The organism is Halobacterium litoreum, from assembly GCF_021233415.1.
In the GTDB taxonomy this organism is placed as follows: domain Archaea; phylum Halobacteriota; class Halobacteria; order Halobacteriales; family Halobacteriaceae; genus Halobacterium; species Halobacterium litoreum.
This window is the reverse complement of sequence record NZ_CP089466.1, coordinates 2,186,798-2,296,402: the sequence shown is the minus strand read 5'-3', so window position 1 is coordinate 2,296,402 and position 109,605 is coordinate 2,186,798. Positions and strand designations below refer to the sequence as shown.

Genomic DNA, 109,605 nt, shown 5'->3' with positions numbered 1-109,605 from the left:
AACCGTTCCATCCCCCCGCTTCCGGTCGAGCGCCGCGTCCACGTCCACGCCGTCCGCGTCGACCACGGCGCTCGCGGAGTCGGCGAGCGCCGTCACCGTGTGCCCGTACTCGCTCGCGAGGTCGGCGACCGACCGGCCGACGGCGCCGGCGCCCAGGACGGCCAGTCTCATGCTTCCCCCACGAGCGGCTCGACGACCGAGAGGTCTTTCTCGGCGGCCACGTCCCGAACCGTCGCGAGCGCGCGCTCGACGCTCCCGGACTCGATGGCGAGCCGCAGGCGCGCACTCGACACGCCGTCGGTGCCCGCGTCCGCGGTCAGCGAGAAGTCCGCGACCGACGCGCTCGAACACGTCTCCAGCTCTCTGAGGGTGTCCGAGAGGTCCGTCTCCACGAGGTCGCCGACGAGCAGGACGGTCACTGCTTCGCCGTACCGCTCGGCGTCCGCCGCGATGACCGTCACGCCCGCGTCCCGGAGCGCGTCGATTATCTGGTCGAAGCGCTCGGGCGCACACTCCAAGTCCACCTCCACGGGGATGTGTCCGCGGGGCGTCAGCGACCCGCGCTCGTGGAAGATAGAGAGGAGGTTCCCGCCGTTCTCCGCGATGGGTGCGAGCGCGCGCAACAACTCCCCGGGCTCGTCGACGAGTTCCAACCGGAGGGTGTGCGCGCGGTCCGCGGTGTCACTCATCGCGGCCCTCCACGGCCGACGCACCGACTGTTGTCGGCCGGAAGCGAGACTGCCGTCGCTCCGTGCCGATGCCACGCGTGGTGCGTCGCCGTGCGTGCATGCCCCGAGATGGGGCGCGTCCACGGTATAAGCCTTCGGCTCGGTCAAATCCTACCGCTGTTCGAACGCTGAAGACACCCCGTCGAGGGGTGGAGACAGAGAGGAGAGAACCGCGTCGAGCGAGCGTTTAGAAGTAGTTGATGCTCTCGGGCAGTTCCGTCTTCATGCCCTTGCGCTGGCGAATCTCGTCGATAATCTCCGGCTGAAGGTTGTCGGCCATGACGCGGAAGCCGGCGTTCTCCGTGTTCCACGACGCGCGACCCTCGGTCGCGGAGCGGATGTCACTGGAGAAGCCGATCATCTCGTCGACCGGTGCGATGCCTTCGACGACCATGAGGTCGCCCTCCTGGTACATGTCGTCGACGCGGCCGCGGCGGCCCTGAATCTCGCCGGACGCGGCGCCCATGTGCTCCGAGGGCACGTCGATGCGGACGTCCTGAATCGGTTCGAGGAGGCGAATCTCGGCGTCGATGAGCGCGCGGTGGACGGCGTCACGCGTCGCCGGGATGACCTGTGCGGGACCGCGGTGGATGGCGTCCTCGTGGAGGCGCGCGTCGTGGAGACGGATGAGGGCGCCCTCGACGGGTTCCGCGGCGAGCGGGCCGTCTTCGAGGGAGTCCTGGAGGCCGTCCACGACGAGTTCCATCGTCTCGTTCAGGTGCTGGATACCCTTCGTGTCGTCGATGAAGATGTTCTTCCCGATGATGTTCTCGACGTTCTGGGAGGTCTCCTTGTCCATGCCGGCGTCCTGCAGGACTTCGCGGCGTTCCTGCTCGGGCATGTCCATGGAGACGTCGCCGAGGCGGAGTTTGTCGAGAACCTCGTCGCTGAGCGGGTCGACGGTGATGTAGAACTTGTTGTGGCGGTTCGGGGAGACGCCCTCGACCTCCTGGGAGGACGTGGTGGGCGTCTCGCGGTAGACGACGATGGGTTCGCCTGTGTTCACCGGGATGCCCTGGTTGCGCTCGATGCGCTGGGTCTGGACTTCCAGGTGGAGTTCGCCCTGCCCGGAGATGAGGTGTTCGCCGGTGTCCTCGTTGATCTCGATGGAGATGGTCGGGTCCTCCTTGGAGACTTGTCGAAGCGTCTCGATGAGCTTCGGCAGGTCGTCCATGTTCTGTGCCTCGATGGACTTCGTGATGACCGGCTCCGAGATGTGTTCGATGGACTCGAACGGCGTCATCTCGACGCTGGAGACGGTGGAGCCCGCGATGGCGTCCTTGAGGCCGGTGACGGCCGCGATGTTCCCGGCGGGGACGTGCTCGACTTCCTCGCGCTCGCCGCCCATGTAGATGCCGACGCTCTGCACGCGGTTCTTGCCCGCGGTGCCGGAGACGTACAGTTCCTGGCCCTTCTCGATGGTGCCGGAGAAGACGCGACCCGCGGCGATTTCGCCGGCGTGCGGGTCGATACCGATGTCGGTGACCATCAGGACGACTTCGCCGTTCTCGTCGACGAGCTGCATGCCCTCCGCGATTTCGCTCTCGTTGTCGCCGCGCCAGATGCGCGGGATGCGGCGAGGCTGGGCGTCGATGGGGTCCGGGAAGTGCTCACAGACCATGTCGAGCACGACGTCCGAGAGCGGCGTGCGCTCGTGGAGTTCCTGGCGCTTGTCGTTGCGCTCGAGGTCCATGATGTCGCCGAAGTCCATGCCGGTGCGCTGCATCGACGGCATCGAGACGCCCCACTTGTAGAGCGCGGAACCGAAGCCGACGGTGCCGTCCTCGACGGAGACCGTCCAGTCCTCGATGTCGTCCATCTCCTCGGTCATGCCGCGGATGAGCTCGTTGACCTCGTGGATGACAGAGAGCAGGCGCTCTTGCATCTCCTCGGGACCCTCCTGCAGTTCGGAGATGAGGCGGTCGACCTTGTTGATGAACAGCGCGGGCTTGACGCCCTCGCGGAGCGCCTGCCGCACGACCGTCTCCGTCTGGGGCATCGCGCCCTCGACGGCGTCCACGACGACGAGCGCGCCGTCGACGGCGCGCATCGCGCGGGTCACGTCGCCGCCGAAGTCGACGTGGCCCGGCGTGTCGATGAGGTTGATGAGGTGGTCCTCGTCCTCGTACTCGTGGGTCATCGAGACGTTCGCCGCGTCGATGGTGATACCGCGCTCCTGCTCGTCCTCCTCGGTGTCCATCGCGAGCTGTTCGCCCGCGGTGTCCTGCGAAATCATGCCGGCGCCGGCGAGGAGGTTGTCAGTGAGCGTCGTCTTCCCGTGGTCGACGTGCGCGGCGATGGCGATGTTCCGAATTTGCTTCGGTTCGTCCATCAGCCGTTCGCACTGTTCGACAATCTTCTTTCGTCGGCCCATTGGGGATTCATACTGCCAGCGGGTTCAAAAGGATAGTGTTTTGCGTGGACCACGGTACGCCGGAACACGCCTGTACGGCCCCAGATTACAGAGTTCGGTTCGGGGGGCTGCCGGTGGCGTAAGAGTCTTTGTCGGAACTCCCTTGGTAAATTGTATCATGGAGTTGCGCGTCACCGGACCCGGTCCCTCGGCCCCCTTCCTCGGCGCCCGCGACGTGTTCGAGACGGCCCACGACCTCGACCACCCCGTCCACGTCCGCGTGCGAGAGAACCCCGACGAGCGCACGTGGGCCGGCCACTACGACGACCACCACGTCCTCAACATCTCCCGGCAGGCCGCCACCAGCGTGATGGCTCGCGAACTCGCGCTCCACGAGTTCGCGCACATGCGTCGCCACGAGGACGCCCACCCGAGTCACGTCCTCTCGATGGACGAAGTCCTCTTCCTCGCGCTCACCGGCCGCGAGGTCGAGCGCCGCGTGCTCGCGCACTGCTATCAGATTGCCAACCACGTCAAGGACATCTACGCCGACGACATCACGCTCTCGGTCGGCCCGACGGACAAACTCGTGACGTTCCTCGAATCCGAACTCGCGGCCGCCGTCGCCGACCGCCCGACGCCGGGCCAGCCCAGCGGCCAGCGCCTCACTGCGGGCGCCGACCCGTCGATGACGGCGGTGAACGCGGCGTTCGCGCTCGCGCTCCTCGAACGCCACGACGCCGTCCCCGGCGACCACCGCATCTACGACCTCGCGCACGCCGCCGGCGAGGACGCCCCCGAAATCGACGTGGACGGCTTCCGCGAGCGATTCGGCGCGCTCGCCCGCGACCCCGACGAGAGCGACTGCCGGCGCGGCCTCGTCGACGCCATCCGCACCTACGTCGACGCACAGGAAACCACGACGGGGCCGGCCGCCGACTGACTGACGGGGCCGGCCGCCGACTGCCTACTCGGCCGGGCAAATCCGCACCAGTCGGTCGTCCCCTTCTTTCGGGAACCCCTCGCGTGCGCGGCCGTCGCGGTTCGACGTAGTGGCGTACAGTTCGCCGTCCGGCCCCTCGGCGACACATCGGACGCGCCCCAGCGACCGGAGCGTGTGCCACGCCGTCGCGTCGTAGTCGTCGGCCAGCCAGTCCGCGTCGAATCGCTCGCCGCCCGCCGCTGGGGGCCGCTCCTGGTCGTCGGGCGTCAACGACGCGACACCGACGCGCTGGGCGATGAGTTGGCCGAACACGAGGCGGTTCTGCCACTCGGGCACGGCGTCGCCCGTGTAGAACGTCCCGCCGGTGGGCGCCCACGAGTCCTCGAACGCCGTGCTCAGGACCGGTCGGTCGAATTCGGGACGGCCGCGGTACGCCGCCGGTTTCCGGACTTCGGGCCAACCGTAGTTCCCTCCGGCTTCGAGGACGTTCACCTCGTCGAGGCCGCTCGTCCCGTGCTCGGTCAGCACGGGCGTCGCGTCCGGGAGCCACGTGATGCACTGGGGATTCCGGTGGCCGAGCGTGTAGACGCGGTCGTCCCAGCCGTCCTTCCGTGGGTTGTCTTCGGCGGGCGCGCCCGTCGCCTGCACGCGGAGCACCTTCCCCGCCAGCGACTGCGGGTCCTGGGCGTCCGGTCCGTTCCCGGCGTCGCCGGTGGTAATCCAGAGGTAGTTGTCCGGGCCGAACGCGAGCCGACCGCCGTTGTGGACTTTGTCCGCGGGGATGCCGTCGACGAGAATCTCGTGCGTGCTCGCGGGGTCGTCGGCGGTGGCGTCGTAGCGCGCGACGCGGTTCTCCCAGTCGCCGCCGTCGGTCGCCGTGTAGTAGACGTACAGCCAGCCGGGGTCCGGGTACTCGGGGTGGACGGCGACGCCGAGGGTCCCGCCCTCGCCGCCTGCCACCCACCAGCGCTCGTAGTACGGTGTGTCGTGGGGTTCGTCGTCGACAGCCGATACGTCGATGGCGTCCGCCGGCTCGGTGACCGTCGACAGTTCGTCGCCGTCGAAGCGCCGAATCCGGCCGACGCGCTCGGTGACGAACAGCGTGCCGTCGGGCGCGAACGTCACGTCCCACGGCACTTTCAGGCCGGTGAGCACGTCCTCGGCGACGACGTCCATCGCGGGCGCGGTGCTCGGCGCTGTCCAGTCTGGGTCGTAGCCACTCCACGCAGTCGGGTCGTGTCGCAGGTCGTCGTCCGGGCGACTCCCGGAAGCGAGACAGCCAGCGAGGCCGAACGCCGTCGCTGTGGAGGCGGCGGCGAGGAATCGGCGGCGCGAATCGTCCATGCCACAGAAGTTTTAGGCTAGCCTAAAACAGTACCGAATTAGGCTGGCCTAAAGAATCTGCGCGGCGGCCTCACGCCTACCGGCTCGGAGAGCGGGAGGGGGAGAAGAACCGACTTACCGCGCCGCGGCGGCGACGCGTTCCTTCTCTTCTTTCTGCCCGACCGCGTACGTCTGCACGTCGTAGTCGGCCGCGCCGATGAGCTGGTTCGCCAGCGCCTCGGCCGCGTCCGTCGGCGACTTGAACGACGCCGAGTACGCGCCGTCGGCGATGAACTTCAGACCCTGGTCGACGCGACGCTGGGGCGCCACGTCGACGGCCTGCGGGACCGAGATACCGCCGTACTTCAGGCGGACGGTCTCCTCACGGGGCGCCGCGTTCTCGACCGCGGTCACCAGCACCTGCACCGGATTCTCGTCCGTGCGGTCGGCGACCTGGTCGAACGCGTCGTCCACGATTTTGAGGGCCTTCTGCTTCTTGCCCGTGTTGTCGCCCGTCTTCATCAGACGGTTCGCGAGACGCTCGACGACGCTAATCTCGCTCTTCTGGAACTGCTTGGACGCGTGTCGGCCCATCGTGTGGGCGACCGGCGTCACGGAGAGGTAGCGACGGGTGCTCGGGTCCGCGTACTGGATGCCCGTCACGTCCCACTTGCCGAAGAGCTGCGCGTCGACGTCCTCGTCGTCGGTACCAGCGGGCGCGTCGGGTTCTGGGGCTTCTTCCTCGCTCATGTTATCTGACCGGCTTCTCCGCGTTACCGCGAACCAGTTCTTCGAGCGAGACGCCGTTGACCTTCTCGACCTTGTAGTTCACACCACCGAGGTCACCCATCGCGCGACCCTTCGCGCCGCCGATGCCGGCGATGGTGACTTCGTCGTGCTCGTCGATGAAGGACACCGCGCCGTCACCCGGCAGGAACGCAGTGACCTGCTTCCCGTTCTTGATGAGCTGCACCCGAACGCACTTCCGAATCGCGGAGTTCGGCTGCTTGGCTTCGATGCCAATCTTTTCCAGGACGATACCTCGTCCCTGCGGTGCGCCGTCGAGGGGGTCGGACTTCTCGCCGAGCCCCCGCTCTCGCCGCGCGTACTCAGAGTCCGACCACCGGTGCTTCTGGCGGTCGTTCTTGAGTTTCCGAGCGGCGTACTTGCCGTTCGCCATACCGCCGATTACCCGATGGAGCCACTTAAACCACTCCTTTTCCGGTTCCGTCACGACTCGACCGAATTCACCGTGACGCGCCCCGAAAGCTCCCGACCGGGCGTCGGACTCGCGTCCACCCCCGCGTCCGCCAGCGCATCCCGGACCGCTCGCGTCAACCGCGACTCCACGCGGGCCACCTCGGCGTGCGTCGGCTCCCGAATCCAGACGCGGACGGTCAACACCACGACGCCGTCCCCGAACGAGGCGAGGGTCTCCGGCGGCGGCGACGACGCCACGTCCGGCACGCCCGCCGCCGCCTCGCCCGCCGCGTCGGTCGCCGCCGCGAGGTCGGCGTCGTGTGCCACCGCCACCGAGACGGCCGTCCGGTACCGACCGCGAGCGTACGGCGCCCGCACCGCCCGCGTCGCCAACTCCGCGTTCGGCACGGTCACGATTTCGTTCGCCGCCGTCCGCACGCGCGTCGACCTGAATCCGACGACCTCCACGACGCCGCCCGTCCCCTCGCCCCACGCCACCCAGTCGCCGACGTTGAAGTTCCGGTCTGCGACGAGGAACCCCCCGCTCACGACGTTCTCGAACACGTCCTGTCCCGCGACGCCGACCGCCAGCGTCGCCGCTGCCACGACGACGGCCGACTCCGAGAGCACCCACCCGTAGCCCGACGCGACCAGCGCCGCCACCGCCGCCGCCACCACCCCGACGACCCGCCCGTACGCCCGAACCGCGTTCACGAGCGTCTCGTTGCGCGGATTCCGCGCCCTGACCGCCCGAACCACGCCCGGCGTCACTAGCCACACCACCGCGAGATACGCGCCGGCGGCTACCACGACGGTCGTCCCGACGGTCACCGCTATCTGCTCCCAACTCGCGAACACGCCACCACGGTGGCGGGCGAACGCCGTTGCTATGCGGCGACTACCCGAGTAAGGAACGGCTACGGGGCGACCGTGCCCCGCCCCCTCACGTCAACTGGATGTCGTCGACGTCGAAGTGACGCTTGGCCAGTTCCTTCGCGGTCTCGATGTTCTGGCCGTCCGCGCCGATGGCGACGCCCTTGTCGTCGTGGGCGACCTCCGCGTACGCCACCGTCGTGTCGTTCTCGCTGATGGTGACGTTGTACACCGCCGCCGGCGAGAGCGCGTTCGCCACGAACCCCTCCGCCGTCGGCGCGTCCTCCACCAGCATTACGTCCCGGCCGAGTTTCTCCTCCAGCTCCTCGACGCGGCTACCGCCCGGACCGATGGCCGACCCCATCTCGCCGGCGGTCACGACGAACACGACGCGCCCGCGGTCGTCGTCGACGACGCAGTCCACGGCCGTCGCGTCGGTTTCGTCCTCGAACGCGGCGATGAGACGGCGCGCCTCGTCGGAGAGCCGGACCGTCATCAGTCGCCCTTGCCGGCGCCCATCCGGAGGTTCACGTCCCCGGTGCCGAGCCGCACCGGCTTCCCGACGATGACGTTCTCGATGACGCCGTCGAGGTCGTCGGCCTCCCCGTAGATGGCGGCGTCGAGGAGGTGGTTCACCGTCACCTCGAACGCCGCACGCGCCAGCACGGAGTCCTTGTTGCCGGAGATGCCGTGCCGGCCGATGGACTCGATGGTGCCGTCGTTGGTCATGATGTCCGCGACCAACATCAGGTGGCGGATGTTCACGTCGCCGAGACCCTGCTCCTCGAGGGTGGTCATCGTCTCGTCGATGATGGCCTCGCGGGCCGCCTCGATGCCGAGGGTCTTGTGGACCTCGTGGATGTTGTTACACGTCGTCCGCGACGCGTCCACGCCCTCGATGTTCAGCGCCTTCTTGAACGCCGACCCCTCGGTGTAGAGGACGAACTCCTCGTGCCCGTCGTCCATCTCCTCGCGGCGGATGACGACGCGGGAGACGTCCTCGATGCCTTTGAACACGATGTCCCGGAGCTGCTCGACGAGCTGGAGCAGTTCGCGGTAGGACGGCTCGCTCGGGCCGAACTCCAGAACGGTGCCCTCCTGGGTCACCTTCACGCCGAGGCTCCCCTCGATGGTCTCGGCGATTTCGCCCGCGATTTCGGTGGTGTTGTCGACCCGCGGCCAGCGCTCCTGGAGCGTGTCCTCGTTCAGGTCGATGCGGACGACCATGTCCGCGACGTTCGTGGAGATGTCCCCGAGCGCCAGAATCTTCGTCGCCTCCAGCTTCCAGACGACCTCGTGGGCGCGCTCGCGCTCCTCTGCGTACTCGTCCTCGAGGAACACGTTCATCACCGGCGTGTCCGGCGTCTTCCGCGCGTCCACGAGTTCGATGAGCCGCGGCAGGCCCTGTGTCACGTCCATCTCCGCGACGCCCGCGTAGTGGAACGTGTTCATCGTCATCTGCGTCCCCGGCTCCCCGATGGACTGCGCGGAGACGGTGCCGACCGGGTCGAGGGGGTCGACGCGCGTGTCGAGGTACTGCGCCTCGACGGCCGCCGCGATTTCCTCGGCCTGCGACTCGGTGACGCCGTCCCGGCCCTCGATGGTCTCGAGGACGCGGTCTTTCAGGCGTCGCGGCAACTCCGTGTCTTCGACGATGGCTTCGAAGGCGTCAGTCATCGGACTCCACCTCCCAGCTCGCACCGTGCTCGGAGAGATTCGTCGGCGGCTCCTGCACGCCGAGGAACTCCTCTTTCTCGTCCTCGCTGTCGAACTCGGACTCCACGATGCGGTCCGCGATGGACTCCACGTCGATTTCGGTCTCGGCGTCCGACGCCACCTCTACCGGCGAGGTGCCGTCCTCGCCGAACTCGAACTGCACGATGGTGTCCGAGGTGTCCCGGACGGTGCCGTCGTACTGCGTCTCCAGTTCGGAGAGCGCGTTGATGAGACGGCGCTGCAGGTAGCCGGACTTCGAGGTGCGGACTGCCGTGTCCACCAGCCCCTCGCGGCCCCCCATCGCGTGGAAGAAGAACTCCTTGGGCGTCAGCCCGCTCGTGTAGGAGTTCTCCACGAAGCCGTGAGCCTCGCTGGAGAGGTCGTTGGGCTTGAAGTGCGAGAGCGTTCGGTCCTCGTACCCGCGGTTGATGCGCTCGCCCCGGACTGCCTGCTGGCCGACGCAGCCGGCCATCTGCGTGAGGTTCAGCATCGACCCACGCGCGCCGGAGTTCGCCATCACGACCGCCGGGTTGTCCTCGTCGAAGTTCTCCTCGGCGACGTCGCCGGCGGAGTCACGAGCCTTCCCGAGGGTCTGCATAATCTTCATCTCCAGGGTCTCGTCGACGGTGCGGCCCGGCAGCGACTCGAGGTCGCCGTTCTCGTACGTCTCGATGAGTTCCTGCACGCGGTCGTACGCGGACTCGATTGCTTCGTCGATGCGCTCTCGGGCCTCCGTCGACACCGTCTCGTCGTCGATGCCGATGGAGAATCCGAAGTGCATGATAGAACGCATCGCGAGCGCCGCGACTTCGTTGATGAAGATGCGGGCGCGCGTCCGACCGTGGACCTTCGCGATGGTGTCGACGATTTCGCCGCCGAACCCGCCGACCTCGTCCTCGGCGATGGTGCCCTCGACGAGTTGGCCGTCCTCGATGACGACGCTCTCGCCGACGGTCCCCGTGAAGTCGAGGTTCAGGTCGTCGGGCAGCAGTTCGCTGAACAGCTGGCGACCCGTCCAGTACGGCTCGCCGTCCTCGGTGCCGACCGGCTCGGGCAGTTCGTCGATGCGCGTCTGCCGGAGCAGGTCCGAGGCCTGCGTCTCGTTGAAGTGCGGGTTCGAGTTCGTGAGCAGGTACGTCCCGCTGATGTGGTCCTGAATCGCGCCGATGATGTTCTCACCGAAGCGCGGCGAGAGAATCTGCTCCTGGACGCGCATCAGCACGCGCGCCTCGGCACGCGCCTCCTCGTTCTGGAGGGCGTGCATGTTCATCTCGTCGCCGTCGAAGTCGGCGTTGTACGGCGGACAGACGACCGTGTTCAGGCGGAACGTCTTGTACGGCATCACGACCACTTCGTGGGCCATGATGGACATCCGGTGCAGCGACGGCTGGCGGTTGAAGATGACGATGTCGCCGTCGATGAGGTGTCGCTGGACCTCCCAGCCCGGTTCGACGCGCTCCGCGAGTTCCTCGCAGACCTTCTCGGTGACGCGGACGCGGCGGCCGTCGGGTCGCGTGACGTAGTTCGCGCCCGGATGGCCCTCCGGCCCGTTGCGCACGTAGCGTCGCGCGCGCTCGACGTTCTGCTCGTTGACGACCATCGTCTGGGTCATCTCAGTCGCCACGCGGTCGGGAACCCCGACCTCGTTCAAAGAGAGCGTCGGGTCCGGACTGATGACGGTCCGCGCGGAGAAGTTCACGCGCTTCCCGGACAGCGAGCCGCGGAACCGCCCCTCCTTGCCCTTCAGGCGCTGGCTGAGCGTCTTCAGCGGGCGCCCGGAGCGGTGACGGGCGGGCGGCGTCCCCGAAATCTCGTTGTCCATGAACGTCGTGACGTGGTACTGGAGCAGCTCCCAGAGGTCCTCGATGATGAGCTGGGGCGCACCCGCCTCGCGGTTCTCCATGAACCGCTGGTTGATGCGGATGATGTCCACCAGTTTGTGAGTGAGGTCGTCCTCGCTGCGCTGGCCGTTGTCCAGCGTGATGGAGGGACGCGCCGTCACCGGCGGCACCGGCAGGACCGTGAGAATCATCCACTCCGGCCGGCTGCGTTCGGCGTCCACGCCGAGCGCGCCGAGGTCCTCGTCCGGGATGTCCTCGAACCAGTCCCGGATGTCCGACGGCATCAGCTTGTTCATGTCCTCGGTGGTGAGGTCCGCGCCGATGGCGGCCTCGATGGCCTCCCGGTCGTCGCGTCGCGGCCGGAACTCGCCGGACAGAATCTCGTTGATGCGGTCGATTTCGATGTCCGTCTGCTCGGCGAGTTCCTGCGGGCTGATGCCCGCGTCGTCCTCGTCGTCGGGGTCCGGCTGCATCGACGCCGCGATGCGCTCGGAGTAGTCCGACGCCAGCACCTGCTGGACCTCGTAGTACGTCGTCGGCTTCTCGTGTTTGATGTCGTACTGGACCTCGCCGCAGTGCGGGCAGTGGTCTTTCTTCCGGGCCTCCCGAATCGCCGCCGTCATCACGTCGGAGACGTCCTGACGGAGGCTGCGGGTGCGCTCGAGGTCGTCGCGGTACTCGTCTTTCTCCTCCTCGGTGAGCAGGAGGTGCGCGCACTCCCGGCACGTCCCGCGCAGCAGGCGGCGGATGAGCTTCGCGAACCCGACGTGGATGACGGGCGCCGCGAGTTCGATGTGGCCGAAGTGGCCGTTACAGCTCCCGGAGCGCTGGCCGCACGTCTTGCACTCCAGCCCCGGGTCGATGACGCCCAGGCGCGGGTCCATCAGCCCCATGTCGATGGGGAAGCCGTCGTCGTCGTACGTGTCCGCGGTGATGACCTTCGTCGCGGACATGTCCCGGTACTCCTCCGGGTCCATCAGCCCGAAGCTGATTTCCCCGATTTCCTTGGGTGATTGGCCTGCACTCATACTGCGTCCTCCAGTTCGAGGCGCGGCGCGATGCCGAGCGCCTTCATCTCGTCAAGCAGCAGCTTGAACGCGTAACTCATCTCGATGCTGTGCACGTCCGTCTCCTCCTCGCAGTTCGGACAGTAGACTCGACGCTGCTCGTAGTTCTCCACGGCGGTCATGCCGCAGTTCCCACAGACGTGGACGTCCTCGCGGTCCGAGGAGTCGAGCAGGCGCTCCTTGAGCACCATCGCGGCGCCGTGCCCGATGACGGTGTCACGTTCCATCTCCCCGACGCGGAGACCGCCCTCGCGGGCGCGCCCCTCCGTGGGCTGGCGCGTGAGCACCTGCACGGGGCCCTTGGAGCGAGCGTGAATCTTGTTCGACACCATGTGGTAGAGCTTGTGGTAGAAGATGGTGCCGACGAAGATTTCGGCCTCGATCTTCTCCCCCGAAACTCCGGAGTACAGCACTTCCTTCCCGGAGGACATGAAGCCGCGGTCCTCCAGCGTGCCGCGAATCTCGTCCTCGTCCTCGCCGGTGAACGCGGTGCCGTCGACGGACCGCCCGTCCATGGCGCCCGCCTTCCCGCCGAGCATCTCAAGCACGTGGCCGACCGTCATCCGGGACGGCAGCGCGTGCGGGTTCAGGACCAGGTCCGGGACGACGCCGTCCTGCGTGAACGGCATGTCCTCGTGGGGCGCGAGGTGGCCGACGACGCCCTTCTGGCCGTGTCGGCTCGCGAACTTGTCCCCCAACTCGGGGATGCGCTCGTCGCGCACGCTGACCTTCGCGAGCTTCGAGCCGTCCTCGCCCTCCATCAGCGTCACCGTGTCCACGACGCCGTCCTCGCCCGAGCGCATCGTGACGGAGGTCTCGCGTCGCTTCTGCGGGCTGAGCCCGCCCATGTCCTCGGGCTCTTCGAGGAACCGCGGCGGACTCGTCTTCCCGAGCAACACGCTGTTCTCGTCGACGCGCGTCTCGGGGTTGACGAGGCCGTCCTCGTCTAAGTGCTTGTACGCGTCCTCGCCGCGTGCGCCGCGCACGTCGTCGCTCGGAATCTCGAAGCGGTCCTCCTGACCGCCGGGGTAGCGTCGCTCCTCGCCCTCGTAGGTGCGGAAGAAGTGCGAGCGAGCGAGCGCGCGCTCGACCGAGCCCTTGTTCATGACGAGGGCGTCCTCGATGTTGAACCCCTCGTAGGACATCACGGCGACGACGAAGTTCTGTCCCGCCGGGCGGTCGTTGTACCCGATTTGCTTGGTGGTCTGCGTGTCCACCATCGCCTTCTGCGGGTAGTGCATGAGGTGCTGGCGGGTGTCCGGGCGGATGCGGTAGTTCGCCGCCGGCAGCCCCAGGCTCTGTTTCATCATCCCCGCGCCCATCGTAATGCGCGGACTGGCGTTGTGCTCGGGGTACGGAATCATCCCCGCGCCGATGCCGAAGATGAGCTGCGGGTCGATCTCGAGGTGGGTGTGGTCGACGGTGAGTTCGTCGTTGTCGACGCCGACGAGAATGTCCTCCTCTTCCTCGGCGTCGATGAACTCCACCTTCCCCGCGCGAACGAGGTCCTCGAAGTCGATGTCGCCGTTCTCCAGGGCGTCCATCTCCTCGTCGGTTACGAGCGTCTCGCCGTCCTCCACGACGAGCAGCGGACGGCGGGCGCGCCCCGCGTCCGCGTTCACGATGACTTCGCCGGTGCGCTCCTTCACGGAGACGTTCACCATCTCGGAGACCTCTCCGCGGCGTCGCGCCTCCCGAATCTGTGCTGCGAGCTCCTCGGGGTCGTCGTGCGTCCCGACGAGGCTACCGTTGACGTATACTTTGGCTTCGCGTTCCGTGCTCATGTTAGTCGTCCGCAGACGTCGGTTCCGTGTTGATTCCAGGGATACCCTCTACCCCCATCGACGACAGCTCGCGTTTCAGTTCGCGCTCGTCGTCGACGTTCTGTGAGAGTTCCATCGCTTGCGCGAAGTTCTTCACCAGCCCACAGTTCGGCCCCTCGGGCGTCTCCGACGGGCAGATGCGACCCCACTGGGTCGCGTGCAGGTCACGCGCCTCGAAGTGGGGTTGCGAGCGACTGAGCGGGCTGCGCAGTCGCCGAAGGTGACTGAGAACCCCCATGAAGTCGGTGCGGTCGACGAGCTGGCTGACGCCCGACCGGCCACCGACCCAGTTCCCCGTCGCGATGGGGTGTTCGAGGCGCTCGGTCAGCACGTCCGACCGAACCACCGTGCTCACGGTGAGTTGGCGGTTCCGCATGTTCGCGCGCTCGAGTTGGTACTTCACGTCCCGCGCGAGTTTGTTCAGCGCGGTCCGGAACAGGTCTTTCATCAGGTCGCCGGAGACCTTCAGGCGCTTGTTCGCGTAGTGGTCCTTGTCGTCGGCCTCCCGGCGGTCGAGTGCGAGTTCGAAACACGCCTCGGCCATCCGGCAGAGGTAGTAGGACTTGTTGATGCGCGTCTCCTCGTCCTCGACGCCCTCCTCGTGCAGGTGCGGGAGGAGGTAGCGGTCGATGACGTAGTTCGCGCGCTTCAACTGGTAGTTCTTCCCCTGGCCGGAGGCGACCCGCTGGCCGAGTTTCTCGATGGCCTCCTCCTGGGTCTGGACCTCGGCCTCCTCTAAGTTCTCCAGCATGAACTTCACGATCTCGGGGTCCTCGCTGACGCGGTGGACGATCTCCTCGTCGGATTCGAGGCCGAGCGCGCGCACCAGCGTCACGAAGTTGATCGAACCCGAGACCGAGGGGAACGAAACCTCGAGTAGCCCCTCGCGGTTGCGTTCGACGAGCACCAGCGCGCGGTAGCCGCGGCGCTGACTGAACGTCTTCGCGACCTGAATCTCGTCGCCGTACTTCGAGTCGTACTCGGCGAGAATCTTGTTCGGCGCGAGGTCCTCGCTGGTCATCAGCACGCGCTCGCTGCCGTTGATGATGAAGTAGCCACCGGGGTCGGCGGGGTCCTCGCCGATCTCGATGAGTTCCTCGTCGCTGAACCCAGCGATGTTACACTTGTCCGACCCGACCATGATGGGCATCCGACCCACCTTCGTCTCGGTCGTGTCGAGGACGCGCTCTTCTTCCTCTTCGCCGCCGCGCACGATGCTCATCTCCATGAACACCGGCGCGGAGTACGTGATGTTCCGCAGGCGGGCTTCCTGCGGGTAGAGGAGTTCCTCGGAGCCATCCGCCTCGCGCACGCGGGGCGTGACGATGCGGACGTCGCCGAGTTCCACCCACACCGGCTCTTCCTCTTCCTTGTCGCCGATGTCGGTCTCGATTTTCTCCTTCTCGGTGACGACGTCCTGCATGCCGCGCTCGAGGAAGGAGTTGAACGAGCGGTAGTGGTGTTCGGCGAGTCGTTCCTTCGAGAAGTACGATTTCGACAGTTCGCGTCGGTCAACCTCGTTCATCTATTCGATCACCAGTCGGTACACGACGGCTGTGTCTGTCGTTCGCGAGTCCCGGACGATCTTCAGGACGTCCCCCGGTTCGGCGTCGTCGGGGAGCGCGGGGTCCTTGCGTTTGATCTTGGGGAGCTCCGTGCGGTCGATGTCGTAGTCCGCGAGCATGTCCTCGACCTCGGCCTCGTCGAGGACCGTATGCTCCGGGACGAGTTCGTGTTGGCTTACGTCTACCATGGGTACACCTGGGTGGGGGGAGAACTGACTCTCACGAGATACTACAGGCCAATTGTCCCGCAGCGCATTTAACTCTTGTCAACTACTGTTTCAGGCGTCCTGCACGGCATCACGACCCACACGCCGTCCGTTTGGAAAGCCTTAAGCATAACACCCGGCTACGAAGGAGTGCAGGCAAGCCCGGATGGTGTAGTGGCCCATCATACAACCCTGTCACGGTTGTGACGCGGGTTCAAATCCCGCTCCGGGCGCTTTCTTAACTGACGCAATCCGCCGAGAGACGGTTCTGTTCCGCTTCGGCGTTTCTCCGAACCGCCGACCGCGAAGCGACGCGTCTCCTCGTAGACTTTGACTCAAACTCGTCCCCTAGACCGACGCAGAACAACCGCTCGGTGACCTCACGACGCCGTCTCGAAAACTCCGTCGCGACTACTGCGCGAACCGCGCTGTCACGTCGTACTCTTTCCCCGTCGCGATGTACAACACGTCCTCGATGACGCCCCCCAACTCGGGGATGATGCGCAGGAGCGCGAGCGTCAACACCACGAGCACGACGACGGAAAGCGACTGTGCGAGCACGCGGTCCGCGAACAGGTACGACACCATGTTCGGGCTCGGCGACCCGAACATCATGTCTACGAGTGACTCCACGACGCCGCCCGCGAACCACTGCTCGCCGTGCGCGATGGCGATGAACACCACGCGCACGATGTTCAGCCCGTAGATGATGGGGAACGTAATCGCGACCGCCAGCAGCCGACGCCGCAGCGGCGCGTCGACGGCGAGCGCCAGCCCGCCGACGATGGACATGCTCCCGACGCCCGTACACGCCAACAGCACCGTCGTCGTGAACCGGTGGCCGGCCTCCCCAGTCACCTGATTCTCGCCGAGGAACACGTACTTCGCGTGGTAGCCGTGGTCGCCGTCCACGATGGGCGGATAGTAGCCGAGTTGCGCCATCACCCACTCGCCCTGCTGGGCGACCGTCTCGATCATGAACTGGCGCAGCACCTCGATGGTCTGGAACGGCAAGTACAGCAACCCCATGATGGCGACCGCGCGCGTCAACGTCTCGGGGTTGCGCTTCCCCGCGCCGACGAGGTACGCCGTGTACAGGCACGCGGGTACTGCCGCCGCCGCCAGCACGCCCTCGATGATGCTCTGCTGAGTGAACGCGAAATGCGGCGTCAACAACCCCCAGAACGCCGCGAACAACACCCACGCAGTGACTGCGAGGTATCGACTCCACTGCCGCGACTGTCCCTGCAGGAGCGCGCTCGTCCCGAACGCCCCGACGACGAACCACGCGAGCGCGTCAGTCACGGCCGTCATAATCTCGTCGGAAACCACGACCGTCCCGCAAATATGCGTGTCGGTCCCGGTGGGACGCGTCCCGCGACAGCGCCGCCGCTACCCGGCGTAGCGTGCGAAAGAAAAAACGAATTCGGGTCAGCGACTGGAGTGGTCTCGGGGTGCGTTACTCGCGCAGGGCGAGGAGCGCAGCGCCGAGGACCGCGACCAGCGCGATGCCGACACCGAAGCCGGGGACGCCACCGCCGGAGGAACCGTCATCCTCGGTGGTGTCGTCGCCACCGTTGCCACCAGTGTCCTCGGTGGTCTGCTCGGTGGTCTGCTCGGTGGTCTGCTCGGTGGTCTGCTCAGTCGTCTGTTCGGTGGTCTGCTCGGTGGTCTGCTCGGTGGTCTGCTCAGTCGTCTGCTCCGTGGTGTCCGTACCAGTGGATTCGACGATCATGCCAGACACACCGGTGACGAGCTCACCGCCGGTCGCGACTTCAGTGACGGAGACAGTGAACGTGGAGTCCACGGCCGTGTCGCTGAAGTTCATCGTACCGGAGAACTGGCCGTCTTCGACGGTCAGCTGCTTCGCGGACTTGATGAAGCCTTCACCGGGGGTCTGCTGGGACTGCACGCGGATCGTGACCTGCGTGCCGTCCGCGAGCGTGGTCGTCCCGGAGATGGTCTGACCGTCCGCGTTCGCGATTTCGATCTGGTCGCCCTCGTACGTGAGCTCGGTCGTCTCCTCGACGACGGAGTACTCAGCGGAGACGCTCTGGTCCTCGCTGACGAGCTGCGTCGCGCTCGTCACCGTGAAGGTCGCGTTGTAGGCGTCGCCCGTTTCGAGCGAGCGGCCGTCGTCGTACGGGAGCATGTCGACGTCGCTAACGACGTAGAACGTGTCGTTCGCGGCGTCGAGAGCGACCGTGGCGTTACCCTGCTGCAGGGCGGTGCTCACGTTGATGACCTTGGCTTCACGGTTCTGACCGACCGTGGCCGCGGTCTGCTGGATGGACAGGCTGACTGCGCCGTCCTCGCTCGCGTTGATGAACTTCTGCTCGACGGTGCTGCCGTTGTACGCGTCGATGGCGCCGTAGATACCGGAGGCGCTGAACTCGTGAACGGCGTAGTCGCCGGAGGCGATCGTGTCGTCCTGCGTGAGCGGGCCGTCGGCGATGACGTCAGCCTGCGCGACGGTGCCCGGTGCAGTCCAGATGTTCTGGCTGTTGATGCTGCCCTGACGGAGGTAGAGCTGACCGATGTCCTGCGCGTTGCTCACACCGCTCGCGCGGACAGTGGTCTGGTAGGTACCCGTCGTGATGGGCGCCGGCAGGGTGGACTCGTCGTTGACGGCGACCGTGTCGCCGGAGTCGTCAGCGACGTAGTAGGCGTCGTTGCCCTGCATGTCGCCGCGGTTCGCACCCATCGTGTAGGTGTTGGCCTTGAATTCGACGTAGCCGTCACCGTTGTTGTCGGTGACCGTCAGGTCGGCGACGTAGCCGGCGCTGTCGGAACCGATGGTGATGTTGGCCGTGTTGGCGGAGGTCAGGGAGACGTTGAACGTCGCGATGTCGCCGCGCTGCTGTTCAACGGTACCCGTGACGAAGGTCGCTTCCGCGTCCTGCGCCTGCGTGACCTCGATGGTCGCGGTGTCCGTGGCCGTCGTGTCCGTCACGTCGACCTCGAACGTGTAGTTGCCCGCTGCCACACCGTCGAAGTTGAGGGTGTGCGGGCTGGTTGCTTCGATGTCGGAGACAGTGATGAAGTATTCACCGTCGTCGTTCTGCTCGACGTCACCTTCGCTAATCCCGGAGAAGGCCTGCGCGAAGTCGGCCTTAGCGAAGCCGGGGACGGTCACCGTCGCGTCGTAGTCGTTGCGGAGGTCGGAAGCGACGGAGAGGTCGACTGTGGTACCGTCGTTGACGACGGAGCCAGCGCCGAACTCAGCGGAGATGGACTGCTCGACGATCTCGAACTCGGTGGTGCTCCGGTTGAGGTCGCCGCCGCTGAGGAAGTAGTCGCTCGTTTCGAGGCTGGACGTGTCGAAGGTGACGTAGAGGCTGTCACTGACGGTCAGCGTCTGGGCCGGCGTCGAGGAGCCGCTGCCGGTGCTCTGACGCAGCACGACATCGTCGCCGCGGTTGAGGTTTTCACCGTCAACGTCGACCGTCACAGTCTGACCGGAGTAGACCAGCGAGTCTGCAAGCTGGCTCCCACTGCTGAACGTGCGGTCTGCAGAGGGTGCGTCAGTGTCGTAGATGGTCAGCTGCTGGAAGTCAGTGAACGCGCTGTCGTTGGCGTCACTGTAGTCCTGGTCCGCGTTGGCGTCGACTGCGAACTCGGCCTGTGCCGTCACCGTCCCGTCGACATCGCTAGGCGCGGCAACCGTCTCAATGTCGAACGTGACGTTCACCGTCTCACTGTTGACGCCACCGGAGTCCTGCAGCGTAACAGTGACAACGTTGGTGGTCGAGTTAACGTTGTTCGAACCGAACGTAACGTTACCAGCGTTAACAGCGGTGTTCGTCACACCGGCGCTGGACGTATCGAGAGCGTCCGGCAGGGCCACTGCGAATACCTGATTACCGTTACCACTCGTGTTGACGCCCGTCGCTTCGAGCGTCACCGTGTGCGTGTTAGTCGTACCTTCGTCGACTGCCGCCGGCGAAATGCTGCCGCCGTTCGTCGACGCCGCAGCGGCTCCTCCCGTGAACGCGATGCCGGCTGCGAAGACGCTGCCGATCATCAGCGCAGTCAGGAAGACCGCGCGGAGCTTGTTTGTGGTTTCTGTCATGGTTTTGTTGAACTGCATCGGTCGGCACCGTTGTCGTCCTCACCCACGGAGGGCGATACTGGACGCTGGCACCAGTGGGTAGGGGTGTACGGGACAACAGGCGTTATCGGTAAATACTTTGTGTTATTTTCACTTCTTAGTGGCACGAATCTGTGTGACTGTCTCACACGATAGTGGGCGCGAGAGGCGCTGAAACCGCCGGTCGCGCTCTCGGTGTCACGCACCCGCACACCGAACGTTTAAGTAAGGTTTCGACGGTTCGTCGGCGCGTTTGCGGATGCGCTACGACCTTCGTGCTCGGTCCGTCGCTCGCGCACGCGAACCGAACACGCCGCCTCCGTCGCGTCGTCGACCACCAGCGCGTCCCCCGTGGAATGCGGGAGCCGGGACGCCACGTCGCCCGAGAGGAACGTCGGTCGCGCGTCGGCGAGCGCCGCCACGTCGCGCTCGCTCGTCAGTCGGTGCGCGACGAGCAGGTCGGACTGCGAGACCGCCACCTCCGGGAGCGCGCTCGGGCGCTGGGTCGCGAGCACGACGCTCGCGCCGGGCGCTCGCCCGCGCGTGAACAGCGTCTCCACCGCCGACGCCGCGACACCGCTCGCGCACGCGTGCGCCTCGTCCACTAACAACCACGGGAGCCGGCTCGCGCGGTCGTCGACCGCCGCCCGATACAGCGCCGTCGCGACGGCGTACACGACCGCCCGGAGCGCCGCGCCCTGCAGGTGCGTGCAGTCCAGCACCGCGCCGCCGTCGAGCAGCGACGCGACGCCCGGCGCGCTCGGGCTGAAGCAGTCCCACGACGCCGCGAGTGCGAGGTGGTTCGACGCCGCCCGCACCGCCGCCGGGTCGGCGTCCCGCGACTCGACCCACGACCGCATCCCGTCGAGTGTCGTCTCGGCTTCGGCCGCCCGCCACACCAGCGTCCCCGCCGGACTCGTCGCGTCCAAACCGAGCAGGTCACACCACGCCCGCGGCGGCAGCGCGCTCGCTCGCGTGCGCGCCCGAACTACCTCTATTCCCGCCGCCGACAGCCCGCCGAACGCCCCCATCGGGTCCACGACAACGGGCGCGACGCCCGACGCGTCCGTCAGCGCCTCGGCGAGCACGCCGAGCGTGTAGGACTTCCCGCTCCCGCGCTTTCCCACGACGACGCCCGCGTGCGGCCCCGAGAGGTCGACGCCCACGCGCTCGCCGACGCTCCCGTCCGCCGCGAGGTAGTGCCCGAGCGTGCCGTGCGGTCGCCCGTCGCCACCGAGTACGTCCATGGCCCGGGCTGGTCGCCTTCCCGGACAAGAACTCTCGCACGAGGCTTTATGCCGGAGAGCACGACCACCGCCTCCCATGTTCGACCCGAGTCCGTACCTGCCTGATTCGCTGCACTACGGCGCGTTCGCGACCGACGAGCGCGCAATCGAGGGGCTGCCGGTGCGCCTCGTCATCGCGTTCGTCGTCGGCGTCGCGACGCTCAGCGTGATGCTCAGCATGGTGTCGGGCGTGAACACGCTCGGCGTCAGCGAACTCGACGCGAAACCCAGCCCCGACGTGGTGACGCCCGGCGACCAGACCATCGACGTGACCGCGGTGGACGCCGACGGCGACCCCGTCTCGGGCGCGACTGTCGTCGTGAAAGCCGGCACCGCCGACGTCGACGGCGTCGCCACCGCTACCACCGGCGACGACGGCGTCGCGACGCTCGACGTCGCGCCCGAACTCGGCCCGAACCAGGCCGAGGGAACCCTGAAAATATCGCTGAAACCGCCTGCTGGCACAGAGTACGTCGACCGCCGCGAGAACACGGCGGTGCTGGTGGTCGCGGACTAGCGGCGCTCCCAGTCGATCCACTCCTGTTCCCAGCCGGCCCGGGACTCGGCGCGCGCCGCCGAGCGCTCGCGGTCCTCGCGCACCGTCCGGTTTCGCTCGACGGCGCTCGCCTGCTCGCCGTCCACGAGCAGCGGCGCGAACGCGATGGGGCCGAACACGCCGGCGACGCCGTCGCCGTCGGCGGCGACGAGTCGCTGGTCGCTGGCGCCCTCGGGGTAGACGACCCGGCCGCCGTCTGCGAGTTGGTCGACGAGCGCGCGCGGTACTTCGACGGTCGCCGCCTCCACGAGCACGCGGTCGAACGGCGCGTACGCCGGGAGGCCGTCGCTCCCGTCGCGGCAGTCCACGAGCACGTCGCCGTAGCCGGCGTCCGCGAGGTTCTCGCGCGCGTCGTACACGAGCGCGCGGTCGATGTCGACGGCGTGGACGTGTGCGGCACCGACTATTTCGGCGAGCACGGCGACCGTGTAGCCGACGCCCGCGCCGACGACGAGCACGTCGTCGCCGGGCTCGGGCAGGAGAGCGTCCACCATTCGCCCGACCGTCGTGGGCGCGAGCACTCGCGTGCCGCGGTGCTCGAAGGCCTGGTCGGTGTACGCGCGGTGGCCCGCGTCCACGAACTCGTGGCGCGGCACCTCCCGCATCGCCGTCCCCGTCGGGTGCGCGTCGACGCTCCCCTTCGACGCGAGCGCGTCGACCATCTCGTCCCGGAGCGCCGCGAACTCCATACGTTCGGATTCGCGCCCAGCCTATTCAACTGCGCGCCTGCGCCCCGCGACGAGTCGGTACGCCGTCCCCGGGACGTCGCTCTCCCTGACGCCCTCGAAGCCGGCGTCCCCGAACCACTCGCCGAGCGTCGCGGCCGCGTGGCACTCGCCGGCGTCGGTCGTCGCGAGCAGTTCCGCGGTCACGGCGGCGTCCGGCGTCTCGCCCCGCAACACGTCGACGTGGACGGCGTACCCGCCCTCGGCAGTCGCGTCTCGCGCGGCTTCGAGCAGGCGTCGGTTCTCCTCGGCGCCGTGCTCGCGGGCGACGCCGGCGTGGAACACGAGGTCGAAGTCGCTCTCGATTCCTTCGAGGGGGTCGCCGGCGACAAGTTCGACGCGCTCGCTGTCCAGCAGGGGTTCGACGGCGTCCACGACGCCCGGTTCGGCGAGCAGCGTCACGTCGAACCCGCGGCGCGCGAACTCGCGGGCGTGGTGGCCGGCGCCCGCGACGACGAGCACGGAGTCCGCGTCGGCGTGCTCGCGGACCGCGGCCGTGACCGCGGCGCGCACGCTCGCGTCGTCCTCGGCGGCGGCCGCGCCGAGCCGGTTCCGGAGTTCGTCGCCCCGGGGCTTCGGCGGGTGGCCGCGCTCCATCGTCTCCGGGAGCGCGACGAGCGCGTCCACGTGGTCGAGCCGTTGGGGGAGCGTGCCGATAGAGCGCACGTCCGTCTTCGTGATGAACCCGAGCATCCGGTTGGTCGGTTCGACGCCGTCGCTCACGCGTTCCAACAGCCCCATGTCACAGAGCGCGTCGACGGTGAGTTCGGCCGCACGCGGCGTGATGCCCGCGCTCTCGGCGACGTCGCTCGGCGTGTCGGCGTCGGAGACGAGCGCGTCCAGCACGCCCGTCTCGCGGGCCGCCCGCAGCAACAGCAGTTCGCGGTAGTCCATACTCGCCGATACAGCGCCGCCCGGATAAACGCTCTCGCCGCGGCCCGGATTTCGACTACTCGCCGCCCTGCATCCGGACGAACCGCACCGCGCCCTCGTCGCGTTCGTCCAGCGTGCCGTCCTCGCGTTTTGCGGCGTACACGAGGCGCTGCCGGTCGGTCCCGAGTGGCGCGACCAGCCGACCTCCGTCTCGGACTTGGTCGACGACGGCGTCCGGGAGGCTGGGCGCGGCACACGTCAGGTAGGCGGCGTCGTAGGGCGCGCGCTCGGGCCACCCGTCGTGGCCGTCGCCGACGCGAACCGAGACGTCGCCGTAGCCCATGCTCGCGAGGTTCTCTCGCGCTCGCTCGGCGAGCGACTGGACGTACTCCACCGAGTGGACGTTCTCCGCGCCGACCAGTTCGGCGGTGACGGCGGCGTGGTAGCCACACCCCGCGCCGATTTCGAGCACCGCCTCGCCCTCCTGCAAGTCGAGGACGCTGGCGACGATGGCGACCATGTGCGGTGCGCTCACCGTCTGCCCCTCCCCGATTTCGAGCGGGCGGTCGTCGTACGCGGCGTGTCGCTGGTCGTCGTCGAGAAATTCGTGGCGTGGCACCGCGCGAATCGCGTCCGCCACCCGGTCGGTGACGTTCGGGCGCGCGGCGAGCGCGTCGGCCAGTTCCGCTCGGTCGTCGGCGAGCGTCATCCTACCAGGCGGACCACGCGCGACTCGACTCGTCCTCGCCGTAGACGCGTTTCACGTCTTTCGCGAACACCGAGTCGCCCTCCTCGCCGAGTTTCGGGAACTTGTACGAGTCGACGGCGCTCTCCCGGACGTGGATGCCCGTCACGGAGAACTCCTCGTCGCCGAACTCCACGCTGTCCCCGACGACGAACTCCTCGTCGCCCGGCACGTGGATAGTGAGACTCCGCGAGTGCTCGTCGTCGCCCTCCTTCGGGTGGACCGTCACGTCCACGGAGACGTTGTCCACGGCGCGCGTCCACAGCGTCTCGATGTCTTCGGCGTCGGCGCGCGTCGTCCGGTCCTCCGGACCGACCTCGATGCTCGTCACGCGCACCTGTGCGATGGTCTCCTCGGTCTCCACGATGAACTCGTCGCCCTCGTAGACCGTCTCCTCCGGGTCGAACTCCCGCTTCCCGGTGAAGGAATCGCCGTCCTGCGAGACGACGACCTCTCGTTGTACGGTCGTCTCGTCCTCGAAGGCCTCCTTGTGGACGTGGCCGCAGTCGGTACACTCTATCGTCGCCTGTCCCCCGCCGGTCGTCAACACTTCGTGCACGGTTTCGAGGTCCGGCGAACACGACGGACACTCCACGGGGACGTGCTCCCCAGCGGTAACGCTCATACAGGCGTTAGCGTCCGCGAACGTAAAAGCGCGCTGAGTCCGCGCGAACCGCTCGCAGCGAGGTGCCACCGCGCAATCTTGGACGGACCCGACGTAGCGGCGAAACGGTGGGTGGCCACAGGCCCCCTCGGCTTTCACGCCGCCCGACAGCCGAGTGGTAGCGAGGTCGGTGGCCGGGGTTAGCGATGGACCGCGAGACGGAGAACTGCGACGACGAGCCCGAGTGCGACGCCCGCGAGGAGGCTGAACCGCAGGGAGTTGTCGTTGAGGTAGAGGACCGTGGCGAGCGTCGCCAGCACGACGCCTCCGATGAGCAGCGCCTCTCCCTGGAGACCGATTCGACTCCGGACGAACGAACCGTCGTCTGACTCGTTGGAACTGGCCATACGAAAACACGTGGTTTGGTTGAAGGAAAGTTTTGGCTGGTGGCGGGCGATTCTCCGATTGGACGTGCAGTTACCGGAACGGGTGGCCGGGCGGAGCCGTGTCGGTGGGCGACACGAAGTGCGACTCGTCGGTGACGTCGTAGCCGACGGCAGCCACCGGGATGTAGTTCGGAACTGTCCCGAATATCGTGTCGACTTCGTTCACGCCCGCGGTGATGGAGTCCGTGTCCGAGACGAGCGCAATCGCTCCACCCAGGAGCGTGACCGCAACGGCGAGCCCGGCAGACGACACGTAGGTGGCGATTGCGGCGGCCACAGTCGTGATGCCGATGTCGTTGACTCGCTGAGTGAACTCGATTGCGCCGCCCTTGAACTTGTGGGTGTAGTTGCCGTGCACCGAGCAAGACCCCGTCTCGGCGCTGACCATCTTCTGTCGCTCGATGACTCCCTCATTGTCCATGGGCTGGACGCCGGTCGCCGTCACAGTCGGCTCCGGCTGCCGCCTGGTCAGTGATTTGAACTCGGATTCGTCGATTTGCGCCACCGCTAGCTCGTCGTCGGTGCCGTCGCTGACTCCAGGCCCCGAAATCGCCGCGTCGCTCGTGGCCGTTGCGTCCGTTGGCCGAACGACCCGGGTCTTGAAGTAGTCCGTCGCCTCGACCTTCCCGTTGCCGTCGTATTTGACGACCTTAACGACGTATTGGAGGACTGTCGACGCCTTCGTCGGGTGGTCGGTTTCACCGACCTTCCGGACGGACTTGATGTCGACGTTCGGCTGCCCAGTACTATCGGTAGCGGCGGCGTTATTCGAGAACCCAGCGATGGTGGCTCCGGCCACGGCGGTGCCGCCGATTCCCTGGAGGAACGTCCGGCGAGGGACAGTAGTTGAATCGTCCGACTCGACGTGCTCGGAAGTGGATCGTTCACCAGACATCAAAACACCATTTCCAATCGTAAAATTATAGCATTACTGGATAATATAATTACGCGGCGGAAGCAATCACTCGGACATTGGGTGCTCGCTCGACGATTGACGTTTCTCTCGTTAGTCGCGGACTTTCACAACGCTGGCAGTCGCTTCGTCACAACAACTGGCCGGAAACCGAGGTTCCTGCCAGTCGAATAAAGAGAAGTGTGTCCACAAATTGTCCTCCACAATGTAATTTCGGGTACTTCTCACTGATGGTGAAATTACACGGTATACTTATTCTAAACTAATAGAATACCGTAATATGTCGGCCAGTTCCGGGGTTCTCCAGGTCGTTCACAAGCGCTTGGACATACTGCGGTACGTCTGCGACCAACACCCCTCCAAACGGAAGTTAGCGGACGCAGCCTCGAAATCGCGCGCGACGGTCGACCGGGCTGTCCGCGAACTCGAAGAGCACGACCTCGTGTATCGGACGGACGGCCAGTGTAAGCCGACACTCGCCGGAGCGAAGGCCTGTGAACTGTACGTCGACGTCGAGGAGTCGTTTGCCGTCCTCGACGACGTAACACCGGAACTGTCGGCTCTCTCACCGGACGCGGACCTGCCGTCTACCCTCTTCCGTGACGGCTCGGTGTTTCAACCGCCGGCGCGTGCTCCGTACGAGCGAATCGAACCCCTTTACGAGGACCTCAGCCGGGCAGATTCGCTGGTCGCGGTCACCCGCGTATTCCTCTCACCGTACGTGGACCAAACCATGTCTCGTGGAGCGAGCGGCGAGATGGACCTCGAGTTACTGGTCGACGAAGAGATGATCGATGCGATGCCGGACGCACAGCATTCGGTACTCCGCGAGTGCATCGACTCCGGAGCGACAGTGTACGCCGTGGACGAACCTCCCGACTATACACTCTTCCTCGTCGACGGCGAACGGCTCTACGTCGCGCTGTACGCCGACTCGAATCACCTTTCGGCGGTGATTCAGAACACGGGAACCCGGGCTGTCGAGTGGGCGGCCGACCGACTCTCGCGGCTCCAACGCCGGGCCACCCAACTCTCGGCGGCGTCAGTTTGAGATTCTAGGCGGAAGTCTCGTTTCGCTCGCTACGCTCGCGGCAACTCGACTTCCTCGCCGTCCGCGTACACGGTCGGCTCTCGGATGATGCCGTCGAGGTGGAGGGGGGCGTCGGTGTCGCCGCCGATGCCGGCGTCGTCGCCGATGGCGATGTGGACGGTGCCGGCGGCCTTCTCGTCGAGGAGGACGCTCCCGACGAGGCTGGTGACGGCGACGTTCGTGCCGATGCCGAGTTCCGCGAGGTTGTAGGCGTCCCGGCCGACTTCCTCGCTGGCTGCTTCGACCTGCTCGCGCACGTCGTCGTCAGAGATGTGGGTGACGTAGCCGTCCTCGACCTCGAATTCGAGTTCCTCGCCGTCGGCGAGCAGTTCGTGGGGCATCATCGTGCCGTCCACGACGTACGTGCCGTTGGCGTCCTCGGGGGAGACGAACACCTCGCCCGCGGGGAGATTCGAGAAGTCGCCGTCGTCGTGGACGATGCCGGTGTCGTCGCGCCACGCGCGGTCGCCCGGTTCGAACGTGATGTCCGTCCCCTTCGACGTCGTCACGCGAATCTCGTCGGCGCCCTCGACCTGCGCGAGCACGTCCTCGCAGTGCTGGGCGATGGTCTCGTAGTCAGCGTCCAGCCCCGTGGTGAACACCTCCTCGGTGATGCCGGGGAGCGTCGCGCCGCGGGCGCCCGCCTCGTTCGCGGCGCCCCGCGCTCGCGTGTGACTCAGGCTCTTCGTCGTCGGCGCGAGGAACACGTCCGCGGACTCCATCGCGGCCGCGACCGGCGCCGGCGGCTCCTCGCCGTGCTGGTCGCCCGGCGGATACCGGACGATAGTGGCGTCCTCGGTGATTTCGCTCGCGACGTCGTAGAGCGCCTCGCCGATGGGCTGTCGCTTGTCGTCGGTGACGATTACGCAGGACTCCTCGGGCTGGAGGCCGAGGCACTGTTCGACCGCGGTCTCCGCCGCCGCGCGCAACTCTGTCATGGCTCGTGTTTCTGCCGGGGTCGCGTTAGGTCTTGCTCATCCGGCGCGGCGTCCTTACTCTCCCCGTTGTAAATCGCTTCTACGAAACGATTATCCGGCGTCCCGTGGGATGCTCCGGTATGATTCGCGTCGGCATCAACGGCTACGGCACCATCGGGAAGCGCGTCGCAGACGCCGTCCGCGACCAGCCCGACATGGAGGTCGTCGGCGTCGCCAAGACCCGACCGAACTACGAGGCCGAACAGGCCCTCGAGCGCGGCTACGACCTCTACGCCGCCATCGAGGACCGCGCGCACAAGTTCGCCGACGCCGGCATGGAGACCGCCGGCCTCGTCGACGAACTCGTCGCCCAGAGTGACGTGGTCGTGGACGCCACGCCCTCCGGCATCGGCGCGCAGAACCGCGACCTCTACGAGGAGTACGACACGCCCGCCATCTACCAGGGCGGCGAGGACGCCGACGTGGCCGACGTGTCGTTCAACGCGCGCTCGAACTACGACGAGGTCCGGGGCGCCGACCACGTCCGCGTCGTCTCCTGTAACACCACCGGCCTCTCCCGTCTGGTCGCGCCGCTCCGCGAGGCCTACGGCGTCGAGAAGGTGCGCGCGACGCTCGTGCGACGCGGCGGCGACCCCGCCCAGACCGGTCGCGGCCCCATCAACGACATCCTCCCGAACCCCATCTCGATTCCGAGCCACCACGGCCCGGACGTCAACACCATCTTCCCGGACCTCGACATCGACACGCTCGGGATGAAGGTGCCCGCGACCCTGATGCACATGCACAGCGTGAACGTCACGCTCGAAGCCGAACCCGACGCCGAGGAGGTCCGCGAACTGCTCGCCGACCAGTCCCGCATCATGGTCATCGACGAATCCCTCGACATCGAGGGCACCGGCCCGCTGAAGGAGTACGCGATGGACATGGGGCGCCCGCGCGCCGACCTCTGGGAGAACTGCCTCTGGGGCGAGTCCGTCACCACCGAGGGCCGGGACTTCTACTGCTTCCAGGCGATTCACCAGGAGTCCGACGTGGTGCCCGAGAACGTCGACGCCATCCGCGCCATCACCGAGAGTGCCGACGCCGCCGAGTCCGTCGCCACGACGAACGACGCGATGGGCATCTGACGCCGACGCCGCGGTTGTCGGAATCCCTACTTATTTGGTGTCGGACCAGTATCGCTCGGTGTCATGTACTGTACTGACTGCGGCGCGGCAGTCGGCGACGACGCCGCGTTCTGTACCGAGTGCGGGGCGGCGGTCGACGGCGCCGCCGGCCAGGACTCGGCGGGGACCGCCGAACGGAACCCGCAACGCGACGGCCGCGAAACCGACTCCGGGTGGGCGACCAGTCGCCTGCTCGCCGCGGGCGGTGGCGCGCTCGCCGGTGTGAGTCTCTTTCTCCCGTGGGTGACCGCCGTCCGCGGCAGCTTCTCCGCCGACGGGATGGCGACCGAGTTCGCGCCCGTGTTGATGGCGGGTGTCGCCGCTGCGCTCGTCTTCGCCGGTGTGAGTTGGGGCCGCGGCTGGGGGTGGCTGTCGATGATTCTCACCGGCCTCGCCGGCGCCGGCATCGCCGCCGTCGCGTTCGTCTTCCGGGCGACCATCTCGGAGACGACCACGTACGGGTTCGTGCAGATAAACGGCAACGAGGTGCCCATCGCCGCTGTCGAACCCGCGACCGGCGTACAGGTCGCGCTCGCCGCCGGCGCGCTCGTCACACTCGCGTCGCTCGCCGGCATCGCCGGCTCGCTCACCGGTTCGTGACGCTCGCGACTCGCGAATGCCGTCTGGTCTTCTCACGCAGGCTGACACAGCCCGAACCCTTTTCCACACTCCTCGCTTAGCCGGGGACATGAGACGAGACGACCGGGACGACCCGTTCGACGACATCTTCCGCGAGATCGAGCGGATGATGGACGAGATGATGGGGGACGCACAGGGGCTCGACGGCGGCGACCAGTCCGGGTTCTCCTCGGGCACGCACGTGGACGTCCACGAGAACGACGACACGATTCGCGTCATCGCGGACCTCCCCGGCGTCGAGAAGGAGGACATCTCCATCAAGTGCGACGGCGAACACGTCACCATCAGCGCGCACACCGACACCCGCGAGTACGACGAGCGCGTCGCGCTCCCCGGGCACGTCGACGCGCGCTCCGGCGACGCCACCTACAACAACGGCGTCCTCGAAGTCGCGTTCGAGCGCACGAACAACTCCACGAACATCGACGTCCAGTAGCCCGTCAGCGACGCTGTCCGCCCCGCTCTCTCTTCAGTTCTCTTCGGCAGTTCGCTCGACGAGCGCCGCGAGCCGGTCGTAGAAGCCGTCCTCGTACTTCGCGTCGTCGTCGATTGTCGGGCGCGCGTTCGTCTCGTTGACCACCGCCTGATCCCCGGACACGAGCACGTCAACGCCGAGGAAGTCGACGCCGAGCGCGTCGGCGGCGTCGACCGCGAGGGCCCGGAGTTCGTCGGGGAGCGCGACGCCCTCGGCGGTCGCGCCCCGGTGGACGTTGTGCTTCCAGCCGTCCGAGGCTTCCCGCCGGACCGCCCCGACCACCTCGCCGTCCAGCACCATCACGCGGTAGTCCGCGGCGTCCGGGACGTACTCCTGAATCAGGTAGGACTTGTCGCCGGTCGCGCGGTAGTCGTGGACCAAATCGAGGTAGTCCGCGACCCCGGAAAGCGAGTCCGCGTCGTGGACTTTCGTCACGCCGACGCCCCGCGTCGTCGAGTTCGGCTTCACGACGACTGGCGACCCGACGCGCTCGAACGCCTCGCGGACGGCGTCCTCGTCGGCGGGGTTCGACACGTACACCGTCTCGGGCACGGGCACGCCCGCGTCCGCGAGCGTCGCGAGCGCTCCCGCCTTGTTCCGCGACCGGAGCACCGCGTCCCGGCCGTTCACCCACGGCACGCCGAGGAACGCGTCCACCACGCCGCCCTCCATCAGTCGGCCGGGGTAGACGAACCCCGCGTCGAACCGACTCGGGTCGACGGGCGGGTCGGCGAGCGGCGTCACGTCGCCTCGGACGGAGACGTGTTCGGCACGAATCCCGCGGTCCGCGAGCGGGCCGCGCATCCGCTCGAACGTCTCCGCGTCGTTGGCGACAGCGAGTCCGACCATACCCGATAGTGGGGGACGCGAGTCTAAAATCTGCGGTTAGCCAGTTCCGACGGCGAGCGGACCGTCAGTCGTTCACTCGCGGGTCGCGGTCCAACCGGCGATGTCGCTCCGTGGCCTTCCGGTGGCGGATTCAAGGCGAGAGTTGCTGGACGACGACGAACCCGCCGAGCCCGATGAACGCGACGCCGATGAGCGTCGAGAGTCGTTCCTCGGACACCAGATTCGCGTACCGGGACGCGAGGAACGCGCCGGCGACGCCGCCGAACCCGCTGACGGCCAGTGTTGCAAACGGGACGGAAGACTCGACGACGAAGTGACTCGCGCCGCCGGACAGCGCCGTGAATACCATGATGAGCACGGACGTCCCGACCGCGGTGTGGACCTCGTACTCGAGGACGAACGTGAGGATGATGAGAATCATGACGCCGCCGCCCGCTCCGAAGACGCCGGTCATCGTCCCGATGAAGGCGCCGGAGAGTACCGACGCCACCGTCTTGTGCTCGCGTACCGACGAGAGGTCGGTGTTCTCCCTGAACGACGCGAGCCGTTCGTCGAGGGACTTCCGCGTGAACGAGACGCCCATGAGGAGGATGACGAGTCCGGACAGGCCGCCGAGTGCAGTCGGGTCGACGTCGCCGGACAGCCAACTCCCCGCGACCGCCGCGAGGACTGCTGTGACGGCGATAGCGAGGCCGTTCCGCAGTCGGACGTTTCCGTTCCGCCAGTACGTCGCCGCGGAGACAGACGACGCGAACACGTCCGTCGCGAGACTGATTCCGATTGCCGTGTAGGGGTCGTACCCGAGAACCGTGACGAGAACGGGCGTCACGATCACCACCGCGGACGCACCGATCAAGCCAGTGACGACACCCGCGCCGATACCAGCCAGTAGAACCACGAGTACCTCGATAGCCACGTACGATGACGGTTGTCCGGTCGTTCCGAAAGTGATTCCGAATTCGACTGCTGTCGACGCGAATCCTCGAGAGCGACGGCTACGAGTGGAGAACCCGGAGAGAAGCGGGAGCCGGCTTACCGGACGAGCAGTTCCTCGCCGCGCTCGACCTTGATTTTGCACGGCGGCGTAATCTTGTTGTACGCGCGGCGGAACGCCTCCTTGACGGCGTCGGCCTGGTCGACGTCGCAGTACGCCGTGAACAGCGGTTCGCCCGGCCAGATGCGGGCGGCGGTGCCGACCGGGACGCCGAACGCCTGACGCATCCCGTCGGAGACACGGTCCGCACCCGCGCCGGTCGCCTGCTTGTTCTCCCGGATGATCTGGTGGGGGAACTTGCGGAGGCTCATCTTGTAGTTGCCCTCGCCGAGTTCCTTGATGAGGTGGCGGTTCGCCGAGAGGCGGGAGGCCTCCAGCGAGCCGTGGCGGAGCTGACACTCCTCCTCGGGAACGAGGCTGATCTGAACGGGGTAGTCATCGGCGTCCTTCTGGAGGTCGCCCATCTGGTGCTGTGCGATCTTCGAGCCCGGAATGCCCGTGACGTAGTCTCGACGGGTGTACGACGGCTTGTCGATCTTCCGGTACATGGAGGCCGGCTTCTCGGACATGGTTACTACCCGTATCTCAGGGTCAGCCCGCGAATAAAGGCTTCGAACCAGTTCCGTCGGCTCGGGCCGCGACGCCCGGCGGACGCGGGCCGGCGGGCGTGGGGCAACGGTTTTCCCACCGGATTGCGTGGTCCCGCCCGATGGCAGACAGCGCCGAGGACGGCGACCAGCGTATTCACGTGGGGGAGACTGCGGACGGCGACGACCTCTCGTTCCCCATCGTGGAGGTGTTGACGGGGCGCGCGTTCATCACCGGGAAGTCGGGGTCCGGGAAGTCGAACACGACCAGCGTGGTGGTGGAGGAACTCCTCGAAGCCGGGTATCCCGTCCTCATCGTGGACACGGACGGCGAGTACTACGGCCTGAAAGAGGAGTACGAACTCCTGCACGCGGGCGCCGACGAGGAGTGCGACATCCAGGTGGACGTCGAGCACGCGGAGAAACTCGCGCACCTCGCGTTGGAGGAGAACGTCCCCATCATCCTCGACGTTTCGGGGTACTTGGACGACGACGTGGCCGACGAACTGCTCCGGGAGACGGTCAGACACCTGTTCGCGAAGGAGAAGAAGCTGAAGAAGCCGTTCCTGCTGGTGGTCGAGGAGTGCCACGAGTACATCCCGGAGGGCGGCGGGATGGACGAGACGGGGAACCTCCTCATCAAGGTGGGGAAACGCGGGCGGAAACACGGCCTCGGCATCGTCGGCATCAGCCAGCGTCCGGCGGACGTGAAAAAGGACTTCATCACGCAGGCGAACTGGCTGGTGTGGCACCGACTGACGTGGGAGAACGACACGAACGTCGTGAAGCGAATCGTCGGGTCGGAGTACGCCGACGACGTGGTGGATTTGGACGACGGCGCGGCGTTCGTGCAGATGGACTGGCGAGACGACGCGGTGACGCCGGTGCAGTTCAAGCGCAAGCGCACGTTCGACGCGGGCGCGACGCCCGGTCTCGACGACTTCGAGCGCCCCGACCTGAAGTCCGTCTCCGGGTCGCTGATGGAGGACTTAGACGACATCACCACTCGGAAGGAACAGGAACGCGACCGCATCGCGGAACTGGAGGAGAAGGTCGAGAACCGCGAGGAGCGCATCGCCGAACTCGAATCCGAACTGGAGACGGCCCGCGACGTGTCGGCGGCGGCGCGGAAGATGGCGAACGCGCTCGCGCACGGCGACGGGTCGCCGCCGGACGGCTACCAGTCGACCCTCCAGACGAAAAACGAACAGATAGAGCGCCTCGAAGCCCGCGTGGACGAACTCGCCGAGCGCGTCGACGCCGACGACGGTGACCCGAGCGCAGACGCCGAAGCCGACCCGGACGACGGCGAGGACGACGAGCCGGACGCCGACACGGCTGACACACCTTCGACGGACGCTGCCGATGGCAGTCCCGACGCCGCCGCAGACGCCTATTCCGTGTCCGACGACGAAGACGCCGAGGGCGACGACGGCCCGAGCGACGTGGTCGTAGACGCTGTCCAGAAGCGCCTGCGGCGGCGCGGCGAGCGCATGCAGTTACAGGACGGTGACGACGAGAGCGACGGCGAGAGCGACCAGCCGAACCCGGAGGCGGTCGTCGACCTCCTGCAGGCGCCGCCGGTGGTGACGCGCGTGAACGCGGCGCGCCGCGAGTCCCGCTGTAACGAGGACGCGGCGTGGAGTGTCGTCTCCGAACTCGCGACGACGCCGGGCGCGACCGCCCACGACCTCGCGGACGCCGCAGACGTCGACGTGGAGGCAGCCCACACGCTCCTCAGCGAACTCAAGTCCCGAGACCTCGTTCTCCGGCAGAACCGCGAGTACGCCTTCCACGTCGACCGCCTCCGCGAACTGGTCGAGCAGGACGACCCCTCGAAGCCGCGGACGGAACTCCGCGACCAGTGGGAGCCGTAGGTTCCGCCACGCCAACACCTAACGGCGTCGCGACCCCACGTCCGGTATGGCTTCCGAGAACGCGAGCGACACGTTCGACGTCGGCGGCGAGTACACCGTCCACCGACTCGGGTTCGGCGCGATGCGAATCACCGGCGCCGACATCATCGGCCGACCCGACGACGAGGACGAAGCACACCGCGTCCTCCGTCGCGCCGTCGAACTCGGCGTCGACTTCGTCGACACCGCGGACTCCTACGGGCCGGGCGTGAGCGAACGACTCATCGGTGAGGCACTCGACCCCGACGACGCGCTCGTCGCGACGAAAGCCGGCCTCCTCCGGAACAGCGACGGCGACTGGCTCCCGCACGGCGACCCGGACTACATCCGGAACCAGGCGCTGTGTTCCATCGACCGCCTCGGCGTCGACTCCATCGACCTCTACCAGTTCCACCGCCCCGACCCGGACACGCCCTTCGAGGACTCCGTCCACGCGTTCGCGGAACTGAAAGACGACGACCTCGTCGACCACGTCGGTCTCAGTAACGTCTCCGTCGAGCAACTGGAGACCGCCCGCGACATCGTGGACGTGGCGACTGTCCAGAACAACTTCAACGTCGCCAACCGCGAACACGGCGACGTGCTCGCGGCCTGCGAGGACTACGACATCGGGTTCATCCCGTACTTCCCCATCGGCGGCGGCGACCTCGGCGAGACGCGCTCGGACCTCGAAGCCGTCGCCGACGCCCACGACGCGACGATTCGACAGGTCGCGCTCGCGTGGCTCCTTGACTACTCGCCGGTTACGCTTCCGATTCCCGGCACCTCGTCGGTCGACCACCTCGAATCGAACGTCGCCGCCAGCCACCTCGAACTCACCGACGACGACCGCGCGCGACTCGACTGAAAAACCGGCTTCGGCTCGCGGCGCCGAGCGAGTCGGGCCCTGACGCGCTCAACTACCGAGGTATCGCGCGGCGCCGGCAGCCAACATCACGAGTGCGCCGGTGACGAACGTCCCGGGAATCGGGAGCACGAACAGGAACGCGCCGAACGCGAGTGCTACTGTGGATGCGCGCACGCTACCAGAGACGGCGTCCGGACGGGAATGGGTTGTGGCCGGAGCGGACGCGTCGCTGGGGGGCGTGAGCGTCTGAAAACTGTGCGTCCACGCCAGCGCGAGGCTGGCAGTTCACCGAACTACAGGCGGGTGAGGTTCGTCGCGCGCGGGCCCTTGTCGGCCTGCTCGATGTCGAACTCCACTTCCTGCCCTTCCTCGAGGTCCGGACCGCCAACGTCCTCCATGTGGAAGAAAACGTCCTCGTCCGCGTCCTCAGTCTCGATGAAACCGTAACCGCCAGTGTCGTTGAAGAAGTCAACCTTCCCTTTCGCCATTGCAGGCTACCAGACGCGCTTGTAGTTGATAATCCTTGTGGGGCGCGCGTTCGCACCGGAGATACCGCTACGGGCGCTCTCCCGGCAGGCGAGCGCTCGAAACTCGGGCCGCGGCCTGTCAGCGCTCCACGATGTCGTGGAGGTCTTCGAGGTCGTCGATGATCCACGTCGGCCACGTGTTCAGGTCCCAGTCGCGGCGGTGGGGCCGCCGGATGAACGCGGAGTCGATGCCGGCGTTCTCGGCGGCGCGCACGTCGCTCTCGTTGTCACCGACGAACAGCGCGGAGTCGGCGTCGAGGTCGGCGAGCGCGCGGTCGATGTAGTGGGAGTTCGGCTTCCGGCGACGCAGGCTCTGAATCGTCGGTTCACGCCCGTAGGCCGCGCCGAACATGTCCCGCACGTCGAAGTGATCGAGCACGAAGTCGACGGTCGCCTGCTGGTTCGAACTGACGATGCCCATCGAGACGTCTAAGTCGTGTAGTTCGTCGATGTCGTCGTACAGCGTCTTCCGGCCCGCGCGGACCTCCTCGTACTGGGCTTCGGCCGTGGTGCGGTCGCGCTCCGGCCAGAAGTCCTTCGGCGAGAGTCCGTACCGGCTACAGACGTCGCTGACGGTCTTCGGGGTCGCTCCGACGGTCATCTCTTCTACGTCCTCGGGGTCGGGGTCGCTGACGCCGAACTGCTCGAAGGTGTCCTCCGCGGCCGCCTCCAGCACGTCGTACCGCGTCCGGCCGACGAGGACGCCGTCGTTGTCGAACACGACGGTGTCGTAGGTCATACCCTCTATTGAGCGCTCGCACGGATAAGCGTTTCAGCGCGCCCGCCGCGGCGAGTGCTAGCACGAGCGACCACGGTTCGCCCCGGGAAACCGGCGGCACGTCGGACTTTCTCGCACTCATTACGCCCGGCGCGGCCGCGACCCCGTTGGCCCGCAGAAACTGTCGCCTCCTCGGCTCGAAGCCGCCAGTCCGCGCGCTCAGCCGCGTTTACCATCCTCATAAGTTAGTATCCCAGCGCCCGACTCGGCTCATGCGACGAGCACACTGGCTCACGGTCGCCGTCGTCGTCCTGGTCTCTCTCGCCGGGTGCGCGACGGACCCGACAGCATCTCCACAGAACCCGGACGCCACGTCGACGACTGCGCCACCGCCGGCGTCGACCGACTCGGCTACCGACGAACCCGCGGAGTCGACACGGTCACCGTCGACGAGTGAGCAGTCTCCGGACGCGAATCAGTCGGCGGGAGGCGAACCGTCGGAGTGTGACTGTGACCAGAACGCGACCGGTACCGAAACGACCACAGCGCCGCCGACGACGCCCTCACCTACTTCCGAGACGAAGACGACGCCCTCGCCGACCACGACGGAGAACCCACCGACGACCACTTCTCCATCGACCTCTACGCCGACCACTACGACGACTATCTCGCCAACTACCACGGCTGCTCCACCAACGACTCCTTCGCCGACCACCACGGAGACGACGCAGCCGACGACAACGACGACAACGACGACGCAGCCGACTACCACGGAGACGACGCAACCGACCACGACAACGACGACGCAGCCGACTACCACGGAGACGACGCAGCCGACTACCACGCAGCCGACGACAACGACGACGCAGCCGACGGACCCCGACGACCCGGGCGAATCGAGCTACGCGACGGGAGAGGAGACCATCACCGCGTCGGGAATCGAGTCCCTCATCCACCAGCGAGTGAACGAAATCCGTAGCCAGCAGGGCCAAGACCCGCTCGGTTCCGACGTGACGGTCGCGTCAGTCGCGCGGGCACACAGCGAGGACATGGCGGACCGAGACTACTTCGCCCACACCAACCCCGACGGCGAACAGCCCTGGGACCGGTACGGCGACGTCGCCGACTCGCCCTGCCGGACCTTCGGCGAGAACATCGCGATGGTCACCGTCGGACCGGACGCGACGGAGGATTCGGTCGCGAACCGCGTCGTCGACATGTGGATGGACTCGAGCGGTCACCGCCAGAACATCCTCTCGGCCGCTTGGAACGAGGAAGGCATCGGCGTCTACGTCACCGACGGAGGCGAGGTCTACGTCACGCAGAACTTCTGCGGCTAACTACGCTCTACGCTCCCTCGCTGGTTCGCAGGAAAATGCCGCCTCCCCGATTTGAACGCCGTGAGACGTGCTCGCTTCGCTGCGCGCGACTCACGAGCACAAATCGGGTCAGGACACGTTCTGGATTCGAACGCTCCTCGCTACGCTCGTCGGTTAGAATCACAGAAGTGCCGCCTCCCCGATTTGAACGGGGGACAGCTCGATCTTCAGTCGAGTGCTCTCCCAGTCTGAGCTAAGGCGGCTCGCACTCCGAACGAGGGGGACTACCGAAAAAAGGATTTCGAATCGGCGACGGCGACGCGGTCCGGACGCGTCGCTACGCTGGCCGGTCGACGGCGACGTTGTCGACGTACTGCTCGGTGCCCGCGCCGACGACTCGCAGCGCGTCGACACCCGTGGCGTCGCCCCAGAACGCGTGATTCGAAGAGCGCCCGACGCGGTCGCCGTCGAGCGTTCGCGCGCTCACGTCGAACCGACCGTCGTCGTAGTCGACGTTCGACACCGTCACCTCGTAGGTCGTGTCGGCGTCGAGTTCGACGCCGGTGTCGACGTACTCGTCGCCGTCCCACGTCAGGAGGTGGCCGGCGCCCGCGACGCCGCCGTCGTCGACCGCGACGAGGAACGCGTCCGTCTCTCCGGAGCGCGCCCAGACCTGGGGGCGGCCGTCTTCGCGGACGGACGGCACGCGCCACAGCCACGAGACGCCCGCGTACTCGTCGCGTTCGAACGTCGTCTCGGCCACGAAACTGTCGTCCGTGTCGCCGCGGCCGTCGAAGTGGAGGCTGTAGTCGCCCGCGAGCGACCCCGGCCACCGAACCTCGAAGCCGGCGTCCGCGTCCCACAGCGCCGCGTCGCCCGTCTCGAAGTCCCGCACGAACGCCGGGATGCCGCGGCCGCCGTCGTCGCTGGGCTGGCGGTCCGCGTCCTCGTCCGCGAACGCCAGCGGGATGCCGCCGCTCGTCACGCCGTCGTGGACGACCGGGCGGTAGCCGTCGTCCACGAGCACCGTAATCTCGCCGGGGTCGCCGACGTAGTCCTCGTGTTCCTCTCGCGTCCCGCGCTTGAACTGGAAGACGGTCATCGCTCGTCCTCCCTCGCGAGGTCGTTCCCGCCCGGCGTCTCGCCGTCGTGAACCGAGAGCCGGCCGTCGTCCAGACTCATCACTGGCTCGCCCGGCGCGCCCGTGTAGGCGTCGACCCGCCGGCCCGCGCTGCGTTTCGCCTGGAACGACTCGCCGTCGACGCGTGCGGCGACGTTCCGCGCGCCGACGCGCCCCATCTCGTCGTACCCCGCCTGGGCGTAGTGGAGTTCGTTCTCTTGGAGGCCGCGCTCCGGGAACGACGCCTGTTTGTCCGACACGAGGTAGGTGCGGGACTGTTCGCGCACGACCTCGCGCTGGGCCTCGCGAACGGCCCGGAACCCCGATGTGTCGCCCGACGCGCGACGCCCGAGTTCGAACAGCCAGACCGGCATCCCGGCGCCGAACGCGTCACGGTACCTCGCTATCATCCCCTCCAGCGCGCGTCGGTAGTCCCGCCGGGTCGCGCTCCCGCGGTCTATCTCCATCGCGTCGCGCTCGCCCTGGTGCCAGAGCACGCCCCGGAACGTCGGGTCGTAGCCCGCGGCCTCGAACGCCGCGAGCGCGTCCTCGGCGAGCCGAATCAAGTCCTCGTCCAGCGCCCCGCCGTCCCAGTCGCCGGGCCGGCCGCCCGCCCGCGACGACTGCGCCGTCGACCCGCGCGCCGCCCCGACGATTCCCACCGGCCGCCCGACGCGCTCGTGGTACTCGATTGCGAACGCCGGCCACGCGCTCCCCGTGTCCGCGGCGTCCCCGTTCCCCAGCACGGGGTCTCGGAGCGGGTCCGCGAGCGAGTCGGTCGTATGCCGGTACTCGATGGCGGTCCCTCGCTCGGGGCGCGGGCTCCGCGACCGCCGCCCTCTGCCGACGGCGTTGCTCTGCCCGCCCACCGCGAACACGTCGATAGCCGGCACGGCTACAGCGTCCCCATGTCGAAGTCCGCCTCGATTCTCGCGCTGTCACCGTCTTCTTCCACCCGCAACCCCCGTCCGACCTCGATTCGTCGCACCCCGGACGCGACGACGTCGCCGTCCGCCGCGAGGTCGACCCCTTTGCCGTCGCCGCCGTCGCCAGCCACTCGTTCCTCGTCCTCGTCGTAGCGCCGCGTGTAGAGGTCGCCGTCGTCGTCGACGTACAGCGCCACCTCGTCGTCGTCGTATTCGTCGTCGTCGGGTTCGTCGTCGCGTCGTCGAAGGAACACGTAGTCCGCGTACACCGCGTCCTCGGTGACGCCTGCGAGCAGTTCGTCCAGCACCTCGAAGTTCTCGTTCAGCGGGCGGTTCCAGTCTCGCGCGCCCCTCGTCGGCGTGTTCAAGTCGTGGTTGTCGGTCGTCGGGTACTCCTGGCTCATGCCGTCCCCCCGTAGCCGTACTCGCCGTACCCCTGCACGCCGAACTCCGACGACGCCTCCGTGGTCGTCCGCGTCGGCTCGGCGGTCGTTCGCTCGTTCGTCGAACCCACCGCCGTGGTCACCGGTCCGCCACCGCTTTCCGTGTCTCCGCCGCCGCCTGCGTTCCCACCGCCGCCACGACTGCCACCGCCCTCGCTCGGATTTCCGCCACCGGCGTTCCCGCTGCCCGGATTTCCGCCACCGCCGCCCGGACTGCCGCCACCCCGCCCACTCTCGTCACTCGACTCCGATGTCGTCTCCGCTGCCGTCGTCGGCGTGGTCGCGGTCGTCTGCGTCTCCGTGGTCATCTGCGTCTCCGTCGCCGTCGTGACTACCGTGGTTCGCGTCGTCGCCGACGGCGCTCGCGTAGTGGTCGCCGTTGTCGTCTCGACCGGCGTCCCGCCGTACCCGAACGTCGTCGTCGGTCGCGTCGCCGTCGAATCGGGCGCGTCGGACGGCGTCGAACTGCACCCGGCGACAGCCACCATACCGGACACCAACCCAGTGAGAAAACCACGCCGTCGGAGGGAACGCCACCGTTTGGCCATGGCCCACAGAACAGCCAGAACGCGCATAAGTTTAGTTACCAACAAGTTCCCGAGAGCGGCGGCCGATGGGCGCAGCAGTCGGTCTGTCTCGGGCGGACGCTCACCGGTGGAAGATTCGTTGTCGCTCGTCTTCCAGAACTCGAATCGCCCTCACGCTCATCTCGCTCCTCGCGTTCGCTCGTCGCAGAAAGTGAGTGGGTTCGGGCGGATTCTCACCGGAGGAAGACGGTCGCCTCGCTGCGCTCGGCGCTGCGTCTTCCAGGGTTCGAATTCGCGACCCACTACTTCGGTCGCTCGTAGCGACACACGCGTCGCTACTCGGCGACGTCTCAGTAAGTGGGTTCGGGCGGATTCGAACCACCGACCTCGGCCTTGTAAGGGCCGCGTCATAACCAACTAGACCACGAACCCGACAGTCGGAATCAGCCGTCGGGCGGCAAAAACCGTTTCCCTTCGTCGGAACGCCCAAACCGTGGGATGACGTATCAGCGGGCATGGTTCGACGCGCGCTCGCGGTGGTGTGTCTGCTCGCTGTGGCGGGCTGTGTGGGCGGCACGCCGGCCGCCGACTCGACGACGACGCCCGCCGAGACGGTCGCAGATACGACTCGCGAGACGGCGGTGACGACGGAGTCGGGGCCGAGCGTGACGGTGCTCGCGCGGAACGGGACGGAACTCGGCGCGGTGGACGTGATGGTGGCGGACACGCCGAGCGAGCGGTACACGGGCCTCAGCGACACCGAGTCGCTCGGGCCGAACGAGGGGATGTTGTTCGTGTACGCGGACGAGGGCCGGCACACGTACGTGATGCGGTCGATGTCGTTCCCCATCGACATCGTGTACGTGGACGCGGACGGCCGCATCACCGAGATTCACCACGCGCCCGTCGAGGACGACAACGAGGACTTGACGCGGTATCCCGGCCGCGGAAAGTGGGTGCTCGAAGTGCCGTACAACTGGACCGTCGAGCACGGCGTCGAAGTCGGTGACGTGGTGCGCGTCGATACCTGACGGCCGGAGGTGTTTCGATTCGTAGGAAACTCTTTTGGCGAGTGGTATCTTTGGCTGAGGGGATGAGTACCGCGACAGAAGACGACGACCCCTTCGAGGACCAACGCGAGGAGGTCGACGACGCGATGTTCCGCCTGTTCGACGAGTACGGGCGGGACAACCGGTTCGCCGCCGTCGTCGCCATCGTCGCCAGCGTCTTCGCTCGGGTCCTCGACCTCGCGCCGCCTATTCTCCTCGGTCTCGCTATCGACTCCGTCATCCAGAAGAACAAGCCGTTCCTGCCGTTCCTCCCCGACGCCTGGGTGCCGCCGTCGGACGGCGGCAAACTCCTGTTCATGGGCGGCCTCATCGCGGGGTCGTTCCTGTTCGGCGCGGGCTTCCACTGGATTCGGAACTGGGGCTGGAACTCCTTTAGCCAGCACATCCAGCACTCGATTCGCACTGACACGTACAACAAGATGCAGCGGCTGAACATGGACTTCTTCGCCACGAAGCAGACCGGCGAGATGATGTCCATCCTCTCGAACGACGTGAACCGCTTAGAGCGGTTCCTCAACGACGGCCTGAACTCGGCGTTCCGGTTGTCCGTGATGGTGGTCGCCATCGGCGTCTACCTGTTCGTCGTGAACTGGCAACTCGCAGTCCTCACGATGCTGCCGGTGCCCATCATCGCGTTGTTCACGTACCGGTTCGTGAAGGCGATTCAGCCGAAGTACGCCGACGTTCGGTCGTCCGTCGGGCAGATGAACTCCCGACTGGAGAACAACCTCGGCGGCATCCAGGTCATCAAGACCTCGAACACGGAGGACTACGAGTCCGAGCGCGTGGACGACGTCTCGCAGGGCTACTTCGACGCGAACTGGGGCGCGATTACGATTCGCATCAAGTTCTTCCCGGCGCTCCGCATCATCTCCGGCGTCGGCTTCGTGTTGACGTTCGTCGTCGGCGGCCTCTGGGTCGTGGAGGGCGCGCCGTTTTTCTTCTCGGGGACGCTCGACGAGGGGGAGTTCGTGACGTTCATCCTGCTCAGCCAGCAGTTCATCTGGCCGATGGCGCAGTTCGGGCAAATCATCAACATGTACCAGCGCGCTCGCGCGTCCAGTGAGCGCATCTTCGGCCTGATGAGCGAGCCCTCGCGCATCGAGGAGAACCCGGACGCCGCCGAACTCGACGTGGCAGACGGCGAGGTCGTCTACGACGACGTCTCCTTCGGGTACGGCGAGGAGGCCATCGTCGAGGACATCGACTTCGAGGTCGAGGGCGGGGAGACGCTCGCGCTCGTCGGACCGACGGGCGCCGGGAAGTCCACCGTCCTGAAACTCCTGTTGCGGATGTACGACGTGGACGAGGGCGAGATTCGCATCGACGGCCAGGACATCTCGGACGTGACGCTGCCGAGTCTCCGCCGCCACATCGGCTACGTCAGCCAGGACACGTTCCTGTTCTACGGCACCGTCGTGGAGAACATCAAGTACGGGACGTTCGACGCCGACGAGGAGGACGTCGTGGAGGCGGCGAAGGCCGCGGAAGCCCACGAGTTCATCCAGAACCTCCCCGAGGGCTACGACACGAAAGTCGGGGAGCGCGGCGTGAAACTCTCGGGCGGCCAGCGTCAGCGCATCGACATCGCGCGCGCCATCCTCAAGGACCCCGAGATTCTGGTCCTCGACGAAGCCACGAGCGACGTCGACACCGAGACCGAGATGCTCATCCAGCGCTCGCTCGACCGCCTCACCGAGGACCGCACGACGTTCTCCATCGCCCACCGCCTCTCCACCATCAAGGACGCCGACCAGATCGTCGTCCTCGAGGGCGGCGAGGTCGTGGAACGGGGCACCCACGAGGACTTGCTCGCCGAGCAGGGCCTCTACGCGAACCTCTGGGGCGTGCAGGCCGGCGAAATCGACGAACTCCCCGACGAGTTCGTGGAGCGCGCCGCCGAGCGCACCGCCGCCGTCGACGCCGACGCGGAAGACGACGACGACTGATTCCGCCGCTCCGTCCGAACCTACTTCTCTCTCCCGCTCGTACCACGCACGATGACTGTCGCTGTCGTCGTCGGCCTGTTCGTCGCCAGCGTGGCCGCCGCGGCGCTCGTCGCGTCGCGCTTCGACCCGGACGCCGCCGTCTACGCCGCGGGCGTCCCGTGGATTCTCTACGCGCTCGCCACCGGCCCCGCCGCGGACGCCGCGATACTCGCGGTGCTCGTCGGCGCACTCGCCATCGTCACGAGAGCGACCCAGTCCTGACGCCGTCGCTGTCGGCGTCCCGCCGCCGTCGCCGTCCCCGTTCCGGAGGGCAGGCTACAAATCCCACCGCCGCGTTGGACCGCATATGCGACTCGCGGACGCGACGTGGACGGACGCCGACGCCGCCGACACGGACCTCGCACTCTTGCCGGTCGGCAGCACTGAACAGCACGGCCCGCACGCCCCCCTCGGCACGGACCACCTCGCCGCCGAGACGGTCGCCGAGGCCGCCGCCACGAACTACGACGACGAGGTAGTCGTTGCACCGCCCTTGACCGTCGGCGTGAGCGAGGAACACCGCCAGTTCACGGGGACGCTGTGGGTGTCACCCGACACGTTCCGCGCGAACGTCCGAGAAGTCGTCGCCAGCCTCGCGAGCCACGGCTGGGACCGAGTGGTCGTCGTGAACGGCCACGGCGGGAACGTCCCCGCGCTCGGCGAAGTCTGCTCGCGGCTCACCCGCGAGGACGACGCCTACGCCGTCCCGTTCACGTGGTTCGACGCGGTCGGCGACCACAGCGCCGACATGGGCCACGCCGGCCCGCTGGAGACCGCGTTCCTCCGGCACACCCACCCGAACCTCGTGCGCGAGGACCGAATCGAGGAAGCGCGCGACGGCGCCAGCGACGGCTGGGGGGAGTGGACGTCGCACGCGAACCTCGCCCACGACGTCGCCGAGTTCTCCGAGAACGGCGTCGTCGGCGACCCGAGCGAGGGGGACGCCGAACGCGGCGAGGAACTGCTCGCGCTCGCGACGGACGCGCTCTGTGACTTACTGGACGCGGTGGCCGACCGAGACGTCTCCCGGCCGCCCCACAAGTAGTTACTCGTCGTCCTCGTCGTCGGCGTCTGCGTGCGCCTCGTCGAGTGCGGACCGGAGTTCCGGCACCGTAGACGCGAGTTCGCCGACCTGCTCTCTGGCCGTCTCGATGTCCGCGAGTACGCCCTCGATGGCTTCGAGGTCGGCTTCGAGGTCGTCGGCGTCCTCGAACGCGTCGGCGCGCTGCCCCATCACGAACGCCTTCTTCGCGTCGCGCAGGTGGGCCTCCACGTCGCCCACGTCGAGGGCCGACCGGAGCGCGTTCAGCACGCCGAGCGTGTTGTCCGACTCCACGTCCCAGATTGCGTCCGCTTCCGGCAGTTCCGCGCGGGCGGCGTCGAGGTGCTCTTCTACGTCCGCGCGCATCTCCTCGGCGGCCTCCCCGAACAGTTCGTCGTCGTCGAGCGATGACTGACTCATGTCAGGTGGTTCGCCCGCATCTGATTTAAAAGCACCCCCGGAACCGGGCGCCTGCGGGCTACTCCACGCTCGCCAACTCCATCAGCGGGTAGCCGTCCCGCATCGCCATCTCCGCGACGACCTCCCGGCCCTCGTAGTCGACCACTATCTCGACCTCCATGTACTCGCCCGTCAGTTCCGTGTAGCCGTGGCTCGTGTCCAGTTTCTCCGTGAGGATGTCGACGGTCACGGACTCGCAGAACGGCTGGTTCTCGATCGACTCCTCGATGGCCGTCTCCAGGCTCGGCGCGCTCTCCGGGCTCACCGGCGTCCCCGCGAACTGGTGGTAGAGCGCTCCGAACTTGATGCCTGCCTCGAAACACGCCTCCTCGGCGTCGGATGCCATACCCGGGTCTGCGAGCGGGCGCGGCTAAGCCTTGTCGTCTGCCGTCACCGCGACCACCGCGAGCCCGACGAGTCCGAGGGCCGTCGCCGCCCCCGTGGCGACGGAGAGCCACGCCGCCGCGTCCCCCATCGACACCGCGACCGTCGCGCCGGCGAGCGCCGCCGGTGCGCCCGCCAGCGGCACCACCGGCTGGACGGGGAGCCGACCCGCGGTCGCGAACAGCGCCCCGACGGCGACGGCCGCCGCCGCGAGCAGCGCCACTGCGCGCACCGCCGCGACCGTCGTCGACGACACCGGGTCGCCGAACAGCGCGAGCGCCGCTACCGCCGCGATTCCAGCCCCGAACGCCGCCACGAACCCCGAGAGCAACCGCTCCGTCCCGTTCGCCATCACCGGCCTGTCTGGCCGCCGACGTGTTAAACGCCGCGAACCGCACCTTTCATACCGGCGGTGCGCGAGATTTCCAACCGAATGGACGACCCGGTTCTCCTCACTGGCGCGTCGGGGCGCGTCGGGCAGGCCATCCTCGACGGCCTCGGTGACGACTACGACTGGCGCCTCCTCGACCGCGAACCGCCGACGGGCGACACCGACCACGAGTTCGTCGTCGCGGACGTCACCGACGAGGCCGCCCTCCGCGACGCCGTCGACGGCGTCGGCGCCGTCGTCCACCTCGCCGGCGACCCCCGCCCCGAGGCGCCCTGGGAGAGCGTCCTCCGGAACAACATCGACGGCACCCGGAACGTCCTCGAAGCCGCCGTCGACGCCGGCGTCGAGAAGTTCGCGTTCGCGTCCTCGAACCACGCCGTCGGCCACTACGAGACCGAGCGAAAGCCCGGCCTCTACCGCAGCGACGACGACTTCCGCCTCGACGGCACCGAACTCCCGCGTCCCGGCAACCTCTACGGCGTCTCGAAAGCGACGGGCGAGACGCTCGGACGCTACTACCACGACGAACACGACCTGTCCTTCGTCGCCGTCCGCATCGGGAACCTCACGAATGGCCACCCGCCGATCGACTACGAGCGCGGGCAGGCGATGTGGCTCTCCCACCGCGACTGCGCGCACCTCTTCGACTGCTGTCTGTCCGCGGACTACGGCTACGAAATTGTCTACGGCATCTCCGACAACGACCGCAAGTACTACTCCATCGACCGCGCGAAGGAGGTGCTCGGCTACGACCCCGAGGACAACTCCGCGGAGTGGGACGGCGACGAGAAGGACGCCGACGCCTGACGCCGACGCCTGACGCCGCTGCTCTCGTTCACGCCGCCGTCTCCCCGCCGTCTCCGTGTGTTGCGGTGGCACGGACGAAGGTGCTTTTATATGTCGGAGTGCGTAACCCACGCACATGAGACACACAGGACTCAAGATACGGATGGCACTCGTCGGCGCCATCCTCTTCGCGTTCTACTCGGTGGCGGTAGCCGCCGCGTGGTTCTTCTTCGGGCAGAGCACCACGATTCTCGGCATCGCCATCGTCGGCAGCATCCTGCTCGTCGGCGTCCAGTACAAGATTGGCAAGTGGGCCGCGCTCAGGAGCGTCGGCGCCGAAGACATGTCCGAACAGCAGTACCCGCGCATCCACCAGCGCGTCGAAGCGCTCTCGCGGGACATGGGCATCGAGAAGCCGAAACTCAAGGTCGCCCGGATGGGCGTCCCGAACGCGTTCGCGGTCGGGCGCAAGGGCGCCGGCGTCGTCGTCGTCTCCGAGGAACTCATCCACCTCCTCGACAACGAGGAACTCGACGGCGTGCTCGCGCACGAACTCGCGCACATCGCGAACCGCGACGTCGTCACGATGGTCATCGGTCAGGGCATCGCCTCGGTCGTCGGTATCGTCGCGCAGTACATCGTGCTGTTCACGGGCGACAACGACCTCGCCGACTTCTTCCTCGCCATCGTCGTCGGCAACCTCGTGCAGTTCTTCGTGATGCTGTTCGTGCTCGCCATCAGCCGCTACCGTGAGTACGTCGCGGACGCCGACGCGCGCCGCGCCATCGGGAGCGGCGACCCGCTCGCTCGCGCGCTGGAGAAGATTTCCCGCGGCAACGAGACCGCCCGCGAGTCGAAGATCGACGAGTCCAACGCCGCGCTCTGCATCTTCGGTGAGGGGCAGGGTTTCCTCGCGAAAATCGTCTCCACGCACCCGCCGATGGAAAAGCGCATCGAGCGCCTGCGCTCGTAGCGTAGATGTCCGGGATTCGGGAACTGCTCGCGGTCGTCCTCGGCGTCGGCCTCGGGGTCGCGCTCCTCGCGAAACCCCGCGAGATGCTGATGCTGTCGGTGTTCGTCGGTCCGAACCGGCGCCGCCGACACGACGGCCGCTACGGCACTGACGACCACCCGTTCGGCGACTGGGCGGCGTGGCTGGTTCGCGCGGCCGGCGTCGCCTGCATCGCCGTCGCCGGCTTCATCGCGTACCAGAACTTCTAGTCGAACAGCCCCGAGACGTCCGCTTCTCGCCGCTGCCGTCGTTGGACGTGCTGGCGGAGTCGCGTCGCGATGAGCGCGCGCTGCTCGCGCTCGGTGACGAAATCACACAACAGCACGCCGAACTCGTTCAGGTCGCCGTCGACGAGCCCCTCGCGGGCGTACTCGGCGCCGTCCGCGAACACGTCCTCGTCGTACCCCTCGCGTGCCGCGAGCGCGACCGCCGCCTCGATTGCCGCGGGCGCGTCCAAGTCAGCGAGCGCGAGCGGGTCGCCCTCGTAGGTCAGTTCGAGGGGCGGCGCGCGCTCGACTCGCTCCGGGTCGTCGCGGAGCGCCGCGAGGTACGCGCGCACCGCGTCGACGTTCACGCCCCGGTAGTCGTCGGGCAGGGTGTCGAGGTACTCGCGCGCGCTCTCGGCGAGGCCGACCGCGCCCGCCCAGTTCCGGTCGCGGGCGTGGTGAATCGCCGCCGTGAACTGGATGAGTCCGTGGAGCAAGCGCTCGTCGCGTCCGTCGTCCAGCGCCAGCCACGCGTCCTCCCAGGCGTCGTGGGCGGCGTGGTAGTGGCCCGCGTCGTACACCGCGACGCCGGCGCGCAGAGCCGCGTCCATGCGACTCAGTTCGCGGGCGCGCCGGAAGAATCGGCCGATTCCTTCAAGGGGGTGGCGTCGCACTCTGTTGTCGATGCCCGGCGTCGAACACGGCCTGTCCCCCGACGACTCGTGTGCCGACTGCGGCGCCTCCTTCACCTCGAAGGACTGGCGACAGTGGCGCCGCGGCGACGCCGGCCAACCCTACTGCGGCATCTGTTCGCGCTCCCGTGGCCTCCGGGACTGACTGCGCTACTCTTAGCAAGCACTGTTCGACGCGATAGAGACCGTCCGGACGGCGTCCGCGGCGAAGCCGCGGGCACGTCGAACCGCCGGTTCGACGGCGTCCACGCGAGCGACACGGCCGTCGCTCACCGTCGTGGTAGCGCGAAAAATTACGTCCGGACGGCGTCCACGCGAACGAAGTGAGCGTGGGCTCGTCCGGTCGTGATGAACGTAGTGAAGAACGTCCGGACGGCGATTTGAACGCCGGTCCCTGGCTCCGCAAGCCAAGAGGATAGTCCACTACCCTATCCGGACTCGATTCAGGATAGCCCGGGGCTACGTAAAGCGGTTACGATTGGATGGTGCTGGTGGGAAGGTCTTTCACGCTTCCCCGGCAGCGTTCCGGTATGCGACGACGAACGGTGCTCGCGGCCGCTTCGACCCTCTTGACGGCCGGGTGTCTCGGTGCTGGCGGTGGCGACGGGCCGTCCGGGCCGGGGCTCGTGGACACCGACTTCGAACTGGTCGACGCCGGCTGTGGGGTAGAGCGCGAGTCGGCGTCGGTGTCAGCGAGCGACGGCGTCGTGACCGTGGCGGGGACGACGACGGCGCCGAACGGCTGTTACACCGCAGAACTCGCGGACGCGACCGACGCGGACGGTGAACTCCGGGTTGTCGTGGCGGCCGTCGAGCGCGAGGACGTACAGGGTTGCGCGCAGTGCATCACCGAACTCGACTACGAGGCGACCGCGACGTTCGACGGCGGCCTCCCGGAACGCGTTGTGGTCGTCCACCGGTCGCGGGGCGGGGAACGCGAGGTCGCGTCGGTCGCGCTCTGATTGACTCAGGGACTGTCGACGCGTTCCTCGGGCGGGATGAACGACCCCACCGAGACGGTGTAGAGCGTGACGGTGGCGACGCGGAGGATGTACGCGACGAGGACGGACAGCGGCGAGAACACGACCGCCGTCGCGACGGCCGCGAGGCCAGGAAGCCACGCGCCCGGGAGCATCGGCGCCGCCGCGGTGTAGACCTGCGCGAGGTAGTACGTCACGAGGATGGCGGGGACCCCCGTGTAGATGAGTTGCCGGGAGAGGCTGGCGAGGTCCTGCTGGACGGCGAGTGTCTTGAAGAACTGGCGGACGACCGCGACGGCTTTCAGGAGTTCGAGGATGGCGTCGAGGTTGCCGTCCGCGTCGTCGGGGAGGTCGGCGGCGACGCCGCGCTGGATACCGCGCGCGTCGTCCATCAGGTCGGCGTACTCGGTGCCGAACGTGAGCGACAGCACCTCGAACGTGCTCTCGGAGTCGCGGCCGGCGGCGAGGCGGTCGGCGTACTCCACGACGCTGCTCGTGAACTCCGTCACCGTCTCGGTCACGTCGTCGTCGAGGTCGGCGTCGGTCGCCGTGCGTTCGAGCGCCGCGGCCTCGGATTCGAGGGTTTCGGCGACGACGGCGAGAAAGGACCCGGGGTCGTTTGGGCTGCTGTCCAGGTCGGCGATGTCCTCGACGGTGCGCCGGAAGTCGAGGTTGCCTTCGAGTTGGTCGGTGAGGTCGGCCGGCGACCCGAACACCCGGGAGAGGATGAGTTGGTTGATGGACAGCGTGACGGTGACGATGGTGGCGAGCGCGCCGAGCATCCCGCTGGACAGCACGCTCGCGTACGTGCTGCCGTCCCCGACGTAGACGACGTCGGTCTCGACGAGCGCGAGCGTGAGGGTGACGAGAACGAGGCTGAACCCGGCGGCGAGCGCGACGCGGTCGCCGGTGAGCAACAGCCAGCGTTTCGCGGGGAGGTCCGTCGCGCCCGACCAACTGCCGTCGCTGTCGTCGCCCATGGACACTGCGTGTGTCGGGTGGGTGACGGTAATACCTTCGGGCGGGTGCGAGAGTTCAAACCCGAGGCCGAATCATCCGGCTGTGTGACCGCGAGAATCGCCAGCCGGCGCGGAGTCGTTTCGGTAACGAAAACGCTTATGCGCGGCGTGTACCTGTGGTGAACTACGATTATGGGCGACATCGAGGACACTTACGAGGACCTCGACACCGACGTGTCCCTGGAGGAGTTCCGGGAGGCCGTCGAGTCGAAGGTCGAGCAGATGGGCGGGCTGGCCGACGAGGAGACGGCCGCCATGCTCATCGCCCACGAACTCGACGACGGCGAGGTCAACGGGGTCGCCGACATCGAACCGGAGATGGACGAGGCGAAGTTCCTCGCGAAGGTGACGAGCGTCGGCGAGGTGCGGACGTTCGAGCGCGACGACGACGAGGACCCGGAGGGCCGCGTGGTGAACGTCGAGGTCGCCGACGAGTCGGGGAGCGTGCGAGTCTCGCTGTGGGACGAGCAGGCCGAGGCCGCCAGCGAGGAACTCTCCGTCGGTGAAGTGCTCCGCATCAAGGGTCGGCCGAAGGACGGCTACAACGGCGTGGAGGTGAGCGCCGACCAGATTGAGGTCGACGACGAGGAGGAGATAGACGTCGCGGTGCAGGACGAGTACCGCGTCGAGGACCTCTCGCTGGGCGTCTCGGACGTGAACCTCGTCGGCGAGGTGCTGGCCGCCGAGTCCGTGCGGACGTTCGACCGAGACGACGGCAGCGAGGGGAAGGTGTCGAATCTCGTGCTCGGCGACGAGACGGGTCGCGTCCGGGTGACGCTCTGGGACGAGCGCGCCGACCGCGCGACCGAACTCGAACCTGGCGTCGTCGTCGAAGTGGTGGACGGCTACGTCCGGGAGCGAGACGGCAGTCTGGAACTCCACGTCGGCGACCGCGGCGCCGTCGAGGAAGTTGAGGACGACGTGGCGTACGTGCCTGACTCGACGCCCATCGACACCCTCGAAATGGACGACACGGCGGACATCGCGGGCGTGATTCGCTCCGCCGACCCGAAGCGCACGTTCGACCGCGACGACGGCAGCGAGGGCCAAGTGCGGAATGTGCGCGTGCAGGACGACTCGGGCGACATCCGCGTCGCGCTCTGGGGGGACAAGGCCGATCTCGACATCGGGCCGGGCGACGAGGTGGCGTTCGTGGACGTGGAGATTCAGGACGGCTGGCAGGACGACCTCGAAGCCTCTGCGGGCTGGCAGGCCTCCGTCGTGGAACTTCCGGACGGCGCCGCGACCGGCGACGAAGCAGACGACACCGGGAGCGCTCAGGGCCTCGCCGCCTTCGAGGACGAGGGCGACGAGAGCGCGAGCGCGGACGCCGAGGACACCAGTAGTGATGCGAGCGCCGACGGCGAGGAAGTGGAGTTCACGGGCGTCGTCGTGCAGGCCCAGAACCCCGTCATCCTCGACGACGGCGAGGAGACGATGAGCGTCGAGACGGACGCCGACGTGACGCTCGGTCAGGAACTCACGGTTCGGGGGTCGCTACGCGACGGGCGCCTGAACGCCGAAGAACTGCGCTAGTCGTACTCTTCGTCGCCGCGGTGGCTGTCCGGATTCTTCGTCTCCCGGGCCCGTTCGCGGGTCTCTTCGTCGGTTTCGACGTCCTCGCGGGGCGATTCGTCTCGGAGTTCTTCCTCGGGTTCGTCCTCGCTCATGACGCCGCAACGTTCGCGTGCCTCACCGAAATGCGTGGTGGCCAGTTGTCCCGACAACGGAAACAGTTAAGCGTGCGACAGCCACCCATTGACGCATGAGCGTCGAACTCCCGTTCGCGCCGGTCGACACCATCATCCGGCGACACGCGGGTGACTTGCGGGTGAGCGCCGACGCGGCGGAGGAACTCGCGCGCCGCATCCAGCGACGGGGGGCGACACTGGCCGCGGACGCCGCCGAGCGCGCCGACGCGGACGGCCGGAAGACGTTGATGGCCGGGGACTTCGGCGCGGCGTCCACGCCGGACGACGCGGGCCTCGCGCTCCCGGTGGCGCCCGTCGACCGCATCGCGCGCCTCGACGTCGACGACCGCTTCCGCGTCTCCGAGGACGCGCGGGTCGCGCTCGCGGACCTCCTGGAGGCGTACGCCGACGACGCCGCGCGAGGCGCGGCGATTCTCGCGGAGCACGCCGGCCGACGCACCGTACAGGCCGAGGACGTGGCGACCTACTTCGAGCTCGTGGGATGAGATTCGGCTTCGACGAGACGTGTCTCGACCACGACCCCGGGCCGCGACACCCCGAGAGCCCCGACCGCCTGCGCGCCGTCAAGCGCGGGCTCTCGAAGCGCCACGGCGTCACCTACGAGGGCGCGTCTCCCGCCAACGAGGCGGACGCGATGGCCGTCCACACGGACGGCTACGTCCGAGAGATTCGGGAGTTCTGCGAGTCCGGTGGCGGGAACTGGGACCCCGACACCGCCGCGTCGGAGGCGACGTGGCCCGCCGCGCTCGCGAGCGCGGGCCTCGCGATGGACGCCGCGCGCGCCGCGCTGAACGGTGCGGACGGCCGGAACACGCCGTTCTCGCTCGGGCGGCCGCCCGGACACCACGCCGTCGAGGACGACGCGATGGGGTTTTGTTTCCTGAACAACGCCGCGGTCGCCGCGCAGTACGCCATCGACGACCTCGGCGTCGACCGCGTCGCCATCTTCGACTGGGACGTCCACCACGGCAACGGCACGCAGGACATCTTCTACGACCGCGGCGACGTGTTCTACGCGTCGATTCACGAGGACGGCCTCTACCCCGGCACCGGTGAGGCCGACGAGACCGGCGAGGGCGACGGCGAGGGCGCGACCTTGAACCTCCCGTACCCCGCGGGGTCGGGGGACGCCGAGTACTGCGCCGGGATGGACGAACTAATCGCGCCGGCCATCGAGGCGTTCGACCCCGATCTCCTGGTTGTGAGCGCGGGCTTCGACGCGCACCGCCACGACCCCATCTCCCGGATGCACGTCTCGACGGAGGGGTACAGCCTGCTCACCGACCGCGTGCGCACGCTCGCCGACGACGCGGACGCGGCGCTCGCGTTCGTGCTCGAAGGCGGGTACAGCCTCGACACGCTCGCGGACGGCGTCGGCGCCGTCCACGAGACGTTCGACGGTCGGGACCCGGTCGGACTCGACGACGAGCCGAGCGACGCCGTCAGCGACCTCATCGAGGAGGTCGCCGAGTCACATCAGGGCGTCGGGTCGAAGTAGCGCGCCAACTCCTCGCCGAACTCGTCTGCCAACGCCGAAACCTCCGCACCGACCAGCACCTCGTAGTTCCCGGCTTCGATTCTGGATTCGACGTGCGCACCGAGTGCGACCTCTAGGAGCCGGTTCTCGGCGAACTCGCGGGCGGTCTGCACGTCGCGTTCGCGCTCGACGACGTACCGACCGTCCTCGACGAACGGCCCGTACACGCTGTCGTCGCCGTCGTACTTCTCGTAGAACCCCTCAGCGTGCCCGGAGACGTGGACGGGCGGCCCGCTGTGGCGCTCGACTGCCGGGCGTTCGGCGACCTCCAGTTCGGCGAACAGCACCGCGCGGTCGTCGGCCCACGTCGCCGCGCGCAACACGTCGAAGCCGTACTCGTCGAGGCCGCGCGCGAGGCCGTCCCGGGACCGGTAGAGTTGGGGGTAGAGTTGGTCCTCGACGAGGTCCGGCGCGTCGAAGACGACGGCGAGCGGCGTCGTCGCGCGCCGGTCGAGGTGGTCGCGGACGCCCGCCGCGTCCAGCGGGTCGGGCGCCCGCGGGTCGAACACTGACTCGTCGGGGTTGTCGAGGAACGCGCGGGCGTGGTGGATGGCTCGCGCTACGTTCGTCTCGGAGACGACCGCGGCGACGTTCCGCTCCGGGTCCGTCGGGTCCACCACGACGAGCGGGTCGTCGAACGACGCCTCGGCGTGGTCCTCCGGGTCGAGTACGACCGGCGGCTGCCAGTCCCGAATCGCTTCCAGGGTCTCTCGGAAGCCGCCGTACTCGACGACCAGTAACTCCGCGAGGTAGCCCGCGAAGCCCTGCGTTCGCAGGTCGCTGCCGTACGCGCCGACGCCTTTGAGGAACTGCTTGAACAGTCGCACGTCCGCCGCGAGGTCGTCGTCCAGCCGTGCTTCGAGGTAGGCGTTGTGGAACGGCGTGCGGTCGACCGCCGACTGAATCTCCGTCGCGTCGTCCAAGCGGTAGCACGGTACCAAATCCACGTCGTACCCCTCGAACTCGCCTTTCACGTAGGGGTGTTCGGCGTACTCCTCGCGCCCCTCGGGTAGCACGTCGTTTCCGACCGTCAGCCCGTACTCCTCCAACTGCTCGCGGGGGAGGGCCGCGGGGAAGCGCACGAACAGGTCGATGTCGCGGTCGCCCGCCACCCACGTCCCGCGCGCCGTACTCCCGACCTGTAGCACGTCGGCCTCCACCGGGAGGTCCGCGATGGCGTCCCGCGCGCGGTCGGCGAGTCGCGCCGTCGCCTCGGTCAGCGCGCGCCGCTCCTCGGGCGTCGGGTCCACCCGCTCGCGGACGCGCTCGACGACCGACTCGAAGTCGCTCATGGCCCCGAATTCAGCCGGCCCGACCTAAGCCGTGTCGATGCCCTGCCTGCTTGCGAAACGAAAGCCATATCAAAACGCGCCGGATAGCAAGGGGTGCAAGCCGCCATAGCTCAGTTGGTAGAGCACGTGGTTGTTACCCACGTTGTCCCAGGTTCGAGCCCTGGTGGCGGCGTAAAACTTCGTTTTGCGGCCCGACAGACGTAGTCTGTCGACGGCGCTCTTCTCACACACTCACCCGCGGAGCATCGGCTCCGTGAGGGAAACACCGATTGTGGTGCCGTGAGGACTGTCACGCATGGCGAACCGCGTGACCGACGGCCTCTGGTGTTTCGACTGCCGGACGTTCGACCAGCCGAACGCCTTCCTTCTGGACGGGGACGGCCTCACGCTGGTCGACGCGGGCTGGCCCGGTGACCACGAGACGGTCCGCGAGGGCGTGCGGGACGCGGGCTTCGAACTCGGGGACGTGGACCGCGTCATGCTCACGCACTACGACGCCGACCACGTCGGCGGTCTCTCCCGACTGCCCGAACTCGACGCGCCGGTCTACGTCCACGCCGACGAGGCGGGGCTCGTTCGCGGCGACGAGAGACCGCCCTGGACGGCGCGCAACGGCATCGAGGCGCTCCACCGGCTCTACTACCGGCGCCTCGACCTCGACGGGATCGACGTGCGCGAACTCCGAGACGGCGACGAAATCGCGGGCTTCCGCGCCGTCCACACCCCCGGGCACACGCCCGGCCACCTCGCGTACGTCCACGACGACGCCGGCGCCGTCTTCCTCGGTGACCTCGCGTACGGCTGGGACGACTCCCTGAAGGCGTCGGGAAGATTCACGAGCTACGCGGTGGGGCGAGTCCCGGACAGTGTCCGGTCGCTCCTCGACCCGGCAAGCGGCCTCGACTACGCCTGTCCGGGGCACGGCCCCGTCCTCGATTCGCCCCGCGAGAAACTCCGGGGACTGCTCGACGACTGACGCGGCCGTCCCCGAGTCGGGCAGGGAGGTGTCTCCGAGAGAGAAACACGTCGGCGTGGTTCTTGTCCGGTCTCCGAGACGAACCGACGATGCCCGAATCACAGACCGGACGCAGTGGTATCGACACCAGCACCGAGAACGATATCGTCACGGTGTCCATCCCGGCCGGCGCGGAACTTGACGAGGACGAGACCGAGTCGATAAACGCCGAGTTCTTCAACGCGGTTCGAGAGCCGGACGTGTCGGCCGCCCTCACAGTGCTGCGAAACGAGAACGCGCTGAGCGGTCGCGTGTTCGAGCGAACCGGCTTCGCCGAAGGCCCCGTCCGCACCGCCATCGCCGACCGCGCTGGCGACTCCGACATCGGTCCCTACGAGTTCACCGTGCGCTTCCACCGCGACGGCTTCGTCGTTCGGGTCATTCAGGGCGACGCCGGCGTCCTCTTCACCACCGACGCGATGAACGTCGACGCCTTCGAGGACGCCGCGACCGCCATCCGCGGCCTGCTCGCCGACGCCCGACGCGCGTCCGAATGACACCGCTCTTGGTGGCTGCTCCGCCCTCCGTGGCTGTGCAGTCCGTTCTCCGGGTGTCGGTCGGATGTGTTGACTCGCGTTCCGACTCCTGCTTTTCCCACAATATTGGAATTATAGTACAATACTATTTTGGGGGAGCGCGTAGCCCCACCCGTGAGACGCTATGCCAGACATTGAACCCAAGACGACGGTCGACGCGCGCGGCGCAGCGTGCCCGGGTCCACTGATGGACCTCGTGAGCGCCATCCGGGGTGCCGACTCCGGGGACGTCGTCCGCCTCCTGAGTGACAACGAGCAGTCCCGAACCGACGTGCCCGAGTGGGCCGAGGAAGCCGGGAACGACGTCCTCGCCGTCGAAGAGCGAGACGACCACACGGCGTTCTACGTGGAGAAAGCATGACCGAACACGTCGTCGTCGTCGGTGGCGGGACTGGCGGGACCGTCCTCGCGAACGACCTCGCCGAGCGCCTCGACGCCGAGGTCGCAGCCGGGGACGTCCACATCACCCTCGTCAACGACGACCCCGACCACGTCTACAAGCCGGTGTGGCTGTACGTGCCGTTCGACCAGCGCGAACCGGCCGACGGCCGGCGCCGCCTCGACGAACTCGTCCCCGACGAGGTCGACCTCCGAATCGACCGCGTGACCGACATCGACACCGAGAGCAAGCGCCTCGGATTCGGCGACGGTCCGTCGCTCAGTTACGACTACCTCGTGTTGGCGACCGGGTCGACACTCGAACCCGAACGGATTCCCGGCCTCGAGCAGGCGGGCCACGACTACTACAGCGAGTCGGGCGCCACCGCGCTCCGCGAGGAACTCCTGTCGTTCACCGAGGGACACCTCGTGTTGAGCGTCGTCGGGTCGCCCCACATGTGTCCCGCGGCGCCCCTCGAGTTCGTGTTCATGGCCGACGACTGGTTCCGGAAGCGCGGCCTCCGCGAGGACGTCGACATCACGTACACGTACCCGATTCAGCGCGTCCACGGCAACTCCCACATCGCCGAGTGGGCGCGCCCCATCATGGACGAACGCGACATCGAGGTGGAGACGTTCTTCAACGCCGAATCGGTCGACCCCGACGCGCAGTCGATAACCTCGATGGAGGGGGCCCACCTCGACTACGACCTGCTGGTGGCGATTCCGCCCCACGCCGGCATCGACCTCGTAGAGGACGCCGGCCTCGGCGACGACGGCTGGGTCGATGTCGATAAGCACACGCTCGAAGCCGAGGCCGCCGAGGACGTCTACGCGCTCGGTGACACCGCCGACACGGGCGTGCCGAACGCGGGCAGCGTCGCGCACTACCAGGCCGGCGTGGTCGGCCAGCGCCTCGCCAGCGAGATTCGCGGACGCCCGGCGACCGCGACCTACGACGGGAAGACGCTGTGTTTCATCGAGACCGGCATGGACGCGGCGTCGTTCGTCGAGTTCGACTACGAGAACCCGCCGTCGCCGGCGCCGCCGTCCCAGAAACTGCACTGGTCGAAACTCGCGTACAACGAGTCCTACTGGCTCACCGCACGGGGGTTGCTCTGACCATGACTGAGAACGGAGAACTCGAGCGGTCGGCGCTCGAGTCGGCAATCGAGGAGAACCCCGAGGCGGTCGCCGACTTCGTCGAGAACCTCGACGCCGTCAACGAACTCCTCGACGTGCTCTCGTTGGGCGAGCGCGCGCTCTCCGACGAGATGGTCCGCGACCTCTCGGCGACCGGGTCGACGCTCGCCGAGTCCGCGGACGGGATCGCGACCGACGAGACCGTCGAGTTGGCCGCGGCGGTCGGCGAGAACGGCGCCGAACTCCAGGACGCTCTCGAGACGCTGGTCGACCTCCAAGAGCGCGGCACGCTCGACGAACTCGTGGAACTCGCCGAGGTCGTGTCGCTCGCCACCGCGGCCCTCGACGACGAGATGGTGACCACGCTCGCCGGGACCGGCGCGTCACTCGGCGAGGTCGCACAGACAGCCGCCGACGACGACACCCGAGACGGCATCGAGTCTCTCCTCGCGGCCGTCGGCGAAACCGAACGCCAGCCCGCCGAGCGAGTCGGCCCCGTCGGGTTGCTCCGTGAACTTCGCGACCCCGACGTCCAGTACGGACTCGGGTACGTGTTCGCGCTCGCCGCCGCGGTCGGCCGAGCGCGCGCGTCCTCCCCGGAGTGAGCAGCCCCGACTCCGTCCTCTGTGGTGGGGGACCACACGCGCGTCGAACCCTCCGTTACCTCCCGGATTCCAGTCCTTCGGGGGTCCGAGTGTGCGTTCGCGCCGGAACGCGGGCGCGTCACTCGTCGTCTCGGTCCGTGCCCGGGACGCTCGTGAAGTCGATGGGCTTGGTGTGGTTGGTGCGGATGAGCGTCTCGTCGTTGATTTCGAGCGGGAGTTCGTCGAGCCGCTCTGCCATGTCCGTGACGTCTCTGTCGGTCGCTCCGACCATCTTGATGTGGAGGTTCTCCTGGCCGGTCATGAGTTCGGTCACTTCGAGCACCTCCGGGAAGGTCATGATCTGTTCGGCGACGTCGGCGCGGTTGCTGATTCGGGTCGTGCAGATGAAATGAAAGAAGAGGTCGAGGCCCGCTTCGCCGGGGTCGACGGTGGCCTTGTAGCCGGTGATGACGCCGGCGTCTTCGAGGCGGGCCATTCGGTTGTGGACCGTGTTGTCGGAGACACCGATTCGGTCGGCGAGCTCGGTCGCGGTGTACCGTGCGTTCGACTGGAGGAGCCGGAGTAACTCCCTATCGGTGTCGTCGAGTTGGTGTGGCATTCGGCTCGGTTACGTCCAGAATACGAGGGGTGTGGTAAAAATATTACTCACGCCGTTCTCTATCGGTAAAAATCTCGCAACTTGTGACGCGGCGACACAAAAACCCGGTCCAGGAAATACACTTCTCGAAGCAAAATCTGTCTCGTTTTCGAAAATCAAACCTCTTTACGAACATCGGAAAACCCTCGAATTAGTTAGGAAGGGATTTATTACATTTCGGAATGTCACGCCCGCTATGGGTGGGTGTAGGGGCTCCTGTAGTTCCACTATTGACTGCTCGCGGTCACCCGCACCGACCGACTCCGGCTAGGTACGACAGCACATGAGCGAAGAGACGAACACACCGCCCGACGGCCTCACAATCGGGTCAGAACTGGACCGCCAAGCCCTCCTCACGGACGTCGACGAAGGCGTTACCGTCCTCCACATCGAAGACGACGACGACTTCGCCGACCTCGTCTCGGTGTTCCTCGAACGGGAACGCGAGTTCTTCGAGGTTCGAACCGAGACCACGCCGTCCGACGGCGTGGAACTCGCCCGAGAGGGCGACGTCGACTGCGTCGTCTGTGACTACGACATGCCAGCGATGGACGGCCTGGACGTCCTCGAAGCCATCCGCGAGGACGCCCCTGACCTCCCGTTCATCCTGTTCACCGGGAAAGGCAGCGAGGAAATCGCCAGTGAGGCGATATCCGCCGGCGTCACCGAATACCTCCAGAAAGAGGGCGGCACGGAGCAGTACGAGGTGCTCGCGAACCGCATCGAACAGGCCGTCTCCCGGCGTCGCGCCGAACGCCAGGTCGCGTGCGGATTCCGCGCCATCGAAACGGCCCACGACGGCATCAGCCTCCTCGACACCGACGGCGAGTTCGTCTACGTCAACGAGGCGTACGCGGACATCGTCGGCTACGAACGGACGGAACTACTCGGGCGACACTGGGACATCCTGTACGCGGAGGACGAAACGGCCCGCGTCGCCGAAGAGATGCTCCCGCAGGCGAGAGACGGCGAATGGGTCGGCGAAACGGACTACCGCCACAAGAACGGCGAGACCGTCACCGTCGACCACCGCTTGATATACACGGACGAGGACACCTTGGTCTGCACCGTCTCCGAGACCGACGACGCCGAAGCGGTCCGCGACGAGCTCTCGCTGAAAGAACGCGCGATGGACGAGACGCCCATCGGAATCACCATCACCGACGCGGCCCAGCCGGACAACCCCATCGTTTACGCGAACGACGGATTCGTCGAGACGACGGGCTACTCCCAGTCGGACGTCCTCGGCCGCAACTGTCGATTCCTCCAAGGGGAGCGAACGCGCGACGAACCGGTCGCCGAACTGGCCGCCGCCATCGACGCCGGCGAAGCGGTGAGTGTTGAACTCCGGAACTACCGCCGAGACGGGGAACTGTTCTGGAACCGCGTCACGGTAATCCCGCTGACCGACGCGGACGGCGACGCCGAACACTTCGTCGGGTTTCAGGAGGACGTCACGGCGCGACGAGAACTGCTCGAGGAGTTCGGGTCGCTCGCCGGCGTCCTCTCACACGACATGCAGAACCCGCTCCAGACGATTCGCGGCCGACTGGAGCTGGCGGTCGAGACCGGGGACGTCGAACACGTCGAGGAAGCGCTCCCGTCCCTCGACCGGATGAGCCAACTGATAGACGACGTCGCCGACGCCCTGGAGTCCGGCACCATCGTCGGCGAACACCAGAAAATCGACGTGCGAGAACTCGTCGAAGGCATCTGGGACTCCCTGGACCAACACGGGGACACGGGGTCACTCGAAGTCGACGGCACGCCGACGGTTCACGGGAACCCGGAAGCCGTCCGTCGGATGTTCGACAACCTCCTCGGGAACTCGATAGAACACGGCGAACCACCGGTGGACGTTCGCGTCGGCTCCTTCGAGGACGGCATCTACCTCGAAGACAACGGGCCGGGAATCCCCGAGAAGAACCGAGAGCGCGTGTTCGAACAGGGATTCTCGACGAAAGAGTACAACGGCGGCACCGGGATGGGGATGGCGAGCGTCCGGCAGATCGTCCTCGCGCACGACTGGCGCATCGAAATCGGCGACAGCGAGTCCTCCGACGGCGTCCGATTCGAAATTCAGACCAGGTGACGGCCGTCCGAGACAGCACGCCCGCTTTCTCTACTCGGCGTGCCGAACCGACGATGCCGACAGCACCGACCACGAACCGCACGCGGCGGCGGTGTCGCTGAACGCCCTGGAGCAACCCGATACGCTAAAGGCCGTCCCACAGAAATCTGGGCACACAGGGCCCTTAGCTTAGTCTGGTTCAAAGCCCCCGGCTCATACCAGTCTCCCGTCGCCTCGCGCGGCGGGACTGTGGGACACCGGGTGAGCGGTGGTTCAAATCCGCCAGGGCCCATCCACTCCCTCGGCGGTTCTCGCTTCACACCGAGCGGTGGCGGATTCTGTACCTCGCAAGCGCTCGGTGTGGGTTTCACTCCACGTCGGCTTCCGCTTCGGCGTCGTCCTGCAGTTCTGTCCGGCGAATCTTCCCGGTGACCGTCTTCGGGAGGTCGTCGACGAACTCGATTTCGCGGGGGTACTCGTGGGCGGAGAGTTCGGATTTGACGTGGTCGCGGACGTCGGTCTTCAGGTCCTCGCTGGGGGTCGCGGCCTCGCTCGGGACGACGTACGCCTTCACGATGTTGCCGCGCTCGCGGTGTGGTTTGGGGACGACGGCGGCCTCCGCGACGGCGTCGTGTTCGCCGAGGGAACTCTCGACCTCGAAGGGGCCGATGCGGTAGCCCGAGGAGAGGATGACGTCGTCGGCGCGGCCCTCGAACCAGAAGTAGCCGTCCTCGTCGACGTGCGCGAGGTCACCCGAGAGATACCACTCGCCGTCGGGGCCGTCGACGAAGCAGGCGTCGGTCTTCTCGGGGTTCTCCCAGTAGCCCGCGAAGAAACACGGGTAGTCGCCGCGCTGGGCGATTTCTCCCGTCTCGCCGGGCGGCAGGACCTCGCCGGTCTCGGGGTCGACCACGGCGGCCTCGATGCCGGGGAGGGGTTTGCCCATGGAGCCGGGGCGCAACTCCATCGTCGGGTAGTTGTTGATTATCATGTTCCCTGTCTCGGTCTGGCCGTAGGTGTCCAGAATCGTCACGCCGAGGGCGTCCTCGCCCCACTCGACGACGCCCGCCGACAGCGGTTCGCCGATGGACAGCGCGTGCCGCAGGTCGAGGTCGGCGCCGTCGAGGACGCCCTCGTTCTCGCGGAGCATCCGGTAGGCGGTCGGCACCGAGAACAGCACCGACACGGGGTAGTCGTCGAGCAGGTCGGCCCACGTCTCGGGGTCGAACTCGCCCTCGTAGACGAACAGCGTGGTGCCCCAGAACCACGCGCCGAGCGCGTTGATGGCGCCGGTGAGCCACCCGAGGTCGCCGGTCGACCAGTAGAGGTCTCCCTCTTGGAGGTCGACGCTGTAGCGCTGGGTCGCGGCGACGCCCGCAATCCAGCGGTGCTTGTGGCGCACGCCCTTCGCGGGCCCGGTCGTTCCGGACGTGTAGTAGAGCATTGCGTCGTCCTCGCCGCCGGTCTGGGCCGTCTCGTAGTCGGTGCTCGCGTCGGCCATCGCGTCCGCGAAGTCCACGTCGCCGTCGCGGATTCCGTCGCCGCGGTCGACCACGACGACGTGCTCGACGCTCGGCACGTCGTCGAGCGCTCGCTCGATGGTGTCGCGGTTCTCGGAGGTGGTGACGACGGTGGTGGCGTCGCAGTCGTCGAGGCGGTACGCGATGCCGTCCGGGCCGAAGCGCTCGTTGATGCTCCCCCACGTCGCGCCGCGCTTGAGCGTGCCGACGAGCGCGACGAAGTGCTCGGGGATGCGGGGCATGTAGGAGAACACGCGTTCGCCCCGCTGGACGCCGAGGGATTCGAGGACGTTCGCGAACTGGCTGGTCTGGTCGGCGAGTTCCGCGAACGTCAATTGGGTCGCGTCGCCGTCGACGCCGACCTGCTGGAGGGCGATTCGGTCGCCGCCAGCGGCGTGGCGGTCGGCGACCTCGTGGGCGATGTTCAGCGACTCGGGGGCGTCCCAGTCGGCTTCGGCGTAGATGTCGTCCCAGGCGAACGACTCGTATCGCGACTCGTAGTCCGCGAGGTTGTGCTGTGGGGACATACGTCACGACGTATAACTGTCGGGGAGATAAAATTTAGCCCGCGTTCGCCTTCGGGCCGCAGTCGGAACGGCTACTGTTGGGTCTCGCCGCCGTCGACGGGGAGCGCGTGGCCGGTGACGAACGACGCCTCGTCCGAACTCAGCCACGCGATGGCGTTCGCCACCTCCTCGGGGTCGGCGGGCCGGCCCATCGGGACGTTCCCGACGACCTGTTCGCGCTCGCGCTCGGTCATCGACTGGAGCGCCGGCGTGTCCACGATGGTCGGGCAGACCGCGTTGATGCGGACGGCCTCGTCGGCCACCTCCAGCGCGGCCGACCGCGTCAGTCCGACGACGCCGTGCTTGCTCGCGCCGTACGGCGTGCGCCCCGGACTCCCGCGGATGCCTGCCTTCGACGCGACGTTGACGATGGCGCCGCCGCCGGATTCGAACAGCGCCGGGAGTTCGTGTTTCATACCCGCCCAGACGCCGGTCTGGTTGACGTCGAGCACGCGGTGCCACTCCTCCTCGTCGATGTCGGTGATTGGCGCCGGCCGGTTCCCGGTGGCGGCGTTGTTGACCGCCACGTCGAGGCGGCCGTGCTCGTTCAGTGTCGTGTTCACGAGCGCCGCTATCGACGCCGGCCGACTGACGTCGACTTCGACGAACGTGGCGTCGCCGCCGCGGTCCTCGATTTCCCCGGCCGTCTCGTGGCCGCTCTCGGTGTCGATGTCGGCGACGACGACGGTCGCACCGTCGGCCGCGAATCGGTGCGCGGTGGCCCGTCCGATACCCGACCCGGCGCCGGTGACGAGCACGATAGTGTCGGTGAAGTCGTACACGATACTTATCTATTGAACGTTTAGTAAAGTACTTTCTGGAAACACACCTCAGAACACTACACGGGGTCTGGAGGTGCATTCTGTCGTCTCTCGGAGACGCTGAATATAAATACTAACTGTGCATTCAACAGCGCGAGGGCTCGCACACCCAGACGCGGCCGCCCGACACACTCCGCCCCACCGATGACAACACAGCACTCCCGGCGCGGCGACGCCCCGGACCGCACGTACTGCCACCGCACCGTCCAAGACGTCTCCCGGACGTTCGCGCTCACCGTCGACCAGCTCGCGGCACCGATGGCCGACTACGTCTGCGTCGGCTACCTCCTCTGTCGCATCCCTGACACCGTCGAGGACACCACCCACGTCTCGCCCGAGCGTCGCGTCGCCCTCCTGGAGACGTACCGGGACGCCCTCGACCCGGGGACGGACACGACCGCCGACGACTTCGCGGCCGCCGTCGCACCGCGGATTCCCGACCGCCGGACGCGTCCCGACGAGCGCGACGCCGACTGGCGCCTCGTCGCCGACGCGCCGACCGTGCTGGCGACCTTCGCCGACTTCGACCCGGCGGTCCGCGCGGCGATGCGACCGCCGATACTGGAGTTAGTCGACGGGATGACGCGCTTCGTCGACCGGTACGCCGACGAGGACGGCCTCCGCATCCAGACGGACGTCGAACTCCGGAGTTACTGTCACTACGTCGCCGGCACCGTCGGCACGCTCGTCACGAACCTCCTCGCCCGGCAGTCGCTCCCGGCAGGCCGCGCGAACGCCCTCCGCACCAACGCCGAACACTTCGGGCGCCTCCTCCAACTCGTGAACGTCGCGAAGGACGTCCGCGACGACTACGCGACCGAACGGAACGTCTACCTGCCCGCCGACTGGCTGGCCGCCGAGGGCGTCTCACAGGACCGACTGCTCGCCGACGAGAACCGGTCGGGCGTCGCGCGTGTCGTCGAGCGAGTCGTCGAACGCGCGAAATCCCACCGCGACGGCGCCGAGGCGTACCTGCAGGCGATGCCGCTCGGAGACGGCAACACGGTCGTCGCGTGGGCGCTCCCCTACCTCCTCGCCGTCGGGACGCTCAGGGAACTGTCCAAGCGGCCGGCCGACGCCGCCACCGACCGACCGGTGAAAGTGTCCCGCGAGGAGGTGGCCGCGGTCGCGGCGGCCGTCCGCGACGGCGGCCGCGAGTCGATTCCGCGCCTCCGGGAGACGATTTCGCGCGCGCCCCTCCACCGCGCCGACGGCGCGTGACCGGGCGGGCTAGTCGGCGGTGATGCGGTCGACGTGCGCGCGAATCGCGGCTTTCAGCGACTCGATGGACTCGTCGGGGTCGTAGACGGTGAGGCGGCGGGCGCGCGTCCCGACGAGCAACGAGACGAGCAGTTCGGTCTCCACGTCGAGGTCGAGGGGTTCGAACTCGCCGGCGTCGACGCCGCGCGCGAGGACGTCGCGGATGTAGTCGGCGAGTTCGTCCTCGACGGCGAGGTACTGCTCGCGGCAGTCCTCGTCGTGGGGCGCGTTCACGCGCAGTTCGAACATCGCCAGCATCACGCGGTACGGGTCGTCGTCGACGGTCGTCGGCAGCAGCGTGTCGACGAGCGTCTCCAGTTCCTCCCGGGGCGATTCAGAGGCGTCGGGGAGGTCTGCGAGGAACTGCTGGAGGACGTAGTCGAGGAAATCGAGGAGGAGGGCGTCCTTGCTGTCGTAGTGGTAGTACAGCAGCGTCTTGCTGTTCTCGAACTCGTCGGCGATTTGCTGTATCGTCAGGTCGCCGTACCCGTGTTTGGTGAGCGCGCTGTACGTGGCTTCCATGATGTCCCGTTTTCCGGGGTCCAACTGGTCGGGGTCGTCGCCGGTCATTGCCTCGTGGTTGCGTGTTCGACGGAGGTGTCCCTTTCGGGTCGCGCGGCGTCGCTCGCCGTTCTCGCGGTCACAGCGTCGCGACGTAGCCGACCCAGAGGAGGACGGAGAACGCGCCGACGCCCGCGAGCAGGTAACTGTAGACGGCGCGCGTGTCGCCGTACACCTTGTACCCGCTGTACACCGAGGCGAGGCCGGCGAGCGGGAGAATCACGAGCGAGACGACGGCGCTTATCGCGCCGAGCGCGAGATACTGTCGGGTTCTCGTGTCGGTCATTGGAGTCTCACACCCGTGACTAACCATTTGGTAAATACTTAAACTACCGGTCGAGGTACCGCGCCTCGCCGACCAGAATACCTATACCTCGGTGAACGTTCGTTCAATACATGAACGGGTCGGCCCAGAAACGGCCGTGGCTCGCCGCGCTCCTGACCGCCTTCGCCGTCGGTCTCGGCCACCTCTACCTCCGACGCTGGCGGCGCGCGCTCGGGTGGCTGTTCGTCCTCCTCGGCACGTCGTACCTCGTCGGGCCGGCCACCGTACAGGCGTACGTTCTCGGGGACGCCCCCGCAGGCGCCGTCCTCCCGTTGCTCGTCCTCTCCGCGCTCGCCACCGTCGACGCGTACGTCGCCGCACGTGCCTACAACGCCCGGCGGCGCGTCCGCATCGACCAGACGGCGTGGCCGACGTGTCCGAACTGCCGGCGCTCCCACGACCCGGACCTCGACTTCTGTCAGTGGTGTGGCGACCGCGTCGAGGCGCCCGACGACGACTGACGGTCGCCGGCTCGGCCCCACCGCGCGCCACCGGCGCCGACCCGCGCTCGTTCGAAGTAGAATCCTTTACGTCCCATTGCTCGGTACCCCTGGGCGTGACAGGTAGTCCGCCCCCGACGCGGTTGGTCCCCGCAACGGCGTGCCACCCTCGGCAGTCCCTCCCCGAAGCCGGGGCGCAGTGATGCTGGGCGCGATAGAGACGCTCGTAGCGACGACGACCGGTCCGCTCGGACTCCTCTTGGTGTTCGCCTTCTCTTTTCTCGTCGCGTTCGTCCTCCCGCTCCCCGGCGAACTGGTGTTGATTCCGGCGGCGAAGATGGTGCCTGGCGTGCCACCGGTCGCGAGCATCGCCGTCGTCGTCGCCGTGAGCGCCGTCGGGAAGGCCATCGGGAGCGTCGTCGCGTACCGCGTCGGGCGCGGCACCGTCGAGTCGCTGTCGACGTGGTGGCTACTCGGGCGGTTCAGTTTCGGGTCGAGCGCCGCACCCATCGAGGGCCGCGTCACGTCGTTCGTCCGGCGGTACGGCTACGTCGGACTGGCGGTCACGCTCTCGATTCCGCTGATGCCCGACACCGCCGTCATCTACGCGTTCAGCCTGCTCGAAACCGACGACGAGCGGATGCTCGCGCTCGCTGCGTTCGTCGGCACGGTCGGGCGGCTCGTGGTGTCGCTCGCGCTCGTGACCGGCGCCCTCCGGTTGGTCTGACTGCCGCCGCGACCCGGCACCCCGCGCCGCGTCCGCGACAGTTGTATAGTAAAGCATCGTACTAGACCGACATTGAACTGTAATGCACGCGACTTCTGGGCTCGTGCGAACTAACGGGACTCGACCCCCGGCCGACGGCGGCGCGCCGTCGCCGACTCGCCACGCTCTCACGTGATGGTTCCATCAGACTCCGTACTCGACTCGTCGGCGGTACTGGTCGTCGGACAGACGAACTGGGCGACGGCCGTCGCCGACGCGCTCCGCGAACGCACCGACGCCGCGGTCGAACGCGTCGACACCGCGAGCGACGCACTCGACGCGGGCGACGCGGACTGCGTCGTCACCGCCGCCGACCTCCCGGACGACTCGGGGGTGGCGCTGACGCGCGCGCTCCGCGAACACACCGCGACGCTCCCCGTGATTTTGGGCGCGGCGTCGGGCAGCGAACGGCTGGCGAGCGACGCCGTCGCCGCCGGCGTCTCCGAGTACGTCGCGGTCCGCGACCCGCTCGCCGACAGCGTCGACGAGACGCTCGAACGGGCCGAACGCGCCGTCCGCGAAGCGCGCCGGACGACCACCCAGCGCGAGCGCGCCCGGCAGTTCGACGCCATCTTCCACGACGCGCGCACCGCGACGTGGGTGCTCGACGCCGACGGCCGCCTCGAACGCGTCAACCAGACCGCGCGGGACTTCCTCGACGCGAACGCCGGCGACCTCGTCGGGGACGCCTTCTGGACGCTCCCGTGGTGGCCGGCCGACGACGGCACCCGCGAGGACATCCGGCGCGTCGTCGACTCGGCGCTCGACGGCGGGTTCGGGCACGCCGTCGTCACGCGCTCCGGCGTCGCGGACGACCGCGTCGTCGAACTCTCCGCGCAGTCGGTCACCGACGAGCGCGGGAACGTCGTCTCCGTCGTCGTGGAGGGCGTCGACACCACCGAGCGCGTCGACCTCGAACGCGACCTCCGGCAGTCCGAACAACTCCACCGCGTCACCCTCAGCAACATGACTGACACCGTCCTGATGACCGACGAGGACGGCGAGTACACGTACGTCTGCCCGAACGTCCACTTCATCTTCGGGTACACCGCCGACGAGATACGCGACCTCGGACCCATCGACGAACTGCTCGGCGACGACCTCTTCGACCGCGAGGAACTCGCCGAGGGGGGCGTCCTGAAGAACATCGAGGTGACGGCCACCGACAAGGCGGGACGCGAACACACGCTGCTCGTGAACGTCCGCGAGGTGTCGATTCAGGACGGCACGCTGCTCTACAGCTGCCGCGACATCACGATGCGAAAGCAACGCGAGCAGGCGCTCGCGACCCTCCAGGAGACGGCGCGTGACTTCCTGTACGCCGAGACGCACGGCGAAATCGCCCAGCAGGTCGTCGCGGACGCGGCGTCCGTCCTCGACCTCGACGCGACCGCGGTGTATCTCTTCGACGCCGACGACAACGACCTCCGGCCCGCCGCCCACTCCCAGGGGATGCGCGACCTGCACGGCCCGCTGCCGACGGTGCACGCGGACGGCGAGACGCTCCCGAGTTACAGCTTCGTGGAGGACGAACCGCTGTTCTTCGACGACGTCCACGACGCCGACCGGCTCGGCAACCCCGCGACCGACCTCCGGAGCGCGGCGTTCATCCCGCTCGGCAACCACGGCGTGTTCGTCGCCGGGTCGAACGAGGTCGGCGCGTTCGACGAAGTCACGCGGGAACTCGCCGACCTGCTCGCGGCGACCGCCGAGGCCGCCCTCGACCGCGTCCGTCGCGAGTCCCGGCTCCGCGAGCAGGACCGCGAACTCCAGCGCCAGAACGACCAGCTGACGACGCTGAACCGCACCAACGAGACCATCCGGGAGATCGACCGGGCGCTCGTGCGCGCTGAGACCCACGAGGAGATAGACCGCGCCGTCTGCGAGCGCCTCGCGGACGACGACCGCTTCCGGTTCGCGTGGGTGGGCTCCGTCGACGCCGCGACCGGCGCGGTGACGCCGCGAGCGTGGGCAGGCGACGGGAAGGGCTACCTCGACGAGCAGTCCTTCGACCCGGACGCCGACGCCGCCGAACCGGCGGTGCGGACCGCGGCGACGGGCGACGTGACGAAGGTGGCGAACGTCCCGGCCGACCTGCGCGCGGCGCCGTGGCGCAAGCGCGCGCTCGCCCGCGACTTCCTCTCGGCGTTGAGCATCCCACTCGCGTACAACGACCTCACGCACGGCGTGCTGACGGTGTACGCGGCGACGCCGGACGCCTTCGACGAGACGATTCGCACCGTCTTAGAGGAACTCGGGGAGACCATCGCGGCCGCCATCAGCGCGAGCGAACGCAAGCGCGCGCTGCTCACGACGTCGATGACGCGCGTCGAGTTCGACGTCACCGACCGGTCGTTCGTCCTCGCGCAGCTTGCGCGGGCCGCGGACTGCACGCTCGCATACGAGGGCGGCGTCCAGCAGACGACCGACGGCAGCCACGTCTTCGTGGTCGTGGAGGACGCCGCCGTCGACGGCGTGGTGGCGGCCGCGAGTGACCTCGTGGCGGTCGACGACGCGCGCGCCGTCGGCGGCGGCGAGAGCGGCGGCGTGGTTCGCCTCGCGCTCTCCGAGCCGTTCGTCGCGACGTCGCTCGCCGACCACGGCGCGATTCTCCGGAACGCGACCGTCTCGCCGTCGGAGACGCACATCGTCGTGGACGTGCCCGAGCGCGTGGACGCCCGCCACGTCACTCAACTGGTCGAGCGCTCGTTCGCGGACGCCGACCTCGCCGCCAAGCAGACCCGCGAGCAGGCCTCGGAGAACGGCTTCTACGCGGGCGTCCTCGACGACCTCACTGCCCGGCAACTGGAGGTCTTGGAGACGGCGTACTACAGCGGCTTCTTCGAGTCGCCGCGCAAGAGCACCGGCGAGGACGTGGCGGACTCGCTGGGCATCTCGCCGCAGGCGTTCTACCAGCACGTGCGCGCGGTCCAGCGGAAACTCGTCGCTGCGCTCGTCGACGACCACGTCCCCATCGCGACGAGCGGGACGACGTAGGGGTTGAACTCTCAACCCGAATCGCTGGCAGTCGGTTTCGTAATCAACTGACGAACACTCCCTGACGCAAGTATTACCGCTCGGTGAGCGTCCGCCGCGGGCGCAACGACCAATGAGAGACGTAGACCCAACGCCGAGCGAGGAGTCGCCCTACGAGTGTTTCGACTGCGGGAACGTCGTCGTCACCGAGGACAATCCGGGGGAGTGTCCGGACTGCGCCGGCGCGATGCGCAACCGACGGACGCCCATCGAGTGACAATGCCGGCGACTACCACTACCGAGGACGACCGCGAGGAGTCGGAACCGGAGTCGGCCCTGGAGACGGCGCGCCGCCAACTCCGCGAGGCGGCCGAACACGTCGACGTCGACTCGGGCGTCATCGAGCGCCTGAAACACCCGACGCGAGTCGTCCGCGTCTCCGTCCCCGTCGAGCGCGACGACGGCACCGTCGACGTCTTCGAGGGGTACCGGGCACAGCACGACGACGTGCGCGGCCCCTACAAGGGCGGCCTGCGCTACCATCCCGAAGTGACCGACGAGGAGTGCATCGGCCTCTCGATGTGGATGACGTGGAAGTGCGCCGTGATGGACCTCCCGTTCGGCGGCGCGAAGGGCGGCGTCGTCGTGAACCCGAAGGACCTCAGCGACGACGAGCGCGAGCGTCTGACCCGGCGGTTCGCCGAGGAGATTCGGGACGAGGTCGGCCCGAACCAGGACATCCCCGCGCCAGACATGGGGACGGACGCCCAGACGATGGCGTGGTTCATGGACGCCTACAGCATGCAGCAGGGCGAGACCATCCCCGGCGTCGTCACCGGGAAGCCGCCGGTCGCCGGCGGGAGCCACGGCCGCGAGGAGGCGCCCGGCCGGAGCGTCGCCATCGTCACTCGCGAGGCCATCGACTACTACGACAAGGACATCGCCGACACCGACGTGGCCGTGCAGGGCTTCGGGAGCGTCGGGTCGAACGCCGCCAAACTGCTCGACGACTGGGGCGCGAACGTCGTCGCGGTCAGCGACGTGAACGGCGGCATCCACGACCCCGACGGCCTCGACACGCACGCGATTCCGTCCCACGCCGAGGAACCGGAGGCGGTCATGGGCTACGACGCCACGAGCACGATTACGAACGGGGACCTCCTCGAACTCGACGTGGACGTCGTCGTGCCCGCCGCCATCGGGAACGTCCTCACCGAAGCCAACGCCGACAGCGTGCAGGCCGACATCGTCGTCGAGGGTGCGAACGGCCCGACCACGTCGCGCGCCGACGAGATGCTCGCGGAGCGCGGGATTCCGGTGATTCCGGACATCCTCGCGAACGCGGGCGGCGTCACCGTCTCGTACTTCGAGTGGCTCCAGGACATCAACCGCCGGAAGTGGTCCGGCGAGCGCGTCCGCGAGGAACTCGAATCCGAGATGCTGTCGGCGTGGGACGCGGTGCGGTCGGTAGTCGACGAGCGAGACCTGCGCTGGCGGGACGCCGCGTACGTCGTCGCGCTCGAACGAATCGGGCGCGCGAAGGAAGCCCGCGGCCTCTGGCCGTAGCGACCGCTGTCACGCTACCGAGCCGACGACAGAAACGATGCGTGCCCGAGGCGGTACGGGGAGGGACCGCCTCGGAGGGAGCGAGAGGAAGTCAGGGACAGGGTGGGGTGCCGTCTGACATCGGTCCTCGGACAACTGCTCCCGGTAGCCCCTCAGCGGCAGTCGATACAAAGTAGTTGGGATTCCGATACAGTGCGACGGCGCCGGGGGTTGTTCTTACGCTCGCACTCCTGAATTCGTCCTTCCTGCTCGCGAACTCGGCCCGCCGCACCGACGCCGAACGGGCGCGGCATTTTCACGGGTAATAACTGCGCCGTAGGCTTATATACCCCGACCGTTCCCGGTACAGTACGCCCCGTGGAGTCAGGCGGGCGAATCTACCAAACTAATGTTCGAGTTCATCAACGACGAAGACGAGCGCGGTCAGGTGGGGATCGGGACGCTCATCGTGTTCATCGCGATGGTCCTGGTCGCCGCGATCGCCGCAGGCGTTCTCATCAACACGGCCGGCTTCCTCCAGTCCAAAGGTCAAGCGACTGGCGAGGAAGCCTCTGCACAGGTCTCCAACCGCATCAACGTCGTCTCCGCCTACGGCAACGTCAACGCCTCCGGAAACGTCGACTTCGCGAATCTGACGGTGCGGCAGGCCGCGGGCGCCGACAACATCAACCTCTCGAAGAGTACGATTCAGTGGATCGGCCCGGACACCGCCACCACCCTCACCTACGACAGCTCCGCCGCGAACGACACGGAGTTCACCACCGAGTCCATCAAGGGCGAGAACCCCGACGTGCTCGTCGACCAGTCCGACCGCATCAAGGTCGTCATGGCCGCGAGCAATATTACCACGGACGGACTGAAGGCCGGCGAGGAAGTCCAGCTGACGGTCACGACGCAGTACGGCTCGAAGACCACCTACTGGGTCAACGTCCCCGAGTCCCTCGAGGACAAGGAAGCAGTCAAGCTGTAACTCCACCTCGAACTCTTCTCTCGCGGTCGCTGTGTGTCGACGGCTTGGCATCACGTCCCGGCGTGGGCCGACAACTAAGGTGTCGCCCGCCGTGTGTCGTCGCATGCCACTCGACGCGGACCGCGTGCAGACGGTGACGTTCGACTCGTACAGCACGCTCGTGGACGTCGACGCGGCGGAAGCCGCGCTCGCGGACCGCGTCCCGGACCCGGAGCCGGTGTCGCAGTTGTGGCGGTCGCAGTCGCTTGCGTACACGTTCGTCGCGAACCACGTCGACGCGTACCGGCCGTTCTACGAGGTGAACCGGGCGGCGCTCCAGTACGCGCTGGACGCTCACGATGTCGACTGCTCGTCCGACGAGCGCGACGACATTCTCGCCGTCTACCACGAACTCGACGTGTTCGACGACGTCCGCGACGCCATCGAACGCCTCCGCGACGGCGGCTACGACTGCTACGTCGTCTCGAACGGCGACCCGGAGATGCTCGCGTCGATGGTCGAGCACGCGGGCATCGGCGACCTGCTCGAAGACGCGATTAGCGCCGACGAGATTCGCGTGTTCAAGCCCGACGCCGCGCTCTACCAGCACGCCGCGGGCCGAACCGGCACGCCGATTCGGGCCATCGCGCACGCCACCGCGGGGTGGTTCGACGTGTTGGGAGCGACCCACGCCGGGATGCAGGGCGTCTGGGTGAACCGCGGCGGCGGCGGCCCGTGGGCGTCGTTCGGCGGCGACCCGGACGTCGCGGTCGACTCGCTGCACGGACTCGCCGACGCGCTCGACTGCTGACCGACGCCGTCCGGTCGCTCCGTCGGCGGGCGCCACGGGGAAAATATGGGAGCGACCCGAACAGGCAAACCGCTGCGTCGACTGCTGTGGGCATGGAACTGGTGGGTCGACTGCTCGGGTTGCTCGCGTTGCTGTTGGCGGGGACGGCGCTCCGGGCGGTCGGCGTGCTGGACGAGACGCGCAGCGAGCGCTTGAACGCGTTCGCGTACTACGTCGCGTTGCCGGCGCTCATCTTCGTGTCGACGTACGACCAGTCGGTGGCGTCGCTGGTGACGCCGGCGCTGTTCGCGGGGCATTCGTTCGTGTTGTTGGCGACGGCGGGCGTCGCGTGGGCGGTCCACCGGGGGCGCGGCGAGCGTGCGGAGCGGAGCGTCGCCATCGTGCAGTCCTATCACTCGAACGTCGGCTACCTCGGATTTCCGCTGATAGCGGCGACGTTCGACGCGCGCGTCACCGCCGTCGCGGGCGTCGTCCTCGGCGTCGTGTCGCTTGTGCAGGTGCCGTTGACGATTGCGGTGTTCGTGAGCGTGAACGAGGCGGACGTGCCGTTGCGCCGGGAGGCGACACAACTGGTCGCGAACCCGGTGTTGCTCTCCCTGTTGGCCGGGTTGTTGGTGGGCGCCGGGGACGTCGGCGTGCCCGCGGGGGTGGCTGGCGGTCTCGACGCTGTCGGGTCGTTGGCGTTGCCGACGGCGTTGCTGTGTGTCGGCGCGTCGCTGGACGTGGACGTGCCGTCGGTGGACGCGTGGTCGACCGGGACGGTGGTCGCGTTGAAGGTCGTGTTCATGCCCGTGTTGGCGTGGTTGGTGTTCCGTGGGTTGGCGTCGGACGCGGCGACGGTGACGGCGAGCGTGGTGATGCTCGGGACGCCGACGGCCGTCTCGACGTTCGTGTTCGCGGGGGAACTCGGCGGGGACACGGAGTTCGCGTCGTTGAACGTGTTCGCGTCGACGGTGGCGTCTGTCGCGACGCTGTTCTCGTTGGTCGCGCTCGTCGGGTGACGGGCGACGCGATGCGGCGAATCGACCGTTTCGAGTCGCAGTGGCGTAAATACAAGCCGTAGCGGTGTTTTTTCAGGGGAATCAGACAGGTACCTGTCAACAAATCTATCTGCAATACGAACATTGATAGTGATACGCCCGTGGAGAGGTATCATGGTAAATGGTGACAATGGGCGTAGAATCTCCCGCCGAACCTACTTGCAGACCGGCGCTGCGGCGACCGGCCTCGGCGTCCTCGCGGGCTGCATGGGCCTGTTCGGCGGCGGTGGAACGACCACGCTGCGGGCGAACTCCCCGGCGGCCGAAGGCTCCGTACACGGCGACGCGGCCGCGTGGCTCGGCGAGTACGTCTCCGAAGAGACGGGCGGCTCCATCGAAATCGACGCGTACCGGAACAGCGAACTCGGCGGCCAGATCGAGTCCATCGAGAACGTCTCCTCGGGCTCTCTGGACATGTACGTCATCCCGTACGCGCTCACGGGCACCCAGTACCAGCCGGCGCAAGTGTTCGACGCGCCGTACCTCTACGACCCGGACAACCCCTACGAGGACATCTACGAGAAGACCGACCCGCAGGACTCCGAAATCGCCCAGCAGGTCATCGACGACCTCGTCTCCGAGACCGACATCCGGTCGCTCGGCGCGGTCGTCCAGGGGACACGGCGCGTCACGCTCAACGTGAACAACGAACCGCCGCGCAACCCCGAGGAACTCTCCGAGTACACGATGCGCGCAGTGCCCATCGCGATGTACTCGGAGGCGCTCAAGGCGCTCGGCGCCCAGACCACGAACATCGACTTCTCGGAGGTGCCACAGGCGCTCGCCACCGGGAGCATCCAGGGCCAGGAGAACCCCTACAACATCATCCGGTCCTCGGGCATCTGGGAGAACCAGAACTACATCCTCGAGACCAACCACATGCACTCGCCGCTCGCCGTCATCATGAACGAGGGCGTCTTCCAGGACCTCTCGGAGAGCGAACAGCAGGTGTTGTACGACGGCGTCCGCGAGATTCAGCCGCGGGCGACCGAGACCCTCGAGAGCAACCTCGAAGGCCACAAGTCCTTCATGCGGGACAACGGCCTCACCATCGTGCCGCCCGAAGACCTCGAAATGGACGCGTTCCGCAGCGCCGCCCGGTCGCGCATCCGGTCGCAGTTCCCGGACCTCATCGGCACCATCGAGCAACTGCACGGGGACGGCTACCCAGCCTAACGATGGCCGAGTCCCGGCTCTCGTTCGACCGCGTAGCGAGTGCGTTCTACGCGACGGCAGCCCTCTCGCTCCTGCTCATCCTCGGGTTGATGATTGCTCGCGTAGCGTCGCGCAACTTCGGCCTCGGGTTCAGCGGCCTCCAGATAATCGCGCAGTTCTTCGAGGTGTGGCTCGCGTTCCTCGTCGTCGGCGGCCTCGCCCTCGACGGCGGCCACATCGAAATCGACTACCTCTCACAGCGGATTCCGGAGCGCTGGAAGCCCCTCCACGACATCCTCGTGACGCTGGTGTGTCTGTTCGCCGCCGCGGTCGTGTTCTGGGGGTCGGTGAAGGCGATGCAGCAGTTCCGTGACTCCACCGCGCCGCTCGTCGACATCCCGATTCCGCTGTACTACCTCGCGCCCGTCGTCGGCCTCGGGTTCCTCATCCTGGTGTACGTGCGCCGCCTCTACCTCGACGTCAAGGAGGTGCGTGCCTGATGGGGATGCTCGGCGTCGTCGTCATCGCGATGTTCGTCCTGCTCGCGCTCCTCCGGGTGCCGGTCTGGGTGGCGCTGCTCGCCCCGGCCCTGTGGTACAGTTTCGTCGAGGGCCAGCCGGTGATATTCCCGGCGACGAACATGATGCGGTCGCTCGACTCCTTTACGTTCCTCGCCATCCCGCTGTTCATCTACGTCGGGTCGCTGATGAACCACGGCGACATCACGGAGAAGATATTCGACTTCGCGGACAGCCTCGTCGGCCACTACGACGGCGGCCTCGCGCAAGTGAACATCGTCACGAGCCTCATCTTCGCGGGCATCTCCGGGTCCGCGCTCGCGGACATCGGCGGCGTCGGTCGCGTCCTCATCAAGTCGATGACGGACGCCGACTACGACGCCGACTTCTCGGCAGCGCTGACGAGCGCGTCGGCGACCGTCGGCCCCATCTTCCCGCCGAGCATCCCGCTCATCATCTTCGGCATCATCGCCGAGGTGTCCGTCCTCTCGTTGCTGCTCGCGGGGGCGCTGCCGGCGTTGCTGACCGTCGCGGCGCTGATGCTCGGGACGGTGTACGTGGCGAAGACCCAAGACCTCCCGAGCAACGACAAGCGCGCGTCGGTGCGCGACATCGGGCGGACGTTTCTGGTCGCGCTCCCGGCGTTGCTCACGCCCGTCGTCCTCGTCTCGGGGATGCTCGCCGGCGTGTTCAGTCCGACCGAAGCCGCGGGCGTGACCGTGTTCTACATCCTGCTCGTGAACACGTTCGTCTACCGCATCGTGGACTTCGGGTACATCTGGAAGGCCGCCGTCGAGACGACGAAGACCAGCGGGAGCATCGTCATCATCCTCGCGGCCGCGAGCGTCTTCAGTTTCGTGCTGTCCGTCGAGAACATCGACACGATGTTCGCGCAGACGCTGTTCACCATCTCCGAGAACAAACTCGTGTTGTTGTTGCTCGTGAACCTCGTGTTGCTGTTCATCGGGCTGTTCCTCGACCCCATCGCGGCGCTCGTGATGATGACGCCCATCGTCGCGCCGACGCTCGTCGAGGCCGGCGTCGACCCGGTCCACGTCGGCGTCATCATGGTGTTCAATCTGATGCTCGGGCTGTTGACGCCGCCGCTCGGGCTGTCGGTCTACCTCTCCGCGGACATCGCGGACGTCCCGGTCGCTCGGGTGTTCAGTCGGACGAAGGTGTACTACGTGATTCTCATCGCGGCGCTGCTCGTCATCACGTACGTCCCCCAGATTACGATGTACGTCCCTCGGACGTTCTGAACGCCGCGATTCGTTCGTCCATCGTCTTCTCGTCTTCGACCAACTGCATGGGGACGACGCTCGCGTCGGCATCGAGCGTGGCGACGAGCCAGTCGAGGCCTTCCTGTGGGGCGTCGCTGTCGAACGCGACGCCGGCGGCCTGTAACTCGGCCATGCGCTCGTGGACGTCGTCGACCTCGAAGGCGATGTGGAAGAAGCCGTCGCCTTGTTCGCGCCACGTCTCGTACACCCACCCCGAGTCGGTGGTGGGCGTGATGAGTTCGACGAGCGACTCGCCGACCGGGTAGAGGGCGACCGCCAACTCGAAGTCGCCGGTCATCTCGCGGCGCGTGAGCTGTTCGACGCCGAACTGGGATTCGAACGCGGCGCTGGCTTCGTCTAAGTCGCCGACGAGGAACGCCACGTGGTGAATGCGTGTGAACACGACTCACACTCTCGCCGAGCGCTATTCAATCTGCCTCCGCGACCAGTCGCGCGAACTCGGGGCAGTCGTCGCCGGGCGCCGCGCCGAGGTCGCGCGCCGGCGTGTTCACCGCGCTCAGCGTCCCCTGCCACGTCTCGCGGCCGTCGCCGATGCGCGCCGACGCTGCCGCGACCGTCGCGGCCGGCACGCCGTAGTCGGCGAGCATCGGGAGGCGACTCGTGCCCGCGCCGTCTTTCCCGCCGCCCGCGTCGTTGAACACCGCGCCGGCCACGTCGGTCCGCACGTAGGACTCGGTTTCGCCCGCGAGCCGAGCCCCGTGGCTCCCCGTGACGACGACGCAGTCGGCGTCTGAGGGGCGAATTAGCGACAGCGAGTCCATCCCCCAGACGGGCGTGTCGCCGTCGCGGAGGCGGTAGCGCGCGGTGCCGTGGTCGGGAACCGAGTCCGGGGGCGTGCCGTCGCGGAGTCCGGTCGCGCAGTCGATGGCGTCGTCGCCGACGCGACAGCCGAGGTCGGCGGCGGCGTCGTTGACGTGCGTGATGACGCCGTTCCGGAGCGAGTCGACGCCGTCGCCGATGCGCGCGGTGTCGTGGCCGACTGTCGCCGCAGCGAGGCCGACCCGGTCGAGGACGGGGAGTGCCCCGTAGCCGGCGCCGCCTTTGCCGCCGCCGGCGTCGTTGAGGACGACGCCGCGGGCGCCCGCGTCGGCGGCGAGGTAGCCGGCGTACGCGCCGCCGTGGCTGGCGGCGACGACGACGCTGTCGGCGTCCCCGCCGAGTTGAGTGACGCTGTCGAGGACGCGCAGGTCGGTGAGTGGCATGGCGGGCCTACGACGCCCACCACAAAACCTTGTGCGTTGGTACCACGAGACACCGTATTGCGAGTCTTTTTGTTATTGCGTAACACACTCGTGGTGTCAATGGGCTACATCGTTCGGATGCCGAAACTGGGCGTCGAGATGGAGGTCGGGGAAGTCGTCGCGTGGCACGCCGACGAGGGCGACGAAGTCGAGGAGGGCGACGTGGTCGCCGAAATCGAGTCCGAGAAGTCGGTCGCGGAGGTCGCGGCCCGCGAGGACGGCGTCCTGCGCGGCATTTACCTCGACGTGAACGACGAGGCGCCGCCCGGTTCGGCCATGGGAATCGTCGCCGGGCCGGACGAAGACGTCGCCGCCCTCGAAGCCGAACTCGACGCCGACGTGACAGACGACGCGACCGACGAACCCGACGACGGCGAGACACCGGACGCGAGCGCGGACGACCCCGCGTCGGCGGTCTCGCGCGTGGCGGACGACGACACCGACTCCCGGACGGCGTCGGGCGACGTGAAGGCGACGCCGAAGGCCAAGAAGACGGCCCGCGAGCGCGGCGTGGACCTGGCGACGGTCACCGGCACCGGCCCCGAGGGAGGCATCACGTCCGACGACGTGCTGGACGCGGCGGCCGACGCCGGCGGCGCCGCGACGCGGACCGTCCGCGAGGAGCGCGAACTCTCCCGGATGCGGTCGACTATCGCCGAGCGCCTCGGCGAGAGTTACCGCGACGCCGTCCACGTGACCGTCGACCGCGAGGTGGACGTGGAACCGGCGTTCGACGCGAAGGACGCCGCCGGCGTCTCCCTGACCGACGTGTTCCTGCGCGCGGTCTCCGAGACGCTCGCCGACCATCCCGCGTTCAACGCGACGTACGACGCGGAAACGGAGACGCACACGCTCTACGAGGAGCAGAACGTCGGCGTCGCCGTTGACCTCGACGACGGCCTCGTGACGCCCGTCGTGCCCGACGTAGGGTCGAAGTCCGCCGCGGAGCTGTCGGCGGCCCGCGGGCGAGCGACCGACCGCGTGCTGGACGGCGAGTACACGAGCGACGACCTCTCGGGCGGGACGTTCACGGTGTCGAATCTGGGCGTGTTCGGGAGCGACTCGTTCACGCCGGTCATCAACCCGCCGGAGGTCGCGATTCTCGGCGTGAATCGCGTCACGGAGCGCCCCGTACAGGTCGAGAACGGCATCGCGTTCCGCCGGCACGTCACGTTCAGTCTCTCCTTCGACCACCGCGTCGTGGACGGCGCGGACGCCGCGAAGTTCCTGACGACGCTCGACGAGTATCTCGCGGACGCCCCGAGTCTCGTGGCGTGACGACCGAACCCGCGGATTGACGCCTGAAACACACTTATGCGGGTGGGCGTGTGACTCGTTGTCGTACTATGTACGGGCTGCTCACAGACCGGGTCGCCGTCGTCACCGGCGCGTCCAGCGGCATCGGGCGCGCAATCGCCGTTCGGTTCGCCGAGGAGGGCGCGGACGTGGTGGTGGCGGACCTCGACGAGACGCCGCGCGAGGACGAACCGCCGACCCACGAGGTAATCGCCGAGACGACGGACGCGGACGCGACGTTCGTGGAGTGCGACGTGACGAACCCCGACGACCTCACGGACGCCGTCGCCGCGGCAGACGAGTTCGGCGGCGTCGACGTGATGGTGAACAACGCGGGCGTGGTGAACGTCGAGAACGTCCTCGAAGTGACCGAGTCGGCGTACGACGCGGTGATGGACGTGAACGCGAAGGGCGTGTTCTTCGGAGCGCAGCGCGCCGCGCGGGCGATGGAGGACGGCGGCGTCATCATCAACATGTCGAGCATCGCCGGCCTGGAGGGGACCGGCGACTACGTGACGTACTCGGCGTCGAAGGGCGCGGTGCGCCTGATGACGTACTCGCTGGCGGACGCGCTCGGTCACATGGACATCCGGGTGAACGCCATCCACCCGGGGCCGACGGACACCGAACTGATGCGGGAGGACTTGGGCGCGGGCGACTCCGCGGAGAACCCGTTCTTGGCGAACGTCCCGCGCGGCCGGATGGGGACGCCCGAGGACATCGCGGACGCCGCGGTCTACCTCGCCAGCGACCTCGCGGACTTCGTGACCGGGGCGTCGCTCGTCGTCGACGGCGGGATGTTCTCGACGCGCGGCAAGGTGCTCTCGGACTGACACGCCGATTTCCGGCTGAGTAACACTTTTGGTCGGGCGCCCCAAGCCATTGTCACTAGATATCATGGCACAAACACTGGACACGCCGGCCGCGCGCCGCGACGCCCTCCGGAGGATGCTCCTCGTACGCGAGTTCGAGAACCGCGTCCGGGACCGATTCGCGGACAACGAGATTCCCGGATTCGTCCACCTCTCCCAGGGACAGGAGGCGGTCGCCGTGGGCGCCTGCACCGCGCTCACGGACGACGACTACATCACGAGCACGCACCGCGCTCACGGCCACAGCCTCGCGAAAGGGCTCGAACCCGACCGCCTGCTCGCGGAACTCTACGGCAAGGAAGCGGGCTACTGCGGCGGCCGCGGCGGGTCGATGCACGTCGCCGACCTCGACAACGGGATGCTCGGCGCCCAACCAATCGTCGGCGCGAGCGTCCCGCTGGGCACGGGCGCCGGCATCACCGCCCAACTCACGGACGCCGACTGGGTCGCCACCGTCTTCTGTGGCGACGGCTCCGTCGCCGCCGGCCAGGTCCACGAAGCAATCAACCTCGCCGCGACGTGGCACCTCCCGGTCGTGTTCGTCGTCGAGAACAACCAGTACTCGGAGGGCATGACCTTCGACGAGCAGCACAACGTCGAGGACCTCGCGGAGATGGCGGCCGGCTACGGCATCCCCGGCGAAATCGTGGACGGGCAGGACGTGACGGCGGTGTACGAGACGGTCGCGGCGGCCCGAGAGCGAGCGCTCGCGGGCGACGGCCCGACGTTCGTGGAGGCGAAGACGTACCGCTACCGCGGCCACTTCGAGGGCGACGAGGAGCCCTACCGGACGCGGGAGGAGGTCGAGGAGTGGGAGGCGGAACGCGACCCAATCGACCTCTACCGGGAGGAACTCGCGGCCGCCGGGGAACTCACCGACGACCAGTTCGAGGCGATGCGGGCCGACGTGGCGGAGACGATGGACGAGGCCGTGGAGTTCGCGCGGAACGCCGACGAACCGGCGCCCGAGGACGCCTACGACGACGTGTTCGTGGAGCCGGCGCCCGAAGTCGAGGCGTTCAGGGAGCGCATGCGGACCGACGGCGGGGACGGGGGTGACGGCCGGTGAGCGCGACGACAGCGGACCGCGAGACGGAGACGGCGAGCATCCGGGAGGCGCTCCGAACGGCGCTCCGCGAGGAACTGCTCGCCGACGACGACGTGTTCATCATGGGCCAAGACGAGGAGGACGGCGGTTCCTTCGAGGTGACGGCGGGCCTCCACGACGAGTTCGGGTTCGACCGCGTGCGGAACACGCCCATCAGTGAGGCGGCACAGGTCGGCGCCGGCGTCGGCGCGGCCGCGACCGGGATGCGGCCGGTGGTGAATCTGAGTTTCGCGGACTTCGTCGGCGTCTGCTTCGACCAGGTGATGAACCAGGCGGGGAAGACGCGGTACATGTTCGGCGGCGCGAGCGAGGTGCCGCTGACGATTCGCGCCATCGAGGGCGCGGGCCTGAACGCGGCCGCCCAGCACTCCGGCACCGTCCACACGCTCGTCGCGCACCTGCCGGGCGTGAAGGCCGTCGCGCCCGGCACGCCAGCGGCCGCGAAGGGCCTGATGAAGTCCGCGGTGCGCTCTGACGACCCCGTCGTCTTCTTCGAGAACAAGACCATCTACGAGCGCCACGGCCCCGTCCCGGTGGACGACGACTTCACCGTCCCCATCGGCGAGGCGTCGGTCGAACAGGAGGGTGAGGACGTTACCGTCGTCGCCACGCAGCGACTGCTCGGCGAGTCACTGGCGGCGGCCCGCGACGTGGACGCGAGCGTGGAAGTCATCGACCCCCGGTCGCTGTACCCGCTGGACACGGACACGCTCGCGGCGAGCCTCCGGAAGACGGGGCGTCTCGTCGTCGCCGACGAGAGCCCGCTGTCCTACGGCCTGCACGCGGAAATCGTCACGCGCGTCGTCGAGGACGCGTTCTGGAGCGTGGACGCGCCAGTCCAGCGCGTCGGCGTCCCCGACACCCCGATTCCCTTCTCGCCGTCCCAGGAAGACGAAGTCGTCCCCGACGCCGACGACGTGCGCCGGGCCATCGAGCGCACGTTCTGACTACCGGTTCGGGGCGTGAATCGCCTCGCCGCGAGTCTGTGCGGCGGCCTCCATCAGGCACTCCGAGAGCGTCGGGTGGGCGTGGACGGTGCGCGCGACGGTGCCGGCGTCCAGGCCGGCGGTCACCGCGAGCGCGAGTTCGCCGACCACCTCCGAGACGTGGGGGCCGACCAGTTCGCCGCCGAGCACGGTGCCGTCGTCGCCGACGACGACGCGAGCGAACCCCGCGGCGTCCCCGGTGGTGAGCGCGCGCCCGTTGCTCCGGAACGGCACCTCGCCGACGGTCACGTCTCGCCCCGACTCGCGCGCCTCGGCGGCGGTGAGGCCGACCGTCGCGATTTCGGGGTCGGTGAACACGACGGCGGGCACCGGCGCGTCGCCGCCCGGTACGTCCCGGCCGGCCGCGTGCTCGGCGGCGCGCATCCCCTCGTGGCTGGCGGCGTGCGCGAGCATCGGGTCGCCCGCCGCGTCCCCGATGGCGTAGACGCCGTCGGCCGCCGTCCGGCCGTACTCGTCGGTCTCGATGGCGCCGTCGTCTCCGACGTCGACAGACGTGGCGTCGAGGCCGACGGTGTCGGTCGCCGGCTCTCGGCCGACCGCGACCAGCACGCGCTCGGCGGCGTACTCGCTCCGGTCGCCGTCCTCGGTCTCGGCGACGACGGTCACGTCGCCCGTGATGTCCTCGTACCACTCCGTCGCCGCCTCGCCGAACGAGAACGAGACGCCGAGGGATTCGCAGTTCGACTGCACGATTTCGGTCACGTCGTCGGGGTAGCCGGGGAGCGGTGCGTCGAGCGCCTCGACGACGTGGACGTCGGTCCCGAGTTTCGCGAACGCGGTGGACAACTCCATCCCGATGTAGCCCGCACCCACGACGACGAGGCGGTCCGGGCGCTCGTCGAGGTCGAGCACGTCCCGCGAACTCGCGACCGGGTCGTCCGCGAAGTCGAAGCCGGGAATCGACAGGGGGCGACTCCCCGTCGCGACGACCGCGTTCTCGAACGCGATTTCGGCGGCGTCGGCGGTCGCTGCGGGCGGGTCGACTTCGACGGCGCCGTCGTCGACGAACCGCGCCGTTCCCTCGACGATTGTGACGCCGTTCGACCGGCACAGCGACGCGACGCCGGACGTGAGGCGGTCCACAACGCCGTCCTGCCAGTCCGCGAACGCGCCGTAGTCGAGGGCTGTGTCGCCGGTGACGCCCATCTCGGCAGCGTCGCCGACGGCCGCGTGTTCGGCGGCCTCCACGAGCGCCTTCGACGGGATGCAGCCGTGGTTCAGGCAGACGCCGCCGAGGTCGCCGCGTTCGACGAGCACCGTGTCGAGTCCGCACTGTGCGCCGCGAATCGCTGCCACGTACCCGCCCGGCCCGGCGCCCACGACGACGAGGTCGGCCTCCGCTGGAATCTCGGCCATCGGCGGTGTCTACGACCGCTCCCACCTCAAGTCTCGTTACTCGGTAACATATGCCTCGATTCGGCGTCGGCGCGATTCCGACAAGACATTTACCCCGGGAGAACCCAGTCACGAGCGTCGGGTAGGGGTACCCGAGTTCTTTCCCGGGGGCGGGGGCCACCGCGCCAGCGACGCCGAGCGACCGGTGTCGCCAACGCGACGCGCCTCCCGCCCGCGGCACTCGACGGAACGCTTACCCGCGGCCCGCCCGTCGATTCGGCTATGTCCGGGCTGAACCTCGACCCGGTGCAACTCGACCGCTACTCGCGGCACATCATCATGGACGACGTCGGCCCCGAGGGCCAACAGCGCCTGCTGGACGGCGACGTGCTCGTCGTCGGCGCGGGCGGCCTCGGCGCGCCCGTGATTCAGTACCTCGCCGCCGCGGGCGTCGGCACGCTCCGCATCGTGGACGACGACAGCGTGGAGCGCTCGAACCTCCAGCGGCAGATAATCCACGCGGACGCCGACATCGGCGTCCCGAAGGCCGAGAGCGCCGCCGCGTACGTCGAACGCCTCAACCCCGACGTGGACGTGCGAGCGCACGCCGACCGCCTCGACCCCGACAACGTCGCCGACTACCTCGACGGCGTGGACTTCGCGGTGGACTGCTCGGACAACTTCGCCACGCGCTACCTCGTCAACGACGCCTGCGTGCTCCGCGGGATTCCGTTCAGTCACGCCGCCATCTACCGCTTCGAGGGGCAGGCCATCACGGTCACGCCCGACTCGCCGTGCTACCGGTGTCTGTTCCCCGAGGCGCCCCCCGAGGGCACGATTCCGGACTGCGCCACCGCGGGCGTCCTCGGCGTCCTCCCCGGCACGATGGGCTGCGTGCAGGCGACAGAGTGCGTGAAACACCTCCTCGACCACGGCGACCTGCTCACGGGCCGCCTGCTGTTCTACGACGCCGCCGACGTGTCCTTCGAGGAAGTGCCCGTGAACCGGAACCCCGACTGTCCGGTCTGCGGCGACGACCCTGACATCGAGTCGGTCGAAGACGTGGCGTACGTCGACGGCTGTGCGGTGAACCCGTAGCCCGAGCGCACCGTCGAAATCTATCGAACCGTCACGTACAGGCCGTAGAGCGTTCCGTTGTAGCGAACGGCCCGGTAGTCTCGGTTCGCCCCGTAGTCGAACGTCGTCGTCTCGACGCTACACGAACACTCGATTGCCCGCTCGATGACGGCTCGCTTCCCCCGCCGGAACGCCGAGAAATTCTTCACGTCGCGCTCTGGAATCGAGGACTCGTTCGCTATCTTCGACGCGCTGACGCGGGTGTCTCCGGGGTGGCGTTCCTGCGTCGTCGCTGTCAAGATGGGAACGTCCGTTCGTTCCGTCGTCGCAGTGGTCGGTGTCCGTTCGGTGGTCGTCGCGGTCGTACTGGCGGGGCCGAGTGGCTGCGTACAGCCGGCTACCACGCACACGGCGACCACGCCGAGCGCCACCAGTGACTTCGTTCGCACGAGTGCAGATGTAGAACTGCGAACAAGTGTCTTGTGGCGACACGGACCGATACCGTGCGCGTCTCAGTCGACCTCCGCCGTGTCCTCCACTTCGACGCCGTCTCCGGTTTCGGCGCTCACCACCCACGAGAGCGCGTCCTCGCTCTGCTCCACGAGTGGCCGGAAATGGCCCGCGCCGTCGTACACCGACAGCGACGCCTCCGGCACGCGCTCGGCGACGTGCTCGCCCGCCGCCAGCGGGACCGCGTCGTCGTCGCTCCCGTGGAACACGCGCGTCGGCGCCGTCACGTCTCCGAGGTCGAAGTCCCACTCGCGGGCGAGCGTCGCGTAGTCCGCCGCTAGCGGCGTCGGCCCCTGCCGGACGGCCTCCCGGAAGTCCGACAGCAGGACGCGCCCCGTCTCCCCGAGGCGGGGGTCCGCGAGGTCGCCGTCCTGCGGTTCGCCGACCACGTCGGTGAAGCGACTCGCGGCGTCGACGCGCCGGCAGAGCAGCCACGCGAGCGGTCGCGCGAGGGCGACCGAGCGCTTCGCCACCCCGGCCAGCCAGCGGTCGAACCGGCGTTTCTCGTCGGTCGCGACGCCCGGCGGCCCGACGCCGGAGACGACGCCACACCGCGTCACGCGCTCGGGAGCGTGCGCGGCACAGCCGAGCGCGTACGGCCCGCCGCCGGAGAAGCCGACGACGCCGAATTCGTCGACGCCGAGCGCGTCGGCGAGCGAGAGGACGTCGTCGGCGAACGCTTCGAACCCGCGCAGGCCCGCGAACGCGGACTGCCCGAAGCCGGGGCGGTCGGGCGCGACGACGCGCACACCGCGGTCGGCGGCGCTCGCGCGCGTCACGCTCCCGGACACCCGCGACCCCGGCGTCCCGTGGAAGAAAAAGACCGGGTCGCCGTCCGGGTCGCCGTACTCCGCGAACGACAACTCGCGGCCGCCGTCGAGTGTCACGCGCTCCGCGCCCTCCACGACGCGGACCTGTCCAGTCGCCATCGGTTCGGTGGTCCGCACGCGGCGTGAAAAGCGTTGGCCAGTTACTGTCTCGCTAACGCCACGAACGCCGCTCGGTTAGTACTCGTCCAGTTCCACGAGACGGTCGGCGATGCGGTGGGCGCCCCGCGCCGCCGCCGTCGCCGGGTCGTCGGCGGTCGTCGCCTCGACCTCACGGCCGAGTTCGTCGCTCAGGCGCGCCTCGAACTCGTCGACGATGCCGGGGATGCAGGCCATCCCGCCCGTGAGCACGACGGGGTTGTCGAGGGCCTGCTGGTAGATTTTCATGTAGTCGTTCGCGAGTTCCGGCATGAAGACGTTCGCCACCTCGTCGACGGCGTCGTCCACGAACTCGTCGACGGCGTCCATCACGGAGTCCTCGATGGTGAACTCGTAGGTGCCGCCGCCGGGCTGCTGGATGATGTCCGAGAACGGCTCGTAGTCCTCGAAGTCGGCGTGGTCTTCCTTGTACTCGCGGGCGGTCGTGAGGTCGATGTTCACGCGTCCCTGCGTCTCCTCCTCGACGTAGTTCGCGATGCGGCGGTCGACCTCGGTGCCGGTGATGGCGCCCGTCGAGAACGGCGAGAGCTGTTCGCCCCGCCGGTACGCGCAGGCTTCGAGGTTCGTGGAGCCCATGTTGACGGCGAGGAACGTGTCCTCGATGGCGTCGAGACCGTCGCCGAGCGCGGGCACCGCGCCACACAACGACTCGGGGTAGGAGCGAATCAGGCGCTCGCCGACGGGGCCGGACTCGATGATGTCGGTGAGGCGTTCGAGGCCGGTGTCGTTGTCGATGGTGGGGATGGCGTAGACGACGACGGAGTCCTCGTCGAGGCCGTTCGCGCGCGAGAACTCCTCGAGGAAGCGCTTGGCGAGTTCGGTGGTCTCCTCGCTCTCGGGGAGGCCCGAGCGCAGCATGTACCGGACGCGGTCGGGGTACTCGGTCGCGGCCTCCTCGCCGTAGAGGACGTGTTCCTCGCCGGTGAGTGCGTCCGTGTACGTCGCGAGGCAGGTCAGCGTCCGCACCACGTCGGGGTCGGCCACGTCGCCGCCGGAGACGACGGTTCGGGTGCTTCCCACCTTCACGCCGAGCGCGCTCGGTTCGTCCTGGAACTCCATCTCGGACTCCTCGGAATCGGACATGTGAGCGACGTGACTCGGACGCCCCATAACTCTTCTCGCGGGCACTCGCACGATGAGAAACACCGTCCAGACGCTCGCGTTCCCGGTTCGTGGGAAACGGTCACACGGTATTACGGTGCTCGGCGTGGTACGTGGTCGCATGGACGAGACTCCAGCGTACGCGCCCGCCGACCTCGCCGACGAACTCGTCGCGGCCTGTCGCACCACCGTCGGCGACGACCTGCGGAGCGTCGTCTACTTCGACGCCAGCCACGAGGAGCAACTCTACCTCCGGAGCGACCTCGAAGCCGACGCCGACCTCGTCGGGTTCGCGGACAACGAACGGCTGGGCTTTCGCTCCCAGCGCATCTACGAGGACACCGAACTCGGCGACTACCAGTACACCATCCGCGCCTTCGACTTCGGCTACCTCACCCGGGTCATCGAGGACGGCCACGGCGCGTTCGTCACCACCGACGAACTCCCGACGGACCGCTTCGACGAACTCGCGGCCGCCGTCCACGGCGTCCTCGCCGGCCACGAACCCATCTAGCGGTCGCCGAGACGGCTCCCGGAGAACGACGAGTGAAACGTCTGTCACGCCGCGGAGTCGGCGCCCGCGCCTGTCGCCAGAAATCATATGGCCGACAGGAACGTACGCTGAACACGTGAGCGAAGCCAGCAACTCAATCGCGCGCGGCGTCTCTGTCGTCGCCGTCGCCGCGTTTCTCGGGGTGTTGGGCTGGTATCTCTTCCAGCCCGGCTATGGCTGGACGCGACTCGCCCTGTTCGCGGCTCTCGGGGCGTTCGCTGTCGCCGGTTCGGCCGGTGTCTGGTACGGGCGAGCGCGAGTGGCCGCCGCCGGTATCGCCGGCTTGGTGCTGTTGACCGTCACGCTGGCCGGCACCCTCTGGATGTTCGTCCTCCCCGTCGTCATCGTGCTCGTCGCTGCGACCGCCGTCACGTCGAATCACGAGCGAACGAACACGCCGTCTGTCGGTTAGTCTGCAACTCGACTGACGGAATCGCGCCCTCGGAGGACGGACTCACGCCCTCGCCAACTGCTAGAGTTGGGCTTTCGCGTCCCGGAACAGGCCGTCCAGAATCTCGGGCGTCGTCGGGTGGTACGCCCGGTCGGGCACCTCCCGGACGTCCATCTCGGCCTCCAGAATCACCTGCATCGTCTTCGCCATCGCGTCCGCGTGGAAGTGCAGGCCGTGGTACCCGAGTACCGTCCCGTCGTCGGCGTCCACGACGAGGCGCGCGCTCCCGCGGGGCACGTCTTTCGTCTTGAACACGCCGTCGTCTGCCGCTTCGCGCTGGGCGGTCACCACGCTGTGGCCCTGCTCGCGCGCCTCGTCCGCGCGCAGGCCGAGTGACGCGAACGGGTAGACGCCCAGCCCCGCGAACATCACCTCGTGGTGGAGGGGGTCGTACGTCTCCAGTTCCTCGCCGCGCTCGGCGCGCAGGACGTTCCGACCCGCGACGTACCCCTCCTCCTTGGCCGTGTGCAACAGCATTCGGTCGCCGACCACGTCGCCCGCGGCGAACACGCGGTCGTCGCCCGCTGTCCGCATCGCGTCGTCCACCCAACCCTCACCCGGGTCGAGGGAGGTGACGCCGATTCCCTCCGGGTACGAGGGCGTCCGGCCCGTGAACAGGAACAGTTGGTCGCCCTCGGCGGTCGTGCCGTCGTCGAGGCGCACCCGGACGCCGCCGTCTGCGGTCGGTTCGACGGACTCCTCGTACACCTCCGTGCGAACCTCCACGCCGAACTCCTCGCGGTAGAGTTCGAGCAGTTCCTCGCCGAACGCCGGGTGGTACCGGTCGAGCGGGCGGTCGTCGTGCTCGATGACGGTGAGGTCCATGTCGGCGGCCTCCGAGAGGTACGGCACGAGTTCGACGCCGACGTACCCGAACCCCATCACCACGCCCGAGTCCGGGAACTCCGTGGCGTCGAGCACGTCCCTGCTCCCCATCCAGTCCACGTCACGAACCCCGGGGAGGTCGGGGACATTCAGGTCCGACCCGGTCGCCACCACCACGTAGTCGGCCTCGATTCGCTCGCCCCCGACGTCGAGCACGCGGTCGTCCACGAACCGCGCCGTCTCGTGGCGGAACGTCACGTGCTCCCGGTCGGCGAGGTCGTGGACCGCGCGCCGCCGGTGCTCCGCGAACCCGAGGACGTGGTCGTCTTTCGTCTCCACGACGGCGTCGAGGTCGACGTCGGGGAGGTCGCCGGTCAGCCGGTGGTCGTGGCGCGCCTGATACCGGTGGGCGCCCGCCGACAACACCTCCTTCGACGGCATACAGCCGCGGAGGATGCAGAGCCCGCCCCCCGGTTCGCCGTCGTCGATTAGCGTCAGCGCCACGTCCGCGTCAGCCAACACCTCCGCCGCGGCGACGCCGGCGCTCCCGTACGCGCCGACGACGACCACGTGTGGTCGCGTCATACCCGAACGCTCGCCCGCCGGGGAGAAATGCGTTCGGCCCGACGCGGCGCTCGCCGCGACTACACCCGTCGCTGCGGGCTGTCACCGAGCGCGTCGAAAAACGATGAGAGCGCCAGCAGCCGAACCGTTCGAAAAGCGAGTCAGTCGAAGTCGTTACTCGCGGAGCGCGACGAGCGCCGCGCCGAGCACGGCGACGAGCGCCACGCCGACGCCGAAGCCGGGCACGCTGCCGCCCGACGAACCGCTCCCGTCGGAGCCGCTGTCGCCGCCGTCGCCGCCGTCACTCCCGCCGTCGCCCTGCATCTGGACGGTGCGCTCGGAGAAGTGGTTGATGGCGACGTACACGTCGGCCGACGCCTCCGCGCTGGAGGACTGCTCGACCATGTACTTCGAGGTGTCGCTACCGATGGCGCCCTCCAGTTCGCTGTACGAGGACGCCTGCGCGGCGGCCTCGCCGTCGACGGTCACCGAGATGTCCTCGGTCGCGCCGACCGCGGCCTCGGAGACGCTCGTCACGACGACCTTCCCCTCGGACGCGGCGCGGTCGACCGTGACGTTCACGGTGTTCTCCGCGGTCTGTTTCGTCTCGACGGACGTCTGCTGGCCGTACGTCACGGTGTCAGTGACGAGTTCGCCGTCCTGCTGTTCGACGTACACCTCGGCGGCCGCCTTGCCGGACGCGATGTACTCCTCGGTCTGCTCGTCGGTCTCGGTCTTCTCATCGGGGTACGACCGGAAGACGAGACGCGAGTCGCCGTCGAGTTTCGCGGCGACGTTCCCGTTCTCGTTGACGGTGACGGAGCCGTCACCGACCACGACGAACGTCCCCTTCGTGCCGTCCTCGGTCGTCACCTCGACCTGCTGGTCGGACTCCGCGGACGCCTCCGCGTTCGAGGAGACGTTCGCGACGACCGCCTGCCCGTTCCCGCCCGAGCGGACCACGAGGATGCCGTGGTCGTTGTCGTGGGCGGTCATCGACGCCGACCCCTCGGCGCCGATTTCGACGGCGGCGCTCGTCTGCGCGTTCAGCGAGAGCGCGCTGCCTTCGATGGTCGCGAGCGCGGAGAGGTCGAGGCTCCCGTCGAAGACCCCCGCCGCGTTCCCGGACGACCCGGACTGGACTTTCATGCTATCCAACACGGTCTCGCCCTCGACCTGGTAGTCGACGACGGCGCTGTCCTGCACGTCGAAGGTGACGTGCGTTCCGCTGTACGCGGACGCTTCCTGTGTTCCTGTCCCGTTCTGCGTGGCGACGGCCGCCGCGGGTACCGACCCGGCGACGACCAGCACCGCCATCGCGACTGCCGCGATTCGCGTGTTCATTGCATCTCGGGCCGGAGTGCCTGCCCGTGAAAACGCTTTGTGGCCACCTATCGGGGGTTAAATGAAGATTTTTGGCCGACGAATTGACAGGCGGGGTTACCTGTCGATGTCGGCGCCGTCGCCGGCGAGCACCGACTCGACTTCCTCGCGCGTGACCAGCGCCACGTCCCCCGGAATCGTGCGCTTCAGCGCCGCCGTCGCCGCGCCCCACGCGAGCGCGTCCTCGACGCTCCCGCCGTCGACGCGTTGCGCGAGGTAGCCGCCGACGAACGCGTCCCCGGTGCCGATTGCGTCGTGCGTCTCCGTCTCGAAGGCGCCCTGCCGGTACGCGTCGCCGTTCCGCACCGCGAGCGCGCCCTCGTCGCCGCGCGTCACGACGACGGTCCCGAACCCGAACTCGTCGGCGAGGCCGCGACCGATTGCCGCCGGCTTCCCCTCTCGTCCCAGCACGTCCCGAGCGTCCCGCTCCGCGACGAACAACACGTCGACGTCCGGGAACAGCGCTTCCAGCCCGTCGCGGGCGGTCTCGGCGTCCCAGAGCTTCCCGCGGTAGTTCACGTCGAACGCCGTCGTCGTCCCCGTCGCCTGCGCGTGCTCCAGCAGGTCTGCCGTCGTCTCCGCGAGCGTCTCGGAGAGCGCGGGCGTGATGCCGCTCGTGTAGAAGTAGCCCGCGTCCGCGATTCGGTCGGTCGCCAACTCTGCGAACTCCGCTGTCGTCACCGCCGCGCCCTCGCGGTCGTAGACGACGTTCGTCCCGCGGGGCTCGCCGCCCTGTTCGAGGTAGTAGGTGCCCTGTCGGCCGTCCTCGCTCCACACCACGTCGGGCGTCGTCCCCTGCGAGCGCAGGGTCGCCGTCACCTTCCGTCCGAGCGGCGAGTCCGGGAGTTTCGACAGCCACGCCGTCTCGGCGCCGAGTCGGCCGGCGTTCACGGCGACGTTGCTCTCCGCGCCCGCCGCGCGGAACTCCAACTCCGTCGCGCGCTCTAAGCGCTCCCGTCCGGGCGGCGAGAGCCGCAGCATCGTCTCGCCGAACGTCACGATGTCCATACCCCGCCCTACGCGTGGGGCGGCTTAGTTCCCAGCGTCCTCGCGGCGCCGCCCGCCGTGCCCGGGGTAGTCGCGCTCGAACCGGTCGGCGAGCTCGTCGCCGTCCACGCGAATCAGCGTCGGTCGGCCGTGCGGGCACGCGTAGGGGTTCTCGCAGTCGTCCAGTTCCCCCAGCAGCGCCACCACCGACCCCTCCGCGAGCGACGTGTTCCCGGTGACGGCGGGCCGACACGCCAAGTCCGCGAGGAGTTCGTCCGCGGCGTCGGCCACGGGGTCGCCGCCAGCGTCGGCCACGAAGTCCGCGAGCACGTCCCGCGCGAGTTCGGGGTCGAGCGCGTCCGCGAACACCGCCGGCACCGCCGACACCGCGGCCGTCCGCCCGGACAGCGACGCCTCGAACCCCAACTCGCGCAGGTCTCCGATTGCGTCCTCGAACACCGCCGCCTCGCCCGCCGTCAGTTCGAGTTCCACGGGTTCGACGAGCGTCTGGGACGCGCCGTCGGCCTGCTCCCGCAGGCGCTCGTAGTGGACGCGCTCGTCGGCGGCGTGCTGGTCTACCAACACGAGGCCGTCGTCGGCCTCCGCGACGACGTAGGTGTCGTGGAGTTGCCCGAGCACGCGCAGCGACGGCAGGCCGTCGAAGGACTCCTCGGGGTCGTCAGGCGCGAGGCGCGCGTTCTCGGTCGCCCCCTCGAAGGTCGGCGACGCGTCGGTCGAATCTGTCTCGTCGGCCGTCGCTGCGTCCCGAGTCGTCCCATCGCCCGACTCGCTCGCTGTTCCGAATTCGGCTTGCTCGCCGCCCGCGCTCCACTCGTCGGCGTCGTCGTCAGCATCCGGCACGTCCGCCGCTGCACCCGCGCTCGCTCCGACGCGTCCCGGTTCGACGCCCGGTTCGCGCTCGGTCGGCGAGTCGTCGCCGGACGCGCGCTCCGTTGATTCGTCGCCCGCCGAGGACGGCGCAATCTCCGTGTCCCCGGGCTTCGACGCGCCCCGGGGCGCCCGCGAGCGCACCAGCCCCGAATCGAGGAGCGCGTCCCGAACCGCGCCCTCGACGGCGCGTTTCACGCGGTCCTCGGCCTCGAAGCGCACCTCCATCTTGCGCGGGTGGACGTTCGCGTCCACGCCCTCGCAGTCCACGAACAGCACCGCGAACGGGTAGCGGTCGTTCGCGAGTTGGCCGCCGTAGCCGTCCAGCACGGCCTCGCGGAGCACCGCGTCCCGTACCGAGCGCCCGTTCACGAACGTCGCGAGGTACTCGCGGGTCGCCCGCGTCGTCTCCGGGTCGGACACGTAGCCGTGGACGCGCTCCACCGACCCCTCCGGGGACGCCTCGACCTCGCGCAGGGACTGGGCGACCTCCCGACCGTAGACGGCGAGCGCGGCGTCCCGAACGTCGCCGGTGCCGGTCGTCGCGAACACCTCCCTGCCGTCGTGGGTCAGCGACACCGCCACGCCGGGGTTCGCGAGCGCGTACCGCGTCACCGCGCGGTTCACGTGCGCGAACTCCGTCGCGTCCCGTTTGAGGTACTTGCGGCGCGCCGGCGTCTCCGCGAACAAATCCGTCACTTCGACCGTCGTCCCGGCGGGCCGGCCCGCGGGCTGGAGGTCGCCCGTCTCCCCGTGGTCGACGGTCAGCCGCCACCCCGAATCACCGGCGTCCCGCGGGCGCGTCGTCACCGTCATCCGCGAGACGGAGCCGATGGTGTACAGCGCCTCGCCCCGGAAGCCGAGCGTCGCCACCCCGTCGAGGTCGCTCGCGTCCCCGAGTTTGCTCGTCGTGTGCTGGCGCACCGCGCGTTCGAGGTCCTCGCCGGTCATCCCCCGTCCGTCGTCCGCGACGACGACGCGGTCGGTGCCGCCGCTCGCCACCGTCACGTCCACGCTCGACGCGCCCGCGTCGAGGCTGTTCTCCACGAGTTCCTTCACGACGCTCGCCGGGCGCTCGACGACCTCGCCCGCCGCAATCTGGGCGACCGTCGCGTCGTCCAGTTCCCGGATGCGCTCGGTCATCGCTCGCTCGCGCGGCCCGAACGCGTCCCCCCAGTCATTGCTCGGGGCCACGCGACCGCCGCGTATCAATCCCGCGCTCGGCGGGCTATCCCGTGCCTGGACACGACTGCTCGACGAGGTCGCGGCGCACGCCCTCGTCGGGCGCGTCGAGGCGCACGGTGTACTCGACGTAGTCGACGTCGACGCTCGCGAGTCGCCCGTCGCGCTCGCAGAGGTATCCCGCGAAGTCGTCGGCCAGCGCCTCGCTGCCGGGCTGTTGGAGGGTGAACAGGTACGTCCGCCAGCGCATCCCGTCGAACCCCCGCGCCATCGGGTCGACGCGCTCGCCGGACGCGAGCGTCCCCGTCGCGTCGTACTCGACGTACGCGTGCCGGGGCTCCGGCGCGAACATGTCCCACCGGTGCTCTCCGGGGTCGACGCCGCTCGCGCCCGGCACGTCGGCGTACCCGAGCGCGGCCGCGTTCCAGACGAGCACGCCCACGAGGAGCGCCGCCGCGAGCGCGCGGCCGGCCACGCTGACCGTCCGTCGGAGGCCGGGCGCCGAGACGCCGCGCGGCGCCGAGACGGCCGGTAGCACGTCGTCGAGGACCGCCGTCGGCGAGCGCGAGGGCTCGGGGAGGCGGTCCCAGACCGCCGGCGGGAACAGCGGGATGAGCGCGGCGGCCGAGATGAACGGGAACAGGCCGAGGTGCATCGTGGCGGCCATCCCGAGGTGTGCGACCGCGAAGGCGGCCGCCAGCGCGGTGCGCGCCCGCCCGACGACCACCAGGAGGAGCGGCGAGGCGACGAGCAGCGCGAGCCACCCGTGGGAGAGCGCGCCGAGCACCGCGGGGAAGTCGGCGAGGACGGCGCCGAACGCCGTCGTGTAGCCGCCGAGGCCGAACACGTACCGGATGGCGTCGCCGCCGAGCCACGCGTCCCCGCGGAGTTTGACCACCGCGTTGACCGCGTACACGACGACGACCTGCACGAGCAGGCCGGCCGTCGCGGCGCTCGCCACGTGCCCGTCGCGTCGCGCGCCGCGTCGCGCGTCGACCGACCAGCGCGCGCCCAGCGGCAGGAACACGCTCCACAGCAGGAGGCGGCGCAGAAGCGAGTCGCCAGCGCTCAACACGACGGGGTTGCGGGCGTGCAGCGACGCCAGCAACACGAGCGACGCGACGACCGCGAGCCGGGTGTGGTAGCCCGCGAGGACGGCGAGCGCCGCCACCGCGGCGAGCGCGAACAGCGCCGCCTGCACGCCGACCCCGCCGGCGGCGTGCAGCGAGAACTCCGCGAACGCCGCGTACTCCCCGCGGAGCGCGGCGACCGGGAGGACGCCCCGGTTCGTGTAGAACGCGACGAGGTGTCGCGCGCGGAACGCGAGGTCGGCGAGCAACAACACGCCGAGCGCGACCCGGAGCGCGGCGAGCGCACGCGCGTCTACGCCGACGCGCCGAGCGACTGCCGTCCGGAAGCGGGACCAAGTAGATTCGTCAGTCACGAGCGAGGGGGAGGTGTTCGGTGCGGGGCGCGATACGAATCCGTCTCCGCCGGGCGCTCTGATAAGTGTTCTGTGCGGCGGGCCCGAGGGTTTCGCCCGCTCGCGGTTCGGTCCTCCCCGCTCGCGCCCGACGGAGCGTGGCTCCGCCAGCACCGACCGCGCTGAAGCCGAATTTCACCCGCGTTAATTCGCGTTAATCGCGGGCGTCGCGCCCGCAACGCGGCTTCACGGCGTTCCCGGTTGAAGTGCGTCTGGCCGTTGGGGTCGGGTACGATGAGACTCGAACGACCCGCGCTCCTCGCCGCCGCCGGCGCGCTCCTCGTCGCCGTGCCGGGGGTGTTCCTCGGCGTGTCGCTCGGCCTGCCGGTGGGCGCACAGACCGTCTTCGAACTGACGCTGTGGGCGGCGACCCTGCTGTTCGCGGGCACCGCCGTCGTCTGGTTCGGCCTGACGTACGTCGTCGGCGCCGGCTACGAGACGCCCGACGGCGTCCACGGCGGCGACGACGTGCAGGTCCGCATCCTCACCATCGACTCGGCGGCCGTCGTCCAGCAGACCGTCGACTCGCTCCCCGACGAACTCGACGACGTCCACGTCGTCGCGGAGGACGCCATCGACGTGGCCGGCGCCTCCGTCCACGTCGTTCCCGACGACTTCGAGTGTGACGCCGTGCGGAAGGGCCGCGCCATCGAGTGGGCGCGCCGCACCCTCGACTGCGACCGCGAGTTCGTCCTCTACCTCGACGAGGACAGCGTCGTCGAGTCCTTCGAGGGCCTCCCGGACGCCGACGTCGTGCAACTCCGCGAGCAGCCCCGACAGACCGGCTCCGTGCTCTCGTACCTCGCGGACGTCTACCGGATGGGCGTCCAGCTCGAACAGCGCGCGTTCGCCCGCCTCTCCATCCCCCTGTTCGCGTGGGGCGGCGGCATCGCCGTCCGGCGGTCCGTCGAGGACGAGGTGACGTGGAACCGCGAGACGCTCGTCGAGGACACCGCGTTCGTCTGGTCGGCCGCCCGCCGGTTCGACCTCGACTTCGAACTCGGCCGCGTCACCTGCCGGAACGAGGCGCCGCCGAACCTCTACGAGATTCTCCAGCAGCGCCGCCGGTGGGCCGCCGGGAACGTGCGCGCCGCCGACCTCCTGCCCGTCCGGTACCGCGTCCTCACGCGCGTCCGGAACTACGCGTGGGCGCTCTCCCCCGTCGTCACGCTCGTGGCAGTCCCTCTCTCCCTGCTCGGCGTGACCGTCGTCCACGGCGGCCTGTTCGCCGCGGCGTCCGCCGTCCTCGCACTGTTCACCGCCTACTGGTATCTGCGCGGCGTCTCCTACTACGGGTCGTCGGCACTCCACTGGGCGCTCGCCGTCCCGCTCGCGCCCCTCGTCACCGTCGTCCACTCGATGGGCACCGTCGCCGGTATTCTCAGTCCACCCGCCGAGTTCCGCGTCACCACGAAGGCCGGCGGGAAGTGACGACCCGCGCCGCGGTCGGACCGCGGGTCGGCGTCAAGTCTTGGGAGCGACCCGAATGGATTTCACGAACGTCGGTGAACGTTTAGGGGAGATGGAGCGACCACTCCTCGTCACGGACTTCCTCGACCGCGCCCGCAAGTACTACGGCGACGAGACGGCCGTCGTCGCGACCACCGGCGAGCGCTACACGTACGACGAACTCGGCGACCGCGCCGACCGCTTCTCGGCGGTCCTCCAGTCCGCCGGCGTCGAACAGGGCGACCGCGTCGCCGTCCTCGACCCGAACACGCACTACCACCTCGAAGCCGCCTACGGCGCGATGCAGGCCGGCGCCGTCCACACGCCCCTGAACTACCGGCTGACACCCGAGGACTTCGAGTACATCCTGAACGACGCCGGCGTCTCGGCCATCTACGCGGACTACGAGTACGCCGAGAAGGTGGAGGCCGTTCGGGACGACGTGCCGGTCGAGACGTTCGTCACGAACGACGCCGACGCCGTCGAGGGCGACTGGCAGGACTTCGACTCCCTGCTCGCGGACGCCGACTCGGACTACGACCGCCCCGAGATGGACGAGGGCGACGTGGTCACCATCAACTACACCTCGGGCACCACGGGCGACCCGAAGGGCGTCTGTCGCACCCACAGAAACGAGACGCTGCACGCCTTCCTCGTCTCCTACCACCAGAACGTCCGGGACACGGACACCTACCTCTGGACGCTCCCGATGTTCCACGTCAACGGCTGGGGGCACATCTACGCCGTCACGGGCGCCGGCGCCACCCACGTCTGCACCCGCGGCGTCGACGCCGAATCCATCTTCGACACCGTCCGCGAGGAGGACGTCTCCTACCTCTGTGCCGCGCCGACGGTGCTGAACATGCTCCAGAACTACTACGACGACCACGACGTGGAAACCACTGGGAGCGCCGACGTGCGCGCCGCCACCGCCGGCAGCGCGCCGCCGGAGGCGACCATCCGCACCGTCGAAGACGAGTTCGGGTGGGACCTCGTCCACGTCTACGGCGCCACCGAGACCGGCCCCCTGATTACGACTTCCGAGGCGAAGCGCTTGCTCGACGACGAGAACCGCTACTCGCTGAAGAAACGCCAGGGCATCGGCTTCCTCGGCACCGAGGTCCGGGTCGTCGACGAGGACGGCGAGGACGTGCCGTGGGACGACGAGACCATCGGCGAAATCGTCGTCTCCGGGAATCAGGTGATGGAGGGCTACTGGAACAAGCCCGACGCGACGGAGGAGGCGTTCAACGAGCGCGCCGAGGGCTACTACCACATGGGCGACTTCGCCGTCGTCGACGAGAACGGCTTCGTCTCGATTCAGGACCGCAAGAAGGACATCATCATCTCCGGCGGCGAGAACATCTCCTCCATCGAACTGGAGGACGCGCTGTTCGAGCACGACGCCGTCAGCGAGGTGGCGGTCATCCCGTCGCCCCACGAGGACTGGGGCGAGACCCCGAAAGCGTTCGTCGTCCCCGAGTCCGGCGACCCCGACAACCCCGGCGTCACGAAGACCGACCTCGTGGAGTTCACGCGCGAGAACCTCGCCTCCTACAAGGCCGTCCGGCGCGTCGAGTTCGTCGCCGAACTCCCGACGACGGCCACCGGAAAAGTCCAGAAGTACGAACTCCGCGAGGAGGAGTGGGAGGACGAGGACTCGATGGTCGGACAGGGGTAACGGCTAGTCCTCCAACTGCGACTGCCAGTCCTGGACCTTCCCGAGGAGTTCGACGGGCGGCGTCTCGTTCACGTCGACGTCTCGGAGGTCGTCCAGCACGGCTTCGGCGTCCGAATCGAGCGCGCTCTCGAACTCGCTGCCGTCCCCCTCTGCGTCAGCCTCTGCTTCCGCGAACTCGCCGCTGTCCACGTCGAAGACGGCCTGCACGGACTCGCTCGCCGAGCCCTTCGCCTCCACGGCCTTCTCCTCGCGCAGGCGGTCGAGCACGTCACGCGACCGCTCCACCACCGGGTCCGGGACGCCCGCGAGGTCGGCGACGTGGACGCCGTACGACCGGTCGGTCGCGCCCTCGCGGACGGTACGCAGGAACGTCACGTCGCCGTCACGCTCTTCTGCGGCGACGTGGACGTTCGCCACGCCACTCAAGTGGTCGGCGAGCGCCGTGAGTTCGTGGTAGTGCGTCGCGAACAGCGCCTTCGCGCGCACCTCGTTGTGGAGGTACTCGGTCGCCGCCCACGCGATGCTGATGCCGTCGTAGGTCGCGGTGCCCCGGCCCACCTCGTCGAGAATCACGAGCGAGTCCTCCGTGGCGGCGTGCAGGATGCGGGAGAGTTCCTGCATCTCGACCATGAACGTCGACCGGCCCTGCGCGAGTTCGTCGAGCGCGCCGACGCGGGTGTAGATACCGTCAACGAGACCCACTCTGGCCGAGTCGGCGGGCACGAAACTGCCGACCTGCGCGAGCAAGACGACGAGCGCGACCTGCCGCATGTAGGTGGACTTCCCGCTCATGTTCGGCCCGGTCACGACCTGAAACCGCCGGCCGTCGCCGAAGCGCGCGTCGTTGGGCACGAACTCGGTGGTCTGCTCGACGACGGGGTGGCGGCCCGCCTCGATGTCGAGGGCGTCGCCCTCGGTGAGTTCCGGCCTGACCCAGCGGTTCGCGGCGGCGTGCTCGGCGAGGCTCGCGAGCGCGTCCAGTTCGGCGAGCGCGCGCCCCGCGTCTTGGAGGAAGCCGGCGCACTCGCCCACCCAGTCCCGGAGTTCCTCGAACAGGCGGTACTCGAGGTCGGCGCGCTCCTCCTCGACGCGCAGCACCTCGCGCTCGCGGGCTTCCAGCGCCTCGGTGGTGTAGCGCTTCGAGTTCTTCAGGGACTTCACCTCGCGGTACTCCTCGGGGACGGCGTCGGTCTCCGAGCGCCCGACCTGCAGGTAGTAGCCGTCGGTCTTGTTCCGGTCGACCTGCAGGTGCGTGACGCCGAGGCGCTCCTTCTCGCGGTCCGCGAGGCCGTCCAGCCACTCGCGGTGTTCGCGGTGCTCGGCGAGTAGCGCGTCGAGTTCGTCGTCGTAGCCCTCGCAGAGCAGGCCGCCCTGCCGGAGCGTCTTCGGCGGGTCCTCGGCGAGCGCGGTTTCGAGTTCTTCCCTGACGCCCGCCAGCGCCTCGCGGTCCACGCGTTCGAGGACGTCCCGCGCCGGCGAGTCGGCGAGGGCGGGGTCGGTCGTCAGCGCGTCGGCCACCTCGGGGACGAGCGCGAGCGTGCGACGCACGCGGAGGAGGTCGGTGGCGTCGGCGCGCCCGCCGGCGGCCTTGCTCGCGAGGCGTTCGAGGTCGTAGGCGTCGCCGAGCGCGTCACGGAGCGCGTCCCGCGCGAGCGGCGCGTCGGCGAGCGCACCGACCGCCTGTTGTCGGCGCTCCAACTCCGAGCGGTCTCGAAGCGGTCGGGTCAGCCACGCCTGTAGTCGACGACCGCCCGCGGCCGAGACGGTGTGGTCGAGCGCGTCGAACAGCGACCCCTCGCCCTCGCCGGCCATCGTCGCCGTCAGTTCGAGGTTGCGCTGGGTGGTGGCGTCGAGTTCCACGTGGTCGTCGGCGCGGTAGGGCTGGAGGCGCGTCAGCGACGCCAGCACGCCCGCGTCGGTGTCCGCGACGTACGCGAGCGCCGCGCCCGCCGCCCGGACTGCCGGACTCCCCGCGTCGACGCCGAGGCTGTCGAGCGCGCCGTCGCCGAACTGGTCGCGGACGGCGTGAGTCGCCTTGCCGGGCGCGAACGCGCCGGCCTCGTGGAGCGTCAGCGTCGCGTCGGCGCGCTCCCGGAGTCGCGCGAGGAAGTCGTCGTCGCCCCGCAGGTCGGGGCCGGGCAGGACTTCCTCGGGCGCGAACCGGTAGAGTTCGGTGAACGCGTCGGCCTCGCCGTCGGCGTCGGTGACGTGGAACTGGCCCGTGGTCACGTCCACGAACGCCAGCCCCCAACCGTCGTCTCGCACGACGGCGGCGAGGTAGCGCGCGTCGGCGCCGGTGGCTTCGAGGAGCGTCCCCGGCGTCGCCACTCTGGTGACTTCCCGCGTGATGTCGTCGGCGTCGTCCTCGCGCTGGTCGGCGATGGCGACCCGGTGGCCGCGCTCGACGAGCGCCGCGACGTACGGCGTCAGGTCGTCCACCGGCACGCCCGCCATCGGGTACGACGACCCGTGGCTGGACTTCTCGGAGACCTTCAGGTCGAGCGCGTCGCCGACCCGCCGGGCGTCCTCCGCGAAGAACTCGTAGAAGTCACCGACCTGCATCGCGAGCAGGTCCGCGTCCGTCTCCGCCTTCAAATCGAGGAACTCCTCGACTATCCCCATGACTCCCTCGGTCGCATCGGTGCGTGCTGGGTCTGCCGCGGACAAGAACCCACCGAACCCGCGGTCGCGCGGCCCGCGAACCACCGCAATCCGTTAGTGACTGCTGGCCGAACTGGCGTCCATGACCGGTCGCCGCCTCAGCGCCGTCCTCGCGTGCGCGCTCCTCGTGCTCGCCGGGTGTACCGCCCCCACGCCCGCGCAGACCGGCGGCCCCGACGCGGACCCGTCCGCGAGCGACGGCGAGACGGCGACCAGCGACGGCCCGCCCGAGTACGTGACCGTCGACGGAGACCTCTCCGTGGACGCGAACCGCACCTTCGAGCGCGTCGAATCGCTGGTCGGCGAGACGTACCCCGGAACGCGGGTGGTGGTACGGGACCTCACGACGTACAAGTCCTCGAACCTCGGCGGGATTCCGTTCTTCCGCACGCTCGGCGTCTCGAACCCCGCGCTCGACACCGACCAGCCCGCGGGCCTGACGACGCTCGACGGCACCGTCTACATCTCGCCCGCCAGCGCCGGCCCCGCTCGCACCGAGCAAGTGCTCGCCCACGAGTTCGCGCACGTCGCGCAGGTCCGCGAGGAGATGGTGCCGTGGTTCGGCTCCCTCTCGCTGGGCCGCACGTCCCTCGACGAGCGCTTCGCGCGCCGCGCGCTCGTGGAGGGCGGCGCGGTCTACGTCACCGACGCCTACACCCGCGAACACCTCCCCGAGACGCAACTCCAGTCGGCGCACATCGCCGCGCGGTACGCGAACGGGACCTCCGGGAACCGCGTCGTCTACTCGCAGTACCACTTCGGCGTCCAGTACGTGAACGCCACCATCGACGACACCGCCGACCTCGCGAGCGTCTACGACGACGCCCCGGAGACGACCGAGAACCTCCTCCACCCCGAGACGCCCCGCGACGACCTCGCGCCGCTGGACGTGACCACCCAGACTGCGGCCTACGAGCGCGTGCAGTCCCCGACCGGGTGCGCCGGTGAACTGTTCGTCCGCATCGCGCTCAGAGAGACCGCCGGGAAACGGGCTGCCGTCGAGGCCGCCGAGGGCTGGGGGAACGACCGCGTCCTCGTCTTCGAGACCGGGAGCACGCGCTCTATCGCGTGGGTGACGCGCTGGGATTCGACCGAGGACGCAGACGAGTTCGCCGCCGCCTCCCGCACGCTCGCCGACCAGAACGCGAGCACCGCCTACCGGACGTCGCGCGTCAGCGAAAATACGGTCGTGTTGTTCGCGGGCACCGAGTCGTTCGTGGCGTCCGCCGAAGCGTCGGGGAACGTCACCGTCTCGGCCTGACTACGCCCAGAACTGTTCTCTCGCGCGCTGGTAGGCCGGCCACAGCGGGTCCGAGTCGGGTTCGGGGAGCGCGTCGCCGTCGACGGTGACGCCAGCGCCGGATTCGACGACGCCCGCGTCCGCCGCCGGAATTCCCTCCTCGGCGAGCGCCGCGAGCACGCCACTCACCGACTCGGGTTCGACCGTCAGCACGACCGTGCCCTCGCTGGAGGCGCTCCACGGGTCCACGCCGAAGTAGTCACAGACCTCGCGGACGCCCGGCGCGACCGGCACCGCCTCGCGGTCGACTGCGAGTGCCACGTCGCTCGCGGCCGCGAGTTCGTGGAACCCGTTGGCGAGGCCGCGCTCGGTCGCGTCGTGCATCGCCGTCACGCCGCCCGCGGCCGCCGCGGTGAGCGCGTCCCGGACGGGGCTGGCGTCCCAGAACCGCTCGCGGGCCGCGTCGACGGTTTCGGCGTCGAGCGGGAGGTCGTCGCCGAACAGCGTCCCGAGCAGGCCCGTCGTCTCGATGGCGGGGCCCTTCGTCACGACGACGCGGTCGCCGGAGCGCGCGCCCGTCGGCACCACGAGGTCCGCGGGGTCGCCGACCGCGAGCGCGGTCGCGCCGCCCACCGTCGGGAACGCACAGCCCTCGTAGGTGCCGGTGTGACCGGTCGTCAGACTCGTCCCGAGGTCGCGGGCTTCGCGGTCGAACACGCTCCAGATGTCGTCGAACGCCTCGGTGCTCGTGCCCGGCGGGAGGTTCAGCGTGAGCGCGAGGTGCGCCGGCGGCAGGCCCGACAGGGCCACGTCGCTCACAGCGATGTGGAACGCGAACCACGCCGCGCGCTCGACGCCGAGTTCCCGCATCACGAACACGGGGTCGGCGGCCATCGCCACCACCGAGTCGCCCACGTCCACGACGCCGAAGTCCGCGCCGTACGTCGGGCCGAGGCGCACGTCCGCGCGGTCGGCGCCCGTCCGACCGGCGACGTGGTCGGCGAAGAACTCGCGGCTGGCTTTCCCGTCGTCCATACCCCGGCTTGGCGGCCCACCCTCAAGTAGGGTGGCGGAGTCGCCTTCCCACCCTGCGAGACCCACCCCCACGATTACCGTGTCCGGAGTCGTACACGTACTCATGAGTCTCGCCGCTACGCCCGCGCAGTCGCTCCGCCCCGGCGTCCTCGCCGTCCCGCTCGCCGTCTGGCTGGTGATGGCCGTGCTCGCCGTCGCGAACGGCGTCTTCCGGGAGACCGTGCTGATTCCGCGGATGGACGACTACCTCGCGCACGTCCTCAGCACGCTGCTCCTCGTGGCGATGATTCTCGCCGTCACCGCCGCCTACTTCTGGACGACGGCGACGGCCTACACCGACCTCGAACTGCTCGCCGTCGGCGCCGCGTGGACCGTCGCGACCGTCGGCTTCGAGTTCCTCGTCGGGTACGCCGAGGGAACGCCGGTGTCGGTCACGCTCGGCCAGTACGACGTGTTCGCGGGACAGGTCTGGATTCTCGTCCCGCTCGCGCTGTTCGTCTCGCCGTATTTGTTCGGGCGCGTCCTCTCGGCCTGAAAATCGGTGTCGGGCGCGGCGTCAGCCCCCGAGGTAGAGTTGGCCGACTTCGGGGTTGTCCAGCAGGGCGTCGGCCTCGTCCTCGAAGCGCACGGTGCCTTGGTCGAGGACGTACCCCCTATCGGAGATACCGAGTCCCTCGACGGCGTTCTGCTCGACCATCATAATCGCGGTGCCTAGGTCGTTCACCGTCTGGACGTTCTCGAAGACGTCCTCGACGATGTTCGGCGCGAGACCCGCCGACGGCTCGTCGATGAGCAACACGTCGGGGTCGGTCATCAGCGCGCGAGCGAACGCCAGCACCTGTCGCTGGCCGCCCGACAGCGTCCGCGCCTTCGCGCCGCGCTTGTCCGCCAGCAGGGGGAAGCGCTCGCAGAGCCGGTCGATTGTGTCGTCCAGCCCCGACTCGCGGGAGACGCCGCCCATCCGGAGGTTCTCCTCGACGGTCATCGACGAGAACACGTTCTCTATCTGGGGGACGTACCCCATCCCCTGTCGCACGAGCGTCGCCGGGTCGACGCCGGTGATGTCCTCGCCCGCGAACGTCACCGACCCCTCCCACGGCGTCAACAGGCCGAACACCGTCTTCAGTACGGTGGACTTCCCCGCGCCGTTCGGCCCGATGAGGCAGACGATTTCGTCGTCTTCGAGGTGCATCGAGAGGTCGTCTAGGACCTGCACGTCGCCGTAGCCGGAGTCGACGCCGTCCACCGAGAGAATCGGCTCAGTCATCGCGACCACCACCGAGGTACGCCTCGATGACGCGCTCGTCGGACTGCACTTCCTCGGGCGTCCCCTCCATCAGCACCGCGCCCTGATTCAGGACGACGATGGGGTCCGCGAGGTCCATGATGAACCCCATGTCGTGTTCGATGACGAGAAACGAGATGCCGTCCTCGTTCAGTTCCTCGATGATGGCTTTGAGTTTGTTCGCGAGCGTCGGGTTCACGCCCGCCACCGGTTCGTCCAACAACAGGAGGTCGGGGCCGGCGAGCATCGCGCGCGCCAACTCCACGAGTTTGAGTTGGCCCCCCGAGATGTCGGTCGCGGGCTGGCGCGCGAGGTGGTCGATTTCGAAGCGCTCCAGCAGTTCGTGGGCGCGTTCGAGGTTCTCGCGTTCCTCGTCGCGGACCGCGCTCGGACTCGTGAACAGCGGGACGACGGACTCCCCGAGTTGGTGTTGGGGACCGACCAGCATCGCCTCCCGGACGGTCATTCCCTCCAGTTTCTTCGGCGTCTGGAACGTCCGCACGAGGCCGGCGTCAGTCACCTCGTGTGGCTCCCGGTCGGTCACGTCCGTCTCGTTGACGAACACGCGCCCCGAGTCCGGCTCGTAGAACCCCGACACGAGGTTGAACAGCGTCGACTTCCCCGCGCCGTTCGGGCCTATCATCCCGGTGATGGTGCCGCGTTCGACCTCGATAGAGACGTCGTCGGTGGCGGTCAGGCCGCCGAACGCCTTCCGCAGGTTCTCGGTTCGCAGGACGGGGTCAGTCACGCGACTCACCCCGCTTCGCGCTCGGCCACACGAGTTCGTCGCGTGGCGGCAGCAGGCCCTGCGGCCGGAACCGCATCACGGCGACGATGAGCAGGCCGACGGCGAGCAGGCGGAACGACGCGCCGAGGCCGATGAACCGCGAGCCCTCGACGATGGCGACGAGCACCGCGCCGCCGAACAGCGCGCCCCTGTTGGACCCGCTCCCGCCGAGAATCACCGCAATCCACGCGTAGAACGTGAAGATGGGGTCGAAGATGCCCGGCGTCAGGAAATTCTGGGAGAACGCGTAGAACACGCCCGCGAACATCATCACGACGCTCCCGAGCACGAACGCCTGCATCCGGAACGCGAACGTGTTCTTCCCGAGTGCCTCTGCGAGGTCCTCGTCGCTCCGAATCGTCCGGAGGACCCGGCCCCACGGCGACCGGTGAACGCGCCGCAGGACGACGTAGGAGGCGAGGACGAACGCGGCGACGAGCGCGAAGTTCAGGAGGTTGCTCCAGAACGGCACCGCCAGCCGGTAGATGCCGAGTTCGACGACGGGCATCGACTGCGGGAACGTCTCCAAGAAGGGGATGCCCTCGAAGAACGACGGGATGCCGCCGACGCCCGCGGTGCCCCGCGTCCACTCCGACTGGTTCCGGAAGACGAGTCGAACCACCTCGGCGAGGCCGAGGCTGGCGATGGCGAGGTAGTCCTCGCGCAGACTCAGCGTCGGCACGCCGATGGCGAGCGCGAGCACCACCACGACCCCGATGGCTATCGGGAGTCCGACGAGCGGTGGGTAGCCGCCCGAAATCGGGGAGCCGCTGGCGGACAACAACACGGGGACGTAGGCGCCGATGCCGAAGAACGCGGCGACGCTGAAGTTGATGAGGCCGGTGTACCCCCACTGGACGTTCAGGCCGAGCGAGAGCAGGCCGTACATCGCCGCCAGCGACAGCAACGACAGCAGGTACGCGGGGTTCACGAGGCCGACGAGCACGCCCAACAGGAGCAGGCCGGCGGCGGCCGCGATGCCGTACGTGACGATGCGCTCGCTGAACGGCGCCCCCTCGTCGTCGCTCGCCTCGAAGGCCGTCTTCGTGTCCTCGCCGCCGCCCTCGCTGTTCTCGCCGGTGTCGCTCATCCGCCGTCACCTCCGGCGATGCCGCGCGGGCGAACCAGCAACACGAGCACCATGATGACGAACGCGATGGCGTTCGCGTACGCCGGCTTGATGGGGATGCCGACGTCCGAGAGCACGGGCGTGAGGCGGTTCAGCATCCCGATGAGGAAGCCGCCGGCCATCGCGCCGTAGACGCTCCCGATGCCGCCGAGGATGACCGCGGCGAACACCACCAACAGGAGGTCGAAGCCCATGCGCGGGCCGAGTTGGTTGAACAGCCCGAGGAACACGCCGGCGGCGCCCGCGAGGCCCGCGCCGATGACCCACATCGACGTGATGACGCGGTCGGTGCGGATGCCCGAAATCTTCGCGAGGTCCTCGTTGTCCGCGGTGGCGCGCATCTTCCGGCCGAGCGTCGTGTACTGGAGGAGGAGGTGGAGGCCGACGACGAGCACCGCGGTGACGACGACGATGGCGAGTTCGTGTTCGGTGAGCGTGACGCCCGTGGCGTCCTCTATCCACGGAACCGGGCGGAGAATGTCGACGTCGTACTCGCGGAAGTCGTTGCCGAACTGGAGTTGAATCGCGGCGCGGTAGACGAACGCCACGCCGATGCTCGTGATGAGCATCCCGATGGAGTCCGTGTCGAGGGGGCGGTAGACGACAACGTGCGTGAGCACGGCGACGACGGCGGCGACGGCGATGCCGGCGACGAGCGCCGCGTAGAACCCCACGGGGAGTTCGAGAATCTCGGGGCCGGCGGTGCCGACGGCGCCGAGCGTGACGAGCGCGGCGTACGCGCCGACGCTCATCGTGTCGCCGTGCGCGAAGTTCGCGAAGTTCGCGATGGAGTAGACCAGCGACAGGCCGATGGCGCCGAGCACGATGATGCTACTGAACACGAGGCCGTTCGCGAGGTAGTTCAGGAGTTGGGGCACGTAGTCGAGGGCGCCCTGCGCGACCGGCACCGGGAGTGCGGCGACCGAGGCGAGTCCGGCGAGGCTGTGGAGCATCGGGGGTTACTCGCCGGTGACGAAGCCGACCGACTCGTAGGCGTGG

At 68.3% G+C, this 109,605-nt stretch carries 115 protein-coding genes, 6 tRNA genes and 1 pseudogene (2 of these 122 only partly in view); 53 read left to right on the top strand and 69 right to left on the bottom strand.

Annotated features, from left to right (window positions below):
- From LT972_RS12590 to LT972_RS12580, 3 genes are all read right to left on the bottom strand, one after another.
- On the bottom strand, positions 1-171 hold the 5' end (the start) of the coding sequence (locus tag LT972_RS12590) for a homoserine dehydrogenase (protein WP_232570730.1). The gene continues 771 nt to the left of window position 1, outside the view; 171 of the gene's 942 nt are visible here — the first part of the coding sequence; the start codon lies at positions 169-171; its stop codon lies off the left edge, out of view.
- A complete protein-coding gene (locus tag LT972_RS12585; RefSeq protein ID WP_232570729.1) occupies positions 168-689 on the bottom strand; it encodes an amino acid-binding protein in 522 nt (173 codons plus the stop codon). Before LT972_RS12585 ends, LT972_RS12590 begins: the two co-directional genes overlap by 4 nt.
- A 226-nt stretch (positions 690-915) precedes the next feature.
- Positions 916-3,102, bottom strand: a complete 2,187-nt coding sequence (locus LT972_RS12580; RefSeq protein WP_232570728.1) for an elongation factor EF-2 — start codon at positions 3,100-3,102, stop codon at positions 916-918.
- Between the two features lie 157 nt (positions 3,103-3,259).
- On the opposite strand from LT972_RS12580, the gene LT972_RS12575 reads away from it, so the two are divergent.
- Entirely contained in the window at positions 3,260-4,024 is a 765-nt protein-coding gene (locus LT972_RS12575) for a DUF5781 family protein (protein WP_232570727.1), read from the top strand.
- A 24-nt stretch (positions 4,025-4,048) separates the two neighbouring features.
- Here the strand turns inward: LT972_RS12575 and LT972_RS12570 are convergent, their stop codons facing one another.
- The 10 genes from LT972_RS12570 to LT972_RS12525 all read right to left on the bottom strand — a co-directional run bounded on the left by LT972_RS12570 (position 4,049) and on the right by LT972_RS12525 (position 15,620).
- Positions 4,049-5,368: a PQQ-dependent sugar dehydrogenase gene (locus LT972_RS12570; protein ID WP_232570726.1), complete on the bottom strand. Its 1,320-nt coding sequence runs from the start codon at positions 5,366-5,368 to the stop codon at positions 4,049-4,051.
- A gap of 114 nt (positions 5,369-5,482) precedes the next feature.
- Entirely contained in the window at positions 5,483-6,097 is a 615-nt protein-coding gene (locus tag LT972_RS12565) for a 30S ribosomal protein S7 (RefSeq protein WP_232570725.1), read from the bottom strand.
- A gap of 1 nt (position 6,098) precedes the next feature.
- Positions 6,099-6,527: a 30S ribosomal protein S12 gene (locus LT972_RS12560; RefSeq protein ID WP_232570724.1), complete on the bottom strand. Its 429-nt coding sequence runs from the start codon at positions 6,525-6,527 to the stop codon at positions 6,099-6,101.
- Positions 6,528-6,577: 50 nt separating this feature from the next.
- Positions 6,578-7,405 (bottom strand): mechanosensitive ion channel domain-containing protein, encoded by an 828-nt coding sequence (locus LT972_RS12555; RefSeq protein WP_232570723.1) that lies wholly within the window; start codon positions 7,403-7,405, stop codon positions 6,578-6,580.
- 85 nt (positions 7,406-7,490) lie between these two features.
- Entirely contained in the window at positions 7,491-7,916 is a 426-nt protein-coding gene (locus tag LT972_RS12550) for a NusA-like transcription termination signal-binding factor (RefSeq protein ID WP_232570722.1), read from the bottom strand.
- Complete coding sequence (gene rpoA2 / locus LT972_RS12545; RefSeq protein ID WP_232570721.1) at positions 7,916-9,097, bottom strand: DNA-directed RNA polymerase subunit A''; 1,182 nt, start codon at positions 9,095-9,097, stop codon at positions 7,916-7,918. The genes LT972_RS12550 and rpoA2 overlap by 1 nt, the downstream gene beginning before the upstream one ends.
- Complete coding sequence (locus tag LT972_RS12540) at positions 9,090-12,005, bottom strand: DNA-directed RNA polymerase subunit A' (protein ID WP_232570720.1); 2,916 nt, start codon at positions 12,003-12,005, stop codon at positions 9,090-9,092. The genes rpoA2 and LT972_RS12540 overlap by 8 nt, the downstream gene beginning before the upstream one ends.
- A complete protein-coding gene (gene rpoB, locus LT972_RS12535; RefSeq protein ID WP_232570719.1) occupies positions 12,002-13,828 on the bottom strand; it encodes a DNA-directed RNA polymerase subunit B in 1,827 nt (608 codons plus the stop codon). Before rpoB ends, LT972_RS12540 begins: the two co-directional genes overlap by 4 nt.
- Before the next feature lies 1 nt (position 13,829).
- A complete protein-coding gene (locus LT972_RS12530) occupies positions 13,830-15,392 on the bottom strand; it encodes a DNA-directed RNA polymerase subunit B'' (RefSeq protein WP_232570718.1) in 1,563 nt (520 codons plus the stop codon).
- The gene (locus LT972_RS12525; protein ID WP_232570717.1) at positions 15,393-15,620 is read right to left on the bottom strand and encodes a DNA-directed RNA polymerase subunit H; all 228 of its coding nucleotides are present in this window, start codon (positions 15,618-15,620) and stop codon (positions 15,393-15,395) included.
- 178 nt (positions 15,621-15,798) lie between these two features.
- On the opposite strand from LT972_RS12525, the gene LT972_RS12520 reads away from it, so the two are divergent.
- Positions 15,799-15,871 (top strand) — tRNA-Asp (locus tag LT972_RS12520).
- A gap of 178 nt (positions 15,872-16,049) precedes the next feature.
- Here the strand turns inward: LT972_RS12520 and artA are convergent.
- From artA to LT972_RS12505, 4 genes and pseudogenes are all read right to left on the bottom strand, one after another.
- Positions 16,050-16,952: an archaeosortase A gene (artA, locus tag LT972_RS12515; protein WP_232570716.1), complete on the bottom strand. Its 903-nt coding sequence runs from the start codon at positions 16,950-16,952 to the stop codon at positions 16,050-16,052.
- A gap of 145 nt (positions 16,953-17,097) precedes the next feature.
- A complete protein-coding gene (locus LT972_RS12510) occupies positions 17,098-19,272 on the bottom strand; it encodes a DUF7827 domain-containing protein (RefSeq protein WP_232570715.1) in 2,175 nt (724 codons plus the stop codon).
- 345 nt (positions 19,273-19,617) lie between these two features.
- Positions 19,618-19,710, bottom strand: a pseudogene (locus LT972_RS14940) (surface glycoprotein); the annotation flags it as partial.
- A gap of 239 nt (positions 19,711-19,949) precedes the next feature.
- On the bottom strand, positions 19,950-20,975 hold the full coding sequence (locus tag LT972_RS12505; protein WP_232570714.1) for an ATP-binding protein: 1,026 nt from the start codon (positions 20,973-20,975) through the stop codon (positions 19,950-19,952).
- A gap of 76 nt (positions 20,976-21,051) precedes the next feature.
- Here LT972_RS12505 and LT972_RS12500 point away from each other — a divergent pair, with 76 nt between their 5' ends.
- Positions 21,052-21,531 (top strand): Ig-like domain-containing protein, encoded by a 480-nt coding sequence (locus tag LT972_RS12500; protein WP_232570713.1) that lies wholly within the window; start codon positions 21,052-21,054, stop codon positions 21,529-21,531.
- Here LT972_RS12500 and LT972_RS12495 read toward each other — a convergent pair.
- The 6 genes from LT972_RS12495 to LT972_RS12470 all read right to left on the bottom strand — a co-directional run bounded on the left by LT972_RS12495 (position 21,528) and on the right by LT972_RS12470 (position 25,858).
- Positions 21,528-22,259 carry a protein-L-isoaspartate O-methyltransferase family protein gene (locus LT972_RS12495; RefSeq protein WP_232570712.1) on the bottom strand — a complete coding sequence of 244 codons (732 nt, stop codon included), beginning with the start codon at positions 22,257-22,259 and terminating at the stop codon, positions 21,528-21,530. The genes LT972_RS12500 and LT972_RS12495 overlap by 4 nt on opposite strands.
- A gap of 21 nt (positions 22,260-22,280) precedes the next feature.
- On the bottom strand, positions 22,281-23,189 hold the full coding sequence (locus LT972_RS12490; protein WP_232570711.1) for a methyltransferase domain-containing protein: 909 nt from the start codon (positions 23,187-23,189) through the stop codon (positions 22,281-22,283).
- A 55-nt stretch (positions 23,190-23,244) separates the two neighbouring features.
- Positions 23,245-23,877, bottom strand: coding sequence for a protein-L-isoaspartate O-methyltransferase (gene pcm / locus LT972_RS12485; protein WP_232570710.1), 633 nt, complete (start codon positions 23,875-23,877; stop codon positions 23,245-23,247).
- 1 nt (position 23,878) lies between these two features.
- Positions 23,879-24,538, bottom strand: coding sequence for an HVO_0476 family zinc finger protein (locus tag LT972_RS12480; protein ID WP_232570709.1), 660 nt, complete (start codon positions 24,536-24,538; stop codon positions 23,879-23,881).
- 179 nt (positions 24,539-24,717) lie between these two features.
- Positions 24,718-24,924, bottom strand: a complete 207-nt coding sequence (locus tag LT972_RS12475; protein WP_232570708.1) for a hypothetical protein — start codon at positions 24,922-24,924, stop codon at positions 24,718-24,720.
- Between the two features lie 70 nt (positions 24,925-24,994).
- Positions 24,995-25,858 (bottom strand): hypothetical protein, encoded by an 864-nt coding sequence (locus LT972_RS12470; RefSeq protein ID WP_232570707.1) that lies wholly within the window; start codon positions 25,856-25,858, stop codon positions 24,995-24,997.
- A gap of 298 nt (positions 25,859-26,156) precedes the next feature.
- On the opposite strand from LT972_RS12470, the gene LT972_RS12465 reads away from it, so the two are divergent.
- Positions 26,157-26,927 (top strand): helix-turn-helix transcriptional regulator, encoded by a 771-nt coding sequence (locus LT972_RS12465; RefSeq protein WP_232570706.1) that lies wholly within the window; start codon positions 26,157-26,159, stop codon positions 26,925-26,927.
- A 29-nt stretch (positions 26,928-26,956) separates the two neighbouring features.
- Here LT972_RS12465 and LT972_RS12460 read toward each other — a convergent pair whose 3' ends face one another.
- Positions 26,957-27,904 carry an aminopeptidase gene (locus LT972_RS12460; RefSeq protein WP_232570705.1) on the bottom strand — a complete coding sequence of 316 codons (948 nt, stop codon included), beginning with the start codon at positions 27,902-27,904 and terminating at the stop codon, positions 26,957-26,959.
- A 119-nt stretch (positions 27,905-28,023) separates the two neighbouring features.
- On the opposite strand from LT972_RS12460, the gene LT972_RS12455 reads away from it, so the two are divergent.
- The 3 genes from LT972_RS12455 (at position 28,024) to LT972_RS12445 (ending at position 30,145) form a co-directional block, all read left to right on the top strand.
- Entirely contained in the window at positions 28,024-29,031 is a 1,008-nt protein-coding gene (locus tag LT972_RS12455; RefSeq protein ID WP_232570704.1) for a type II glyceraldehyde-3-phosphate dehydrogenase, read from the top strand.
- 63 nt (positions 29,032-29,094) lie between these two features.
- Positions 29,095-29,670: a zinc ribbon domain-containing protein gene (locus tag LT972_RS12450; RefSeq protein ID WP_232570703.1), complete on the top strand. Its 576-nt coding sequence runs from the start codon at positions 29,095-29,097 to the stop codon at positions 29,668-29,670.
- Between the two features lie 88 nt (positions 29,671-29,758).
- Positions 29,759-30,145 carry an Hsp20/alpha crystallin family protein gene (locus LT972_RS12445; protein WP_232570702.1) on the top strand — a complete coding sequence of 129 codons (387 nt, stop codon included), beginning with the start codon at positions 29,759-29,761 and terminating at the stop codon, positions 30,143-30,145.
- 33 nt (positions 30,146-30,178) lie between these two features.
- On the opposite strand, the gene LT972_RS12440 is transcribed toward LT972_RS12445, so the two are convergent.
- The 3 genes from LT972_RS12440 to LT972_RS12430 all read right to left on the bottom strand — a co-directional run bounded on the left by LT972_RS12440 (position 30,179) and on the right by LT972_RS12430 (position 32,596).
- Positions 30,179-31,033 carry an ATP-grasp domain-containing protein gene (locus tag LT972_RS12440; RefSeq protein ID WP_232570701.1) on the bottom strand — a complete coding sequence of 285 codons (855 nt, stop codon included), beginning with the start codon at positions 31,031-31,033 and terminating at the stop codon, positions 30,179-30,181.
- Positions 31,034-31,163: 130 nt separating this feature from the next.
- Positions 31,164-31,931, bottom strand: a complete 768-nt coding sequence (locus LT972_RS12435; protein ID WP_269780533.1) for a sulfite exporter TauE/SafE family protein — start codon at positions 31,929-31,931, stop codon at positions 31,164-31,166.
- 134 nt (positions 31,932-32,065) lie between these two features.
- Positions 32,066-32,596 carry a 50S ribosomal protein L16 gene (locus tag LT972_RS12430; RefSeq protein ID WP_232570700.1) on the bottom strand — a complete coding sequence of 177 codons (531 nt, stop codon included), beginning with the start codon at positions 32,594-32,596 and terminating at the stop codon, positions 32,066-32,068.
- A gap of 140 nt (positions 32,597-32,736) precedes the next feature.
- On the opposite strand from LT972_RS12430, the gene LT972_RS12425 reads away from it, so the two are divergent.
- Positions 32,737-34,491, top strand: coding sequence for an ATP-binding protein (locus LT972_RS12425; protein ID WP_232570699.1), 1,755 nt, complete (start codon positions 32,737-32,739; stop codon positions 34,489-34,491).
- A 46-nt stretch (positions 34,492-34,537) separates the two neighbouring features.
- The gene (locus LT972_RS12420) at positions 34,538-35,377 is read left to right on the top strand and encodes an aldo/keto reductase (protein ID WP_232570698.1); all 840 of its coding nucleotides are present in this window, start codon (positions 34,538-34,540) and stop codon (positions 35,375-35,377) included.
- A gap of 48 nt (positions 35,378-35,425) precedes the next feature.
- Here the strand turns inward: LT972_RS12420 and LT972_RS14900 are convergent, their stop codons facing one another.
- The 4 genes from LT972_RS14900 to LT972_RS12405 form a co-directional block, all read right to left on the bottom strand.
- Positions 35,426-35,551, bottom strand: a complete 126-nt coding sequence (locus LT972_RS14900; protein WP_269780532.1) for a hypothetical protein — start codon at positions 35,549-35,551, stop codon at positions 35,426-35,428.
- Between the two features lie 119 nt (positions 35,552-35,670).
- Positions 35,671-35,865 carry a cold-shock protein gene (locus LT972_RS12415; protein ID WP_232570697.1) on the bottom strand — a complete coding sequence of 65 codons (195 nt, stop codon included), beginning with the start codon at positions 35,863-35,865 and terminating at the stop codon, positions 35,671-35,673.
- Positions 35,866-35,983: 118 nt separating this feature from the next.
- A complete protein-coding gene (locus tag LT972_RS12410; protein WP_232570696.1) occupies positions 35,984-36,643 on the bottom strand; it encodes an HAD family hydrolase in 660 nt (219 codons plus the stop codon).
- 454 nt (positions 36,644-37,097) lie between these two features.
- Complete coding sequence (locus LT972_RS12405; protein ID WP_232570695.1) at positions 37,098-37,466, bottom strand: hypothetical protein; 369 nt, start codon at positions 37,464-37,466, stop codon at positions 37,098-37,100.
- A 118-nt stretch (positions 37,467-37,584) separates the two neighbouring features.
- Here LT972_RS12405 and LT972_RS12400 point away from each other — a divergent pair, with 118 nt between their 5' ends.
- The gene (locus LT972_RS12400) at positions 37,585-37,962 is read left to right on the top strand and encodes a CAP domain-containing protein (RefSeq protein WP_232570694.1); all 378 of its coding nucleotides are present in this window, start codon (positions 37,585-37,587) and stop codon (positions 37,960-37,962) included.
- Between the two features lie 168 nt (positions 37,963-38,130).
- Here LT972_RS12400 and LT972_RS12395 read toward each other — a convergent pair.
- From LT972_RS12395 to LT972_RS12370, 7 genes are all read right to left on the bottom strand, one after another.
- Positions 38,131-38,204, bottom strand: a tRNA-Phe gene (locus LT972_RS12395).
- Positions 38,205-38,278: 74 nt separating this feature from the next.
- On the bottom strand, positions 38,279-39,043 hold the full coding sequence (locus LT972_RS12390; RefSeq protein ID WP_232570693.1) for a hyaluronate lyase N-terminal domain-containing protein: 765 nt from the start codon (positions 39,041-39,043) through the stop codon (positions 38,279-38,281).
- The gene (locus LT972_RS12385; protein WP_232570692.1) at positions 39,040-39,954 is read right to left on the bottom strand and encodes a sialate O-acetylesterase; all 915 of its coding nucleotides are present in this window, start codon (positions 39,952-39,954) and stop codon (positions 39,040-39,042) included. The genes LT972_RS12390 and LT972_RS12385 overlap by 4 nt, the downstream gene beginning before the upstream one ends.
- Before the next feature lie 2 nt (positions 39,955-39,956).
- Positions 39,957-40,391 (bottom strand): hypothetical protein, encoded by a 435-nt coding sequence (locus LT972_RS12380; protein ID WP_232570691.1) that lies wholly within the window; start codon positions 40,389-40,391, stop codon positions 39,957-39,959.
- Entirely contained in the window at positions 40,388-40,513 is a 126-nt protein-coding gene (locus LT972_RS14895) for a hypothetical protein (RefSeq protein ID WP_269780531.1), read from the bottom strand. Before LT972_RS14895 ends, LT972_RS12380 begins: the two co-directional genes overlap by 4 nt.
- Positions 40,514-40,667: 154 nt before the next feature.
- Positions 40,668-40,901 carry a hypothetical protein gene (locus LT972_RS12375; protein WP_232570690.1) on the bottom strand — a complete coding sequence of 78 codons (234 nt, stop codon included), beginning with the start codon at positions 40,899-40,901 and terminating at the stop codon, positions 40,668-40,670.
- A 414-nt stretch (positions 40,902-41,315) separates the two neighbouring features.
- Positions 41,316-41,389 (bottom strand) — tRNA-Val (locus tag LT972_RS12370).
- Positions 41,390-41,472: 83 nt separating this feature from the next.
- On the opposite strand from LT972_RS12370, the gene LT972_RS12365 reads away from it, so the two are divergent.
- The 4 genes from LT972_RS12365 to LT972_RS12350 all read left to right on the top strand — a co-directional run bounded on the left by LT972_RS12365 (position 41,473) and on the right by LT972_RS12350 (position 45,060).
- A complete protein-coding gene (locus LT972_RS12365; RefSeq protein ID WP_232570689.1) occupies positions 41,473-41,988 on the top strand; it encodes a DUF192 domain-containing protein in 516 nt (171 codons plus the stop codon).
- Between the two features lie 62 nt (positions 41,989-42,050).
- Positions 42,051-43,976 (top strand): ABC transporter ATP-binding protein, encoded by a 1,926-nt coding sequence (locus tag LT972_RS12360; RefSeq protein ID WP_232570688.1) that lies wholly within the window; start codon positions 42,051-42,053, stop codon positions 43,974-43,976.
- Positions 43,977-44,027: 51 nt separating this feature from the next.
- Complete coding sequence (locus tag LT972_RS12355; RefSeq protein ID WP_232570687.1) at positions 44,028-44,237, top strand: hypothetical protein; 210 nt, start codon at positions 44,028-44,030, stop codon at positions 44,235-44,237.
- A gap of 85 nt (positions 44,238-44,322) precedes the next feature.
- On the top strand, positions 44,323-45,060 hold the full coding sequence (locus tag LT972_RS12350; RefSeq protein ID WP_232570686.1) for a creatininase family protein: 738 nt from the start codon (positions 44,323-44,325) through the stop codon (positions 45,058-45,060).
- On the opposite strand, the gene LT972_RS12345 is transcribed toward LT972_RS12350, so the two are convergent.
- The 3 genes from LT972_RS12345 to LT972_RS12335 are packed head-to-tail and all read right to left on the bottom strand — an operon-like array spanning position 45,061 to position 46,252.
- Entirely contained in the window at positions 45,061-45,477 is a 417-nt protein-coding gene (locus tag LT972_RS12345) for a DUF5790 family protein (RefSeq protein WP_232570685.1), read from the bottom strand.
- A gap of 58 nt (positions 45,478-45,535) precedes the next feature.
- Complete coding sequence (locus LT972_RS12340; RefSeq protein ID WP_232570684.1) at positions 45,536-45,862, bottom strand: dihydroneopterin aldolase family protein; 327 nt, start codon at positions 45,860-45,862, stop codon at positions 45,536-45,538.
- Between the two features lie 24 nt (positions 45,863-45,886).
- On the bottom strand, positions 45,887-46,252 hold the full coding sequence (locus tag LT972_RS12335; protein ID WP_232570683.1) for a hypothetical protein: 366 nt from the start codon (positions 46,250-46,252) through the stop codon (positions 45,887-45,889).
- Between the two features lie 81 nt (positions 46,253-46,333).
- Here LT972_RS12335 and azf point away from each other — a divergent pair, with 81 nt between their 5' ends.
- The 3 genes from azf (at position 46,334) to LT972_RS12320 (ending at position 48,298) form a co-directional block, all read left to right on the top strand.
- Positions 46,334-47,098, top strand: coding sequence for an NAD-dependent glucose-6-phosphate dehydrogenase Azf (gene azf / locus LT972_RS12330; protein ID WP_232570682.1), 765 nt, complete (start codon positions 46,334-46,336; stop codon positions 47,096-47,098).
- Between the two features lie 142 nt (positions 47,099-47,240).
- Complete coding sequence (locus tag LT972_RS12325; RefSeq protein ID WP_390226328.1) at positions 47,241-48,050, top strand: M48 family metallopeptidase; 810 nt, start codon at positions 47,241-47,243, stop codon at positions 48,048-48,050.
- A 5-nt stretch (positions 48,051-48,055) separates the two neighbouring features.
- Complete coding sequence (locus LT972_RS12320; protein WP_232570680.1) at positions 48,056-48,298, top strand: hypothetical protein; 243 nt, start codon at positions 48,056-48,058, stop codon at positions 48,296-48,298.
- Here the strand turns inward: LT972_RS12320 and LT972_RS12315 are convergent.
- Entirely contained in the window at positions 48,295-48,906 is a 612-nt protein-coding gene (locus LT972_RS12315; RefSeq protein WP_232570679.1) for a DUF309 domain-containing protein, read from the bottom strand. The two genes, LT972_RS12320 and LT972_RS12315, sit on opposite strands and share 4 nt — an antisense overlap.
- Before the next feature lie 73 nt (positions 48,907-48,979).
- Between LT972_RS12315 and LT972_RS12310 the strand changes: the two genes are divergently transcribed.
- Positions 48,980-49,132, top strand: coding sequence for a hypothetical protein (locus LT972_RS12310; RefSeq protein ID WP_232570678.1), 153 nt, complete (start codon positions 48,980-48,982; stop codon positions 49,130-49,132).
- A gap of 220 nt (positions 49,133-49,352) precedes the next feature.
- On the opposite strand, the gene LT972_RS12305 is transcribed toward LT972_RS12310, so the two are convergent.
- Positions 49,353-49,425, bottom strand: a tRNA-Arg gene (locus LT972_RS12305).
- A 92-nt stretch (positions 49,426-49,517) separates the two neighbouring features.
- Between LT972_RS12305 and LT972_RS12300 the strand changes: the two genes are divergently transcribed.
- Complete coding sequence (locus tag LT972_RS12300) at positions 49,518-49,949, top strand: hypothetical protein (RefSeq protein WP_232570677.1); 432 nt, start codon at positions 49,518-49,520, stop codon at positions 49,947-49,949.
- Between the two features lie 5 nt (positions 49,950-49,954).
- On the opposite strand, the gene LT972_RS12295 is transcribed toward LT972_RS12300, so the two are convergent.
- Positions 49,955-50,947, bottom strand: a complete 993-nt coding sequence (locus tag LT972_RS12295) for a hypothetical protein (RefSeq protein WP_232570676.1) — start codon at positions 50,945-50,947, stop codon at positions 49,955-49,957.
- A 171-nt stretch (positions 50,948-51,118) separates the two neighbouring features.
- On the opposite strand from LT972_RS12295, the gene LT972_RS12290 reads away from it, so the two are divergent.
- The gene (locus LT972_RS12290; protein ID WP_232570675.1) at positions 51,119-52,522 is read left to right on the top strand and encodes a single-stranded DNA binding protein; all 1,404 of its coding nucleotides are present in this window, start codon (positions 51,119-51,121) and stop codon (positions 52,520-52,522) included.
- On the opposite strand, the gene LT972_RS12285 is transcribed toward LT972_RS12290, so the two are convergent.
- Positions 52,519-52,656, bottom strand: a complete 138-nt coding sequence (locus LT972_RS12285; RefSeq protein ID WP_232570674.1) for a hypothetical protein — start codon at positions 52,654-52,656, stop codon at positions 52,519-52,521. The two genes, LT972_RS12290 and LT972_RS12285, sit on opposite strands and share 4 nt — an antisense overlap.
- Before the next feature lie 95 nt (positions 52,657-52,751).
- Here LT972_RS12285 and LT972_RS12280 point away from each other — a divergent pair, with 95 nt between their 5' ends.
- Together LT972_RS12280 and LT972_RS12275 are read left to right on the top strand one after the other, a co-directional pair.
- Entirely contained in the window at positions 52,752-53,183 is a 432-nt protein-coding gene (locus LT972_RS12280) for a histone (RefSeq protein WP_232570673.1), read from the top strand.
- Positions 53,180-54,196, top strand: a complete 1,017-nt coding sequence (locus LT972_RS12275) for a histone deacetylase family protein (RefSeq protein ID WP_232570672.1) — start codon at positions 53,180-53,182, stop codon at positions 54,194-54,196. Before LT972_RS12280 ends, LT972_RS12275 begins: the two co-directional genes overlap by 4 nt.
- Here the strand turns inward: LT972_RS12275 and cca are convergent.
- Positions 54,175-55,527 (bottom strand): CCA tRNA nucleotidyltransferase, encoded by a 1,353-nt coding sequence (cca, locus tag LT972_RS12270; protein WP_232570671.1) that lies wholly within the window; start codon positions 55,525-55,527, stop codon positions 54,175-54,177. The genes LT972_RS12275 and cca overlap by 22 nt on opposite strands.
- A gap of 99 nt (positions 55,528-55,626) precedes the next feature.
- Here cca and LT972_RS12265 point away from each other — a divergent pair.
- The 6 genes from LT972_RS12265 (at position 55,627) to LT972_RS12240 (ending at position 59,204) form a co-directional block, all read left to right on the top strand.
- A tRNA-Asn gene (locus LT972_RS12265) sits at positions 55,627-55,699 on the top strand.
- A 123-nt stretch (positions 55,700-55,822) separates the two neighbouring features.
- On the top strand, positions 55,823-56,503 hold the full coding sequence (locus tag LT972_RS12260) for an MBL fold metallo-hydrolase (protein WP_232570670.1): 681 nt from the start codon (positions 55,823-55,825) through the stop codon (positions 56,501-56,503).
- 89 nt (positions 56,504-56,592) lie between these two features.
- Complete coding sequence (locus tag LT972_RS12255) at positions 56,593-57,039, top strand: DUF7522 family protein (protein WP_232570669.1); 447 nt, start codon at positions 56,593-56,595, stop codon at positions 57,037-57,039.
- 163 nt (positions 57,040-57,202) lie between these two features.
- Entirely contained in the window at positions 57,203-57,439 is a 237-nt protein-coding gene (locus tag LT972_RS12250) for a sulfurtransferase TusA family protein (protein WP_232570668.1), read from the top strand.
- Positions 57,436-58,578 (top strand): NAD(P)/FAD-dependent oxidoreductase, encoded by a 1,143-nt coding sequence (locus LT972_RS12245; protein WP_232570667.1) that lies wholly within the window; start codon positions 57,436-57,438, stop codon positions 58,576-58,578. The genes LT972_RS12250 and LT972_RS12245 overlap by 4 nt, the downstream gene beginning before the upstream one ends.
- Positions 58,579-58,580: 2 nt before the next feature.
- The gene (locus LT972_RS12240; protein WP_232570666.1) at positions 58,581-59,204 is read left to right on the top strand and encodes a DUF1641 domain-containing protein; all 624 of its coding nucleotides are present in this window, start codon (positions 58,581-58,583) and stop codon (positions 59,202-59,204) included.
- A gap of 118 nt (positions 59,205-59,322) precedes the next feature.
- On the opposite strand, the gene LT972_RS12235 is transcribed toward LT972_RS12240, so the two are convergent.
- Complete coding sequence (locus LT972_RS12235; RefSeq protein WP_232570665.1) at positions 59,323-59,802, bottom strand: Lrp/AsnC family transcriptional regulator; 480 nt, start codon at positions 59,800-59,802, stop codon at positions 59,323-59,325.
- Between the two features lie 322 nt (positions 59,803-60,124).
- On the opposite strand from LT972_RS12235, the gene LT972_RS12230 reads away from it, so the two are divergent.
- Both LT972_RS12230 and LT972_RS12225 read left to right on the top strand, forming a co-directional pair.
- Positions 60,125-61,933, top strand: a complete 1,809-nt coding sequence (locus LT972_RS12230) for a PAS domain-containing protein (RefSeq protein ID WP_232570664.1) — start codon at positions 60,125-60,127, stop codon at positions 61,931-61,933.
- Between the two features lie 157 nt (positions 61,934-62,090).
- Positions 62,091-62,204: transfer RNA gene (locus tag LT972_RS12225), tRNA-Ile, on the top strand.
- A 75-nt stretch (positions 62,205-62,279) separates the two neighbouring features.
- Here the strand turns inward: LT972_RS12225 and LT972_RS12220 are convergent.
- Positions 62,280-63,959, bottom strand: coding sequence for an acyl-CoA synthetase (locus LT972_RS12220; RefSeq protein ID WP_232570663.1), 1,680 nt, complete (start codon positions 63,957-63,959; stop codon positions 62,280-62,282).
- A 71-nt stretch (positions 63,960-64,030) separates the two neighbouring features.
- Complete coding sequence (locus LT972_RS12215; protein WP_232570662.1) at positions 64,031-64,780, bottom strand: SDR family NAD(P)-dependent oxidoreductase; 750 nt, start codon at positions 64,778-64,780, stop codon at positions 64,031-64,033.
- Between the two features lie 183 nt (positions 64,781-64,963).
- On the opposite strand from LT972_RS12215, the gene LT972_RS12210 reads away from it, so the two are divergent.
- Entirely contained in the window at positions 64,964-66,040 is a 1,077-nt protein-coding gene (locus LT972_RS12210; RefSeq protein ID WP_232570661.1) for a squalene/phytoene synthase family protein, read from the top strand.
- Between the two features lie 9 nt (positions 66,041-66,049).
- Here LT972_RS12210 and LT972_RS12205 read toward each other — a convergent pair whose 3' ends face one another.
- Entirely contained in the window at positions 66,050-66,649 is a 600-nt protein-coding gene (locus LT972_RS12205; protein WP_232570660.1) for a TetR/AcrR family transcriptional regulator, read from the bottom strand.
- 70 nt (positions 66,650-66,719) lie between these two features.
- Complete coding sequence (locus LT972_RS12200; protein ID WP_232570659.1) at positions 66,720-66,926, bottom strand: hypothetical protein; 207 nt, start codon at positions 66,924-66,926, stop codon at positions 66,720-66,722.
- Positions 66,927-67,036: 110 nt separating this feature from the next.
- Between LT972_RS12200 and LT972_RS12195 the strand changes: the two genes are divergently transcribed.
- The 11 genes from LT972_RS12195 (at position 67,037) to LT972_RS12145 (ending at position 78,448) form a co-directional block, all read left to right on the top strand.
- Positions 67,037-67,426 (top strand): zinc ribbon domain-containing protein, encoded by a 390-nt coding sequence (locus tag LT972_RS12195; protein WP_232570658.1) that lies wholly within the window; start codon positions 67,037-67,039, stop codon positions 67,424-67,426.
- A gap of 181 nt (positions 67,427-67,607) precedes the next feature.
- Entirely contained in the window at positions 67,608-68,132 is a 525-nt protein-coding gene (locus LT972_RS12190; protein WP_232570657.1) for a hypothetical protein, read from the top strand.
- A gap of 174 nt (positions 68,133-68,306) precedes the next feature.
- A complete protein-coding gene (locus tag LT972_RS12185) occupies positions 68,307-71,168 on the top strand; it encodes a bacterio-opsin activator domain-containing protein (protein ID WP_232570656.1) in 2,862 nt (953 codons plus the stop codon).
- A 112-nt stretch (positions 71,169-71,280) separates the two neighbouring features.
- The gene (locus LT972_RS12180; protein ID WP_232570655.1) at positions 71,281-71,424 is read left to right on the top strand and encodes a rubrerythrin-like domain-containing protein; all 144 of its coding nucleotides are present in this window, start codon (positions 71,281-71,283) and stop codon (positions 71,422-71,424) included.
- Between the two features lie 2 nt (positions 71,425-71,426).
- Entirely contained in the window at positions 71,427-72,713 is a 1,287-nt protein-coding gene (gdhB, locus tag LT972_RS12175) for a glutamate dehydrogenase GdhB (protein WP_232570654.1), read from the top strand.
- A 388-nt stretch (positions 72,714-73,101) separates the two neighbouring features.
- Positions 73,102-73,683: an archaellin/type IV pilin N-terminal domain-containing protein gene (locus LT972_RS12170; RefSeq protein WP_232570653.1), complete on the top strand. Its 582-nt coding sequence runs from the start codon at positions 73,102-73,104 to the stop codon at positions 73,681-73,683.
- 103 nt (positions 73,684-73,786) lie between these two features.
- Positions 73,787-74,473: a haloacid dehalogenase type II gene (locus LT972_RS12165; protein WP_232570652.1), complete on the top strand. Its 687-nt coding sequence runs from the start codon at positions 73,787-73,789 to the stop codon at positions 74,471-74,473.
- A 92-nt stretch (positions 74,474-74,565) separates the two neighbouring features.
- The gene (locus LT972_RS12160) at positions 74,566-75,474 is read left to right on the top strand and encodes an AEC family transporter (RefSeq protein WP_232570651.1); all 909 of its coding nucleotides are present in this window, start codon (positions 74,566-74,568) and stop codon (positions 75,472-75,474) included.
- Between the two features lie 198 nt (positions 75,475-75,672).
- Positions 75,673-76,689: a TRAP transporter substrate-binding protein gene (locus tag LT972_RS12155; RefSeq protein WP_232570650.1), complete on the top strand. Its 1,017-nt coding sequence runs from the start codon at positions 75,673-75,675 to the stop codon at positions 76,687-76,689.
- 2 nt (positions 76,690-76,691) lie between these two features.
- Positions 76,692-77,168: a TRAP transporter small permease gene (locus LT972_RS12150; RefSeq protein ID WP_232570649.1), complete on the top strand. Its 477-nt coding sequence runs from the start codon at positions 76,692-76,694 to the stop codon at positions 77,166-77,168.
- The gene (locus tag LT972_RS12145) at positions 77,168-78,448 is read left to right on the top strand and encodes a TRAP transporter large permease (protein ID WP_232570648.1); all 1,281 of its coding nucleotides are present in this window, start codon (positions 77,168-77,170) and stop codon (positions 78,446-78,448) included. Before LT972_RS12150 ends, LT972_RS12145 begins: the two co-directional genes overlap by 1 nt.
- Here LT972_RS12145 and LT972_RS12140 read toward each other — a convergent pair.
- Positions 78,420-78,872 carry a VOC family protein gene (locus LT972_RS12140; RefSeq protein ID WP_232570647.1) on the bottom strand — a complete coding sequence of 151 codons (453 nt, stop codon included), beginning with the start codon at positions 78,870-78,872 and terminating at the stop codon, positions 78,420-78,422. The genes LT972_RS12145 and LT972_RS12140 overlap by 29 nt on opposite strands.
- Before the next feature lie 25 nt (positions 78,873-78,897).
- Positions 78,898-79,692 carry a hypothetical protein gene (locus LT972_RS12135; protein ID WP_232570646.1) on the bottom strand — a complete coding sequence of 265 codons (795 nt, stop codon included), beginning with the start codon at positions 79,690-79,692 and terminating at the stop codon, positions 78,898-78,900.
- Positions 79,693-79,791: 99 nt separating this feature from the next.
- Here LT972_RS12135 and LT972_RS12130 point away from each other — a divergent pair, with 99 nt between their 5' ends.
- The 4 genes from LT972_RS12130 to LT972_RS12115 all read left to right on the top strand — a co-directional run bounded on the left by LT972_RS12130 (position 79,792) and on the right by LT972_RS12115 (position 83,954).
- Positions 79,792-81,009 (top strand): dihydrolipoamide acetyltransferase family protein, encoded by a 1,218-nt coding sequence (locus tag LT972_RS12130; RefSeq protein ID WP_232570645.1) that lies wholly within the window; start codon positions 79,792-79,794, stop codon positions 81,007-81,009.
- A gap of 68 nt (positions 81,010-81,077) precedes the next feature.
- A complete protein-coding gene (locus tag LT972_RS12125; protein ID WP_232570644.1) occupies positions 81,078-81,860 on the top strand; it encodes an SDR family oxidoreductase in 783 nt (260 codons plus the stop codon).
- 64 nt (positions 81,861-81,924) lie between these two features.
- Positions 81,925-82,968 carry a thiamine pyrophosphate-dependent dehydrogenase E1 component subunit alpha gene (locus tag LT972_RS12120; RefSeq protein ID WP_232570643.1) on the top strand — a complete coding sequence of 348 codons (1,044 nt, stop codon included), beginning with the start codon at positions 81,925-81,927 and terminating at the stop codon, positions 82,966-82,968.
- On the top strand, positions 82,965-83,954 hold the full coding sequence (locus LT972_RS12115; RefSeq protein ID WP_232570642.1) for an alpha-ketoacid dehydrogenase subunit beta: 990 nt from the start codon (positions 82,965-82,967) through the stop codon (positions 83,952-83,954). The genes LT972_RS12120 and LT972_RS12115 overlap by 4 nt, the downstream gene beginning before the upstream one ends.
- On the opposite strand, the gene lpdA is transcribed toward LT972_RS12115, so the two are convergent.
- A complete protein-coding gene (gene lpdA / locus LT972_RS12110; protein ID WP_232570641.1) occupies positions 83,955-85,370 on the bottom strand; it encodes a dihydrolipoyl dehydrogenase in 1,416 nt (471 codons plus the stop codon). It lies immediately after the preceding gene.
- A gap of 261 nt (positions 85,371-85,631) precedes the next feature.
- Between lpdA and ubaA the strand changes: the two genes are divergently transcribed.
- On the top strand, positions 85,632-86,447 hold the full coding sequence (gene ubaA, locus LT972_RS12105; RefSeq protein WP_232570640.1) for an SAMP-activating enzyme E1: 816 nt from the start codon (positions 85,632-85,634) through the stop codon (positions 86,445-86,447).
- Positions 86,448-86,467: 20 nt separating this feature from the next.
- On the opposite strand, the gene LT972_RS12100 is transcribed toward ubaA, so the two are convergent.
- From LT972_RS12100 to LT972_RS12090, 3 genes are all read right to left on the bottom strand, one after another.
- Positions 86,468-86,725: a hypothetical protein gene (locus LT972_RS12100; RefSeq protein WP_232570639.1), complete on the bottom strand. Its 258-nt coding sequence runs from the start codon at positions 86,723-86,725 to the stop codon at positions 86,468-86,470.
- A 213-nt stretch (positions 86,726-86,938) separates the two neighbouring features.
- Complete coding sequence (locus tag LT972_RS12095) at positions 86,939-87,865, bottom strand: alpha/beta fold hydrolase (RefSeq protein WP_232570638.1); 927 nt, start codon at positions 87,863-87,865, stop codon at positions 86,939-86,941.
- A gap of 75 nt (positions 87,866-87,940) precedes the next feature.
- A complete protein-coding gene (locus LT972_RS12090; protein ID WP_232570637.1) occupies positions 87,941-89,005 on the bottom strand; it encodes a rod shape-determining protein in 1,065 nt (354 codons plus the stop codon).
- Between the two features lie 139 nt (positions 89,006-89,144).
- Between LT972_RS12090 and LT972_RS12085 the strand changes: the two genes are divergently transcribed.
- Both LT972_RS12085 and LT972_RS12080 read left to right on the top strand, forming a co-directional pair.
- Positions 89,145-89,537, top strand: coding sequence for a DUF7522 family protein (locus tag LT972_RS12085; protein WP_232570636.1), 393 nt, complete (start codon positions 89,145-89,147; stop codon positions 89,535-89,537).
- A 115-nt stretch (positions 89,538-89,652) separates the two neighbouring features.
- Positions 89,653-89,988, top strand: coding sequence for a hypothetical protein (locus LT972_RS12080; RefSeq protein WP_232570635.1), 336 nt, complete (start codon positions 89,653-89,655; stop codon positions 89,986-89,988).
- 60 nt (positions 89,989-90,048) lie between these two features.
- Here the strand turns inward: LT972_RS12080 and LT972_RS12075 are convergent, their stop codons facing one another.
- The 5 genes from LT972_RS12075 to LT972_RS12055 all read right to left on the bottom strand — a co-directional run bounded on the left by LT972_RS12075 (position 90,049) and on the right by LT972_RS12055 (position 97,300).
- Entirely contained in the window at positions 90,049-91,437 is a 1,389-nt protein-coding gene (locus tag LT972_RS12075) for an FAD-dependent oxidoreductase (RefSeq protein WP_232570634.1), read from the bottom strand.
- Positions 91,438-91,590: 153 nt separating this feature from the next.
- A complete protein-coding gene (locus LT972_RS12070; protein ID WP_232570633.1) occupies positions 91,591-92,760 on the bottom strand; it encodes a PGF-CTERM sorting domain-containing protein in 1,170 nt (389 codons plus the stop codon).
- Positions 92,761-92,856: 96 nt separating this feature from the next.
- Positions 92,857-93,807: a bifunctional 2-dehydro-3-deoxygluconokinase/2-dehydro-3-deoxygalactonokinase gene (kdgK1, locus tag LT972_RS12065; protein ID WP_232570632.1), complete on the bottom strand. Its 951-nt coding sequence runs from the start codon at positions 93,805-93,807 to the stop codon at positions 92,857-92,859.
- A gap of 24 nt (positions 93,808-93,831) precedes the next feature.
- Positions 93,832-95,817, bottom strand: coding sequence for a DNA mismatch repair endonuclease MutL (mutL, locus tag LT972_RS12060; RefSeq protein WP_232572612.1), 1,986 nt, complete (start codon positions 95,815-95,817; stop codon positions 93,832-93,834).
- Positions 95,818-95,902: 85 nt separating this feature from the next.
- A complete protein-coding gene (locus LT972_RS12055) occupies positions 95,903-97,300 on the bottom strand; it encodes an HTTM domain-containing protein (protein ID WP_232570631.1) in 1,398 nt (465 codons plus the stop codon).
- A 273-nt stretch (positions 97,301-97,573) separates the two neighbouring features.
- Between LT972_RS12055 and LT972_RS12050 the strand changes: the two genes are divergently transcribed.
- On the top strand, positions 97,574-98,770 hold the full coding sequence (locus LT972_RS12050) for a glycosyltransferase family 2 protein (protein ID WP_232570630.1): 1,197 nt from the start codon (positions 97,574-97,576) through the stop codon (positions 98,768-98,770).
- Positions 98,771-98,861: 91 nt separating this feature from the next.
- A complete protein-coding gene (locus tag LT972_RS12045) occupies positions 98,862-100,469 on the top strand; it encodes a long-chain-fatty-acid--CoA ligase (RefSeq protein ID WP_232570629.1) in 1,608 nt (535 codons plus the stop codon).
- 3 nt (positions 100,470-100,472) lie between these two features.
- Here the strand turns inward: LT972_RS12045 and mutS are convergent, their stop codons facing one another.
- Complete coding sequence (gene mutS / locus LT972_RS12040; protein ID WP_232570628.1) at positions 100,473-103,091, bottom strand: DNA mismatch repair protein MutS; 2,619 nt, start codon at positions 103,089-103,091, stop codon at positions 100,473-100,475.
- 121 nt (positions 103,092-103,212) lie between these two features.
- Between mutS and LT972_RS12035 the strand changes: the two genes are divergently transcribed.
- Positions 103,213-104,391, top strand: a complete 1,179-nt coding sequence (locus LT972_RS12035) for a YgdI/YgdR family lipoprotein (RefSeq protein ID WP_232570627.1) — start codon at positions 103,213-103,215, stop codon at positions 104,389-104,391.
- Here LT972_RS12035 and LT972_RS12030 read toward each other — a convergent pair whose 3' ends face one another.
- Positions 104,392-105,405, bottom strand: coding sequence for an AIR synthase family protein (locus LT972_RS12030; protein WP_232570626.1), 1,014 nt, complete (start codon positions 105,403-105,405; stop codon positions 104,392-104,394).
- A 103-nt stretch (positions 105,406-105,508) separates the two neighbouring features.
- Between LT972_RS12030 and LT972_RS12025 the strand changes: the two genes are divergently transcribed.
- On the top strand, positions 105,509-105,940 hold the full coding sequence (locus LT972_RS12025) for a hypothetical protein (RefSeq protein ID WP_232570625.1): 432 nt from the start codon (positions 105,509-105,511) through the stop codon (positions 105,938-105,940).
- 21 nt (positions 105,941-105,961) lie between these two features.
- On the opposite strand, the gene LT972_RS12020 is transcribed toward LT972_RS12025, so the two are convergent.
- From LT972_RS12020 to LT972_RS12000, 5 genes are all read right to left on the bottom strand, one after another.
- Entirely contained in the window at positions 105,962-106,672 is a 711-nt protein-coding gene (locus LT972_RS12020; RefSeq protein WP_232570624.1) for an ABC transporter ATP-binding protein, read from the bottom strand.
- Positions 106,665-107,438 carry an ABC transporter ATP-binding protein gene (locus tag LT972_RS12015; RefSeq protein WP_232570623.1) on the bottom strand — a complete coding sequence of 258 codons (774 nt, stop codon included), beginning with the start codon at positions 107,436-107,438 and terminating at the stop codon, positions 106,665-106,667. Before LT972_RS12015 ends, LT972_RS12020 begins: the two co-directional genes overlap by 8 nt.
- The gene (locus LT972_RS12010) at positions 107,431-108,567 is read right to left on the bottom strand and encodes a branched-chain amino acid ABC transporter permease (RefSeq protein ID WP_232570622.1); all 1,137 of its coding nucleotides are present in this window, start codon (positions 108,565-108,567) and stop codon (positions 107,431-107,433) included. The genes LT972_RS12015 and LT972_RS12010 overlap by 8 nt, the downstream gene beginning before the upstream one ends.
- Positions 108,564-109,484: a branched-chain amino acid ABC transporter permease gene (locus tag LT972_RS12005; RefSeq protein ID WP_390226329.1), complete on the bottom strand. Its 921-nt coding sequence runs from the start codon at positions 109,482-109,484 to the stop codon at positions 108,564-108,566. The genes LT972_RS12010 and LT972_RS12005 overlap by 4 nt, the downstream gene beginning before the upstream one ends.
- Positions 109,485-109,565: 81 nt before the next feature.
- Positions 109,566-109,605 carry the end of an ABC transporter substrate-binding protein gene (locus LT972_RS12000; RefSeq protein ID WP_232570620.1) on the bottom strand. 1,193 nt of this gene lie beyond the right edge of the window, so only the last 40 of its 1,233 coding nucleotides appear in the window; its start codon lies beyond the right edge, outside the window; the stop codon is at positions 109,566-109,568.

What these genes read in the sequence shown, in the direction of transcription:
- LT972_RS12585 (WP_232570729.1), bottom strand. Translation starts at nt 689, where the DNA reads ATGAGTGACACCGCGGACCGCGCGCACACCCTCCGGTTGGAACTCGTC.
- LT972_RS12580 (WP_232570728.1), bottom strand. Translation starts at nt 3,102, where the DNA reads ATGGGCCGACGAAAGAAGATTGTCGAACAGTGCGAACGGCTGATGGAC.
- LT972_RS12575 (WP_232570727.1), top strand. Translation starts at nt 3,260, where the DNA reads ATGGAGTTGCGCGTCACCGGACCCGGTCCCTCGGCCCCCTTCCTCGGC.
- LT972_RS12570 (WP_232570726.1), bottom strand. Translation starts at nt 5,368, where the DNA reads ATGGACGATTCGCGCCGCCGATTCCTCGCCGCCGCCTCCACAGCGACG.
- LT972_RS12565 (WP_232570725.1), bottom strand. Translation starts at nt 6,097, where the DNA reads ATGAGCGAGGAAGAAGCCCCAGAACCCGACGCGCCCGCTGGTACCGAC.
- LT972_RS12560 (WP_232570724.1), bottom strand. Translation starts at nt 6,527, where the DNA reads ATGGCGAACGGCAAGTACGCCGCTCGGAAACTCAAGAACGACCGCCAG.
- LT972_RS12550 (WP_232570722.1), bottom strand. Translation starts at nt 7,916, where the DNA reads ATGACGGTCCGGCTCTCCGACGAGGCGCGCCGTCTCATCGCCGCGTTC.
- rpoA2 (WP_232570721.1), bottom strand. Translation starts at nt 9,097, where the DNA reads ATGACTGACGCCTTCGAAGCCATCGTCGAAGACACGGAGTTGCCGCGA.
- LT972_RS12540 (WP_232570720.1), bottom strand. Translation starts at nt 12,005, where the DNA reads ATGAGTGCAGGCCAATCACCCAAGGAAATCGGGGAAATCAGCTTCGGG.
- rpoB (WP_232570719.1), bottom strand. Translation starts at nt 13,828, where the DNA reads ATGAGCACGGAACGCGAAGCCAAAGTATACGTCAACGGTAGCCTCGTC.
- LT972_RS12530 (WP_232570718.1), bottom strand. Translation starts at nt 15,392, where the DNA reads ATGAACGAGGTTGACCGACGCGAACTGTCGAAATCGTACTTCTCGAAG.
- LT972_RS12525 (WP_232570717.1), bottom strand. Translation starts at nt 15,620, where the DNA reads ATGGTAGACGTAAGCCAACACGAACTCGTCCCGGAGCATACGGTCCTC.
- artA (WP_232570716.1), bottom strand. Translation starts at nt 16,952, where the DNA reads ATGACGGCCGTGACTGACGCGCTCGCGTGGTTCGTCGTCGGGGCGTTC.
- LT972_RS12505 (WP_232570714.1), bottom strand. Translation starts at nt 20,975, where the DNA reads ATGGACGTACTCGGTGGCGACGGGCGACCGCACGGCACGCTCGGGCAC.
- LT972_RS12500 (WP_232570713.1), top strand. Translation starts at nt 21,052, where the DNA reads ATGTTCGACCCGAGTCCGTACCTGCCTGATTCGCTGCACTACGGCGCG.
- LT972_RS12495 (WP_232570712.1), bottom strand. Translation starts at nt 22,259, where the DNA reads ATGGAGTTCGCGGCGCTCCGGGACGAGATGGTCGACGCGCTCGCGTCG.
- LT972_RS12490 (WP_232570711.1), bottom strand. Translation starts at nt 23,189, where the DNA reads ATGGACTACCGCGAACTGCTGTTGCTGCGGGCGGCCCGCGAGACGGGC.
- pcm (WP_232570710.1), bottom strand. Translation starts at nt 23,877, where the DNA reads ATGACGCTCGCCGACGACCGAGCGGAACTGGCCGACGCGCTCGCCGCG.
- LT972_RS12480 (WP_232570709.1), bottom strand. Translation starts at nt 24,538, where the DNA reads ATGAGCGTTACCGCTGGGGAGCACGTCCCCGTGGAGTGTCCGTCGTGT.
- LT972_RS12475 (WP_232570708.1), bottom strand. Translation starts at nt 24,924, where the DNA reads ATGGCCAGTTCCAACGAGTCAGACGACGGTTCGTTCGTCCGGAGTCGA.
- LT972_RS12470 (WP_232570707.1), bottom strand. Translation starts at nt 25,858, where the DNA reads ATGTCTGGTGAACGATCCACTTCCGAGCACGTCGAGTCGGACGATTCA.
- LT972_RS12465 (WP_232570706.1), top strand. Translation starts at nt 26,157, where the DNA reads ATGTCGGCCAGTTCCGGGGTTCTCCAGGTCGTTCACAAGCGCTTGGAC.
- LT972_RS12460 (WP_232570705.1), bottom strand. Translation starts at nt 27,904, where the DNA reads ATGACAGAGTTGCGCGCGGCGGCGGAGACCGCGGTCGAACAGTGCCTC.
- LT972_RS12455 (WP_232570704.1), top strand. Translation starts at nt 28,024, where the DNA reads ATGATTCGCGTCGGCATCAACGGCTACGGCACCATCGGGAAGCGCGTC.
- LT972_RS12450 (WP_232570703.1), top strand. Translation starts at nt 29,095, where the DNA reads ATGTACTGTACTGACTGCGGCGCGGCAGTCGGCGACGACGCCGCGTTC.
- LT972_RS12445 (WP_232570702.1), top strand. Translation starts at nt 29,759, where the DNA reads ATGAGACGAGACGACCGGGACGACCCGTTCGACGACATCTTCCGCGAG.
- LT972_RS12440 (WP_232570701.1), bottom strand. Translation starts at nt 31,033, where the DNA reads ATGGTCGGACTCGCTGTCGCCAACGACGCGGAGACGTTCGAGCGGATG.
- LT972_RS12430 (WP_232570700.1), bottom strand. Translation starts at nt 32,596, where the DNA reads ATGTCCGAGAAGCCGGCCTCCATGTACCGGAAGATCGACAAGCCGTCG.
- LT972_RS12425 (WP_232570699.1), top strand. Translation starts at nt 32,737, where the DNA reads ATGGCAGACAGCGCCGAGGACGGCGACCAGCGTATTCACGTGGGGGAG.
- LT972_RS12420 (WP_232570698.1), top strand. Translation starts at nt 34,538, where the DNA reads ATGGCTTCCGAGAACGCGAGCGACACGTTCGACGTCGGCGGCGAGTAC.
- LT972_RS12415 (WP_232570697.1), bottom strand. Translation starts at nt 35,865, where the DNA reads ATGGCGAAAGGGAAGGTTGACTTCTTCAACGACACTGGCGGTTACGGT.
- LT972_RS12410 (WP_232570696.1), bottom strand. Translation starts at nt 36,643, where the DNA reads ATGACCTACGACACCGTCGTGTTCGACAACGACGGCGTCCTCGTCGGC.
- LT972_RS12390 (WP_232570693.1), bottom strand. Translation starts at nt 39,043, where the DNA reads ATGACCGTCTTCCAGTTCAAGCGCGGGACGCGAGAGGAACACGAGGAC.
- LT972_RS12380 (WP_232570691.1), bottom strand. Translation starts at nt 40,391, where the DNA reads ATGAGCCAGGAGTACCCGACGACCGACAACCACGACTTGAACACGCCG.
- LT972_RS12365 (WP_232570689.1), top strand. Translation starts at nt 41,473, where the DNA reads ATGGTTCGACGCGCGCTCGCGGTGGTGTGTCTGCTCGCTGTGGCGGGC.
- LT972_RS12360 (WP_232570688.1), top strand. Translation starts at nt 42,051, where the DNA reads ATGAGTACCGCGACAGAAGACGACGACCCCTTCGAGGACCAACGCGAG.
- LT972_RS12355 (WP_232570687.1), top strand. Translation starts at nt 44,028, where the DNA reads ATGACTGTCGCTGTCGTCGTCGGCCTGTTCGTCGCCAGCGTGGCCGCC.
- LT972_RS12350 (WP_232570686.1), top strand. Translation starts at nt 44,323, where the DNA reads ATGCGACTCGCGGACGCGACGTGGACGGACGCCGACGCCGCCGACACG.
- LT972_RS12345 (WP_232570685.1), bottom strand. Translation starts at nt 45,477, where the DNA reads ATGAGTCAGTCATCGCTCGACGACGACGAACTGTTCGGGGAGGCCGCC.
- LT972_RS12340 (WP_232570684.1), bottom strand. Translation starts at nt 45,862, where the DNA reads ATGGCATCCGACGCCGAGGAGGCGTGTTTCGAGGCAGGCATCAAGTTC.
- LT972_RS12335 (WP_232570683.1), bottom strand. Translation starts at nt 46,252, where the DNA reads ATGGCGAACGGGACGGAGCGGTTGCTCTCGGGGTTCGTGGCGGCGTTC.
- azf (WP_232570682.1), top strand. Translation starts at nt 46,334, where the DNA reads ATGGACGACCCGGTTCTCCTCACTGGCGCGTCGGGGCGCGTCGGGCAG.
- LT972_RS12325 (WP_390226328.1), top strand. Translation starts at nt 47,241, where the DNA reads ATGGCACTCGTCGGCGCCATCCTCTTCGCGTTCTACTCGGTGGCGGTA.
- LT972_RS12320 (WP_232570680.1), top strand. Translation starts at nt 48,056, where the DNA reads ATGTCCGGGATTCGGGAACTGCTCGCGGTCGTCCTCGGCGTCGGCCTC.
- LT972_RS12315 (WP_232570679.1), bottom strand. Translation starts at nt 48,906, where the DNA reads ATGGACGCGGCTCTGCGCGCCGGCGTCGCGGTGTACGACGCGGGCCAC.
- LT972_RS12310 (WP_232570678.1), top strand. Translation starts at nt 48,980, where the DNA reads ATGCCCGGCGTCGAACACGGCCTGTCCCCCGACGACTCGTGTGCCGAC.
- LT972_RS12300 (WP_232570677.1), top strand. Translation starts at nt 49,518, where the DNA reads ATGCGACGACGAACGGTGCTCGCGGCCGCTTCGACCCTCTTGACGGCC.
- LT972_RS12295 (WP_232570676.1), bottom strand. Translation starts at nt 50,947, where the DNA reads ATGGGCGACGACAGCGACGGCAGTTGGTCGGGCGCGACGGACCTCCCC.
- LT972_RS12290 (WP_232570675.1), top strand. Translation starts at nt 51,119, where the DNA reads ATGGGCGACATCGAGGACACTTACGAGGACCTCGACACCGACGTGTCC.
- LT972_RS12285 (WP_232570674.1), bottom strand. Translation starts at nt 52,656, where the DNA reads ATGAGCGAGGACGAACCCGAGGAAGAACTCCGAGACGAATCGCCCCGC.
- LT972_RS12280 (WP_232570673.1), top strand. Translation starts at nt 52,752, where the DNA reads ATGAGCGTCGAACTCCCGTTCGCGCCGGTCGACACCATCATCCGGCGA.
- LT972_RS12275 (WP_232570672.1), top strand. Translation starts at nt 53,180, where the DNA reads ATGAGATTCGGCTTCGACGAGACGTGTCTCGACCACGACCCCGGGCCG.
- cca (WP_232570671.1), bottom strand. Translation starts at nt 55,527, where the DNA reads ATGAGCGACTTCGAGTCGGTCGTCGAGCGCGTCCGCGAGCGGGTGGAC.
- LT972_RS12260 (WP_232570670.1), top strand. Translation starts at nt 55,823, where the DNA reads ATGGCGAACCGCGTGACCGACGGCCTCTGGTGTTTCGACTGCCGGACG.
- LT972_RS12255 (WP_232570669.1), top strand. Translation starts at nt 56,593, where the DNA reads ATGCCCGAATCACAGACCGGACGCAGTGGTATCGACACCAGCACCGAG.
- LT972_RS12250 (WP_232570668.1), top strand. Translation starts at nt 57,203, where the DNA reads ATGCCAGACATTGAACCCAAGACGACGGTCGACGCGCGCGGCGCAGCG.
- LT972_RS12245 (WP_232570667.1), top strand. Translation starts at nt 57,436, where the DNA reads ATGACCGAACACGTCGTCGTCGTCGGTGGCGGGACTGGCGGGACCGTC.
- LT972_RS12240 (WP_232570666.1), top strand. Translation starts at nt 58,581, where the DNA reads ATGACTGAGAACGGAGAACTCGAGCGGTCGGCGCTCGAGTCGGCAATC.
- LT972_RS12235 (WP_232570665.1), bottom strand. Translation starts at nt 59,802, where the DNA reads ATGCCACACCAACTCGACGACACCGATAGGGAGTTACTCCGGCTCCTC.
- LT972_RS12230 (WP_232570664.1), top strand. Translation starts at nt 60,125, where the DNA reads ATGAGCGAAGAGACGAACACACCGCCCGACGGCCTCACAATCGGGTCA.
- LT972_RS12220 (WP_232570663.1), bottom strand. Translation starts at nt 63,959, where the DNA reads ATGTCCCCACAGCACAACCTCGCGGACTACGAGTCGCGATACGAGTCG.
- LT972_RS12210 (WP_232570661.1), top strand. Translation starts at nt 64,964, where the DNA reads ATGACAACACAGCACTCCCGGCGCGGCGACGCCCCGGACCGCACGTAC.
- LT972_RS12205 (WP_232570660.1), bottom strand. Translation starts at nt 66,649, where the DNA reads ATGACCGGCGACGACCCCGACCAGTTGGACCCCGGAAAACGGGACATC.
- LT972_RS12200 (WP_232570659.1), bottom strand. Translation starts at nt 66,926, where the DNA reads ATGACCGACACGAGAACCCGACAGTATCTCGCGCTCGGCGCGATAAGC.
- LT972_RS12195 (WP_232570658.1), top strand. Translation starts at nt 67,037, where the DNA reads ATGAACGGGTCGGCCCAGAAACGGCCGTGGCTCGCCGCGCTCCTGACC.
- LT972_RS12190 (WP_232570657.1), top strand. Translation starts at nt 67,608, where the DNA reads ATGCTGGGCGCGATAGAGACGCTCGTAGCGACGACGACCGGTCCGCTC.
- LT972_RS12185 (WP_232570656.1), top strand. Translation starts at nt 68,307, where the DNA reads ATGGTTCCATCAGACTCCGTACTCGACTCGTCGGCGGTACTGGTCGTC.
- LT972_RS12180 (WP_232570655.1), top strand. Translation starts at nt 71,281, where the DNA reads ATGAGAGACGTAGACCCAACGCCGAGCGAGGAGTCGCCCTACGAGTGT.
- gdhB (WP_232570654.1), top strand. Translation starts at nt 71,427, where the DNA reads ATGCCGGCGACTACCACTACCGAGGACGACCGCGAGGAGTCGGAACCG.
- LT972_RS12170 (WP_232570653.1), top strand. Translation starts at nt 73,102, where the DNA reads ATGTTCGAGTTCATCAACGACGAAGACGAGCGCGGTCAGGTGGGGATC.
- LT972_RS12165 (WP_232570652.1), top strand. Translation starts at nt 73,787, where the DNA reads ATGCCACTCGACGCGGACCGCGTGCAGACGGTGACGTTCGACTCGTAC.
- LT972_RS12160 (WP_232570651.1), top strand. Translation starts at nt 74,566, where the DNA reads ATGGAACTGGTGGGTCGACTGCTCGGGTTGCTCGCGTTGCTGTTGGCG.
- LT972_RS12150 (WP_232570649.1), top strand. Translation starts at nt 76,692, where the DNA reads ATGGCCGAGTCCCGGCTCTCGTTCGACCGCGTAGCGAGTGCGTTCTAC.
- LT972_RS12145 (WP_232570648.1), top strand. Translation starts at nt 77,168, where the DNA reads ATGGGGATGCTCGGCGTCGTCGTCATCGCGATGTTCGTCCTGCTCGCG.
- LT972_RS12135 (WP_232570646.1), bottom strand. Translation starts at nt 79,692, where the DNA reads ATGCCACTCACCGACCTGCGCGTCCTCGACAGCGTCACTCAACTCGGC.
- LT972_RS12130 (WP_232570645.1), top strand. Translation starts at nt 79,792, where the DNA reads ATGGGCTACATCGTTCGGATGCCGAAACTGGGCGTCGAGATGGAGGTC.
- LT972_RS12125 (WP_232570644.1), top strand. Translation starts at nt 81,078, where the DNA reads ATGTACGGGCTGCTCACAGACCGGGTCGCCGTCGTCACCGGCGCGTCC.
- LT972_RS12120 (WP_232570643.1), top strand. Translation starts at nt 81,925, where the DNA reads ATGGCACAAACACTGGACACGCCGGCCGCGCGCCGCGACGCCCTCCGG.
- lpdA (WP_232570641.1), bottom strand. Translation starts at nt 85,370, where the DNA reads ATGGCCGAGATTCCAGCGGAGGCCGACCTCGTCGTCGTGGGCGCCGGG.
- ubaA (WP_232570640.1), top strand. Translation starts at nt 85,632, where the DNA reads ATGTCCGGGCTGAACCTCGACCCGGTGCAACTCGACCGCTACTCGCGG.
- LT972_RS12095 (WP_232570638.1), bottom strand. Translation starts at nt 87,865, where the DNA reads ATGGCGACTGGACAGGTCCGCGTCGTGGAGGGCGCGGAGCGCGTGACA.
- LT972_RS12090 (WP_232570637.1), bottom strand. Translation starts at nt 89,005, where the DNA reads ATGTCCGATTCCGAGGAGTCCGAGATGGAGTTCCAGGACGAACCGAGC.
- LT972_RS12085 (WP_232570636.1), top strand. Translation starts at nt 89,145, where the DNA reads ATGGACGAGACTCCAGCGTACGCGCCCGCCGACCTCGCCGACGAACTC.
- LT972_RS12075 (WP_232570634.1), bottom strand. Translation starts at nt 91,437, where the DNA reads ATGACGCGACCACACGTGGTCGTCGTCGGCGCGTACGGGAGCGCCGGC.
- LT972_RS12070 (WP_232570633.1), bottom strand. Translation starts at nt 92,760, where the DNA reads ATGAACACGCGAATCGCGGCAGTCGCGATGGCGGTGCTGGTCGTCGCC.
- kdgK1 (WP_232570632.1), bottom strand. Translation starts at nt 93,807, where the DNA reads ATGGACATCGTGACGTTCGGCGAGACGATGCTGCGGCTCTCGCCGCCC.
- mutL (WP_232572612.1), bottom strand. Translation starts at nt 95,817, where the DNA reads ATGACCGAGCGCATCCGGGAACTGGACGACGCGACGGTCGCCCAGATT.
- LT972_RS12050 (WP_232570630.1), top strand. Translation starts at nt 97,574, where the DNA reads ATGAGACTCGAACGACCCGCGCTCCTCGCCGCCGCCGGCGCGCTCCTC.
- LT972_RS12045 (WP_232570629.1), top strand. Translation starts at nt 98,862, where the DNA reads ATGGAGCGACCACTCCTCGTCACGGACTTCCTCGACCGCGCCCGCAAG.
- mutS (WP_232570628.1), bottom strand. Translation starts at nt 103,091, where the DNA reads ATGGGGATAGTCGAGGAGTTCCTCGATTTGAAGGCGGAGACGGACGCG.
- LT972_RS12035 (WP_232570627.1), top strand. Translation starts at nt 103,213, where the DNA reads ATGACCGGTCGCCGCCTCAGCGCCGTCCTCGCGTGCGCGCTCCTCGTG.
- LT972_RS12030 (WP_232570626.1), bottom strand. Translation starts at nt 105,405, where the DNA reads ATGGACGACGGGAAAGCCAGCCGCGAGTTCTTCGCCGACCACGTCGCC.
- LT972_RS12025 (WP_232570625.1), top strand. Translation starts at nt 105,509, where the DNA reads ATGAGTCTCGCCGCTACGCCCGCGCAGTCGCTCCGCCCCGGCGTCCTC.
- LT972_RS12020 (WP_232570624.1), bottom strand. Translation starts at nt 106,672, where the DNA reads ATGACTGAGCCGATTCTCTCGGTGGACGGCGTCGACTCCGGCTACGGC.
- LT972_RS12010 (WP_232570622.1), bottom strand. Translation starts at nt 108,567, where the DNA reads ATGAGCGACACCGGCGAGAACAGCGAGGGCGGCGGCGAGGACACGAAG.